The organism is Pseudarthrobacter sp. NamE5 (assembly GCF_005796225.1).
GTDB lineage: Bacteria > Actinomycetota > Actinomycetes > Actinomycetales > Micrococcaceae > Arthrobacter.
In genome coordinates this window covers 57,063-164,934 of sequence record NZ_VAHO01000009.1, presented here as the reverse complement: position 1 = coordinate 164,934, position 107,872 = coordinate 57,063, and the positions used below count along the sequence as shown (strand labels likewise).

Annotated in this window: 108 protein-coding genes and 3 pseudogenes; 54 read left to right on the top strand and 57 right to left on the bottom strand. The window is 65.8% G+C overall.

Going from position 1 to position 107,872, the window contains the following annotated elements; translation table 11 throughout:
• Positions 1-345 precede the first annotated feature (345 nt).
• Together FDW84_RS12650 and FDW84_RS12645 are read right to left on the bottom strand one after the other, a co-directional pair.
• On the bottom strand, positions 346-2,082 hold the full coding sequence (locus FDW84_RS12650; protein ID WP_138609888.1) for a serine/threonine-protein kinase: 1,737 nt from the start codon (positions 2,080-2,082) through the stop codon (positions 346-348).
• A gap of 223 nt (positions 2,083-2,305) precedes the next feature.
• Positions 2,306-2,881, bottom strand: coding sequence for a TetR-like C-terminal domain-containing protein (locus tag FDW84_RS12645; protein WP_205754745.1), 576 nt, complete (start codon positions 2,879-2,881; stop codon positions 2,306-2,308).
• An 80-nt stretch (positions 2,882-2,961) separates the two neighbouring features.
• On the opposite strand from FDW84_RS12645, the gene FDW84_RS12640 reads away from it, so the two are divergent.
• Positions 2,962-3,456, top strand: a complete 495-nt coding sequence (locus FDW84_RS12640; protein ID WP_138609886.1) for a DUF4188 domain-containing protein — start codon at positions 2,962-2,964, stop codon at positions 3,454-3,456.
• Here FDW84_RS12640 and FDW84_RS12635 read toward each other — a convergent pair whose 3' ends face one another.
• The 5 genes from FDW84_RS12635 to FDW84_RS12615 form a co-directional block, all read right to left on the bottom strand.
• Entirely contained in the window at positions 3,457-4,461 is a 1,005-nt protein-coding gene (locus FDW84_RS12635) for an NAD-dependent epimerase/dehydratase family protein (protein WP_138609885.1), read from the bottom strand.
• Positions 4,458-7,139 carry an alpha/beta fold hydrolase gene (locus tag FDW84_RS12630; protein ID WP_138609884.1) on the bottom strand — a complete coding sequence of 894 codons (2,682 nt, stop codon included), beginning with the start codon at positions 7,137-7,139 and terminating at the stop codon, positions 4,458-4,460. Before FDW84_RS12630 ends, FDW84_RS12635 begins: the two co-directional genes overlap by 4 nt.
• A complete protein-coding gene (locus FDW84_RS12625) occupies positions 7,133-8,155 on the bottom strand; it encodes a 3-oxoacyl-ACP synthase III (protein WP_138609883.1) in 1,023 nt (340 codons plus the stop codon). The genes FDW84_RS12630 and FDW84_RS12625 overlap by 7 nt, the downstream gene beginning before the upstream one ends.
• A gap of 214 nt (positions 8,156-8,369) precedes the next feature.
• Positions 8,370-9,140, bottom strand: a complete 771-nt coding sequence (locus tag FDW84_RS12620) for a DUF2382 domain-containing protein (protein WP_138609882.1) — start codon at positions 9,138-9,140, stop codon at positions 8,370-8,372.
• A 164-nt stretch (positions 9,141-9,304) separates the two neighbouring features.
• Positions 9,305-10,123 carry a hypothetical protein gene (locus FDW84_RS12615; protein ID WP_138609881.1) on the bottom strand — a complete coding sequence of 273 codons (819 nt, stop codon included), beginning with the start codon at positions 10,121-10,123 and terminating at the stop codon, positions 9,305-9,307.
• Between the two features lie 246 nt (positions 10,124-10,369).
• Here FDW84_RS12615 and FDW84_RS12610 point away from each other — a divergent pair, with 246 nt between their 5' ends.
• From FDW84_RS12610 to FDW84_RS12600, 3 genes are all read left to right on the top strand, one after another.
• Positions 10,370-10,747, top strand: a complete 378-nt coding sequence (locus FDW84_RS12610; protein ID WP_138609880.1) for a DUF7793 family protein — start codon at positions 10,370-10,372, stop codon at positions 10,745-10,747.
• A 70-nt stretch (positions 10,748-10,817) separates the two neighbouring features.
• Positions 10,818-11,018: a DUF2795 domain-containing protein gene (locus tag FDW84_RS12605; protein WP_138609879.1), complete on the top strand. Its 201-nt coding sequence runs from the start codon at positions 10,818-10,820 to the stop codon at positions 11,016-11,018.
• Positions 11,019-11,316: 298 nt separating this feature from the next.
• Positions 11,317-11,925 (top strand): flavodoxin family protein, encoded by a 609-nt coding sequence (locus FDW84_RS12600; RefSeq protein WP_138609878.1) that lies wholly within the window; start codon positions 11,317-11,319, stop codon positions 11,923-11,925.
• 77 nt (positions 11,926-12,002) lie between these two features.
• On the opposite strand, the gene FDW84_RS12595 is transcribed toward FDW84_RS12600, so the two are convergent.
• Positions 12,003-12,368, bottom strand: a complete 366-nt coding sequence (locus tag FDW84_RS12595; RefSeq protein WP_138609877.1) for a cupin domain-containing protein — start codon at positions 12,366-12,368, stop codon at positions 12,003-12,005.
• A gap of 221 nt (positions 12,369-12,589) precedes the next feature.
• Here FDW84_RS12595 and FDW84_RS19340 point away from each other — a divergent pair, with 221 nt between their 5' ends.
• Both FDW84_RS19340 and FDW84_RS12590 read left to right on the top strand, forming a co-directional pair.
• Positions 12,590-12,742: a hypothetical protein gene (locus tag FDW84_RS19340; RefSeq protein ID WP_171046776.1), complete on the top strand. Its 153-nt coding sequence runs from the start codon at positions 12,590-12,592 to the stop codon at positions 12,740-12,742.
• A gap of 50 nt (positions 12,743-12,792) precedes the next feature.
• Positions 12,793-13,473: a haloacid dehalogenase type II gene (locus FDW84_RS12590; RefSeq protein WP_240721496.1), complete on the top strand. Its 681-nt coding sequence runs from the start codon at positions 12,793-12,795 to the stop codon at positions 13,471-13,473.
• 14 nt (positions 13,474-13,487) lie between these two features.
• Here the strand turns inward: FDW84_RS12590 and FDW84_RS12585 are convergent, their stop codons facing one another.
• The 3 genes from FDW84_RS12585 to FDW84_RS12570 form a co-directional block, all read right to left on the bottom strand.
• Positions 13,488-15,107, bottom strand: a complete 1,620-nt coding sequence (locus tag FDW84_RS12585; RefSeq protein ID WP_138609876.1) for an ABC transporter permease — start codon at positions 15,105-15,107, stop codon at positions 13,488-13,490.
• A complete protein-coding gene (locus tag FDW84_RS12580) occupies positions 15,107-16,066 on the bottom strand; it encodes an ABC transporter ATP-binding protein (RefSeq protein ID WP_138609875.1) in 960 nt (319 codons plus the stop codon). The genes FDW84_RS12585 and FDW84_RS12580 overlap by 1 nt, the downstream gene beginning before the upstream one ends.
• A 477-nt stretch (positions 16,067-16,543) precedes the next feature.
• Positions 16,544-18,067 carry a SulP family inorganic anion transporter gene (locus FDW84_RS12570; RefSeq protein ID WP_138609874.1) on the bottom strand — a complete coding sequence of 508 codons (1,524 nt, stop codon included), beginning with the start codon at positions 18,065-18,067 and terminating at the stop codon, positions 16,544-16,546.
• 175 nt (positions 18,068-18,242) lie between these two features.
• Between FDW84_RS12570 and FDW84_RS12565 the strand changes: the two genes are divergently transcribed.
• A complete protein-coding gene (locus FDW84_RS12565; RefSeq protein WP_138609873.1) occupies positions 18,243-18,620 on the top strand; it encodes a MerR family transcriptional regulator in 378 nt (125 codons plus the stop codon).
• A 96-nt stretch (positions 18,621-18,716) separates the two neighbouring features.
• Here the strand turns inward: FDW84_RS12565 and ykgO are convergent, their stop codons facing one another.
• The 4 genes from ykgO to FDW84_RS12545 all read right to left on the bottom strand — a co-directional run bounded on the left by ykgO (position 18,717) and on the right by FDW84_RS12545 (position 22,380).
• A complete protein-coding gene (gene ykgO / locus FDW84_RS12560; RefSeq protein ID WP_138609872.1) occupies positions 18,717-18,839 on the bottom strand; it encodes a type B 50S ribosomal protein L36 in 123 nt (40 codons plus the stop codon).
• Complete coding sequence (locus tag FDW84_RS12555; protein ID WP_171046775.1) at positions 18,839-19,963, bottom strand: GTP-binding protein; 1,125 nt, start codon at positions 19,961-19,963, stop codon at positions 18,839-18,841. The genes ykgO and FDW84_RS12555 overlap by 1 nt, the downstream gene beginning before the upstream one ends.
• A gap of 162 nt (positions 19,964-20,125) precedes the next feature.
• Positions 20,126-20,533: a four-helix bundle copper-binding protein gene (locus FDW84_RS12550; protein WP_138609870.1), complete on the bottom strand. Its 408-nt coding sequence runs from the start codon at positions 20,531-20,533 to the stop codon at positions 20,126-20,128.
• Positions 20,534-21,006: 473 nt separating this feature from the next.
• Positions 21,007-22,380, bottom strand: coding sequence for a DUF2254 domain-containing protein (locus FDW84_RS12545; protein ID WP_138609869.1), 1,374 nt, complete (start codon positions 22,378-22,380; stop codon positions 21,007-21,009).
• A gap of 231 nt (positions 22,381-22,611) precedes the next feature.
• Here FDW84_RS12545 and FDW84_RS12540 point away from each other — a divergent pair, with 231 nt between their 5' ends.
• From FDW84_RS12540 to FDW84_RS12530, 3 genes are read left to right on the top strand one after another with little or no spacing between them, the layout of a single operon-like run.
• A complete protein-coding gene (locus FDW84_RS12540) occupies positions 22,612-23,139 on the top strand; it encodes a DUF421 domain-containing protein (RefSeq protein ID WP_138609868.1) in 528 nt (175 codons plus the stop codon).
• Positions 23,136-23,822, top strand: a complete 687-nt coding sequence (locus tag FDW84_RS12535; RefSeq protein ID WP_240721495.1) for a hypothetical protein — start codon at positions 23,136-23,138, stop codon at positions 23,820-23,822. Before FDW84_RS12540 ends, FDW84_RS12535 begins: the two co-directional genes overlap by 4 nt.
• 38 nt (positions 23,823-23,860) lie before the next feature.
• Positions 23,861-24,643, top strand: coding sequence for a formate/nitrite transporter family protein (locus FDW84_RS12530; RefSeq protein WP_138609867.1), 783 nt, complete (start codon positions 23,861-23,863; stop codon positions 24,641-24,643).
• On the opposite strand, the gene FDW84_RS12525 is transcribed toward FDW84_RS12530, so the two are convergent.
• Positions 24,640-25,467, bottom strand: a complete 828-nt coding sequence (locus tag FDW84_RS12525; protein WP_138609866.1) for an alpha/beta fold hydrolase — start codon at positions 25,465-25,467, stop codon at positions 24,640-24,642. The two genes, FDW84_RS12530 and FDW84_RS12525, sit on opposite strands and share 4 nt — an antisense overlap.
• A gap of 160 nt (positions 25,468-25,627) precedes the next feature.
• Here FDW84_RS12525 and FDW84_RS12520 point away from each other — a divergent pair, with 160 nt between their 5' ends.
• Positions 25,628-26,008, top strand: coding sequence for a VOC family protein (locus FDW84_RS12520; RefSeq protein ID WP_138609865.1), 381 nt, complete (start codon positions 25,628-25,630; stop codon positions 26,006-26,008).
• A gap of 66 nt (positions 26,009-26,074) precedes the next feature.
• Here the strand turns inward: FDW84_RS12520 and FDW84_RS19335 are convergent, their stop codons facing one another.
• Positions 26,075-26,239, bottom strand: coding sequence for a hypothetical protein (locus FDW84_RS19335; RefSeq protein ID WP_171046774.1), 165 nt, complete (start codon positions 26,237-26,239; stop codon positions 26,075-26,077).
• A gap of 120 nt (positions 26,240-26,359) precedes the next feature.
• On the opposite strand from FDW84_RS19335, the gene FDW84_RS20055 reads away from it, so the two are divergent.
• From FDW84_RS20055 to FDW84_RS12500, 4 genes are all read left to right on the top strand, one after another.
• Positions 26,360-26,635 (top strand): four-helix bundle copper-binding protein, encoded by a 276-nt coding sequence (locus FDW84_RS20055; protein ID WP_138609896.1) that lies wholly within the window; start codon positions 26,360-26,362, stop codon positions 26,633-26,635.
• Between the two features lie 15 nt (positions 26,636-26,650).
• Positions 26,651-26,902: a hypothetical protein gene (locus FDW84_RS12510; protein ID WP_138609864.1), complete on the top strand. Its 252-nt coding sequence runs from the start codon at positions 26,651-26,653 to the stop codon at positions 26,900-26,902.
• 205 nt (positions 26,903-27,107) lie between these two features.
• Positions 27,108-27,395, top strand: a complete 288-nt coding sequence (locus tag FDW84_RS12505; protein WP_138609863.1) for a DUF3040 domain-containing protein — start codon at positions 27,108-27,110, stop codon at positions 27,393-27,395.
• Positions 27,396-27,541: 146 nt separating this feature from the next.
• Positions 27,542-28,000, top strand: coding sequence for a hypothetical protein (locus FDW84_RS12500; RefSeq protein ID WP_138609862.1), 459 nt, complete (start codon positions 27,542-27,544; stop codon positions 27,998-28,000).
• A gap of 87 nt (positions 28,001-28,087) precedes the next feature.
• Here the strand turns inward: FDW84_RS12500 and FDW84_RS12495 are convergent, their stop codons facing one another.
• Positions 28,088-28,264 carry a CsbD family protein gene (locus FDW84_RS12495; RefSeq protein ID WP_138609861.1) on the bottom strand — a complete coding sequence of 59 codons (177 nt, stop codon included), beginning with the start codon at positions 28,262-28,264 and terminating at the stop codon, positions 28,088-28,090.
• Between the two features lie 91 nt (positions 28,265-28,355).
• Between FDW84_RS12495 and FDW84_RS12490 the strand changes: the two are divergent.
• A pseudogene (locus FDW84_RS12490) lies at positions 28,356-29,074 on the top strand (ABC transporter permease).
• A gap of 13 nt (positions 29,075-29,087) precedes the next feature.
• On the opposite strand, the gene FDW84_RS12485 reads toward FDW84_RS12490, so the two are convergent.
• From FDW84_RS12485 to FDW84_RS12445, 9 genes are all read right to left on the bottom strand, one after another.
• Positions 29,088-30,233 (bottom strand): carboxylate-amine ligase, encoded by a 1,146-nt coding sequence (locus tag FDW84_RS12485; RefSeq protein WP_138609860.1) that lies wholly within the window; start codon positions 30,231-30,233, stop codon positions 29,088-29,090.
• Positions 30,214-31,743: a M20/M25/M40 family metallo-hydrolase gene (locus tag FDW84_RS12480; RefSeq protein ID WP_138609859.1), complete on the bottom strand. Its 1,530-nt coding sequence runs from the start codon at positions 31,741-31,743 to the stop codon at positions 30,214-30,216. Before FDW84_RS12480 ends, FDW84_RS12485 begins: the two co-directional genes overlap by 20 nt.
• Before the next feature lie 34 nt (positions 31,744-31,777).
• Positions 31,778-32,116 carry a DUF8129 domain-containing protein gene (locus tag FDW84_RS12475; protein ID WP_138609858.1) on the bottom strand — a complete coding sequence of 113 codons (339 nt, stop codon included), beginning with the start codon at positions 32,114-32,116 and terminating at the stop codon, positions 31,778-31,780.
• Between the two features lie 114 nt (positions 32,117-32,230).
• On the bottom strand, positions 32,231-33,358 hold the full coding sequence (locus FDW84_RS12470) for a glycosyltransferase (RefSeq protein ID WP_138609857.1): 1,128 nt from the start codon (positions 33,356-33,358) through the stop codon (positions 32,231-32,233).
• Positions 33,348-34,679 carry a family 1 glycosylhydrolase gene (locus FDW84_RS12465; protein WP_138609856.1) on the bottom strand — a complete coding sequence of 444 codons (1,332 nt, stop codon included), beginning with the start codon at positions 34,677-34,679 and terminating at the stop codon, positions 33,348-33,350. The genes FDW84_RS12470 and FDW84_RS12465 overlap by 11 nt, the downstream gene beginning before the upstream one ends.
• Entirely contained in the window at positions 34,676-34,939 is a 264-nt protein-coding gene (locus FDW84_RS12460) for a DUF6752 domain-containing protein (protein ID WP_138609855.1), read from the bottom strand. The genes FDW84_RS12465 and FDW84_RS12460 overlap by 4 nt, the downstream gene beginning before the upstream one ends.
• Complete coding sequence (locus FDW84_RS12455; RefSeq protein WP_138609854.1) at positions 34,936-36,540, bottom strand: class I SAM-dependent methyltransferase; 1,605 nt, start codon at positions 36,538-36,540, stop codon at positions 34,936-34,938. The genes FDW84_RS12460 and FDW84_RS12455 overlap by 4 nt, the downstream gene beginning before the upstream one ends.
• Positions 36,537-38,000, bottom strand: a complete 1,464-nt coding sequence (locus tag FDW84_RS12450; protein WP_138609853.1) for a bifunctional cytidylyltransferase/SDR family oxidoreductase — start codon at positions 37,998-38,000, stop codon at positions 36,537-36,539. Before FDW84_RS12450 ends, FDW84_RS12455 begins: the two co-directional genes overlap by 4 nt.
• A gap of 31 nt (positions 38,001-38,031) precedes the next feature.
• Complete coding sequence (locus FDW84_RS12445; RefSeq protein WP_138609852.1) at positions 38,032-38,880, bottom strand: metallophosphoesterase; 849 nt, start codon at positions 38,878-38,880, stop codon at positions 38,032-38,034.
• A 306-nt stretch (positions 38,881-39,186) separates the two neighbouring features.
• Between FDW84_RS12445 and FDW84_RS12440 the strand changes: the two genes are divergently transcribed.
• The 3 genes from FDW84_RS12440 to FDW84_RS12430 all read left to right on the top strand — a co-directional run bounded on the left by FDW84_RS12440 (position 39,187) and on the right by FDW84_RS12430 (position 40,311).
• Positions 39,187-39,471, top strand: a complete 285-nt coding sequence (locus FDW84_RS12440) for a hypothetical protein (protein WP_240721494.1) — start codon at positions 39,187-39,189, stop codon at positions 39,469-39,471.
• A 315-nt stretch (positions 39,472-39,786) separates the two neighbouring features.
• Positions 39,787-39,975, top strand: coding sequence for an ANTAR domain-containing protein (locus tag FDW84_RS12435; protein WP_240721493.1), 189 nt, complete (start codon positions 39,787-39,789; stop codon positions 39,973-39,975).
• 6 nt (positions 39,976-39,981) lie between these two features.
• Positions 39,982-40,311 (top strand): hypothetical protein, encoded by a 330-nt coding sequence (locus tag FDW84_RS12430; RefSeq protein WP_138609849.1) that lies wholly within the window; start codon positions 39,982-39,984, stop codon positions 40,309-40,311.
• 73 nt (positions 40,312-40,384) lie between these two features.
• Here FDW84_RS12430 and FDW84_RS12425 read toward each other — a convergent pair whose 3' ends face one another.
• Both FDW84_RS12425 and FDW84_RS12420 read right to left on the bottom strand, forming a co-directional pair.
• Positions 40,385-41,122, bottom strand: a complete 738-nt coding sequence (locus FDW84_RS12425; RefSeq protein ID WP_138609848.1) for a GAF and ANTAR domain-containing protein — start codon at positions 41,120-41,122, stop codon at positions 40,385-40,387.
• A 220-nt stretch (positions 41,123-41,342) separates the two neighbouring features.
• Positions 41,343-42,161, bottom strand: coding sequence for a carbon-nitrogen hydrolase family protein (locus FDW84_RS12420; protein ID WP_138609847.1), 819 nt, complete (start codon positions 42,159-42,161; stop codon positions 41,343-41,345).
• Between the two features lie 185 nt (positions 42,162-42,346).
• Between FDW84_RS12420 and FDW84_RS12415 the strand changes: the two genes are divergently transcribed.
• The gene (locus tag FDW84_RS12415) at positions 42,347-43,234 is read left to right on the top strand and encodes an aa3-type cytochrome oxidase subunit II (RefSeq protein ID WP_138609846.1); all 888 of its coding nucleotides are present in this window, start codon (positions 42,347-42,349) and stop codon (positions 43,232-43,234) included.
• On the top strand, positions 43,234-44,985 hold the full coding sequence (gene ctaD, locus FDW84_RS12410) for an aa3-type cytochrome oxidase subunit I (RefSeq protein WP_171046773.1): 1,752 nt from the start codon (positions 43,234-43,236) through the stop codon (positions 44,983-44,985). The genes FDW84_RS12415 and ctaD overlap by 1 nt, the downstream gene beginning before the upstream one ends.
• A gap of 182 nt (positions 44,986-45,167) precedes the next feature.
• Here ctaD and FDW84_RS12405 read toward each other — a convergent pair whose 3' ends face one another.
• Together FDW84_RS12405 and FDW84_RS12400 are read right to left on the bottom strand one after the other, a co-directional pair.
• Complete coding sequence (locus FDW84_RS12405; protein WP_138609845.1) at positions 45,168-46,052, bottom strand: manganese catalase; 885 nt, start codon at positions 46,050-46,052, stop codon at positions 45,168-45,170.
• Between the two features lie 60 nt (positions 46,053-46,112).
• Entirely contained in the window at positions 46,113-46,661 is a 549-nt protein-coding gene (locus tag FDW84_RS12400; RefSeq protein ID WP_240721492.1) for a DUF2243 domain-containing protein, read from the bottom strand.
• A gap of 232 nt (positions 46,662-46,893) precedes the next feature.
• Here FDW84_RS12400 and FDW84_RS12395 point away from each other — a divergent pair, with 232 nt between their 5' ends.
• The 5 genes from FDW84_RS12395 (at position 46,894) to FDW84_RS12375 (ending at position 50,200) form a co-directional block, all read left to right on the top strand.
• Positions 46,894-48,042: a zinc-dependent alcohol dehydrogenase gene (locus FDW84_RS12395; RefSeq protein ID WP_138609843.1), complete on the top strand. Its 1,149-nt coding sequence runs from the start codon at positions 46,894-46,896 to the stop codon at positions 48,040-48,042.
• Between the two features lie 14 nt (positions 48,043-48,056).
• Entirely contained in the window at positions 48,057-48,647 is a 591-nt protein-coding gene (locus tag FDW84_RS12390; protein ID WP_138609842.1) for a hypothetical protein, read from the top strand.
• A complete protein-coding gene (locus FDW84_RS12385) occupies positions 48,644-49,429 on the top strand; it encodes an MBL fold metallo-hydrolase (protein WP_138609841.1) in 786 nt (261 codons plus the stop codon). The genes FDW84_RS12390 and FDW84_RS12385 overlap by 4 nt, the downstream gene beginning before the upstream one ends.
• A 161-nt stretch (positions 49,430-49,590) precedes the next feature.
• The gene (locus FDW84_RS12380; protein WP_138609840.1) at positions 49,591-49,815 is read left to right on the top strand and encodes a hypothetical protein; all 225 of its coding nucleotides are present in this window, start codon (positions 49,591-49,593) and stop codon (positions 49,813-49,815) included.
• A gap of 46 nt (positions 49,816-49,861) precedes the next feature.
• On the top strand, positions 49,862-50,200 hold the full coding sequence (locus FDW84_RS12375; protein WP_240721491.1) for a GlsB/YeaQ/YmgE family stress response membrane protein: 339 nt from the start codon (positions 49,862-49,864) through the stop codon (positions 50,198-50,200).
• 97 nt (positions 50,201-50,297) lie between these two features.
• Here FDW84_RS12375 and nhaA read toward each other — a convergent pair whose 3' ends face one another.
• Positions 50,298-51,650, bottom strand: a complete 1,353-nt coding sequence (gene nhaA / locus FDW84_RS12370) for a Na+/H+ antiporter NhaA (protein WP_138609838.1) — start codon at positions 51,648-51,650, stop codon at positions 50,298-50,300.
• Between the two features lie 231 nt (positions 51,651-51,881).
• Here nhaA and FDW84_RS12365 point away from each other — a divergent pair, with 231 nt between their 5' ends.
• From FDW84_RS12365 to FDW84_RS12355, 3 genes are all read left to right on the top strand, one after another.
• A complete protein-coding gene (locus FDW84_RS12365) occupies positions 51,882-52,661 on the top strand; it encodes a CHRD domain-containing protein (protein WP_138609837.1) in 780 nt (259 codons plus the stop codon).
• A 101-nt stretch (positions 52,662-52,762) separates the two neighbouring features.
• Complete coding sequence (locus FDW84_RS12360; RefSeq protein WP_240721490.1) at positions 52,763-53,377, top strand: class F sortase; 615 nt, start codon at positions 52,763-52,765, stop codon at positions 53,375-53,377.
• Positions 53,378-53,457: 80 nt separating this feature from the next.
• Positions 53,458-54,123, top strand: a complete 666-nt coding sequence (locus tag FDW84_RS12355; RefSeq protein ID WP_138609836.1) for a hypothetical protein — start codon at positions 53,458-53,460, stop codon at positions 54,121-54,123.
• Between the two features lie 12 nt (positions 54,124-54,135).
• Here FDW84_RS12355 and FDW84_RS12350 read toward each other — a convergent pair whose 3' ends face one another.
• The gene (locus FDW84_RS12350) at positions 54,136-54,801 is read right to left on the bottom strand and encodes a PAS and ANTAR domain-containing protein (protein WP_138609835.1); all 666 of its coding nucleotides are present in this window, start codon (positions 54,799-54,801) and stop codon (positions 54,136-54,138) included.
• A gap of 289 nt (positions 54,802-55,090) precedes the next feature.
• On the opposite strand from FDW84_RS12350, the gene FDW84_RS12340 reads away from it, so the two are divergent.
• The 9 genes from FDW84_RS12340 (at position 55,091) to FDW84_RS12300 (ending at position 64,827) form a co-directional block, all read left to right on the top strand.
• Positions 55,091-55,426, top strand: a complete 336-nt coding sequence (locus FDW84_RS12340; RefSeq protein ID WP_138609833.1) for a heavy-metal-associated domain-containing protein — start codon at positions 55,091-55,093, stop codon at positions 55,424-55,426.
• Between the two features lie 49 nt (positions 55,427-55,475).
• Positions 55,476-57,668 (top strand): heavy metal translocating P-type ATPase, encoded by a 2,193-nt coding sequence (locus FDW84_RS12335; RefSeq protein ID WP_138609832.1) that lies wholly within the window; start codon positions 55,476-55,478, stop codon positions 57,666-57,668.
• 58 nt (positions 57,669-57,726) lie between these two features.
• Entirely contained in the window at positions 57,727-58,194 is a 468-nt protein-coding gene (locus FDW84_RS12330) for a hypothetical protein (protein WP_138609831.1), read from the top strand.
• 76 nt (positions 58,195-58,270) lie between these two features.
• Entirely contained in the window at positions 58,271-58,894 is a 624-nt protein-coding gene (locus FDW84_RS12325) for a DUF305 domain-containing protein (RefSeq protein WP_138609830.1), read from the top strand.
• Positions 58,895-59,177: 283 nt separating this feature from the next.
• Positions 59,178-59,849 (top strand): arsenate reductase/protein-tyrosine-phosphatase family protein, encoded by a 672-nt coding sequence (locus FDW84_RS12320; protein ID WP_138609829.1) that lies wholly within the window; start codon positions 59,178-59,180, stop codon positions 59,847-59,849.
• Between the two features lie 290 nt (positions 59,850-60,139).
• Positions 60,140-61,228, top strand: a complete 1,089-nt coding sequence (locus tag FDW84_RS12315) for an LCP family protein (RefSeq protein ID WP_138609828.1) — start codon at positions 60,140-60,142, stop codon at positions 61,226-61,228.
• An 80-nt stretch (positions 61,229-61,308) separates the two neighbouring features.
• Positions 61,309-63,000 carry an alkaline phosphatase D family protein gene (locus FDW84_RS12310; protein WP_138609827.1) on the top strand — a complete coding sequence of 564 codons (1,692 nt, stop codon included), beginning with the start codon at positions 61,309-61,311 and terminating at the stop codon, positions 62,998-63,000.
• Between the two features lie 143 nt (positions 63,001-63,143).
• Positions 63,144-63,920 (top strand): histidine phosphatase family protein, encoded by a 777-nt coding sequence (locus tag FDW84_RS12305; RefSeq protein ID WP_138609826.1) that lies wholly within the window; start codon positions 63,144-63,146, stop codon positions 63,918-63,920.
• The gene (locus tag FDW84_RS12300; RefSeq protein WP_138609825.1) at positions 63,904-64,827 is read left to right on the top strand and encodes an NAD(P)H-hydrate dehydratase; all 924 of its coding nucleotides are present in this window, start codon (positions 63,904-63,906) and stop codon (positions 64,825-64,827) included. Before FDW84_RS12305 ends, FDW84_RS12300 begins: the two co-directional genes overlap by 17 nt.
• 175 nt (positions 64,828-65,002) lie before the next feature.
• On the opposite strand, the gene FDW84_RS12295 is transcribed toward FDW84_RS12300, so the two are convergent.
• Complete coding sequence (locus FDW84_RS12295) at positions 65,003-65,425, bottom strand: Hsp20/alpha crystallin family protein (protein WP_138609824.1); 423 nt, start codon at positions 65,423-65,425, stop codon at positions 65,003-65,005.
• 648 nt (positions 65,426-66,073) lie between these two features.
• Between FDW84_RS12295 and FDW84_RS12285 the strand changes: the two genes are divergently transcribed.
• From FDW84_RS12285 to FDW84_RS12265, 5 genes are all read left to right on the top strand, one after another.
• Positions 66,074-68,287: a S9 family peptidase gene (locus tag FDW84_RS12285; protein ID WP_138609823.1), complete on the top strand. Its 2,214-nt coding sequence runs from the start codon at positions 66,074-66,076 to the stop codon at positions 68,285-68,287.
• Positions 68,288-68,715: 428 nt separating this feature from the next.
• Positions 68,716-69,444, top strand: coding sequence for a peptidoglycan-binding protein (locus FDW84_RS12280; RefSeq protein WP_138609822.1), 729 nt, complete (start codon positions 68,716-68,718; stop codon positions 69,442-69,444).
• A gap of 6 nt (positions 69,445-69,450) precedes the next feature.
• Positions 69,451-71,883, top strand: a complete 2,433-nt coding sequence (locus tag FDW84_RS12275) for a hypothetical protein (RefSeq protein WP_138609821.1) — start codon at positions 69,451-69,453, stop codon at positions 71,881-71,883.
• 8 nt (positions 71,884-71,891) lie between these two features.
• Positions 71,892-72,098: a hypervirulence associated TUDOR domain-containing protein gene (locus FDW84_RS12270; RefSeq protein WP_138609820.1), complete on the top strand. Its 207-nt coding sequence runs from the start codon at positions 71,892-71,894 to the stop codon at positions 72,096-72,098.
• Positions 72,099-72,101: 3 nt separating this feature from the next.
• Entirely contained in the window at positions 72,102-73,298 is a 1,197-nt protein-coding gene (locus FDW84_RS12265; protein WP_138609819.1) for an NAD(P)/FAD-dependent oxidoreductase, read from the top strand.
• Between the two features lie 57 nt (positions 73,299-73,355).
• Here FDW84_RS12265 and FDW84_RS12260 read toward each other — a convergent pair whose 3' ends face one another.
• Positions 73,356-74,516 carry an acetate kinase gene (locus tag FDW84_RS12260; protein WP_138609818.1) on the bottom strand — a complete coding sequence of 387 codons (1,161 nt, stop codon included), beginning with the start codon at positions 74,514-74,516 and terminating at the stop codon, positions 73,356-73,358.
• A 135-nt stretch (positions 74,517-74,651) separates the two neighbouring features.
• On the opposite strand from FDW84_RS12260, the gene FDW84_RS12255 reads away from it, so the two are divergent.
• Positions 74,652-74,957, top strand: coding sequence for a hypothetical protein (locus FDW84_RS12255; RefSeq protein WP_138609817.1), 306 nt, complete (start codon positions 74,652-74,654; stop codon positions 74,955-74,957).
• A 70-nt stretch (positions 74,958-75,027) separates the two neighbouring features.
• On the opposite strand, the gene pta is transcribed toward FDW84_RS12255, so the two are convergent.
• Positions 75,028-77,148: a phosphate acetyltransferase gene (gene pta, locus FDW84_RS12250; protein WP_138609816.1), complete on the bottom strand. Its 2,121-nt coding sequence runs from the start codon at positions 77,146-77,148 to the stop codon at positions 75,028-75,030.
• Positions 77,149-77,486: 338 nt separating this feature from the next.
• Here pta and FDW84_RS12245 point away from each other — a divergent pair, with 338 nt between their 5' ends.
• From FDW84_RS12245 to FDW84_RS12225, 5 genes are all read left to right on the top strand, one after another.
• The gene (locus FDW84_RS12245; RefSeq protein ID WP_138609815.1) at positions 77,487-77,972 is read left to right on the top strand and encodes a hotdog fold thioesterase; all 486 of its coding nucleotides are present in this window, start codon (positions 77,487-77,489) and stop codon (positions 77,970-77,972) included.
• A gap of 6 nt (positions 77,973-77,978) precedes the next feature.
• Positions 77,979-79,331 carry a phenylacetate--CoA ligase PaaK gene (gene paaK, locus FDW84_RS12240; RefSeq protein ID WP_138609814.1) on the top strand — a complete coding sequence of 451 codons (1,353 nt, stop codon included), beginning with the start codon at positions 77,979-77,981 and terminating at the stop codon, positions 79,329-79,331.
• A gap of 43 nt (positions 79,332-79,374) precedes the next feature.
• Positions 79,375-80,001, top strand: a complete 627-nt coding sequence (locus FDW84_RS12235) for a TetR/AcrR family transcriptional regulator (protein WP_138609813.1) — start codon at positions 79,375-79,377, stop codon at positions 79,999-80,001.
• Positions 80,002-80,085: 84 nt separating this feature from the next.
• The gene (locus FDW84_RS12230) at positions 80,086-81,234 is read left to right on the top strand and encodes a S1C family serine protease (protein WP_240721489.1); all 1,149 of its coding nucleotides are present in this window, start codon (positions 80,086-80,088) and stop codon (positions 81,232-81,234) included.
• 13 nt (positions 81,235-81,247) lie between these two features.
• Positions 81,248-81,553: a hypothetical protein gene (locus FDW84_RS12225; protein ID WP_138609812.1), complete on the top strand. Its 306-nt coding sequence runs from the start codon at positions 81,248-81,250 to the stop codon at positions 81,551-81,553.
• 91 nt (positions 81,554-81,644) lie between these two features.
• Here the strand turns inward: FDW84_RS12225 and FDW84_RS12220 are convergent, their stop codons facing one another.
• Together FDW84_RS12220 and paaZ are read right to left on the bottom strand one after the other, a co-directional pair.
• Positions 81,645-82,040: a VOC family protein gene (locus FDW84_RS12220; protein ID WP_138609811.1), complete on the bottom strand. Its 396-nt coding sequence runs from the start codon at positions 82,038-82,040 to the stop codon at positions 81,645-81,647.
• A 102-nt stretch (positions 82,041-82,142) separates the two neighbouring features.
• Positions 82,143-84,254, bottom strand: coding sequence for a phenylacetic acid degradation bifunctional protein PaaZ (gene paaZ / locus FDW84_RS12215; protein ID WP_138609810.1), 2,112 nt, complete (start codon positions 84,252-84,254; stop codon positions 82,143-82,145).
• A 164-nt stretch (positions 84,255-84,418) separates the two neighbouring features.
• Here paaZ and FDW84_RS12210 point away from each other — a divergent pair, with 164 nt between their 5' ends.
• Positions 84,419-84,868: a PaaI family thioesterase gene (locus FDW84_RS12210; protein WP_138609809.1), complete on the top strand. Its 450-nt coding sequence runs from the start codon at positions 84,419-84,421 to the stop codon at positions 84,866-84,868.
• 3 nt (positions 84,869-84,871) lie between these two features.
• On the opposite strand, the gene FDW84_RS12205 is transcribed toward FDW84_RS12210, so the two are convergent.
• The 3 genes from FDW84_RS12205 to FDW84_RS12190 all read right to left on the bottom strand — a co-directional run bounded on the left by FDW84_RS12205 (position 84,872) and on the right by FDW84_RS12190 (position 88,854).
• On the bottom strand, positions 84,872-87,463 hold the full coding sequence (locus FDW84_RS12205) for a S1 family peptidase (RefSeq protein WP_171046771.1): 2,592 nt from the start codon (positions 87,461-87,463) through the stop codon (positions 84,872-84,874).
• The gene (locus tag FDW84_RS12195) at positions 87,460-88,167 is read right to left on the bottom strand and encodes a tyrosine-protein phosphatase (RefSeq protein WP_138609893.1); all 708 of its coding nucleotides are present in this window, start codon (positions 88,165-88,167) and stop codon (positions 87,460-87,462) included. Before FDW84_RS12195 ends, FDW84_RS12205 begins: the two co-directional genes overlap by 4 nt.
• A gap of 78 nt (positions 88,168-88,245) precedes the next feature.
• Positions 88,246-88,854 carry a GNAT family N-acetyltransferase gene (locus tag FDW84_RS12190; protein ID WP_138609806.1) on the bottom strand — a complete coding sequence of 203 codons (609 nt, stop codon included), beginning with the start codon at positions 88,852-88,854 and terminating at the stop codon, positions 88,246-88,248.
• 74 nt (positions 88,855-88,928) lie between these two features.
• On the opposite strand from FDW84_RS12190, the gene FDW84_RS12185 reads away from it, so the two are divergent.
• Positions 88,929-89,162: a DUF6480 family protein gene (locus FDW84_RS12185; protein ID WP_138609805.1), complete on the top strand. Its 234-nt coding sequence runs from the start codon at positions 88,929-88,931 to the stop codon at positions 89,160-89,162.
• A gap of 2 nt (positions 89,163-89,164) precedes the next feature.
• Here the strand turns inward: FDW84_RS12185 and FDW84_RS12180 are convergent, their stop codons facing one another.
• The 4 genes from FDW84_RS12180 to FDW84_RS12165 form a co-directional block, all read right to left on the bottom strand.
• A complete protein-coding gene (locus tag FDW84_RS12180) occupies positions 89,165-89,974 on the bottom strand; it encodes a 3-hydroxyacyl-CoA dehydrogenase family protein (protein WP_240721498.1) in 810 nt (269 codons plus the stop codon).
• A 59-nt stretch (positions 89,975-90,033) separates the two neighbouring features.
• A complete protein-coding gene (locus tag FDW84_RS12175) occupies positions 90,034-90,834 on the bottom strand; it encodes an enoyl-CoA hydratase/isomerase family protein (protein ID WP_138609803.1) in 801 nt (266 codons plus the stop codon).
• Entirely contained in the window at positions 90,834-92,060 is a 1,227-nt protein-coding gene (locus tag FDW84_RS12170; RefSeq protein WP_138609802.1) for a thiolase family protein, read from the bottom strand. The genes FDW84_RS12175 and FDW84_RS12170 overlap by 1 nt, the downstream gene beginning before the upstream one ends.
• A gap of 153 nt (positions 92,061-92,213) precedes the next feature.
• Entirely contained in the window at positions 92,214-92,672 is a 459-nt protein-coding gene (locus tag FDW84_RS12165) for an SRPBCC family protein (RefSeq protein WP_138609801.1), read from the bottom strand.
• A gap of 129 nt (positions 92,673-92,801) precedes the next feature.
• Between FDW84_RS12165 and FDW84_RS12160 the strand changes: the two genes are divergently transcribed.
• A complete protein-coding gene (locus FDW84_RS12160) occupies positions 92,802-92,978 on the top strand; it encodes a CsbD family protein (RefSeq protein ID WP_138609800.1) in 177 nt (58 codons plus the stop codon).
• A gap of 100 nt (positions 92,979-93,078) precedes the next feature.
• Here FDW84_RS12160 and FDW84_RS12155 read toward each other — a convergent pair whose 3' ends face one another.
• A complete protein-coding gene (locus tag FDW84_RS12155; protein ID WP_138609892.1) occupies positions 93,079-94,134 on the bottom strand; it encodes a DNA polymerase IV in 1,056 nt (351 codons plus the stop codon).
• A gap of 205 nt (positions 94,135-94,339) precedes the next feature.
• Between FDW84_RS12155 and FDW84_RS12150 the strand changes: the two genes are divergently transcribed.
• Positions 94,340-95,275, top strand: a complete 936-nt coding sequence (locus tag FDW84_RS12150) for a type IV toxin-antitoxin system AbiEi family antitoxin domain-containing protein (RefSeq protein WP_138609799.1) — start codon at positions 94,340-94,342, stop codon at positions 95,273-95,275.
• Between the two features lie 255 nt (positions 95,276-95,530).
• Here the strand turns inward: FDW84_RS12150 and FDW84_RS12145 are convergent, their stop codons facing one another.
• The 7 genes and pseudogenes from FDW84_RS12145 to FDW84_RS12120 form a co-directional block, all read right to left on the bottom strand.
• Positions 95,531-96,991, bottom strand: coding sequence for an amino acid permease (locus FDW84_RS12145; RefSeq protein ID WP_138609798.1), 1,461 nt, complete (start codon positions 96,989-96,991; stop codon positions 95,531-95,533).
• Positions 96,992-97,165: 174 nt separating this feature from the next.
• A pseudogene (locus tag FDW84_RS20050) lies at positions 97,166-97,444 on the bottom strand (Rieske (2Fe-2S) protein); the annotation flags it as partial.
• A 48-nt stretch (positions 97,445-97,492) separates the two neighbouring features.
• Positions 97,493-98,803 (bottom strand): annotated as a pseudogene (locus FDW84_RS12140) (NAD(P)/FAD-dependent oxidoreductase); the annotation flags it as partial.
• Complete coding sequence (locus FDW84_RS12135) at positions 98,803-99,150, bottom strand: molybdopterin oxidoreductase (RefSeq protein ID WP_138609797.1); 348 nt, start codon at positions 99,148-99,150, stop codon at positions 98,803-98,805. The gene FDW84_RS12135 and the pseudogene FDW84_RS12140, both read right to left, overlap by 1 nt.
• A gap of 115 nt (positions 99,151-99,265) precedes the next feature.
• Positions 99,266-100,132 (bottom strand): metal ABC transporter permease, encoded by an 867-nt coding sequence (locus tag FDW84_RS12130; RefSeq protein ID WP_138609796.1) that lies wholly within the window; start codon positions 100,130-100,132, stop codon positions 99,266-99,268.
• The gene (locus FDW84_RS12125) at positions 100,132-100,896 is read right to left on the bottom strand and encodes a metal ABC transporter ATP-binding protein (RefSeq protein ID WP_138609795.1); all 765 of its coding nucleotides are present in this window, start codon (positions 100,894-100,896) and stop codon (positions 100,132-100,134) included. Before FDW84_RS12125 ends, FDW84_RS12130 begins: the two co-directional genes overlap by 1 nt.
• Complete coding sequence (locus FDW84_RS12120; protein WP_138609794.1) at positions 100,893-101,861, bottom strand: metal ABC transporter substrate-binding protein; 969 nt, start codon at positions 101,859-101,861, stop codon at positions 100,893-100,895. Before FDW84_RS12120 ends, FDW84_RS12125 begins: the two co-directional genes overlap by 4 nt.
• 128 nt (positions 101,862-101,989) lie before the next feature.
• Between FDW84_RS12120 and FDW84_RS12115 the strand changes: the two genes are divergently transcribed.
• On the top strand, positions 101,990-102,751 hold the full coding sequence (locus FDW84_RS12115; RefSeq protein WP_138609793.1) for a CPBP family intramembrane glutamic endopeptidase: 762 nt from the start codon (positions 101,990-101,992) through the stop codon (positions 102,749-102,751).
• 5 nt (positions 102,752-102,756) lie between these two features.
• On the opposite strand, the gene FDW84_RS12110 is transcribed toward FDW84_RS12115, so the two are convergent.
• The 4 genes from FDW84_RS12110 to FDW84_RS12095 are packed head-to-tail and all read right to left on the bottom strand — an operon-like array spanning position 102,757 to position 107,699.
• Positions 102,757-104,508 carry a hypothetical protein gene (locus FDW84_RS12110; protein ID WP_138609791.1) on the bottom strand — a complete coding sequence of 584 codons (1,752 nt, stop codon included), beginning with the start codon at positions 104,506-104,508 and terminating at the stop codon, positions 102,757-102,759.
• A 36-nt stretch (positions 104,509-104,544) separates the two neighbouring features.
• Positions 104,545-105,477: a carbohydrate ABC transporter permease gene (locus FDW84_RS12105; protein WP_171046769.1), complete on the bottom strand. Its 933-nt coding sequence runs from the start codon at positions 105,475-105,477 to the stop codon at positions 104,545-104,547.
• A 3-nt stretch (positions 105,478-105,480) separates the two neighbouring features.
• Positions 105,481-106,407 (bottom strand): carbohydrate ABC transporter permease, encoded by a 927-nt coding sequence (locus tag FDW84_RS12100; RefSeq protein WP_138609789.1) that lies wholly within the window; start codon positions 106,405-106,407, stop codon positions 105,481-105,483.
• Positions 106,408-106,427: 20 nt separating this feature from the next.
• Positions 106,428-107,699 carry an ABC transporter substrate-binding protein gene (locus FDW84_RS12095; RefSeq protein ID WP_138609787.1) on the bottom strand — a complete coding sequence of 424 codons (1,272 nt, stop codon included), beginning with the start codon at positions 107,697-107,699 and terminating at the stop codon, positions 106,428-106,430.
• Between the last annotated feature and the right edge of the window lie 173 nt (positions 107,700-107,872).

Here is a 107,872-nt window from a genome sequence, read left to right as displayed (position 1 = left end):
CTCGATGCGGCTTTCCCCGCGACGCTCTCTCACTCGATGCGGCTTTCCCCGCGACGCTCCCTCACTCGATGCGCCCTTTGCCCCAACGCTTTCGCACTCACCCCGCTGAGGTGCGGGGCCGCCGTCGTACTTACTGCTCGGCAAGGCCGCCTCCCGATGGAGCCCGCTTCGATACAGCCTCCTTTTCCCGGCTCACATGTGGGCGGGCAGTGAAGTTCCCAGAACCGTGGCCAACTAGGACCGGAGATGCACCTGCCCCGGAGGCTCGCCGCCGTCGTACCTTGGCTGGTGACCGTGGGTAGAGTCACCGTGCACAAAGGGGCAGACGGCGGCAGGAGGGCCGGTTCAGTCCCTGCCCTTCCCGTTTCCACGGTCGCCGGGCTTGCCGGCTTTCGTCTTGGCCGCCTCTGCAGGGCTTTGCTTGGCTGCTTCGTCCTCTGCGGGCCGTTGCTCTTGCTGCTGCGCGGTGTCAGCCTCAGCGGGTTCGGCGGCCGGGGCCGGTGCAACGACGATTACCGGCGAAGGGTCCGCGACGGGCAGCGAGTCCGGCGTGACTACAGGCGGGGTATCGGTGCCGGCGGGGATGGCTTCAACCGCCGGTCCTTCAGAGGGGGCAGCTGGTCCCTCAGAAGCGGCAGCGAGGGTTACGAGGTCGTTCCGGACAAGGCGGATGGCGCTGACAATGCTCCTGTATTGCTCGAACGTCAGGGCGTCGGCTGATGCTTCGTCCGCCACATCCTTTTCCAGCCGGTCCAGGTGGCTGAGCGCCGCCTGCAGGTCATTGGCGAGCACGGCCCCACGCAGCTGGTCGAGAATGGTCCTGGAGACAGCAGAGGGCTCGAGTGCGGCTTTAAGCTGGTCCAGGTGAAAGTCCACGGGATTGTTTGCCGCCGCCTTTACCGGAATGGCCGATTCTGCCTGTTCAACGGGCTGGCCCGAGCCGGCGCCGCCGAATGTGGCGGAAGTGGCCACGCCCAGGATGACAGCCGCGGCGCAAGCCCCTACTGCCGCCCGGGCGCGCTTGCCGAGTTTCCGGCGCCGCGGAGGGAGTGCCTGTGGCGGATGCGGCGGCAGTGGTGGTTGCAGGCCAGGAGCGGGCCGATGTATCCGCGCAGTAACGGCAGGGTCGACAGCCGCCTTGGACGGCCCGGGCTTCAGGGACAACTGCTGCAGGGCAGCTGCAGCTTCTGCCGCGGTGGGCCGGTCCGTGGAATGCCTGGCGGTCATGGCAGCCAGCAGCGCTTCCCACTCCGCGCCGATACCCGCAGGGACAACCGGGTCCCTGTTGATGCGTGCCACGCCCGACTCAATCTGGTTACCCGGGAACTCAACATGCCGGGTGAAGCATTCCAGAAGCACCAGGCCCAGGGAGTAGACGTCGCTGGCTCCGTCCAGGCTCTCCCCGAGCGCCTGCTCCGGGCTCAGGTAGGCGGCTGTGCCCACGGTGCGGCCCGTCCCGGTCAGATGCTCTTCATCCATCACGCGGGCGATGCCGAAGTCAGCGAGTTTGGCCCTCCACTGGGCATTGGGGTCCCAGGTCCGTTGCTGGTAGAGCAGCACGTTTCCCGGTTTGATGTCCCGGTGGAGCACGCCGCGGCTGTGCACGTAGTCCAGTGCAGAGGCCAGGTCAGCTCCGATGCCTGCAACACCGGCGGGCTCCATTGGCCCCTGCCCCAGGAGCTGGCGGAGGTCCGGGCCGGGCACGTACTCCATCACCACAAAGCTGCGCTCCACGGCGGGATCAGTGCCGGCGTCAAACAGGGTCACCAGGCCGGGGTGGATCAAGGACGCGAGGATCCGGATCTCTGCCTCCTGCCGGGCAAGCAACTCCGGCTCGCAGCCTTCCCTGGCGAAAACCTTGAGCGCCACTTCCCGGTTCAGGGCCTCATCCACAGCCCGGTATACGGCCGCCGCTGCGCCCCGGCCCACTAGCTCCTGAAGCCGGTAACGCTGGCCCAACAGCTGGCCCGTCACTCCTCCCCCGCAGGTGTTGCCGGGGGCCGCTTGGCCGCCGACGCCGGTTAAGCCCCGCATGGCGGGTTTGGGCATACCGGCAGGGGCGGCAGCGGAGACGTCGGGCATTACTCAGATCTCCCTTAGATTACATAGAGCTGGACGATCACATGCACCCCGCATGGGGACATTGGCGCTCAGGCGTGACATCGAGCATCTCTGCACAATTGAATAGTAAGGCTGCTTAGTAGTACATCACATCGGCGCCCGTGACACTACTCCCTGATGCGCCTGCGATTCGGCGGCCGGCACCGCAAAGCGACACCGCCACGGCCTGCTGGCCAGCCGGCTGTCAGGGTGCAGCCCAACCCCTGGCCACAGCACCCAGGGCGGCCTCGTAAGCAGCAGCCCAGTCAGCATCAGGAGGCCCTACTTGGGCCAACTCCAAACTCACCAGTCCATGGACCTGCCCCCAGATCGCCACTGCCACCACCTCCACCGGACCCGGCAGCAGCGTCCCCGCGGACTGTGCGGCGGCCACTGCTTCCTTCAGGGGCCCCATGGCGTCCGCAGCGACGTCGGGGCTGGGGCTGCAATCGGCGTAGGCGGCCAGCGCGCCCCCGAACATGAGCCGGTAGAGCGCCCGGTGGCCCAGCGCCCAATCGCGGTACGCAACCCCCAGGCCGCGCAGCCCTCCCGCCGCCGCCGCCTGGGAGTCCCGGAAGGACCGGAAGCCGTCATCAACCACAGCTGTGAGGAGCTGGGACTTTCCTCCGAAGAGCGAGTAGACGGCAGTGGTGGAAGTGCCGGCAGCTGCGGCCACATCCCGGAGGGTAACCCGCGCCGGACCTTCCCGGTCCACAAGGTCCGCCGTCACTGCCAAAAGTTCCGCTCGCAGGGAAGCAGTGTGCACCACAGGTCTTGCCATGGTCGCCATTGTTTCATTACCTTGTTTTGTAACGGCGTTACCAAACCCTCCCACCGCTATTCCTTGGAAAGAGGCCTCCCATGAATCAAGAGATTTTCCCTGGCCGCTACACTGCAGATCCCGGCCGGGAGTCCGTCACAGTGTTCCTCATCGGGATGCGGGCAAACCGCTGGTGGAAGGTGGGCAAGGTGCTTCAGGTTGCGTCAGCCATGCCGCGGATGCTGCGTCACCTCGCGGTGCATCCGGACTCCGGGATGCTTGGCTGTGAGCAGTGGTTTGGGCGTACCACCATGATAGTGAGCTACTGGGAAAGCCCGGAGCACCTGCGCAGGTTCGCGGCGGACCGGGATGCTCCCCACCTGGAACCATGGCGCCGCTTTATGAAGGGCATTTCCGGGACCGGTGACGTGGGCATCTGGCACGAGACCTACCAGGTGCCGGCCGCGGGCATCGAGACGGTGTACAGCGGGATGCCCCTGTTCGGACTGGCCAAAGCCACCGCGCAGGTGCCGATCGGAGCGGGCACGAACACGGCAAAGCAGCGCATGGGAAAGTCCACACGCAAGGCTCCGTGATCAGTCGCTCCCGGACTCCCGCACCGCCGGGCGCCCGTTGGATCCGTAGTACTCCGCCAGCCTCGCAAGTCCCTCATCAAGGGAAACGGCAGGCGTCCAGTCGAGGAGTTCACGGGTCTCGCGCTGGTCGAACCAGTGTGCATTGGACAGCTGTTCGGCCAGGAACCGGGTCATCGGGGGCTCGTCAGTGCGTCCGGCCCAGGTCCAGAGCCGCTCCACCAGGGCACCGGCCGCCCGTGCAACGCCGCCGGGCACAGCCCACCGCGGCGCGGGAACACCGCCCGCGGCGCAAATGCCGGCAAGCAGTTCACCCACCGGGCGGGGCTCGCCGTTGGTCACCACCAAGGCGCGGCCATGGATGTGCTCCATACGGAACAGCGCCGTGGCCATGGCAGAGGCGGCGTTGTCCACGTACGTGGTGTCGATCAGGGCAGCGCCGGCGTCGAGCAGGGGCAGGCGGCGGCGGGCGGCGCGCGCCAGGACCCGTTCCACCAGCTGGGTATCACCCGGACCCCAGACAATGTGCGGCCGCACCGCCGCAACCCGGAACTCCGGACTGTCTGCTGCGAGCGCCAGGAGTTCGGCCTCGGCCTTGGTGCGGGAGTAGTCCCCGTGCGCGTGCTCCGGATCGGCCGGCTCCGCACCCAGCCCAGCGATGGCGGCGCCCGAGTTGGCCACCGACGGCGAGGAAACGAACACCAGATCGCGCACCCCCGCCTCCTGGGCAACGCGCAGCAGGCGCCGGGTCCCTTCAACGTTCACCTCGTCGAACTCGGCGGCACGGCCGGTGAACGAGACCTTCGCGGCCAGGTGGATGATTCCTTCTGCGCCCTGGACTGCGTCCTTCAGCACCTCCTCGTCGGCGAGGGACCCGCGGAAATCTGCGGCGCCGTCGACCCCTGACGGACGGCGCTGGAAGGTCGACACGTCGTGGCCCTGCCGCACCAGCACTCCGGCAACTTCCCGCCCGAGCAGACCGCTCGCGCCGGTGACGAGGACCCTCATGGCTTTCCTGGACGGCCGCCAGCCAGCACCCGTGAAGCCCAGCGGGACAGGCGGGCCCTGTCGATCTTTGCGTTGTGCCGGATGTCGGTGGGCTGCGCGGGGACCGCAAGCACAGCCGAAACGTCCACGCCGGCGTCCCGGGCAGCGGTACGGACACGGCCGGCGAGTTCGGGTGCGGCCGGGCCTGCCTTGCGGACGGGAGGTACTGTTTCGACGACGGCGACCACGGCCTGGGTGCCTGCCGGCCCCACCCCGGCTATAGCGGCGAGCCGGACGCTGTCCAGCCGTTCGATTGCCTGCTCGGCGGCGACGGGCGTCACCGCGGCAGCGGGCGCCGTCACCACGTGGGCGAGGCGGCCCTCCACCCACAGCCGGCCGGCGGCGTCGAAATGGCCTACGTCGCCGGTGCGGTGCCAGCCCGGGATGGACGCGCTCTGAGTTTGGGTCAGCCAGAGCCTGTCGTAGGCCTCCTTGACGTGCGGGGCGCTGACCAGGATCTCCCCGGTCACCCCGGCGTCCGTTACCGGCTGCGTTCCCGGTGCGGTGCCGTCCACCGCCAGCGGGACCACGGCCACCCGCGCCCCGTGCACCGGCGTTCCGACGCACACGCCGTTGCCTGCTCCCGGCACCGTGCCGGCGGCAGCGTCGGCGTCGGCGGCCTGGATCTGTTCAAGGCTGATGTCCGTCACGGGCAGGGCCTCGGTCATGCCGTAGGGCGTGTGCAGGGACGCCCGTGGCAGGAGCCGCTGCACCTCGGCCAGGAGCGGTTCCGGGACGGGCGCTCCGGCGGAGAGCAGCAGTTCAACCTTCCCCAGTGCCTGGCGCCCTGCCTCGCTCAGGCCATCCTGCGTGGCCAGGACGTTGCGCAGGGCTGCAGGAGAAGCGAAGACCACGGTTGCGTCGATGGCAGCCGCGGCGTCCGCCAGCGCCCGTGCCGTCAAGGTTCTGGGGGCCGTGACGTCCATGTCAGGCGTCACGGACACCGCTCCGAGTGCCGGCCCCAGCAGGGCGAACGGGGCGAAGCCCGCCACCAGGCGGGAGCCGGAACGGATCCCAAACGTCTCGGCCACGGTATCCCGCATCGCGGCCAGCTGCCGATGGGTATAAAGCACGCCTTTGGCCGGCCCGGTGGAACCCGACGTGAAGAGGACGGCGGCGGGGGCGTCCGGGTCCGGAGCGCCCGACGGCGGCACCTGGCTTCCGTCCGATCCGCGCCGCGCCAGAGCGGCGAGGGACGTTTCCACGCCCAGGATCCGACGGCGGGCGGCCGGCAGGTCCTGCACGCTGATCCGCCGCCCCGGCCAGCCGAGCACGGAGGCAGCGGCGAGGGCCTTGTCGATGCCGATGATGACATCAGGGGTGGCGCCCTTCACTGCCCGGCTGAGGCCTTTGGTTCCCAGTCCGGCGTCGGCCACCACCACCACCGCGCCCACCCGCAGGCAGGCATAGAGGGCCACGGTGAGGTCCACGCCGGGCGGAACCATCAGGCTTACCCGGCTGCCGCTCCCGACGCCGGCCTCCTGCAGCCCCTCGGCGAGGTCCAGGATGCTCCGGTCCAGCTGCTGCCAGCTGAGCGAACGGGCCACCGTTCCGTCCGCAGCCATTTCCGCGACGGCAGTGTCGCCCCCGGCGATCCCTGCGGTCTGTTCTTCGAGCATCTCCCAGAGGGGCCGGAACCCGGTGGCACCGGCCGGGTCCTTCCGCGCCTCTCCGGGGGATGCGGCTTCCGGAGCGCCGCTTCCGCCGGCACCGGCATGCCCGGCGAGCCATTGGAAAACCGGCCCGGCAATGTCCCGGTCTTCCGCCACGATGTGCCCGGCGCCTTCGAAGCGGTGCACCTGCGCGTGCGGAAGCCGGCCAACGAGGTCCTTGAGGTACCGGTCAGAAAAGATTGGGTCCCGGGGGCCCCAGAGCATCAGGGCCGGCACCTTCAGGCCGCGGAGCCCTTCTGAAACACCGGTGAGCGCCTGAAAACTGGGGTGGGAAGCATCCACGGGGATATCCGCAACGAAGTTCCCCACCCCGGTACGGCGAGAGGCGCCGTGGTAGGGGGCCATGTACGCCTTCCGGATATCTGCCGGCAGCGGCGGGTCCGCCAGCGAGTGGGTCACCCGCAGAAAGGCGTCAGACGTGGTGGTTCCCCACTTGTGCACGGCAGGGTGCAGGGCCAGCTGCAACGCCGGCGGGATTGCTGAACCGGCGGGCTGGTGGACGGCGGTGTTGGTCAGGACGACGGCGGCAAGCTGCTGCGGGTGCGCCAGGGCCCAGCCGAGGCTGATGACGCCGCCCCAGTCGTGGCCCACCGTGACCACCGGTCCGTCCAGGTCGAGCGCCGCGGTGAGGTCGCCGAGGTCGTTGATCCGGTCCGCCAAGCGGCGGAACCTGCCGGTGCGCGCTGAGTAGCCCATGTCCAGCTGGTCCACGGCAACCACGCGCCACGGGTGTGCCGGGTCTGACCCCGCGGTGAGCAGCGTCCGCCACAGATACGACCAGGTGGGGTTGCCGTGGACGCACAAAAGGGTGCCCTGCGGGACCAGGCCGCGGCGGGACAGCTGCGCGCCGTTGTCCAGCAGGTGCCAGCGATGCACCGTTCCCGGCTCGTCCGCGCCCGAGGTGGACAGCACCTCCACTTCGCGGGACCACTCCGGGTCCACGCCTGGCCAGGCGGCGGCTACCAAACGATTTCCATCATGGCGGTGTTGAGCCCGGAACCGACGCCCATGCACAGCACGCGGTCTCCGGCTTCAAGGGACTGGGCCTCGGCAGCAAGGGTCATGGGAAGGGAGGCCGGGCCCACGTTGCCCCAGTGCGGGAAGGTGATGGGCACCTTGTCGGGGTCCAGGTTGATCGCGTCGATGATCGCCTGGGTGTAGGCGTTGCTCACCTGGTGCGTGACGTAGCGGTCCATGGCTGCCCAGTCCCATTCCGGCTGGGCTTCGTGCCAGGCCTCGACGACGAGCTGCAGGCCGCCGTCGAGCAGTCCCTTGGTGTCCGTGTTCATGCCGTCGATGCCGCCCACACACAGTTCATGGTGTTGTGTTCCTGCACGCATCACGCCGCCGACGATCCTGTGGGCGCCGGGGTGCTGGTCAGCGGGGCCCAGGACGGCGGCAGCGGCACCGGAGCCCAGGGTGAGGGTGGCGAACTCGCGGTTGAAGTCCTCGCGGGTGGTTTCGGGCCGCTGCAGCCGGGCGAGGGTGGCCTCCTGCGTTGCCTCGGCATCCTCGGCGTTGACGATCATCGCGTATTTGATCTGGCCCGAGTCGATCATGCTGGCCGCCAGGGTCAGGCCGTTGACGAAGCCGAGGCAGGCGTTGGCCAGGTCGAAATTCATGGCCGACGACGGCAGGCCGAGTCCGTGATGGATCCTCACCGCTACGGAGGGTTCCAGGTTGCGCCGGGTGACCGAGGTGTTGATCAGCAGGCCGATTTCCGATGCTTCGACGCCTGCCTCGGCCAGGGCCTTGGCACCTGCTTCAATGGCGGCGTCGTCGAATGCTGTTCCCGGGGCCCACCAACGGCGGTGCGTGATGCCCGCGACCCGCTCCAGCAGCCGCGGCGGGAACTTCAGCCGCTGCAGGGTGGACGCCAACCGATGGTCGAAATCCGTAGAACTCACGATCCGCGGGGCCTCGACACTGCTCACCGAAAGCAGCCCGGTGTTGCTGTGCCGAAACGTTGCATTCCCTGCCAAAATCAAGCCCCTGTTCGTTTCCGTCCTACATCAGTGCGGTGACTGTACCCAATAAAGGCGACCCCAAAAGCTTAACTATGCCGGAAAAGGAAAAAGGACCCACGCAGCAGGAGCCGCAAGGGTTGCTGCCATGGCGTTGGGCCAAAGCGCGGCCCGCCCTCGCATGGAGGGCGGGCCGTGCGTGCGGGATCACACGGGGATCCCGGGTGCCTGGTTAGCGGCCGGGGCGGCCGTCGCCGTCGAGTTCAATCTCTTCCTTGCGCACCTCTTCGGTGACGGTGTGCTCGTCGGTGACGGTTTCCTTGTCCAGGCGCACGCGCTCGACGGGGACCGTTTCCTTTTGAACGACGGGGCGTTCCTCATGGAGGATGACCTCGTGCTCTTCCTCGCTGATGGCCGGGCCGTCCATGGCGGCACCCACGTTGGCCTCCGTGATGGGCTCGCGTTCCAGGCGGACCTCTTCACGCTGCACGGGAACAGTTTTCGTGACGTTCTCGGTGACAACGTGCTTGCGCAGCCGTGCCCGGCCGGTCTCTTCCTGGCGGGTGCCAACGTGCAGCTGCTCCTCGGAGCGGGTCATGGCGTCGTCGGTGGGGGGGCCTGAAGTGTCGTGGCCAACCGTTCCGCGGGTGTCGGTGTCACCGGCGGTGCCGGCGAAGCCCGTGCCGCCCTGGATGCCGTAGTAGGTGTAGAGCTGGTCTTCCTCGGCGGGCTCCAGGTGGCCGTCCGGGGCGACGCGGGGCGCGTCCTTGACCTTGTCCTTGCTGTGGGCAATCACAATGTCATTGTCGTCCTGGGTTGCGGAATCCAGCGGCGCGAAGGATTCGTGGCTTCCGAAGAGCCCGGTCTTCACGGTGACCCAGGTGGGCTCGGAGGTCCGGTCATCGACATAGATCTGTCCGATGGAGCCGATTTTGCTGCCGTCGGATCCTACAACGTGTCCACCGGCGGAAGTCAGGGCAGAAAGGTTCTCAGTGCTGATCACGCGTTTCTCCTTTTGTTGCTGCTTGCTGGTCTGCTGGTTGGTCAGTCAGTTTTAGAAGCGGTTCCGGGGCGGCCGGGACTGCTCGGCGGCGCGGAGTTGCTTGGCTTTCCTGGCCTTTTGCACGCGGCTGATAACGGCGGGGAGCAAGGCTAGAATCAGTTTTTTCATGATGAGGGTCCTTTGATTGATTGGTCTGCGATCTCGCTGTAGGGATCGTCCAGGTTCTTCAACGGGACGCCGCCTGCCTCCGTACCCGCATAGGCGGGCCGTGCCGGTTCCCCGTAGATGGTTTCGCCGTAGGCTGCGGGGGCGGATACGGGCTCCCGCTGGGCCTGATCTCCAAGCGCGGAAGGACGGGCCTGGGCGCTGGCTGGCGCCTGCAGCGGCCGTGGTGGAACCGCAGCCGGTGCAGTGGGTGCCGGGGCTTCCGGTTGAAGACCCCGCACCAGGCGCCCGGCAATGAGGCCCGCGCCGGCTGCAATAAGCAGGAAGGTGCCCGGGTTCCGGCGGGCGAAGGACTGCACGCCGTCCAGCAGTGTTGCCGGATCCTTGCCTTCGATCCAGGAAGCGGCAGCTGAAGCGCGCTCGGCAGCCTGCCGGACGAGGTCGCTTGCCACGCCCTGCTGTTCAGGGGCATCAGCCATGGTGTGCAGTTGGCTGGAGATGGTCCGGACACCTTCCGCGGCCCTCCGCTGCTGGCTGGCCGCCTGGTTGCCCAGGCCGGACTTCGCCTGGTTCAGAAGGTCGCTGGCACCGGATTTGGCCTCGGCGGCCACGTTTCCGGCTTCATGCTTGGCGGCCTGGACCACATTTTGGGCTCCACCGGCCGCCTGCACGGCGATCCATGACGCCTCCTGCTTGGCTGCATCCTTCTTGGTGTTTGGACTTTCCGGCTGCGCCGTAAGGTCCTGCGGTGCTGCGTTGCCGTACTGGTCGAGAGGGCTTCGGGCAGAAGCCTCAGGCCACTGGTTCTCCGTCATCATCGCTCGCTTTCAATAGGGGCAACTGGTCTCTGGTACCCAGCATGTGAAGCATTAGTAAGTAGGGTTACTAATTAGATACTAAGCACACTTGCTATCTCCGGCGCAAGACGGACCGGCCGGATCACCACACCGGGCGCGCTTTTCACCCGGAGGTGCGGATGCGGTCCTTGCCCCTTGGAAATAGCAGCCTGACCTGCGCAAACTTTGATTTTGGCTCCGTGCCAGAGGTACTGCAGAGTAGAGCCCATGGATTCGTTCACCGCCTCGTGCCATGACGGGTTGCTGCGGCTGCAGTGGGGACCGGGAGTGTTCATCACCTATGAGATGGCGGTCCGGGCCGCCCGGGCACTTGAGGGACTAAGCGGCGGCCGGACCCTGCCCATTCTCGTGGACATCACCGGCGTCACGGGACTAAGCCCGGAAGCGAGAGCGGGGATGAACGCCTACCGCGGATTTTCCCATACGGCTCTGGTCGGCGACCATCCCATGGGGACCGTGCTTGCGGCTTTCGCCCAGCAGTCACCAACCCCCTCCGCCTACTTCACCACGGAACCGGATGCCCTCCGATGGCTCTCCGAGCAGAGCGGGCGCCCTTTCCTATCGGACCGTCCAGCCCTAGGATGAACATCTCCGCGGCCTTTAAGAAATTCGGCCGCGGGCACGAGAGGTGACATCAGAAAGGAAACTTTGCACGATGGCTGAAACTCCGAACCCTATCCAGATCCAAAAGTTCCTCGGCGGCGTGGACTATCCCGCAAGCCGCAACGCTTTGTTGTCCAGCGCCAAGGACTCCGGCGCTGACGAGAACGTGATCCAGGCCCTTGAAGCCATCCCGGACCGCGAGTACGACAGTCCCACGTCCGTAAGCTCCGCCGTGTCTGACAGCAATTCCTGATTTTGTAGCGGACGCCGAGCGGCCCCTGCCTTGCCCACGGCCCGCCCTCCTGCCTGGAGGGCGGGCCGTGGCCGCTTTATTGCTGAGGTGCCTGCCGCCGTCGTACCTTCCTGCCCGGTTGCTTTTTGACCACCCTGCCCCCGGGCAGCGGCGCGCGGCGGACGACGGCGTGTCCCGGCACGGGTGCGCGGTGATCCCGGGAGCAACTGGGCAGGAACGCCCGCCTCCGGCCAATCTCTGCTGCGTCCAGCCTCGAATTCCCTAGTGGCACCTCGAACTCCAAGCAGAAGGATGACCAATGGCTGAACTCACCGCACTCGCCCTGATTTGCTCCCTGACCCCGTCGCCCGAGCCGTCCAGCAGCGAACTCATGGCCCGGCACGTGCTGGACGAGCTCGCAGCCCACGGGGTCAGCGGTACTTCGTTGCGCGTGGTGGATCACAACGTGATGCCCGGCGTCCAGGTGGATATGGGCGACGGCGACGCGTGGCCAGGAATCCGGGAACGGATCCTCGCGGCGGACATCTTTGTCCTCGCCACGCCCATCTGGATGGGACATCCGAGCAGCATCACGCAGCGGGTCATTGAGCGGCTCGATGCCGACCTTGCCGAAACTGACGAGGCAGGCCGGCCGATCATGTACGACAAGGTGGCGATCGTTGCGGTAGTAGGCAATGAGGACGGCGCGCACAAGGTCAATGCGGACGTGCAGCAGGCGCTAAACGACGTCGGCTTCACCATTCCAGCGCAGGGCGGCACGTACTGGGTGGGCGAGGCGATGCAGACTGTGGACTACAAGGACTTGGACGAGCTGCCGGAAAAGGTTGCTGCCACTACTGCCGGGGCCGCGCGCAATGCCGCCCACCTTGCCCGCTTCCTCAAAAGGGACGGCTACCCGGCCGGTTAAGGGTTGAGTCAGCCCCGGTGCTGCGGCACCGGGGCTGTTGCTTCTCCAGCCGTCTGGACCAGGTTCAACTGCCTGGATCAGGCGGGCTTGGCGAAAACGGCGGCACTCATCACTTCATAACCGACAAAGGGTTCGTTGCCTTCAACCCAGGCGTCGTGGCCGGCCGGAATAGTGTAGGCGTGGCCCGGGGTTACCGTGGCCTGCGACCCGTCCTCCATTTGTACGGTCAGGGTTCCGGCGGTGCAGATGCCCACGTGGTTGACCTGGCAGCTGTCCGTGTGGACCACGGTTTTGACGGTCTCAGACCACCGCCAGCCCGGTTCGAACGTGAATCTGCCCAGTGTGGCATCGCCAAGCGTTACTACATCCACCTGTGTCTTCGGCGGGCGGCGCTTTTCGTCGGGCTCGTCGAAGGATTTTGCATCGAGTTTTACTGCGGCCATGTCGGTCTCCTGGCAAGGAGTGTGTGGAACTGTTCATCCGGAGCCGCCAGACAGCTCCGGGGTTGGTTGGCCGGCCCGCACTGAGACGTCAATGCCAGCCAACACTGGCACCCAGCGGTATCAGAGTGCGCCCACGCCTCGGGCCTGTCAATAATTGCAGTCCCCCATTTAACTCCCGGGGAGCCCCCACATTCCAAGGGTGCGGGGACTAGGATTCGGGGATGGGACTCATCATCACACTGCTGATCATCTGGCTTGTTCTCTCCGTCCTGGGCTTCATTATCGAGGGCCTGCTGTGGCTGGCCTTCATAGCCCTGGTGCTGTTCGCCGCCACGGCAGTTTGGGGCTGGCTGAAGCGGAACGCCAGGACGTAATGTCGGGCGGCATGGCGGCGGACGACTCACCGCGAAAAAAGGAAGCCTGAGTGAAACCGTCAGTCATTGTTTTCGACGTCAACGAGACGCTGTCCGACATGGCCCCCATGGCACAGCGGTTCGTGGAGGTTGGCGCTCCCGCGCACCTGGCCAAGCTGTGGTTCGCCACGCTGCTGCGGGACGGCTTCGCACTGACTGCCGCCGGCGACAAGGGAACGTTCGCGACAATTGGCGCGGAAGCCCTGCGCTGCCTCTTCACCGCAGAGGACCTGGACCGGGACACCGAGTCAGCGGTGCAGCACGTGATGGCCGGCTTCTCCGGCCTGGGACTGCACCCTGACGTCGCTGAGGGTGTTGAAGCGCTGCGGTCCGCTGGCTACCGCTTGGCCACCCTCACGAACGGTTCCACCCAGGTGGCCGAGAAGCTGTTCACGAATGCCGGTATCCGAGGGAGCTTCGAGGTGCTGCTGTCCGTGGAGGACGCGCCGGGATGGAAGCCTGGCAAGGCTTCCTACCACTACGCCGCCGAGGCCTGCGGTGCCGCACCCGAGCAGATGCTCCTGGTGGCCGTCCACCCCTGGGACATCCACGGCGCGTCCCGGGCAGGGCTGGCCACGGCGTGGCTCAACCGCTCAGGCGCTCGCTATCCCGACTACTTCCAGGCGCCGGACCATACCCTGTCCTACCTGGCTGAGCTGGCCCCAGTGCTGGTGCAAAGCCGGGACAGCTAATCAACTGACGCCGGTCAGGCTGCCAGGTCACGTTTCCGGATCAGGCGGCCCGCAGCTGCCCCTGCGGCAAGGGCGACGGCGGCCATCAGCAGGGCTCCGCCCGGATCGAAAGCCTCAACCGGCATGGCCGACGAATGCCGGAACGGGCTCAGGTCCTGAAGCCAGACCGGCAGCCCCAGCAACTCCCCGAACTGCCCCAACACCAGGGCCACTGCCAGCGCAGCCCAGCCGAAGGGGCTGCTCCAGCGCGGCGCGAGCGCGAACACCAGCACCGTCACGGCGGGAAACACGAGCGCCGCGGGGACGTGGGCCAGGGCGGCGGCAAAGACCACGCCGGGACTGCTGCCGCCTGCCTCCATCACGGCGAGTACGGCGGCAGCCGAGGCGCCCGCGGCAGCCGCAACCGCCGTCGTCGTTATGGCCGCAACGGCAAGTGCCGCACCCAGCCAGCGGAAGCGCGACGCCGGCACGGCCAGGAGCATTTCGGCCCGCCCTTCAGCTTCTTCCGCCCTGAGGCGCAGCACTGCCTGAATTCCCGCGGCAGCAGCGAGGACCCCGGCGATGCCGAGCATGGCGGTAGTGAACAGGTCAACCATGGTGGCGTCTCCAGGAACCAGCCGGCTCATCAGTTCCATCAGGGACGGGTTTTTGGCCAGCGCGTCCCGAACCACCGGGCCCAGCCCGCCAGCCACTCCCCCCAGCACTGCTGCGCTGAAGCACCAGCCTGCCAGCGTGCCCCGCTGCAGCCGCCAAGCCAGCCCTCCCACTGATGCCGGGCCGCCGCCGGCCCTTTCCGCGCCCGATTCATCCGCCGTAATGTAGCTGGCACCCAGGTCCCTTCCGCTGCGGAGTGCTACGGCCGCCCCGCCCAGGACCACTGCCGCGCCGCCGAGCATCAGCAGCGGCAAGGGGTCAGCGTCCGTGAAGGGCCGCACCCGCTGCCCCCAGCCGATCGGCGAAAACAGCGAGGGCAAGGCGGGGGTGACCTGCAGCAGCGACATGTTGGCGGTGCCCAGGGCATCCCCGGCACCCCTGATGAGGTAAGCGGCGCCCACCAGGGCTGCGGCGGTGCCGTTGGTGCTCCGGGCGGACGGCATGATTTGCGCCACGACCGCGGCAAGGCCCACGAAGAACAGGCCCACCAGGCCTACGGCTGCCCCCGCCAGGAAGGACCCCGTTGCCGGCAGCCCGGCGCCGGCGAAACCGGCGGCAACAGCAAGGGCCAGGACCAGGTTGGCCCCGCTGCCGAGCAGCAGGGTTGCGTAGAGGGATGCGGTGCGGCTTACCGGGGTTGAGCCAAGGAGTTCGAAGCGGCCCAGGTCCTCATCGGCGCGGGTGTGCCGCACCACCAGGAACGTTCCCATCAGCCCGGCCAGCACCGCCGTGAAGGAATAGCCCTGGAAGAACGTAACCGCACCGGTACTGATGCCGTCAGGGAGTCCCCGGAGGAAGAGGAAGGCCGGGCTGGCGGCAGCCACCGCAACCAGTGCAGCGCGCTCACCGTCCGCCCCAAACTGCGTGGTGACTGCAGTGGCTGCGGCATATCCCAGGCCGGCAATCCCCAGGATCCAGGCGGCGAGGATGCCGCGGTCCCTGCGTGCCTGGAGCAGGGCCAGGCGGACAACGGCGTTCATCACCGCGCGTGGCTCTGCCGGGCCGCATCCTGTTGGGCCGCGTTTTGCTGCACATCCGGCTGCGGACTGGACTGGTCGCTGTAGTGGCGCAGGAACAGTTCTTCCAGCGACGGCGGCGTGGCGGTGATGCCCGTAACCCCGGCCGACGCAAGGGCTTCCAAAATGGCACCAAGGTGGGCTGCGTCGGCGTCAAACTCGATGGCTTTCCCCTCAGCGCGGAGATCGTGGATGCCCGGAACTGCCGCCAGCTCTTCCGGTTGCACATCGGCGGTGACGCGGAAGCGGGTCCGGGTGAGGTGCCGGAGCTCGGCCAGGGTGCCGGATTCGACGGCGGTCCCCGCCCGGATGATGGTCACCCTGCTGCACAACTGTTCCACCTCTGCCAGGATGTGGCTGGACAGCAGCACTGTGGCCCCTTCGGCAGCGACCCGGCGGACATGGCGGCGAAAGACAGCGTCCATCACAGGGTCCAGTCCCGAGCTAGGTTCATCCAGCAGGTAAAGCTTCGCGGGCCGGGAAAAGGCAGCTATCAGGGCCGCCTTCTGCCGGTTGCCCTTAGAGTAGGTCCGTGCTTTCTTCCGCGGATCGAAGTCGAACTCGTCAATAAGCTGCCGGCGCAGGCTTTCATCCGCCCCGCCCCGAAGCCCGGCGAGCAGGTCGACCACCTCGCCGCCGGTCAGGTTGGGCCACAGCGTGACGTCACCGGGAACATAAGCGATATCCCGGTGTGCCCGTACCGGTTCGGCCCAAGGATCGATGCCGAACACCTGCGCTGTTCCCGACGTGGGCCGGACCAGTCCCAGGAGGATCCGGAGGGTAGTGGACTTCCCGGCTCCGTTGGGGCCCAGGAAGCCGTGCACCTCGCCCGGCATGACGGTAAGGTCCAGGCCCGCGAGCGCGGCCGTCCGGCCGAAGTTCTTGGCAAGGCCTTGGGTGTGGACGACTGGTTCTGCGTGCATGGCCGATCCATTCCTTGAGTGCAGCAATCACGTCCAAGGCGGATGCCATGGGGCGCGCCGCATGCCTTTCCGCACGCGGGCCGACCAGGCTTCCCGGCTCTCCGGTCCACATAATACAAGTGCCGCATTGACGGCGGAAGGGACCAGCGAAACGCCACCCTGCCACCTGTTGCGCCGCCGTCGTACGTTCCTGCCCGGTTACCCACCGCAGCTGACGGGCACCGCGCCGCGTACGACGGCGTGTTCCGGCTACTGCAACGCCGCGTGGGCCGAGGGAATCGGCTCCATCCTCTCCGTTCCGCTCCCGCTGGAGGGCGAAGCAAGCGCCGGGCTGAACTGCTATTCCACCCGCACGCACGCCTTCAGCGACAAGCGGGGGTTTCGTCCCTCTCGAAGGACCCGGACGTGCTGACGCACTTCGACGACTGACTACGGTTTTAGAGGGCCGCGCCAGCATCAGTGCCCCGGCGGGGTGCGTTAGTGCCCCGCGCCCAGCCTTCCGCCGAGGCGTTCGCGCATGGTGGTGCTGGCGTCGTTCAAGCCGATGATCTTCACGTCCTTGCCATGGGCGCGGTACTTCTCAGTGATCGCGTCCAGTGCGGCGATGGTGGAGGCGTCCCAGAGGTGTGAGGCGTGCATGTCGATCACCACGTACTCCGGGTCTTTCGCATACTCGAACTGGGTGTAGAGGTCGTTGGAGGACGCAAAGAACAGCTCCCCGTTCACCACGTAGGTGGCAGTTTCCTGTCCCGCCGCGCTGGAGACGGTCCGCTCGACCGTGACGAAGTGGGCCACCCGCCGCGCGAACAGCACCATGGCCACGAGTACCCCGACACCGACGCCGATGGCCAGGTTGTGCGTGGCAACGGTGACGATGACGGTGGCCACCATGACCATGGTTTCGCTCTTGGGCATCATCTTCAGGGTGCGGGGGTGGATGCTGTGCCAGTCGAACGTGGCCCACGCAACGAAGATCATCACCGCCACCAGAGCAGCCATGGGAATCACGGAAACCACCCCGCCGAGTGCCACCACGAGGATCAGCAGGAAGACGCCGGCCAGGAAGGTGGAGATCCGGGTGCGGGCGCCGGAGGCCTTGACGTTGATCATGGTCTGGCCGATCATCGCGCAGCCGCCCATGCCGCCGGTGAACCCGGTGACCAGGTTGGCCACGCCCTGGCCCCACGCCTCTCGGGTCTTGTTCGAGCGGGTGTCGGTGATGTCGTCCACGAGCTTGGCGGTCATGAGGGACTCGAGGAGTCCCACAAAGGCCATGGCCAGCGCAAACGGAAAAATCACCTGCAGGGTCTCGAGCGTGAACGGAACGTCGGGGATGAACAGCGACGGCAGCGAATCGGGCAGCCCGCCCTTGTCCCCCACCGTGGGGACGGCAACGGAGGCCATGACCGTAATGAGGGTGAGGACCACGATGGCCACCAGCGGGGCGGGGACTGCATTGGTCAGCTTCGGCAGGCCGAACACGATCAGCAGGGCCAGCGCCAGCAGGGGGTAGACCAGCCATGGGACGCCCAGCAGCTCGGGGACCTGGGCCATGAAGATCAGAATGGCGAGGGCGTTGACGAAGCCCACCATCACCGAACGCGGAATAAAGCGCATCAACCTGGCCACGCCGGACAGTCCCAGGATGATCTGGAAGACGCCGGCCAGGACGACGGCGGCAATCAGGTAGTCCACGCCATGGGACTTCACGAGCGGGGCAATCACCAGGGCCACTGCGCCGGTTGCCGCGGAGATCATGGCAGGCCTGCCGCCCACGAACGCGATGGTGACGGCCATGGTGAACGATGCGAAGAGTCCCAGGCGGGGATCCACCCCGGCGATGATAGAGAAGGCGATCGCTTCCGGGATCAGCGCCAGCGCGACGACGAGCCCGCCGAGGACCTCAGTCTTCAGCCTGCGCGAAGACTTCAAGGTTTCCCTCACAGACTGCAGCTGTTCCGGGGTGTAGGCGGGGGTGTCCGCGGCGGTTTTGACGGCCATTACTGGCTCCGTTCATGGTCAGGAAGACGCGCGTCAGCGCCCTCGCTCTGTCGAAGAATGAAGGGGCGCAGCGCCGCGCCGATGGGGGCGGGAGTACGCGCAGAGGACTGACCGCCACCGCCAACTCCACCCTAACGTAATGGTAGAGTTCCGGGTACTTACAGAGGAGCACTCAATGGCAGCACGAACTTCCACTATGCACATCGGGGAGCTCGCCGAGCGTACAGGTTTGTCCCTGCGCACCATCAGGCATTACGACGACGTGGGGCTGCTTCCAGCCACGGCCCGCACCGATGGCGGCTTCCGCGTTTATTCGGAGGACGACTTTGAGCGCCTGATGGTGGTCAAGCAGATGAAGCCACTGGGGTTTTCGCTGGAGGAAATGGCAGAGATTCTGGAGATCTTCGCCTTGCCGCAGGACGGCGGCCCAGGCGAGGAAGCGCAGGCCAAACTCGCCGGCTTCCTGGAGAAGGCCGTTCACGAGCGGGCAAAGATGGCCCGGAACCTGGCGCAGGCGGATGAACTAATCAAGAGGTTGAAGGGCTTCGCCTAGGGCGCGCTCCCGGCCATCGATCCTGGTTTGGGAGCACGGCAAGGGGGCGGTGGATTACTCCACCGCCCCCCTCGCCTTTACTGGTGCTTCTACCTGCTAGCCCTGGCGCGCCTTCACGCGCGGGTTCTTCTTGTTGATCACGAAGGTGCGGCCCCGGCGGCGAACGATCTGCGCGCCCGGGATCTTCTTCAGTGCCCGCAGTGAGTTACGTACTTTCATCAGTTTCTCCTTTGGTGTGTTTCGAATGGTTCATTCAGTCCGAACGGATCCTGGAACGAGTCGGCGGCCGAGGCCATCTCGTTGTCGGTCAGCTCACATGCGTTCAACAGTGCGGCAATCTCAGCGGGGTCCAGATCGTCGCCGGTGACGGCCAGGACCGTTCCACGGTTGCCGTATTCCTGGTGCCAGCACAGTCCATTCCCCGCACCTGCCGGCGGGGTCTGCAGGAGCGGTTCGCGGTCGGCTTCCCAGGGCCCGGTGTTTTCGAGCCAGACCCGGGGGCCGATCCCTTGGATGGCGATTTGGCAGCCCGGCGCCGATGCCACCCAGAGCCTTCCGCGCAACCAGCAGGAGCCTTCGGCGAGCGCCTTCAGCGCATGGCGGAAACGTTCCGGATGCAGCGGCCGACGGACCCGGTGCACCACCGTCGAGAAGGGTGCCGAGGGCCGCTCCGGTGCACGCACCGAACCGGGGACCGTTCTGGCCATGGCCCCTGCCAGCCGGTGCCCGCCCAAACGCACGGCTCCGTCCGCATCTGCAATCACCGCATGCGGGGCCAGCTCCTTCAGCAACTGGACGCCGCGGAAGCGCAGGGCCGGATCCACCGGAACCAGGGCAGGATCGGACAGCATTACGGTGTCGCTGAAGGACAGCTCCCGCACCAGGAATTCCCCCGGCGTCCGGTCATCTTCGGGAACGGGGGTAAACCCGGATTCGAAGAGGCTGTGGTGGTCCCAGATCTGGTCTTCCACTGCCTCGGGAGTGCAGGCCACAACCGCGGAGTCCACGGTGACCGTACTGCCCAGCCCCTTCAGCAGGGCGCCCACTGCCATGGATGACTCCACCGCCGCCGGCAACCCCAGGATGACGTGAGATCCCGGCTCAGCCAGTCGCTGCAGAGCCGGCACCACATCCAGCCGCACTGTGCAGTTCAGGCATCCGTGTTCGAGCGTGGACTCGTGCCGCTCCATGCAACGGCCGTCCTCGAAAACACGCCGGACCACCACTCCGCCTTCAAGCAGGTCATGAAGCACCACCAGGGCGCCGGGCCTTTCCGCGGCCAGCGTGGCACAGGCTTTCTGCCGGGCAAAGAGGTCGAGGGAGCTCACTACGGTAACGAACATGCCCGCCACTCTATTGCGAATGGTTCTCAAATGCAAAAGAGTCGCGGCAGCATCCGTTTCAGTTGCGGAACATGTGCCAAGGTATGCCGGTGACAGCGGCACCGGCAGGATGTCTCTTGCTCCTGCCTGCGCCGCTGCCTTCCCGGTTTCTGGTATCCCTGCTCAGCCGAGCGAGGCGAGGAGATCGGCGCATGCCTGCTCGCAGCGGCGGCAGGCCTCGGCACACACCCGGCAGTGTTCATGCATGGAGGCGTGCTCCCCACATTCGTCGCCACAGGCTTTGCAGGCGGCACGGCATGCTTCCAGTACTGCCCTGGTGACGTTGGCGTCGTAGCCGGTGTGGCGCGAGAGGACGTTCCCTGTGGTGACACAAACATCCGCGCAGTCAAGGTTGGCGCGGATGCACTTGGTGAGCTCAGCCACCATGTCTTCGCTGAGGCAGGCGTCTGCGCAGGCGGTGCAGGTCTGCGCGCACTCGAAGCACGCCTGGATGCACTCGGCCAGCTTGGCTTTGTCGATGCTTCCGAGGTCTTTGGGGTAGGTGTCCAGCATGGACTGTACGTGTGTCATTGGTTTCTCTTTCCAGGTTGTCATTGCAGACGTTTCAGGACTGTGAAAGCGCCTGCAGGATCTCAGGCCCTCAGAGGTCCCCGTTTACGTCCGACTGAAAAAGCTGGACTACCGTTAGCGCGCGCAGTACGGGTTCAGGAGGGACAGCGGCAGGAATGCCGTCTGCCGCGGGCATGCCATGGGTAAGGAAGAGTGGCTCCGGCACTCCTGTTTTCAGCGGGGCCGGCTCGCCGCGCGGAGCCGAGGGCCTGATGCAACACTCCTGCACTGGCACTGCAGGACCAACGGAAAAGCCGGTGGCCCGGCCCGAAAGGCCAGTGGGTTGCCCTGCCGGGGAAACCCCAGCATGTGCGGCCGGCTTCACAGGCAGTGGTGTCCGGCGTTGTGCGCAGGCGCTACTTCCAGGGTGCCGTGGGCGGGGACTAGCCCATACCGGCTGCCGTGGGTGTAGGAGGCCCAGTCATCATCTCTTTTCACGGCTCCTTCCCGTGAGAATGTCCACCTTTTGTCTGCATCAGCGCTATGGCATCCGCTTGGTCCAGAAGGTTCCCTCGTTCACGGGGCGAATAGTCGGCTGCAGTGATGGCATCACGCATCCGGTCCAGGTGTTCCAGGATGTCCGCCCGATACTGGCCCTTGCGGTCGCACCAGGTGAGCTCCTGCAGGAGCCCCAGAAGGCGGCCAGCCACAACAGGATCATCAGTTCCGTAATGCCGGGGCTGGTTCACTGCCAGGTCCAGGAGATCCCTTAGGCGTGGAAGCGACAGCACCACTCTCACATGCCCATCGTTGTCGGTAAGGTGCTCGGGCCCTGGGTTCCTTCCCACCAGCCGGCACAGGAGATCGGAGAGGTGGCCGATCACATGCACCGCTGTGGTGGGGTCGTTGATGCCCGGCGAAAGTGCCCTTGCCGCCACATCGACCAGTTGCCGGAACCCGAACCCGACATCTTGGACATTGGTCCGCTCGAAGCCAGTGGCTACGGCGTTGTTCACGTCTCTGGCCAAATTATCGCTGACTTCAGCCGTAAAGGCCGTTCCCGCCGTGGCAGGCCGTTCCGTGAGGGCGGGCCATGCAGTCGCGAAGGGAACTCCCTCGATGACGGATGTTCCGGGTTCCCGATCGATCCGCACTACTGCCCCCGCTTTCTTGGCGGCCTCCATCAATGCCTCCCCATCCAGCGAGGTCAGGAACCCGGAGCTGGTGGATCTGATGATGAAAGCTTCGGAGGCGGGGACCGGCTCCGGCCCCCGCGGAGGCCGGTTCTCGGGGAAAACACGGTCTATTGTTCCCTGGGTTTCAACGTTGACCCGCCGCATCATCGTTTCCACCCGGATTTCCCGGGCGAGGTGCGCCAGGAAAAGCACCAAGCCCATGACACTGGCAATGGCAAGCACAAAGGCGACCGTGACGGATATTTCCGGGACGAACAAGGTGCTGCCGCTGCCTTCCCCGCGCACACTTCGAAGGACAGTCAAAGCGAAAGCAAAAGCGGCCAGGAAAAGTGCCAGCGTGCCGTGGACAAAACGGTCCGAGGTGAAGGTCCTCAATAGCCTCGGAGAGAACTGGCTGCTGGCCAGCTGAAGGGTGACAACGGTCAGCGAGAACGTCAGGGATGTGACAGTGATAAGGGATCCCGCAATTGCCTGCAGGACGGCACGGGCGGCATCCGGTCCGCCGCTGAAAAGAAGAACAGTGACGCACGTGGGCAACCGGCCATCAACGGCAGAATCCAACGCCGGCAACACCATTCCCAGGGTTACAGCAATCACAACTGCCAAGGCCGGAAGAGGCCACAACTGCGTCCGGAGCGAGTCCAGCCACTGGGCCCGCCCCTTGCCGGTCAAACCCGTTCCGTTCGCATCAGGGGTGCTGCAGTCATAGGCTCCTACTTGCTGGGAGAACCAGATGCTTACCGGGCAGTTCGCCGCCGTCTGCTGCCCTTCCCACTGGCCCGTTCTCGCTGAACCGGAAATACTAAGCGTACTGTCAGGTATGTTCCCTTGTCCGTGGTTCCAAAACAACCATCCCTAGGAGCATGATGTTGATCCCAGCTCAACTGAAGCGGCCGGATACCTATGTGGTTTGACTCCTGGTCGGAAGTGCTGCGTGTCCTGATCATCGGTTCGGTCTCATATGTGGCTCTTGTGGCAGTCCTGCGGTTATCGGGCAAGAGGACTTTGGGCCAGCTGAACGCGTTCGACTTCATTGTGACCGTGGCCTTCGGATCCACCCTCGCAACAATCCTGCTCAGTTCCGACGTCGCCTTCCTTGAAGGGCTCGCAGCGCTGGCGCTGCTCGCGGCACTTCAGTTCGTCGTCGCCTGGGTGTCCGCGCACCTGCCCGGTGCCAGGTCTGCTGTTACCGCCCGGCCTGTGGCACTGGTGGTTTCCGGTGAAATCCAGCATGCCCAGCTGCGGCGGAACCGGCTCAGCGAGTCTGAGGTGCTGCAGGCAGTTCGCGCCACAGGTTCCGGCGACATGTCCGAGGTAGCAGCAGTGATTCTTGAAACCAACGGGACCATCAGCGTCATCCCGGTGAGCAAAGCGGGGAACGGTTCAGCCCTCAAAGGCGTTCGGAATGCAGGCGGGTTGGAGCGCCCGTGACAGGACGGGAACCCAGCGGAAAAACCGCCCGCAGCCCCACTGAAAAATTACGGCTACAGAGCGCAGAGGTCCTGGCACGTCGGCTGGATAAGCCCATGGGCATCCTGGGCGTCATCTTCCTCTTTGTGGTACTCGGTCAGCTGATAGCAACAGAGCCTGCCATGATCCGCGTGTTCACCGTCGCTGGCTGGGTCTTTTGGGCGATATTTGTCGCCGAGTTCATCTTGCGCGCCTACATTGCGCGCTTCAGCAAAGACTTTTGGAAAAAGAGCTGGTGGCAGGTGGTTTTCCTCCTGGTACCGTTCCTGCGGTTCTTCCGCGCCCTTCAGGCGCTCAGGCTGGTCCGGCTCGCCAGGCTCGCCCGCTATGGTTCAATCCTCTCGGCAGGCGTCCGAGGTTCCCGCTCGGCCGGGAAGCTCCTGACCAGCAGGATCGGCTGGCTTACGGCTGTCACCGCCGTCGTCATTCTGGCATCCAGCCAATTTCTCTATGCAACCGGCGAGCCAAATTCCTATTCCCAGGCGCTCTTCGAAACAACCATGGCCGCCACTACCGGCAGCGGAATTACTGGCACCAGCCTCTTCTCCCGGATTGTCCAGGTTCTCCTGGCCATCTACTCTGTTGCCGTCTTCGCCACGTTGGCCGGCACCCTCGGGGCCTACTTCCTCCGCCAGAAAGCGTAGCTCGGCTTGGGCGCCCACCCCGTGGGTAATGGTTAGACATGACAGAACCGGCCCCCACCGAAATCTATACGCGCGCCACAAGCGAGGGTGAGCGCCGGTTGTCCATGCCCCCGCTCGAACAGGTATCAACAGGCTTCATTGCAGGTGTCACGATCGTATTCGGCATCATCGCCCTCGCCGTTTCCCAACATCTCGTTGAGCCCGCGCTGGGAACGGGGCTAGGCAAGCTGGCAGGGGCGCTGGCCTTCGGCATCGGGCTGGTATTCCTCATCACCGGCCGCTCAGAACTGTTCACGGAAAACTTTTTCGGCCCGGTGGCTGCGGCGATTGAACGGCGGCAAGGATTTGCATGGGTCCGCCTGGTCCGGCTGTGGGCGATCATCCTGGTCCTGAACCTGCTGGGCGGGGCCGTGATGACAGCTGTCTTTGTGGTTGAGGGTGCGCTGCCGTCCGGCGCCCACGAAGTCCTCACCAAGGTGGCCGAAGAAATCAACGGCAAGAGTGGACTCGCCACCTTCATGCGCGCCATAGCAGCCGGAACACTCCTGACCTTGCTCTCGTACCTGCTCCACGCCGTCAACTCTGCCGCAAGCCGCATCATTCTCGCTTACTTTGCCGGCGTCTTCCTCGCGCTGGGCCCCTTCGACCACGTGGTGGTCACCGCACTGCACCTGCTGGCGGGCATGTGGCTCGGCGCTGAAGTTACCTACCAGGAGCTCGGCATGCACATCCTCCTGGTTGCCGCCGGAAACCTCGTGGGGGGTCTGCTGCTCATGACGCTCACCCATACAGCCCAGGTCAAGGGAGCAGGCAAGGACTAGCGGGCAGACAGGTGCTCCAGCATGGCGCCGGCAATCTCGCGCGGAGAATCCTCCATCGGGATGTGTTTGCCAGCCACCTCAACCAGGTCGCTGGAGGGCACTTCGGCGGCGTAGCGGCGGGCAAAGCTGACCTTCTGGAAATCATCGTCCCTGCCCCAGATCAGCCTCGTGGGCACGGCTGCGGTCTTCAGCGCAGGGAGCAGATCCAGGGTGTAGCGGGGGTCCGCCGCGCCGGCCATGGCCATCCATGAACGGGCACGGGCCGGGCTCCGCCAGGGAGAGACGTAATCATCCACCTCCTCCAAGCTGAGGCGCCGTTCAACGGTCAACTGCATGGTTTTGGTCCTCGCCGCCAGCAACTCCTCTGGGCTGGTGGCTGCACGGAGATCCGGGTCACGGAACCGCTCCACAGCCGGCACCGGCCAGGAATCGAACATCACGGCGTTGACCAGCACCAGCCTTGTCACCCGGCCTGAATAAGCGGCCAGGTGCTGGGCCACTCCCCCGCCGATGTCATGGGCGGCTACGGCGAAAGTGTCCAGGCCGAGCGCATCCGCCGCGTCCTCGGCCACCTTGGCCAGTGCCGGGACGGTGGCCTCCTCGACGTCCAGCTCCCCTTGGCTGCGCCCGAAGCCGGGAAAGTCCAGCGCCAGGCAACGCAGCTCAGCCGCCAGCAAGGGCAGGACGGGCTGCCAGACACGGCTCCAGAAAGTTCCGTGCAGAAGCAGCAACGGGGGTGCGTCCGGGCTCCCCGCTTCAAGGTAGGACAAGTTGGTTCCGTTCACTTCCACCGTTTTCCGGTCTACCTGGGACTTCACGGTCATGGACAGCTCCTTTTGTCGGCGGTTTCAGACGAGGCGTGCACATCAGGCGTCGGCGGGCAGTGCAATCCACCCGTCTTGGCTACCTACCCTTCCATAGGCTTTGGAACCGTTTTCCGGCAGATCATTGCCCGCACAACTCTTGCTTTATAGGCTCGCTGGCATGCTCCCACTCGGATTCCTGGACATCGCCTCACTCGATCCTGCCCGTTCCGCGGCCTTTTATGAAGGCGTCCTCGGGTTCACCACCACCCCCGGGGCCCACACCCGCTTTCACGGCGGAAACATCGAGGGCGGTTTTCCCGACCTCCGCGGCGGCTTTGCACCGGTTGTGGAGGTGCTCGAGCCAGGGGACATCCTGCCGTATTTCGAACCCCAGGACCTGGAGGCGGCACTTGCCAAGGCAGTGCGGCACGGCGGCAGAATTCTCCTTCAACCTGTGGAAAGCGCCCCCGGGCACTGGATCGCGATCGTCGCCGACCCCTCCGGCGCGAAGATCGCACTCACCCGCATCAACCGCCAGGAACACCAGGGTTTCGAATGAGCGCCAAAAGTGATACAGGTGTGACCACCTGACAGGGTGCCCGAAGCTAGGCTGGGTGAAGGGCGCTTACCGGGAGCCGGGAATGGCCGCGCTGAGCTGGTCCCCGCCAGGAGTGCTTCGCCGCCCGCTCTCGCCGCTGCGGGGCATTTTCTGTGGCTCCTTCTGGCCCTTCTGCTGGCAGGTGCCGCCTCCTACACGCAGGGCAGCCGGTACGCCATCGTTCCTGATCATGGCCCGGTACCAGCAACCGGCGTTGTTTCACCAGGCCGGGCCGGCAGTTGCGGCTGAAGAGCTGGACAAGGACTGCTGCGAACGGCGCCAGGCTCCCCGCAGTGACCCAGCCCCGGTGAGATCCGGCACGGTAGACCCTCCCGCACTGACGGGCTGGCAGCCGGGAGACGGGATGGTCTCCGTGTCTTCACAGCCACCAGGAAAATCCTGTCCCGTCATGTTGCCTATGCCGCGGGGATCGCCCGTGCAGCGGTCCAGGCATGCCGCACCGCCTTCAGGGCCTGTGCCGGCGAATGCGGAGAGCATGCTTCGCTGCAGCGGCACTGTGAGGTGTGCGCGAAGGCCTGCCGTCGGTGCGAACGCGCCTGCACCGAACTCCTCACCTCCCTGGGCTAGCAGCAGGCGGACCAGATGGAACATCCACAGATCTCCCGGGTGGCCCGGCGTGCCCGTCAACAGGAAAAGCTCAGGGCGGCCACCGGCCGACCGCCCCAGGATTCCCAACTGCGGCGGATGCTGACCTCGCACGTGCAGTGCGGCGAGGAGATGCAGCTGGTCACAGACCTGGCTATGCCAGGGGAACCAGTCACGGAAAGGAACGACGGCGGCATGGCCACCTACCGGTGTGCGTGCGGGTTCAGCTTCGATCAGCGGCAGGACTGACTGGGGCACTTCCTGAAGCGCCCGAAGCCAGTAACAGGTGAGTAACCAGTCCGGGAATAGCCATTGCATATCAGTTACAGGCGTTGAGTTGGAGTTCAGTGGCTGCCTAACGTGGAAAGCGGGGGCTTGCCGATTCACCGGGAAACCAATTTTCCCGGCTGGGATTCCAATGCCCACCTGATTCAAGAAGTGACGAGGGGCTTCGATGGCACTGTCTGAAGAAGAGCGCAGGCGCCTTGACATGCTTGAGCAGCAACTGGCCTCAAGTGACCCGGATTTGTACCAGAAACTGCAGGCCGGTACGCCCGGCAAACAGCGGAGGGAGGCCGCCGGCATGGTCCGCGGTGTCCTGACTCTGATCGCCGCTTTGACGCTCGTCATCGTGGGGAGCGCGACAGAACTCATCATCGTCGGCGCGGCCGGCTTCCTGCTGATGATTGCCGGAGCGCATTGGTTCCTTGATGGCTACCAGCACCAGGGCGGCAGCCGGTGATGGGCGTCAGTGTAGGCCAACGCCTCAGGAGAGCGCTTTTGCACGGGCACCACACGAGGTGATGATTTCGGTCTCTCGGCGAGGACCGTACGCCCGGCGGGCAACAATGACACCTCAAAAAGGAATCAGGAAAGAGAGGAAGCGAGATGTACGCACCACCGGGCGTAGGTCGCGGAAGATCGACAAAAGCTCTTGCCGCCGCAGTTTCCGTGCTTTTCCTTGCCGCCTGTTCCGGAGCACCTGAGGAAGACACCTATGCGATCGCCAATGGGGTTAATGCGGATATCGGTGATGTGGAGGTCCGCAGCCTTCTGATCGTCTCGGCAGCCGAATCAGAACCCGGACGGTTGCTGGGCACACTGTTCAACAAATCCCCAGAGGCGGTGGAGGTTTCCATCGCCGATGCCGACGACAAGTTGGCCGTTACGGTTGAGGGCGGAGCCAGCCACGGTTTCGATACAAACCCCGCCGTACTCAACTCAGTGGAGGACATCCCCGGGTCCCGGGTAACAGTGGATATCTCGGTTGGCCCGGAGAAGGAAGAACTACAGGTGCCTGTCCTCGATGGAACCCTGGACGCCTATAGGCCCTACCTGCCTCAGTAGCGCCTTTACCCTGGGCAACCGGAAAAACTGAAGGGTGCGGCTCCGGTGGAGCCACACCCTTCCGTATTGAAGCCTGCCGGACCGGACCTAATCCTTCTTGAAAGCGTCCTTGACCTTCTCGCCGGCCTGCTTAAGGTCGCCCTTGGCCTGGTCTCCGCGGCCTTCCGTGGCCAGGCTCTCATCGCCGGTGGCTTCGCCGGTGGCTTCCTTGCCCTTGCCGCCCAGCTTCTCGGCGGCGTTTCCGATTTTGTCGTCCAAACCCATGGTGTTTCTCCCTACGGTCGGCTTCCGCCGGCATGCCACCGGCGGCTAACACTTCCATCGTAACCATACTCGGCGTCGATAGGCTGGACCGGTGCCCAACCTTCCTGCCTTGGTTCCCACGCTGGTGGCCCTTGCCATCCTGATGGCGGTGGCCACGGCAGTCCTCTGGGGCGCCCGCTCGCCGTCGTTCCTTGCACCGTCACTGGCCGTCGTCCGCGGGGCCGCGCAGCTGGCCCTCATCAGCCTGGTGCTGGGCGGCATCATCACCGACCCCTTCTGGGTGGCAGTGGCCCTGCTGGTCATGTTCAGCGTGGCGGCGGTGACCGCCACGCGGCGGCTGGCCTGGTCCTGGCACCGGTTCGCTGCAGTGGCAGCAACCATGGCGGTGGGCATTGCAGTGACTCTGGTGGTCGTGTTCGGCACCGGCGCCGTCGCGCTGGAGCCGCGGTATGCCCTGGCCGTGGGCGGCATCGTGATTGGCAACTGCATGACCATCGCCGTCCTCGCCGGGCGCCGGTTCTTTGAGGCGGTCCGCGGCGAGTGGGACCAGGTGGAGGGCTGGCTGGCCCTCGGTGCCGCGCCTCGGCGGGCCACGCTCACCCAGGCCCGCCTGTCCATCCATTCCGCGTTGATCCCCTCGATCGACCAGACCAAGACCACTGGGCTGGTCACCCTCCCTGGCGCTTTTGTCGGCGCAATTTTCGGCGGCGCGTAGTGGTCCTGGCCGCAATCCTCGCGGCAGGTGCCATCACCGCCGTCGCGCTGCTCCGCACCCTAGGCGGGATCAAGGTGCGTCCGGAGCGGATTTAAGCCACCACCTGTACTACGTCGCGGCCACCGTGCAGTTGGCAGCGTCCGCCACCACGTCCTCGAGGTTCCCGGTCCGGTGCAGCACCTCCAATTGACGCACCGCCCCCGTGCCGGTGCCCAGCAGTTCGTCCACCAGGGACTCCACCTGGTCAAGGTCCCCGATGTCCTGCAGCGCTTCCCGGATGTGGTTCAGGAGGGAGTTGACGACGCCGAGCGCCGGGGATGGGCGGCTGGTCACCGGATCCACAAGTTCAGCACGCAGTCCCCAGCGGCTCGCCTTCCAGCCGGCCAGCCTCAGCAGTGCGACGGGCACGGGCGGCGGCTCGGTCCCCGCCCGCCATTCGCGGGCCGCGGTCTCGACGAGGCCGCGGACAATGCCGGCCAGCAGCACGGTGTTTTCCGGCCGGAGGCATACATCAGCAATCCGGACCTCCACCGTGGGATAGTGCCGGGAGAGCCGTGCGTCGAAATAGATCATGCCCTCGTCCAGCGCGACGCCGGTATTCACCATGTCGTGGACCAGCTGGTGGTAGGCGTCCGGCGTACGGAGGACCTCCAGGGGCCCGGCGGACGGCCACCGGTTCCACACCTGCGAGCGGTAGCTGGCGTAGCCTGAGTCCCTCCCGTGCCAGAACGGTGAATTGGCACTCAGCGCGATCAGCACCGGCAGCCAGATCCGCGTCCGGTCCAGCACGCCGACGGCTTCCTCCGGGGATTCCACGGAGACGTGGATGTGGCAGCCGCAGGTGAGCTGTTCCCGGGCCGTCAGCCCGTATTCTTCCGTCATAGCTTTGAAGCGCCGGAGCTGCACTGGATGGGGATCGGCCGGAAGCGGCGAGGTCCCCAGCGCGGCCACCCTGACGCCGATGTCCTCCGCGGCCTGGCGGGCGATGGCCCTTCCTGCGATGATGTCCGCTTCGAGCCCGGCCATGGTGGAGTGCGGCGGCGTGACCACTTCGATCATTTCCTGCTGGAACTCGGCAGTGAGGACGGGTCCGGCATTGGCAGCAAGGGGACGGACGTAGAGGTCGAGTAGCGCCCCCGCCATGGGCACGGCTTCCCCCGTGGCCGGGTCCACAAGGAGCAGCTCTTCCTCGATTCCGAAGGTCCGTGGCCCTGCCCCTGCCCCGCCTGCCCTCTCATTGCCGTAGATGTCCATCGCCGTCGTCCTTTGCTCGTTGCATCACAGCAAGCTCGTCCCAAAGGCACGCCAGCGTGGCCGCGCCCTTCATCAGGACGTCCAAGCTGGCGCTTTCATCGCTGTCGTGCCAGTGGTCCTCCACCAGTCCGGTGCCGAAGAACAGCACGGGCGCGTTCAGTGTGCTGGCCAGGAGCTCTGCCGGTCCGCCGCCGGCGTTGCCCATCCTGCCCACTTTTTCGGTTTGGAACCCGGCCGCCATGGCCCGCTCCAGCGCGGCGACGGCGGGGTGGTCCGGGGTGCGGTACGGCGCCTGGGCCGTCAGCAGGTCCGGCACCAGAGAATGTCCGAAGGCGTCCCCGATGGTGGTTTCCACCCAGTGCTGCAGCTGATCCGCCAGCTTCTCCGCCTGCTGCCCAGGGACCGTGCGGAAGCTGAGGTCCGCCGCCGCCACTGCCGGCACTGCCGCACGGGACACACCAAGCGGGTCGCCGGCAATGATGGAGGTGACCTCGACGGCGGGACGCAGCCACAGCCGCTCCAGTACCGTATACCCCTCCTCGCCGGTGATGGCGCCGGTCTCGGACCGCTTCAGCCAGTCCTCCTCGCTGAACGGAAGGTCCGCGAACGCGCGCCGCAGGTGCTCCGGAAGCGGCTCGACGTCGTCGTAGAACCCCCGGACGGCGATCCGCCCGTCGGCGTCGTGCAGGAGTGACAGCAGCCGGCCCAGCTCGAAGGCGGGATTGGGCGCGTTGCCGGAGACTGCGCCGCTGTGGACGTCTCGCTCCGGCCCGTACACCTCAAGTTTGGCGGTCAGCATCCCGCGCAGGCTCACGCACAGTGCCGGGTGGTCCTGGTGCCAAAGGAGGGTGTCGAAGAAAACCACGACGTCGGCCCGGAACCTGTCCGCCTGCTCCTCCAGGAGCTTGGCCAGGTTTGGGGAGCCGCCCTCCTCCTCGCCCTCGATGAGGAACTTCAGGTTGACGGCAGGGGCCGTGGAGTGAGAGAGCGTTGGCGATTTTCCCGCATCAAGTGAGAGAGCGTCCGGGGTTTGCGGGCCAGAGGCGATGGAGCGTTTGTGGAGGTGGGCGCGGAGTCCCTCAAGGTGGGCCAGAATTTGGCCCTTGGCATCCGAGCTGCCCCGGCCGTACAGCCTGCCCTCCCGGACCACCGGATCGAACGGTTCTGTCTGGTCCCAGTTCTCCGGCTTGGCCGCCCGGACATCGTGATGGCTGTAGACCAGGACGGTGGGGGCGCCAGGCGCGGTGCACCACTCCGCGTACCCGGCATGGGACTTCCCGGTGGGCAGCACCTCCACCACCGGGAAACCGAGTTCCCGGAAGGCGCCGGCGAGCCAGTTGGCCGAGCGCAGCAGGTCCTGCTGGTGCTCCGGCATACCGAAGACGCCGTGCACGCGCACCCACTCGGCCAACTGCCGCTCCAACTCGGCCCGGCGGGAGCTGACATGGGCATGCAGGTCAGCGCCGCCGTGTTCCCCGGAATGGTGGCCTGCTTCACCCTGCGTGTCCATGTCAGCTCCTGCTGCGTGCTCCTGCCCGCCGGCCTTAGCGCGGCTGGGCAGGATTGGTGGGATCGCCTTGGGACGGCGGGTTGATGGGCGGGCCGGGTACGCTGGCGGCCTTCGCTGTCTGAGGCTGCCCGGTGTTCACCTCGGGCGTGTCAGGGGCCTGCGGGCCGCGTGGAACGGTGCCGCCCTGCAGGTCATGGAGCCTCTTCTCCAGGACCTGCAGGATGGGCAGCCGGTTCCCGTGCGCCTTCTCGTAGGTGATCAGCTGCGCCACGTCCGCCTCCTCCAGGCCGGAAATGCGCGTGGGCAGGGTCCCCACCGGAAGGTGGTCATAGTCAGGCAACGGCAGGTCCTTGTGCAGGGGTACTTCATTCATGACGATTGGTCCTCCTCAGGATAGTAAGTAGCCTTACTTGTTTTACCGTACCGCGATGCGCCGCCGGGGTACAGGGGCCACAGAAATACCGCGGTGCCGGCGGCGTACGGCCCGTCAGGCGGTGGCCTCGGATGGGTCGGGCCGCTGCAGGCCCCCGCTGAACGCTGATTCGGCCATCCGGGCGGCGATCGAATCCCAGTGGTACTTCTTCAGCAGCTCACGGGTCTTTACCTTCGGCCCGCGCGAAGGATCCCGCTGGCCCAGCGTCCGGCACAGCGCAGCAAAGCCGGCGGCGTCGTCGCGCAGGTGGACCACGCCCGGGAAGTCCGCGACGACGTCCGGCACCCGGGTGGACACCACCGGCAGTCCGGCGGCCAGGTATTCGAGGGTCTTGGTGGGGCTGATGGAGCGCGTTGCCTCGTTCAGGGCAAACGGCATCAGCGCCACGTCCAGGCCCGCCATGGCCTCCGGCAGCTCCTTATACGAGGTGTAGCCCTCGTAGCTGATGTTGGGCGCCTGGGGCAGGCTGGCCGGATCAATCTTGGCCACCGGCCCGTACATTTTGATGTCCCATTCCGGCAGTGCGGCTGCCAGGCCGGCGAGCAGCTGAAGGTCCAGCCGCTCGTCCAAAACGCCAACGTATCCCGCCACCGGACGCCGGCCTTCCTGGCGCGGCTCCGCCGTCGGCAGCCTGTAGTGCTCCGGCTCCACTCCGCTCGGAAAGAGCAGCGCGTCCGCGCGCCCCTGCCGGACCATGGACTTGTGCAGCGAACGGCCGCCGGCAAACACGACGTCGGCCCGGCGCAGCGCCTGCCGCTGCCTCACCACCAGTTCCGGCGGGGCGTCCTTGAACGCTGCCAGATCATCCATGACGTCGTAAACGAGGGTTGTCGGCTTGAGTGCTAGGGCCAGTTCCAGGGCCAGCGGGGTGTACAGCCACACCACCCGTTCGCCGGCCGGTTCGCCTACCAGTTGGGGGAGCTGTTCGATATAGTCCGGCAGGACGTCGTCGAAGAACCCCACGTGATGGCCCTGCTCCGGAATCTCCAGCCACACCCGGTTCAGCCCGTCCACCTTGGCAGAGTTGATCCGGTTCTGCCCTTGGAACCCGGGCGAGGGCGTCAGCGGTTCCTCCACGTACCAGGTGGAACAGCCGGAGCCCAGCCGTGAGACAAGGTGCTGGGGGCGCTGCCATACCCAGTCCCAGCGAAGATGCGACAAGACGATCAGTTCACTCTGCATTGACAATCCTCAATTCCATTCGGGTCTGCGTGTTGGGCAGACTGTTTCCCAGATCCGCGTCAGGGGCCTCCGTCCAGTTCCAGTGGGACATTTGCGGCTCGTAACCGCGCAGCCAGGTGGCCACGGGTTCGCCCAGCGTGAAGGCCGGCAGGTCTTTCGACGGCGTGCCGGCGGCGGCTTTTGCGTAGGACTCGGACATGACGGAGGGCTGCCGGGCCAGTTCCTGGTCCAGCCAGTACACGCCGACGGGGTCGATGTGGCCGTCATTGCGGAACAGGAGCGAGTTCCAGTCCGTGGAGTCGATCACCGGGAACCAGCACAGCCCTTCCAGCGGTACGCCCATCTGCCGGGCCCGCTCGCACTGTTCCAGGACGTACTTGAACCAGGTGGCCCGGTCCGATGTCCGGCCCCGGATGTTGGTTTCGGTCACGATGCAGGGCAGCCGGTACCGGTCCCAGTACAGGTAGATCTGATGGGCCAGCGGGAGCGGGAACGGCGTGTTGGGCGCTCCGCCCTTGTCGTCGAAGTGCCATTGGCAGTGGGCGTAGTAGTCCAGGCCCAGCACGTCGATCCGTCCCGGCTCCAGGTCCTGCAGGGCTTCTCCCCCGGCTTCACCAAGCAGTTCCGCCATGGGGCCGTGGGGGTCGTAGCCCTTCCCGCCATGTTTGCCCAGGAAGCTGTCCAGCACCAGGAACCGGCGTTCGTTCGCCATCGTGGCGTAGGCGCTTCCGCCTGCCCCTGCCCCGGTGTGGTGCTCGCAGGTGTCCACCCACACGTGCTTTGCCCCCGGCAGCAGGTCTGCGTAGGCCCTGCTGGCCTCCGCCACGGCCGGCAGCACGTTCAGGACCTGGGCCACGAAGTTGTCCAGGCCCTTCTGGTAGGGCGGCCAGATGCCCTCGTGCCCGGTGAGGAACAGGGTGGAGAAGGGCTCGTTGAACAGCGTGTACTCCTCCACCCAGGGGTACCGTTTGGCGAACTCCTCCGTGTACCGCAGGTAGGCGCTGCTGAACCTGGGATCGGCGAACCCGCCTTCGAGCCATTTGGGGTAACTGGTGTGGTGGACCAGGTCCACGATGGACCGGAATCCGTGGTCCCGGAGGTAGTGCAGCACTTTGTCCGTATCCGCCCAGTTGAACACCCCTTCTTCGGCCTCCACCCGGTGCCAGCGGACGGGGTACCGCAGCCTTTTTACGCCGCAGCCGGCCAGCAGGTCCAGGTCCTTTTTCCAGTGCACGTCATGGGCGGTGGATTCGAAAATGTCCGAATCGTGCCGGGGAAGGTAGGTGCTTTCGAAGGCGCCGATGATCTCGAGTCCGCTCATATGCCGGCCCCCTCGCCCTGCAGTGCAGGGCTGACGGCTGGACGGCGGCCGTCCGCCAGGTGCTCGTACACCAGGTCCAGCAGTTCCGCAGCCCTCCGGTTCAGCCGCCGGGATTCGTCGAGGTCCCGATCCAGCCGGGCAACCTCAGCCCGCAGCTCGGCAATGTCCGACGCCGCGACGGCCAGCCGCATATTGACCTCCTGCAGCGGGTCATCGAAGGGCTCGTGCTCGTTGATGGCGTCAATCAGTGGATCGTTCATGGCAGGGCCCTCACTTTCACTCGGTAGGTGGTTATGGCGCCATCGTCCTGGCGCGCAAGTTGTGGAACATCTTCTGCTTGCAGCCCCAGTCCCGTGATGCTGCTCTTCAGCTCTGCAGCATCCACCGGGCCGTAAAAGCGGCACTCCGGAAAGGCGGGGCCGCAGTCCCCCACCTGCACTTCCAGGAAGGCTTCAGCAGCCGGGCCCTGGTTCTTCAGCAGCTGCCGGATCAGCTCCAGCGTGTTTTCCCGGCCTTGCCAATCCAGTGAATTCAGCAGCAGCCGCGTGTACACGTGGAGCGGTCCTGCGCCCTCATGCACGAGTTTGGCCAGCGGGGCCGTTTCGCGCAGCGAGTTGAGGTTGACGCGGCGGAACTCCAGGGTTCCGGGCCGGGCCTGCAGGGCGCGCAGCTTCCCGATTGCCGGACGGCTGTAGTCAACAGCCACCACATGATGACCCTGTCCAGCGAAGTGCCGGGCGTCCGCACCGAGGCCGCAGCCGAGTTCCAGGATCCGTGACGCCGGGGGAAGCTCCCGCGCCAATTCCTGTGCCCAGGGCGACGGAGTATGGCCGGCATGGTCCCCTCCTTCACCCCGCAGCAGCGCCCGGTGGTGGTCCTCCCAGTTCTCCCGGTCCCAGTCCAGGCCGCCAAGCCAGGTGTCATAGCGGCGGCGGGCCGGCGGCGGCGTGACGAAACGGAACGCGGGATCCGGAGTGCGCCAGCCCGGACCGTAAATGGCGGCCAGCATTTGCTCCGGTTCTGCCGGGACCGGCAGGTCCCTGCCGTTGATGCTGATGCTCCGCAGCGGGAAGATGGTGACCTTGTCAACCGGCTCACGGGCATGGAACGTACCGTGGAACCAGCCGCCGGTGTTGAAGTAGGTGAAGATATCCAGGTAGAACCGGTCCGTCCCGTCCGCGCCTGGAAAGAGCAACTGCAGGTGCCCGGCGGAGTGCCGTACGGTTTCGTAGCCCCGGGCGTGCAGGGCCCGTTCCAGTTCGAACCCTTCCAGCGCAATGTCCGACGGGTTTTCGTGCCGGCTCAGGTACGCCAGGTCCACATCGTCGTCACCGGGCATGACGCGGCCGTCCCTGACCGGTCCCAGCAGCGTTCCGCCGGTGACAAACAACTCCAGTCCGCGGCTCCGCGCCCACTCCACGAGCAGGCACGCCTCGTCCAGCGCCTCATCAATCAGGTAGGCCCGCTGCCCCTCAAAATTCCGGGCGATGCGGCCCCACTTGTTCACGATCTGGGGCATCCCGGTGCCCGGCTCCTCGAGCGCGAACTGGTGCGGAGCCTCATCAAAGGCGATCCTCGCCGTCGGGCTTAACGGCATACCCCCTTGGTGGACCGCCAGCTGGGCCCAGCCGGAAAGCCGCCCGGACAGCGCCGGAGGCCAGTCGATCACACAGCCACCGGGTCCGGGCCGGGCGGCGTCTCCGGCGCGGACGTTCCAGATGGGCCTGCCGTCCAGCAGGATGGACAGCGTGGCGTCCGCCGGAATGGGCGGCCCCGCCAGGGTCAGGGACCGCTTGTCCGCCCGGATGGTGTGGCTATGGATGCTGGCGGCCTGCAGTTCGGTCTCCACATCCTGGCTCATGGCTGCGCCACCAGCGCCGGATCATTGCTGGCGTCCGTGTACGGAAGGCGGACATCCACTACCTGTCCGGTCATGGCCGACGCCAGGACCTGCAGGCTCGCCCCGGCCACCGCCGCCGCCGGCAGCAGGGAACCTTCCTCCTCCACTCCGAACGCCCTGGTCCGCATGGGCGTGGCGGTCCGGCTGGGGCTGATGCAGTTGACCCGGATGCCGTCCGCGCTCCATTCGTCCGCGAGCGCCTGGGTGAGGTTGACGATTGCTGCCTTGGTGGCCGAATAGACCGTGTAGTTGGCCCGGCCGCGCGTGTACGAGCTGGAAGCGAAAAGCGTCAATGACCCCTTGCTCCGGGCCAGGTACTTGTGGGATTCCTGGGCCACGATGAAGGCCGCCGTGAGGTTCACGTCCACGTCGTGGTGCAGCTGCTCGTCCGTCAGCTGGGCCAGCGGACCAACACTGAGGACGCCGGCGGAAAGAATGACGTGGTCCACCCGGCCGTGAGTGGCGGCGGCATCTGCGAGCGCCTGTGCTACGCAGCGCCGGTCCTCCACATAGGTGCCGTTGCCGGTGCGGCTCTGCCCCACCACCCGCGCACCCTCCGCTTCAAGCTGCTGGACCAGCTCCAGCCCGATTCCGGAGCTGGCGCCGAACACCAGGACCGTGGAACCACGCAGCCCCTCGGCGTGGCCGCCGGGAAGGGCTGTCTTGTGCCTGAGCTGGAACAGCTTGTCGGCAATGTGGATGTCGATGGGCTGGGTGATCTTGATGTTCGCCTCATCCCCGTCCACCACGAAGATGGGGACGTCCGGGCAATACTTGAGCACCACCGAGCAGTCGTCCGTGGCCGCGAAGTCCGGGTCCTGGAGAGCACGCTCGTACGCTTGGGCTATTACCGGCAGGCGGAAGGCCTGGGGTGTCTGGCCCCGCCGCAGCTTGGCCCGCGGGGGCACCGCGCGGATGAAGTTGTGCTCGTCCACTTCGATGATGGTGTCCGCTGAAGGGATGGCCACGTCGACGGCGGCATAGACGTCGAGTGCGCGGATGCAGGCACCGATGATGTCGCCGTCCAGCAGCGGGCGTACGGCGTCATGGAAAATGACGTTCGCGTCCTTGTCCGCAATGGCCGCCAGGGCCAGGCGGGACGTCTCGCTACGGTCCGCGCCGCCCGGAAGGATGGCGGTGATTTTGCCATTGGGCTGTTTCTCCAGCAGTTCCTTGGCTTTCGGTATGTAGCCGGGGGTCATCATGATGATGATTTCGTCCACGAGCTCGCAGGACTGGAACAGCTCCACCGTGTGTTCCAGGCTGGTCCGGCCCGCGATCGGAACAAACTGCTTGGGGATGTCCAGGCCCATCCGGGCCCCGACGCCGCCGGCCAGGATGACGGCTGCGTTCCAGGGCCGGGCGCCGGCGCTGCCTCGTGTGGTGCTCCGGGTACCGGGCGGGAAAGAAGGTGGCTGCATGATTTGTCCTTTCGTTGCTGGTGATTTGCCGCTACCTGCGGCCGCTGAGGGCGCCTCCTGTCTGGTTGCTTCCTCTTTCTGGTATCTCGACGGCGGACCTGAGCCGGCGCCGGGCCTCTTCCGCGGTGATGCGCTTCCCGAAGGCGGCGTACGCCCCTACCGGGACCACTGCAGTGACGAAGGTGCGGTTATGGATCCGGACCAGGTTGAAGGAGCGGGCGCCGTCCCTGCCCTGCATCGCGGCCGGGGGCAGCGCCAGGTCCTGGGTGTAGCTGGTGGCCGACGCCACGGACACCGGGATCCTGGCGAAGGTGGAGAAGACGGTGCAGTGCGTGTGGCCGGACAGGATGCCGATCACGTCGCTGCCCTCCAGCACCTGCGCCAGGGCCTCCTGGTCCCGCAGCTCGGACAGCACTGCGAGGTCCTGTACCGGAGGCACGGGCGGGTCCTCAGTGAGGCCGCCGTGGTGGTGGCCGGGGACAGACGAGTCCAGCACCAGTACCCTGAGACCGCCCAGGTCATAGCGCCGGTCCACCGGCTCCGGCCGCGGCTCCTCCTCGAGCAGCACGCTCTGGAAGTTGCCACGTTCGTCGTGGTTGCCCATGGCCCAAATGATCTGCGTGCCCATCCGCTTCGCATAAGCATCGCCCAGGGTGCGCAGCTTCCGGTACGCCTCGGCACTGCCCTTGTCCGTCAGGTCACCGGAGAGAATGATTGCCTCGGGCCCAATGCCGCTCGCCTCGATGGAGTCCAGTACTTCCACCAGGCCCACCTGGGGATCCGTCTCCCCGTACAGCAGCCCCTCGGCAACAAAGTGGGGATCACTGATGTGAACCAGGACGTGGTCCGGGGTGGGATACTCCGCCTTGACAAGCTGCATGGCAACCTTTCAGCAGTTCCCACCCGGGCGAAGCCCTTCATGGGAAAGCGAACTGACGGGCTCTGCATACCGTCTAAAGGGGAACATCATAAGCACGCTTACCATATCTCGGGAAGAGTTCTCCTCCTGATGACGCGCTGCGAAAGCGTGCTGCTGGGCTAGGTCAGCGGTCCCGGCCCGGACCAGCCGCGCTGTACATCCCTCTACCCGGCAGGTAACCTCGGAGATGTAACGGGATTCACATTTCAACCTCCCCGGCCCCCTGCACAGGCCCCTGGAGCAGCTGCTGTAGTAAAACGGCGGCAGATGATGCAGAAGCGGAACGGGCCAATCATGGCAACCTCGCACTTCCAGCAGTTTTTGAAGCAAGCAACAGTTTTTGATCCCACCAGCGACGCAGCTTTGGGGCCAGACTGCCTCTACGGCCTGTACGTCAGCTGGGCCGAACTTCACGGGCTAAACCCGAAGTCAGACCAGGCGTTCCGTGCAGGCATGCACCGCTGCGGCATCGACCTGGCGGACAGCAAGCTGAGGATGACCGGCCCCGCGGCTGCCAACTACATCCTCTGCAGCTACCCTGCCGTCGCGTGATGGCGCTCCACTACGGCCGGCCGGCAAGCGCCAGCCCGGCGGCCAGGAAGCCGAACGGACGGTGCACCGGTTCCGACGATCTGGCTTTGGATGGGAACTACATGCACTGCGGGCAGCCGATGACCCCCGCCGGAGCTGACTTACTCAGCATTTCCGCCGTGTATACCGGAAAGAACCTGCCGGAGGAACTCAAGGTTTACCTGACAACCCGCGTACTGCGGTGCGCGTGCGGATTCCAGATGGAAGTTCCGGACCAGAGCCGGGATGGCGGCCACGCTCCTGGCCCATATCCAAGGTAAGGAAACCCCACAGCGGATGACGGAAGAGCCCAACGCCACGCTGGCCAGCAGGGACACCGTCAACCGGGCCTGCGGGATTTTGCTGGAGCGCCACGGGATGAGCCAGGACCAGGCACTGCAGCGACTGGTCAGAGACGCCCGGGACGCCGCCTTGGTCCGGATCAGTCAACAGCTGATCGCCAAGGTGCCGCCTGTTGAAAGGTAGGAGGACGTGGGCTTCGATCCGCAAGAACCGGAGCAGCGAAGCAGACTGGTTCAGGCACTGGCCGTGGCGGACATCACCGCGGCCGAGCTCTGGCTGCGCTACTTCAGCCTCGGCGGTTGCGCGGGCGAGTATGAGGTCCAGGCTTACCTTGAAGGCCTCCTGTCCTTGCCCGCGGGCCAGCGGGACTTGCTGGCCATGGCCGCCAACGAGCTGATTGAGGAGAGTCCTGAGGCATTCAATGATGACAAACCGCCGCTGTTGGCGCCGTATGGGGACCAGCTTAACGGGGCAACTGGTGACAGTCGGGAGAAGGGTAACTCCGGACCGCCGGCGTAGGTAGCCCGGCCCAAGCCAAAGCACGTGGCTCAGCAGCGGAAAGAACGACGGCGGGTGGGGCCGCCGTCGTTCATCACGCGTCGAAGTGCGTGCTGACTGAGGCGTCTTGGCTGACTGAAGCCACCACAGTCGCGGCCACCTCGCGGAGTTTGAGGTTGCGGCTGCTCGAGGCCCTCTTCAGGATGGTCATAGCCGTTTCCTGGCTGCAGTGGTTTTGCCCCATGATGGCACCGGCAGCGAGGTCGATGATGGTGCGGGATTCCATTGCCGCACTGAGGTCGTTCCGGCTGTCCGTCAGCTGGGCTATCCGCAGCGCCAACCGCAGGGACCGGCTGGCCTGCCACGCGAACTGTTCTGCCTTTTCGATGAATTCAGGCGGGAAACCGTCCGGTTGGTCGGAGTACAGGTTAAGTGCAGCCTTGGCCCCGCCCTCGGCTTGGAACGGAACGGCCAGGACGGACCGGAGTTCGCGCTTGTCCACGGCGTGGAGGTAATCCCGCCACCGCTGCTCACTCTCCAGGTCCGGTACGTACACCGTTGCTTCTTCCCCCAGGGCAGTCAGGCAAGGCCCTTCATTGAAGTGATACTGAACCTCGTCCATGGCCCTGGCACGGGCATCACTGCTGGCCACCGTGGCCGGCCTCTTGTGCCTGACCAGCGTCACCGAGCACGAAACGTCGTGTCCCGGCAGGAACAGTTGATCCGCAGCGAGGACTGCAAGTTCCTGGAGGAATTCCTCCACGTGGGAGCTGGTGAGGACAAGCTCGTTGAGGCCCTCCGTGCCTGTTTCCCTGGAATGTTCTTTGGCCATCAAGGCCCCGTTCCTTCTTTGGTGCCCCGTACTTTGCTCTGAAGGGCGACGCGACCGGAACCGTCTAACCCTCATCGCTCTTTTAACCCTACTCCCGAATACGGGTGCCGTACCCTGCGGCCCGCCCCCTGACTACGGGGCTTCCTGGAGGGTACGGGGAAGGGGAGATACCTAATCCGCCAGGAAAGCGGGTCAACTGGAGGAGACGTACCCGGGCTTTTCACCCCGACTCCGCTGAGCGGACCGGGGCTTGGGGGACGACGGCGAAGCGGCGGTTGTCCAGTACCGGCACCTGCCTGCGCACGCGGTTGAGCCGGTCCCGGTCCAGGTCCGCCACGATGAGTCCCGCCTCCTCTCCGGCATTGGCCACGACAACTCCGGCAGGGTCAACGGCCATGGAGTACCCGGTGGCCAGCGGCCCGGTCTGGTTGGCAGCCAGAACGTAGGCGGTGTTCTCGATGGCCCTCGCCTTGAGCAGCGTGCTCCAGTGGTCCTCCTTGCCCGGGCCGCGGATCCACATGGCCGGAACCAGCAGGACGTCGGTTCCGGCGTCGATGGCTGCACGGGCACTTTCAGGGAACCGCAGGTCATAGCAGGTGAACGCGCCGAAGCCGAAGCCGCCCAGGCTGAACACCAACGGCTCCCCCGGGTTGCCGGGAGCTATTCCTTCGCTTTCCCGGTAGCCGAAGGCATCGTAGAGGTGGACCTTGCGGTAAGTGCCCAAGATGTCCCCGCTGCTGTCCAGCGCCACAAGGGTGTTGTGCGGCAGACCGTCCGGGTTCCTCTCATACGTCCCCACCACCACAGCGATTCCATGCCTGTCGGCGAAGCCGGCGACGGCGTTCACGAACGGGCCGTCCAGGTCCTCCGCCACGGCGGCAACCGCCCCGGCCCCCTCGCTGGTTCCGTACAGGCTGGACTCGGGAAGGACCACCAGTTCCGCCCCCGCAGCCGCCGCTGCCTCCACCATCCGGCCCAGCGCCGTCGTATTTTCATGGGTATTTGTGCCTGCACTGAACTGGCCTACCGCCACGCGCATCGTGCTGTCCTTTCCAAGGATGACTTGTTGCTCCAAGTCATGTGAGCTGCAGCTTCTGCTGTTGCAGCATGTCCCCTTCCGTCAGAATCCTGCCCGCGCTAGGGTGGCAGGACAAGCCTCCCGCTCAACGGCGGAGGTGCGGGCTCATGCAGAGGGCCTCTGGAACGTACCGGAGGGGTTTTTAGGTGGCCACAGTTCGACGCGATCCAAGATGGCGGCGGCGGGCAACCGCGTTCGCCGCCCTCGGCCTCTTACTGGCCACAACATCCTGCAGCGCAGAGGTGCAGCGCGGCTGGCTCCCCGGCGAGCGGGACACCACCGACCACACCCCCCTGATCACGGACCTGTGGGTCAACTCCTGGATCGCAGCGGTCATCATCGGCATCATCACGTGGGGGCTCATGATCTGGGTGATCGTGGCCTACCGCCGCCGGAAGGACACTGTCGGTTTCCCGGCGCAGATGAGCTACAACCTGCCGCTGGAGGTCTTCTACCTTTCCGTACCGCTGATGATCGTGGGAGTCCTCTTCATCTTCACTGACCGGGACCAAAGGGCCATTGACGCCCGGGATCCCGACCCGGACGTCGTCATTGACGTACGGGGCAAGCAGTGGTCCTGGGACTTCAACTATGTCAAGGAAGACGTCCATGAGGACCCCGGCGTGCAGGCACACCTGGACGGCAATTTTGGCGCGCCGGACCGGCTGCCCACCCTGTACCTGCCCGTGGGAAGGACGGTGGAACTGCAGCTGAACTCCCGCGACGTCCAGCACTCTTTCTGGGTGGTGGAGTTCATGCAGAAACGCGACATGTACCCCGGGGAAAACCAATACAACCGCTACATCAACATCACCCCGAACCGCACCGGCACCTTCACTGGCAAGTGTGCGGAGCTGTGCGGCGAATACCATTCGGAGATGCTCTTCAACGTCCGCGTGGTAACCCAGCAGGAATACGACAACCACATTGCAGACCTTCGGGCCCGCGGCAACACAGGCATCCTGGGCGACCAGTATGACAAGAACCCTGCACGCCCGTTCCTGGAGCCGGCACAGGAAAGGACGGCACCGTAATGACCACCACGCAGAACACCGGCATTACGTCCGATACGGCCGCGCCTTCGACCGTAAAACGTCCCAAGGGCAGCATAGTGGTCAGCTGGATCACCTCCACCGACCACAAGACCATCGGGTACATGTACCTGATCTCGTCCTTCGTCTTCTTCTCCCTGGCCGGCGTCATGGCGCTGCTGATCCGCGCAGAGCTGTTCCAGCCCGGCATGCAGCTCCTGCAGACCAAGGAGCAGTACAACCAGCTGTTCACCATGCACGGCACCGTGATGCTGCTGATGTTCGCCACCCCGCTGTTCGCCGGGTTCGCAAACGTGATCATGCCCCTGCAGATCGGTGCACCTGACGTTGCCTTCCCGCGGCTGAACGCCCTGGCCTTCTGGTTCTTCCTCTTCGGCTCCACCATCGCCACGGCGGGTTTCATCACCCCCCAGGGTGCTGCATCCTTTGGCTGGTTCGCCTACACACCGTTGTCGAACACCACCTTCAGCCCAGGCATCGGCGGCGACCTGTGGGTGTTCGGGCTGGCGCTGTCCGGCTTCGGAACGATTTTGGGATCGGTCAACTTCATCACCACCATCATCTGCATGCGGGCGCCCGGGCTCACCATGTGGCGGATGCCCATCTTCACGTGGAACACGCTGATCACCGGCATCCTGGTCCTGATGGCCTTCCCGCCGCTGGCGGCGGCACTGTTCGCGCTGGGTGCCGACCGGCGCTTCGGGGCGCACATCTTCGATCCTGCCCACGGCGGTGCTATCCTCTGGCAGCACCTGTTCTGGTTCTTCGGCCACCCCGAGGTGTACATCATCGCGCTGCCGTTCTTCGGCATCGTGTCCGAGATCTTCCCGGTGTTCAGCCGTAAACCGCTGTTCGGCTACAAGGGCATCGTGTACGCAACGATCGCCATCGGCGCCCTCTCCGTGACGGTCTGGGCCCACCACATGTACGTCACCGGGGCGGTGTTCCTGCCCTTCTTCGCTTTCATGACCATGCTCATTGCGGTGCCTACAGGCGTGAAGTTCTTCAACTGGATCGGGACCATGTGGCGCGGCTCGCTCACTTTTGAGACGCCGATGCTGTGGAGCATTGGCTTCCTGGCGACGTTCCTTTTCGGCGGGCTTACGGGCATCATCCTGGCCTCGCCGCCGCTTGACTTCCATGTCTCTGACTCCTACTTCGTGGTGGCGCACTTCCACTATGTGGTGTTCGGCACCGTGGTGTTCGCGATGTTCGCCGGCTTCTACTTCTGGTGGCCCAAGTTCACGGGAACCATGCTCAATGAGCGCCTGGGCAAAATTCAGTTCTGGATGCTCTTTGTGGGATTCCACGCCACATTCCTGATCCAGCACTGGCTGGGTGTTTTGGGCATGCCCCGCCGGTACGCCGACTACATGCCGGAGGACAACTTCACGGCGATGAACCAGTTCTCCACCATCGGCTCATTCCTCCTGGGCGCCTCGCTGATCCCGTTCTGGTGGAACGTGTACATCACGTGGCGGAAGGGCAAGAAGGTGACCGTGGACGATCCGTGGGGCTTCGGCGCCTCGCTTGAGTGGGCCACGTCCTGCCCGCCGCCGCGGCACAACTTCACCTCCCTGCCCCGCATCCGCTCCGAGCGTCCCGCCCTGGACCTGCACCACCCGGAGCTAAGCGTGCGCATGCACCCGGCGGCACACGGCCCTGCCGCCGACGTCCTGGGTGCCGCGGACATTGGCGACAAGGACGTGCGGTCCCCGAACCCAAACGAGTAGCGCTCCAAGGAGGAGATTACGACGACGGGCCCCACTTAGGCGGGGGCCGTCGTCGTCATCTCCCCCGGCGCACTGTCCTGCGACGCAGGACATGCATCCCGACGCACAAAAGCGCTGGCGCTGCCGGAATTCCGGCAGCGCCAGCGCTTTAGCGGGTCGTAGACGCGTTGCGCGTCCTGAAGCTATTCCTTGTGCAGCTTGTCCTGGATGGTGCCGGCTGCTTTCTCCATGGTGTTCGGCAGTTCGGTGGTGCCGTAGAAGCGTGAGTCGGGGTGCGTGGGCGGCGGCATGGGCACGGTGGAGTCCGGCTCTGCAACGTAGCTGAATTCGCCCAGCCCGTCCGGGGTGGGGCCCTTCGCCCAGGAGCCTTCCGCGGCAGCCTGGCCGTCGGAGAAGTTCCGGTACTGGTAGGCGACGTCCCGCATCTCCTTATTGAGCGGGAAGTTGCTGGGAACCGGGAAGTTCTCCTTGCCCTCCTCCTGAAGTTCCTTGGCCGCGGCGATCCACTGGTTCTGGTGCATGGTGTCCCTGGCAAGCAGGAAGGAAAGCATGTCCCGGATGCCGTGGTCATCGGTCATGTGATAGAGCCGGGCCACCTGCAGCCGGCCCTGCATCTCCGCGTTGGCATTGGCCCAGAAATCGGCCAGCATGTTGCCGCTGGCCGTAACGTAACTGCCCTGCCAGGGGTTGCCGTTGCTGTCCACCGGGCGGACACCGGCGCCTGCCACGATGGCCGACTGGACATCGGTCCCGCCCACGATGGCCGCCACGGTGGGATCGGACTGGACGGCGTCCTCAGTGATGCCGAGCGGAGCCTTCTCCAGCAGCTGGGCGATCATGGTGGCCAGCATCTCCACATGGCCGAATTCCTCCGCGCCGATGCCGAAGAGCATGTCCCGGTACTTGCCGGGCATGTGGGCGTTCCAGGCCTGGAAGGAGTACTGCATGGCCACGGTGATCTCGCCGTACTGGCCGCCGAGCACCTCCTGCAGCTTGCGGGCGTAAACGGCGTCCGGCTTGTCCGGGGTGGCTTTGTACTGCAGTTCCTGCTTGTGAAAGAAAACCATGAGTATGTCCTCTCGAGCTCACATAGGGATTGGGTGGAATGATCTGTTCCGGTTGCCGATTTAATCAGCATGCTTACTATCCTGACCCATGGCAGCCGGTTTTTCCAGTCGTTTGCCATGCCGGTATAAGAACCATCCAGCTACCACCAGCACCGCACTAAGAGCCAGGAAGCCGAGATCCCAGGCCAGGGGCCCGCCGAGGTCATCCCGCACGTGGTGGATCTCCAGCAACTGGTGGTTGACCAGACCCTCAACAATGTTGAAGACACCCCAGCCCGCGAGCACCAGCCCGCAGTGGAAGCTCCAGCCCGGGGACAGCCTGCCCTGTTGCCGGGCGCGGATGGCGAGGACGGCCGCCGCCACCACCAGCACCCACATGGCGCTGTGGAACAGTCCGTCCGCCAGGGTGTTCAGTTCCAGCCCGGCCACGGTCTTGGTATTCCCGCTGTCGGTGTGGCTGAGCATGTGGTGCCACTGCAGCAGTTGGTGCAGGACGATGCCGTCCACGAAGCCGCCCACCCCCATCCCGAAGAGGAAGGCGGGCGCCGCGGCCGGTGCGCCGCCCTCGTCCAGAGCTCCGGCACCCGAGGAGCCGCGTGCCGTATGCATTTCCCGGGACATGCTTCCGCTCCCCCTTGGTTTGGTGACCTTGTCACCTTTGTCCCTACCCGCCGTCGGACGCCCTAACCATCGCGGCCTCCCCTCCTGGCTACGCAGGGGCTGAACCCTTGACCCCGGCAGTGGGAAATGGAAGCGTAGGGCTGGCGGTGGGCCTCAAGCAAAGGGGTGGTTCCGGCACCAACGGGACCTGCACTGACAGCAAAACCACAAGGCGGCATTCATGCGAGCGATGGTTTACCGCGGCCCGTACAAGATCAGGGTCGAAGAAAAAGACATGCCCCGGATCGAACACCCCAACGACGCGATTGTCCGGGTCACCACCGGGGCGATCTGCGGTTCGGACCTGCACCTCTACCACGGCATGATGCCGGACACCCGGGTGGGGATGACGTTCGGACACGAGTTCGTGGGCGTGGTGCATGAGGTTGGCCCGTCGGTGCAGAACCTGGCCGTGGGCGACCGGGTGATGGTCCCGTTCAACGTGTACTGCGGTTCGTGCTGGTTCTGCTCGCGCGGCCTGTTCTCCAACTGCCACAACGTGAATCCGAACGCGACGGCGGTCGGCGGCATCTACGGTTACTCCCACACCTGCGGGGGTTACGACGGCGGCCAGGCGGAATTCGTCCGGGTTCCCTTCGCGGACGTGGGGCCCACCAAGATCCCGGACTGGATGGACGAAGAGGATGCGGTGCTGCTCACCGATGCGCTGCCCACCGGTTATTTCGGCGCACAACTGGGCGACATCGTCGAGGGTGACACCGTGGTGGTGTTCGGCGCCGGGCCGGTGGGCCTGTTCGCGGCCAAATCCGCGTGGCTCATGGGCGCCGGGCGGGTGATCGTGATCGACCACCTCGAGTACCGGCTCGACAAGGCCGGGAGCTTTGCCCATGCGGAAACGTACAACTTCGCCGAGTACGACGACATTGTGGTGCACCTGAAGAAGGCAACCGACTACCTGGGCGCCGACGTCGTGATTGATGCTGTGGGCGCCGAAGCTGACGGCAACTTCCTCCAGCAGGTGACCGGAACCAAGCTGAAACTGCAGGGCGGATCGGCGGTGGCCCTGAACTGGGCCATCGATTCCGTGCGGAAGGGCGGCACCGTGTCCGTGGTGGGCGCGTACGGCCCCATCTTCAGCGCTGTGAAATTCGGTGACGCCGTGAATAAGGGGCTGACGCTCCGGATGAACCAGTGCCCGGTGAAGCGCCAGTGGCCGCGCCTGTTCGAGCACATCCGCAACGGGTACCTCAAGCCCAGCGACATTGTGACGCACCGCATTCCGCTGGAGCACATCGAAGAGGGCTACCACATGTTCTCTGCAAAGCTTGATGGCTGCATCAAGCCCCTCATCGTCTCCAGCGCATCGTGAAAGGGAAGGCCGTCATGACCGAAACACCTACCCCGTACGTCGCCGAAAAGCGCACCCCGATGGAATTGGCGGAGACGCTGCGCGCCAGGATCCCCGGGTGGGGCGTGGACCTCGACCCTGCGGACCGGCCCTCGTTTCCGCGCGAGCAGCCGGGCATCCAGACCGGCGCGCACTGGGATTTTCCGGAGCGCCAGCCGGAGTCCCGGCCCCGCGAGAAGTCGATCGAGCATGCTTTCGTGACCCCCGTTTTCGGCACCTCCACTCCACCTGCAGGGGTTTCCGGGGCCATCCGGAAGTACGCCTACAAGTACAGCGAGGGAAGGGCAGCCCACTGGCTGCTGCTGATCGCCGCGGACCGCGTGAACGCCTGGGAACACCACCTGCGCTCCCTCGCCACCCTCCGTCCCGACAACCCTGTCACCGAGACCGGCGTCCTCAGCGAACCTGCCCGGCATGGGCTGCGCTCAAGGTTCGGCAGCAAGCGGGCTGACGTCAACCACCAGTGGATCGACCCCATTCTTGTGGGCGGACCGTGGGTGCTGGCAGGACTCGGGGCAGTGACAGCGGTGCGGGCACTGGCACGGCGCGCTTCGGGGCGGAAATGACGCAGGCAGAGCAGCGCCGGGCTGCTTTCACCACAGTGGCCGACGGCGTTCACCGCATTTCCGAGGCGTACGTGAACTTTTACCTGGTGGAGAGCCGTGACGGGCTGACCCTGGTGGACTCCGGGCTGCCGGCGTCATGGAAGACCCTGGACGCCGCGCTCCGCGGACTGGGGCACTCGCTGGACGACATCAAGGCCCTGGTCCTGACGCATGCACACTTCGATCACCTTGGCTTAGCGCATCGGCTGCACACCCAGTTCGGGGTGCCGGTATGGGTCCACTCGGGGGACTCATTCATCGCCCGCCACCCCTACCGGTATCGGCACGAGAAATCACGCTTCGTCTTTTCGCTGGCGCATCCCGGCGGGCTGCCCGTTCTTGCGCGGATGGCCGCCGCCGGGGCGCTTCGGGTGCGGGGCGTGGACGGCGTGACCCTGTTTCCTGCGGAGGCCGACGAGGCCGGTCCCCGTTCGCTCCCGGTGCCGGGTTATCCGGAAGTGGTGTTCTCCCCCGGCCACACCGCCGGCCACTGCGGCCTGTACCTGCGGGACCGCGGCGTGCTGTTCAGCGGCGACGCCCTGGTAACGCTTGACCCGTATACCGGCCGGACCGGTCCGCGGATTGTTGCCGGAGCAGCCACCATGGACAGCAGGCAGAACCTGGAGACGCTGGCCCAGCTTGCGCAGACGGGCGCCTCCCTGGTCCTGCCGGGCCACGGCGAACCCTGGACCGGCGGCATCAAGGAGGCCGTGGCAGCTGCCCGCCGCGCGGCCGCTGCCTGATCCCAGGGCTGCCGCCCGCCGTCGTGATTCCCGCGGCTCCGTTTGTGCGCAGAGCTGGCCGCAACCAACAAAGGTCACAGAAAAAACACTCCACTGAAACAATTCAGCAACCTGGCCCCGGCATGCTGTGCATACGGGGATACAACAGCAGGAGGCACATCATGGAGGCACAAGGAATTCGCACGGACCAGCTCCGGATCGGCGACCAGATCGAGGCGTGGCACAACGGCAAGCTCTTCCACCGCGGCCGGGTGACGGACGTGGTTCCGCACCTTGAACTGTTCTGGATCCTGGACGCCAGGACCGGCGCCCGGAAGCTGCTGGATCCAGAAGCCCTGGAAATCCGGCACGCGGAACAGCCGGCCAGGCCACTCGCTACCACCTGAGCGCTCCAGCACAAGCACCGGCACGGGAACCGGCACAACAGTAAGCATGCTTACAATAGATCCATTGCGGCACCCCGCGGCAGTCCGGGCTGAGCCCGGTTACACCTTGAAGGAGCACACCGTGATTGGTTTCATCGTTGCCGGCCTGATCATCGGCGCACTGGCCCGCCTCATCAAGCCGGGCAAGCAGAACCTTGGCTTGCTCGCCACTCTCCTGCTGGGCCTTGTTGGCTCAGTTATTGGCGGAGTGGTGGCGTCCCTGTTGGGCACAGGGAACATTTTCGAACTGAACTTCCTGGGCTTCATAGTGGCTGTCATCGCCGCGGTGCTCCTGATAGGCACCGCCGAGGCAGTCGTTGGCCGCCGGAGGTCAGTGCGCCGCTAGCCGGCCGGCACTTCCCCGCGGGGTTCTTGTCCAGATACGCCGCCTTCAGCTCGCCTGAGCTCGGCATATCTGGACAAAAACTCCCGGGGAAGTTCGTTCAGGAACGTTCCTGGTAGACGTCCGGGACGCCGTCCTGGTCCGCATCCACCTTCTCCAGCTCTTCCGTGGCCCGGTACTGGCGGTTACGCATGGTTAGCACGGCAGCGGCCAGCAGCGCCGCGAACAGGGACGCCGCCAGGATGCCCACCTTGGCATGGTCATCGTGCAGGCTCCCCTGCCCGAAGCTCAGCTCGGCCACCAGCAGGGACACCGTGAAGCCGATGCCGGCCAGGAGCGCAACGCCAAACACGTCAACCCACTTGAACGACTTGTCCAGCTCAGCTCGGGTGGCCTTGGTCAGGAGCCATGTGACGCCCAAGATGCCAATAGGCTTGCCCAGGACCAGGCCCGCGATGATGCCAAGCGCTACCGGGTCCGTAAGAGCTGATCCCAGCCCTTCCCACCCGCCCACGGCCACGCCCGCCGAGAAGAACGCGAAGATGGGGACCGCAATGCCGGCGGAGATGGGCCGGAACCTGTGTTCGAAGATCTCAGCCAGCCCCGGCCCCGCTTCAGGTCCCCCGGCGGCCTGCGAGCGGATCACGGGAACGGCGAAGCCCAGCAGCACACCGGCGACGGTTGCGTGAATGCCGGAAGCGTGGACCAATGCCCAGGTGACCACACCGAGCGGCAGCAGGATGACCCAGGCGGCTGGCGCTTTCATGCCGAAGAAGTGGCGGTACCTGTGCGCCAGGAAGGCGTAGATGGCCAGCGGAATGAGGGCCAGGAGCAGCGGCGTGATGTGGAGGTCGCTGGTGTAGAAGAACGCGATGATGGTGATGGCGATGAGGTCGTCCACCACGGCCAGGGTCAGCAGGAAAATCCGCAGCGCGCTGGGCAGGTGGGAGCCGATGATGGCAAGGACCGCCACCGCAAAAGCGATGTCCGTGGCGGTGGGAATGGCCCAGCCGCGCAGGGTTTCCGGGCTGGCCAGGTTGATCACCGCGTAGATCAATGCCGGAACCACTACGCCGCCTACAGCCGCGGCGACGGGAACTATCGATTTGCTGATCTGCCGCAGGTCCCCAGCCACGAATTCGCGCTTAAGCTCAAGGCCCACCAGGAAGAAGAAGATGGCCAACAACCCGTCGGCTGCCCAGGCGCCGAGGCTCAGTTCGAGGTGCCAGGGCTCGTAGCCCACCTTGAAATCGCGGAGGGCAAAGTAGCTGTCCGACGCCGGCGAGTTGGCCCAGACGAGGGCAATCACCGCTGCAGCCACCAGCAGGGCGCCACCGACCGTTTCCTTACGGAGGATCTCCCCGATCCGGAGGGCTTCGGCGTAACTGCCGCGGGAAAACACCGCGGACTTTCGGGAATTCGACGGCGGGACGGAGGACGAAGGATGTTTCATAAAGGCTCCTGCACTGTGGGGTCGACAAAACTATGCCGACCAGACTTCCCGGCGCACCTTTGATCCATCCTACAGGCGGTGCTTTCCGCCGCGGGAGCCAGTAATCCCTGCCAGAGAGCACCCCGCATGTGCCCTGTTTCACATTTCTCCCATCCTTAACAGCGTTGTCTCCGAAGCACCCATGTCCCTCATCTGGGACGAACGTCACGTGTATGAGGAGACTGCTTTCCGATGAACAAGACACTTCGCTTCCTTGCCGTACCAACCCTCGCCCTGGGCGCCCTTGCGCTTTCCGGTGCTCCCGCCATGGCCCACGACGGTGCCGACCACTACCAGTCGACGCTGGGCCAGATCAACGGCAGCTCGGCCACCGGCACCATCACTGTGGATGTCACGGGCAACCAGGCCCACGCCGTCCTGAAGGTTTCCGGCCTGGCCGCAACCTTCATGGATGCCCCCTACCCGCACGTCCAGCACATCCACGGCGGCGCGCAGGGCGTCTGCCCGGCACCCTCGGCCGACAAGGACGGCGACCAGGTCATCTCCACCACCGAGGGCGCGCCGGGCTACGGCGGTATTGTGACCACCCTCTCCACCAGCGGTGACACCAGCCCCGCAGCCGGGCTCGACCTCAAGGTCGCCGGACAGGGCGCCGCGTACACCATCGACCGCACCTTCGAACTGAACGCCGAAACCAAGGCCGCCCTCCAGGCAGGCACCGCAGTGGTGGTTGTCCACGGCCTTGACCCGGCCACGCTGAGCCCGGCAGGCCAGGCCGCGAAGTCCGACCTGGTTCCGGAGCTTCCGCTGGCCGCCACCTCGCCCGCCCTGTGCGGCACCTTGACGGCCGGCCAGATGAAGATGCCTGCGGGCGGGGCGGATACCGGAGTTGCCCAGGAGACCGGCGGCACTGACGCCGGGGCCCTCGCCCTGGGCGGTGGCCTGGTACTGGCAGCAGCAGCCGGGGGTACCTACCTGGTCCGCCGCCGCACCGCCGGTTCAGCAGCCTGAGATTGAGCTGACTGACCAGTGGCAAACATGAAATCCGGCCGCCGCGGGGGCCTGCTGGCCTCCACGGCGGCCGGGCTTCTGCTCCTGATGCCCCTGGGCGGTTGCGGCAGTTCCGGACCATCCGACGCCGGCACCGCACCTTCCGCTTCCGCCGCAGCTTCCGCACCCCATGCCTCCACCGCAGCCACTCCTGCGGCTCCGGCACCGGCAGCATCCAACCCCAACCTGCAGCATGGGCCGCCTCACAGCCCGGGGTCCTTCCACGCTCCGAGCCGGTAACCCTGGAAATCCCGTCCATCGGCGTCCGGACCGACCTGCTCAGGCGCGGCCTGCGGGACAACGGAACGCTCGAAGTGCCCCAGGACAACGGCAGCGGCACCCCGGCCAGCTGGTACAACGGATCACTCACCCCCGGCGAACAGGGACCCTTCGTCATGCTGGGCCACGTCAATTCCCCCAGCGGGCGCGGGGGTGTCTTCGCCGACCTCCGGAAGCTCACCCCCGGTGCAGACATCAACGTCTCGCGGGCGGACGGCAGCACCGCCGTCTTCACGGTGGACCGCGGCGCACTGTACAGCAAGGACAGCTTTCCCACGCTGGAGGTCTACGGCAACACCTCCGGCTCTGAGCTCCGTCTGATCACCTGCGACGGCTACGATCCCGGCACCGGGCTCTTTGACGACAACTACGTGGTCTTCGCCAAACTCAAGGCCTGACCTGCTCCCGGCAAAGTCCAAACCTGCCTATCTAAGCGGCCGCGCACCCCCTGAACAGGAGCGGCCAGGACGGAAGAGCCATGACACACCGCAGCCCGCTGCTGGCCTCGCTGGCACTCTCCTCCCTGCTGCTCTCCGGTTGCGCTGCGGCGGCGGGGTCCGTGGGGACGGCCTCCGCGCCGCCGTCGGGAACTCCTTCCGGGGCGTCCGCACCTGCAGGCGCCCCGCCGTCGTCCGCGCTGTCTTCCTCCGATGGCATCCACGGCAGGCACCACGGCGGTGCCTCGGCTGATCCACGGCCGAGCTCCGATGGCCCCAGCGAGGCCGCAAAGATGGTGTGCGGGGACCAGCCGATGGACCGGCTGACGGACATCTTGGACCTCGGGGAGGACCCGCATACCGTCAACAGCTGGGCGGACAGCACTTTCACCTGCATCTACCATCTGGACCAGGGCGCCCTGGAAGTCTCCGTCAGGGAAGCACCGGACCAGGCGACGGCACTGATGTACTTTGATGCCATGCAGGCACTGGCGGTCGATGCCACGGCGATCAAGGGGCTAGCAAACCTGGGATTCCCCGCCTACGAGACGGCGGGCGGCACAGCGGTCTTCCAGAAGGACAGCTTTGTGCTGCAGGCGGACGCTTCAGGGCTGCCTGAGGCCCTGGGCCCGGACGGCATCAGCCGCAATGCGCTGGCGTACCAGCTGTCCACCACCATCCTGGCGTGCTGGGTGGAGCATCACTAGCCCCGGCAGCTCCTAGACGGCCCGCCGGCGTTGGGAGGGCCTTCCCTCCATCTGAATGGCCTTGACGGCCGTATCCAGGTAGTTTCGGGATTCCGCTGAGTTGGCCAACTGCACGAGCTCGGCGGCCACCACCACCAGCTTGACGTTCCGGTGGCTGCTGGTGCTCACCAGCATCTGGAAGGCATCCTCAGAGCCCATCTTCAACTGGCCCATCAGGATGCCGCGCGCCTGGTCGATGACGCCCCGGGTGGAGGTGGCCCCCTCGACGGCCGCCCGTGCCGTCTGCTCTGTCTCGCGCTGGAGGGTGGAGGTGAGGTCGATCATCACCCCGTCCAATGCGATGACCTTGTCCCCGTCCATGATCCCGTCCCCCGAGGTCAAAACCCGCCGGGTCCTGCCCCGGGCGTCAATGATCCGGTGGTACATGCAGAAGTAGCCGCCGGTACGGGCGACCTGCGCAACGATTTCCTCGCATCGCGGCCGGTCCTCCGGATGCTTATGGGCGAACAGCAGCTCAAGGGTGGGAACCACCTCGCCCCGCTCGTACCCGTGCAGCTGGAACATGCCGTCAGACCAATGGATTTTCCATGTGCTCAGATCCGCATGAAAAGTGCCAGCGGTGCACTGGCTGTCCCCCAGCGCACTGGAATAGGTGTACGGGCCGGTCAGCTCTGTCACTGGGCCACCTCCATGTAGCGTCGACACGTCCGCGGGCCGGTAGGCACCAGGCGCACTTTCTTAATTATGGTGGGCGCAGGTGTTGCCGGGATAGTGGCGGGCCTCCCCCTTTCCCCAGCCAGGGGACAGGGGAGAGTGGCAGGCGGGCTTGACGCGCATACCCCCTAGGGGTATATTCGAGGTGTTGTCAGTGAAGTGGTATGTCCCGGCCGGTGCCCACCGCCTACACAGCCGTTCAACCCCAGCACGCTTTTCCAGGAATCGTCCTTCCCCAGGAATGGAAACTGACATGTTCGACACTGAAAACCGGACCATCCTCCCCCTCGCTTCCAGCGCCGGCTGCAGCTGCTGCGCTCCCTCCGGTGACGCACCGCAGGCGCAGGCCGCCGTCGCATATTCCGACGGCGGTGCCGCCGCCCAGCGCACCTTTGCCGTGGAGGGGCTGACCTGCGGGCACTGCGTCCAGACCGTCGAGGAGGCCGTCTCCGCCCTTGCGGGCGTCGAGTCGGCCACCGTTGACCTGGTACCGGGTGGCCGTTCCGGCCTCACCGTTGCCGGTTCCGCCACAGACGCCGCCATCCGGCAGGCCGTCACCTCGGCCGGGTATTCCCCGGCATCCAACTGACTTCCGCGCCCGGGCCTACCCGCCCGGACCGTCTTCCAAGGAGGATCCCATGCAGGACCACCAGCACACTCACCATCACGACGACGACCGCCAGTCAGGCGGGACAGTCACCGCAGCGAAAGCTGCGCCAGCCGGCGCCGGACACGCCGGGCACGGCGTGCACCAGCATCCCGGGCACCATGGCCCCGGGCATCACGGCGACGAGTCCACCGCCCGCCACGATGACGACCATACCGTCCACACCCACGGCCAGCACGCCGGGCACAGCACTGCGATGTTCAAAAACAGGTTCTGGCTGACGCTGGCGCTGTCCGTTCCCGTTGTCTACTTCAGCCCCATGGTGGGCCACATCTTGGGCTACATGGCACCAATGTTCCCCGGCTCAGCCTGGATCCCGCCGGTCCTGGGCACCGTCATCTTCGTGTACGGCGGCCAGCCCTTCCTCAAGGGCGGCCTGCAGGAACTGAAGGACCGCAGGCCCGGCATGATGCTGCTGATCGCCATGGCCATCACGGTGGCCTTCGCTGCGTCCTGGGTTACCAGCCTTGGCATCGGCGGCTTCGACCTGGACTTCTGGTGGGAGCTGGCGCTGCTGGTGGCCATCATGCTGCTGGGCCACTGGATCGAAATGCGCGCCCTGGGTTCGGCCCAAGGTGCCCTGGACGCCCTTGCCGCCCTGCTCCCCGACGAAGCCGAGCGCGTCACGGACACCGGCACTGAAACCGTTCCCGTCTCCGCACTCCGCCCCGACGACTTGGTCCTGGTCCGTTCCGGCGCCCGGATGCCGGCCGACGGAACAGTGGTGGAAGGGCAGGCCGAGTTTGACGAGTCGATGATCACCGGCGAATCCAAGACCGTTGCACGCGGCCCAGGGGACACTGTGGTGGCCGGAACTGTTGCCACGGATACCAGTGTCCGGGTAAGGGTCACGGCGGTGGGCGAGGACACGGCCCTTGCCGGCATCCAGCGGCTGGTGGCGGAGGCGCAGGCATCTTCCTCGCGCGCCCAGGCACTGGCTGACCGTGCTGCAGCTTTCCTGTTCTACTTCGCCGCAGGGGCCGGGGTGCTCACCTTCATCGCATGGACCCTGCTGGGCAGCGTCCCGGAGGCCGTCACCCGCACCGTCACGGTCCTGGTCATTGCCTGCCCGCATGCCCTGGGCCTGGCCATCCCGGTGGTTATCGCCATTTCCACCGAGCAGGCTGCCCGCGGCGCCGGGGTGCTGATCAAGAACCGGATGGCGCTGGAGCGGATGCGGACCATCGACGTCGTCCTGTTCGACAAGACCGGCACGCTTACCAAGGGCGAGCCCGAGCTGAAGGACGTGGCCGCCGCAGCCGAAGGCGTGGACAGTGACAGGCTGCTGGCCCTGGCCGCCGCCGTCGAGTCGGACAGCGAGCACCCCGTGGCGCGGGCCATCGTCCGGGCAGCCCGGGAACGGAACCTTGCCCTGCCGGGAGCCTCGGAGTTCGCCTCGCTCACGGGCCGCGGAGTCCGGGCCACCGTGGACGGGCGCACGGTCCACGTCGGCGGGCCTGCGCTCCTGCGCGAGCTGGACGCCGTCGAGCCTTCCGCCCTGGCAGAGTCCACGGGCGCGTGGATGAAGCGCGGCGCCGCCGTACTGCATGTGATTGACGACGGCGGCCGCGTGCTGGGGGCGGTCAGCCTGGAGGACGCGGTGCGGGCGGAGTCGCGCCAGGCCGTGGCGGCCCTGCAGAACCGGGGCGTCAGGGTAGGCATGATCACCGGCGACGCGCGGCAGGTGGCCGAGGCTGTGGCGGCGGACCTGAACATCGATGAGGTGTTCGCGGAAGTCCTGCCGGCGGACAAGGACAAGAAGGTGGCCGAACTCCAGGCCCGCGGCCTGAAGGTGGCCATGGTGGGCGACGGCGTCAACGATTCACCGGCCCTGGCCCGGGCCGAGGTGGGCATCGCGATCGGTGCCGGCACCGACGTCGCCATGGAGTCCGCCGGTGTGGTGCTCGCCGGGAACGACCCCCGTGCCGTCCTGTCGATGGTGGACTTGTCCCATGCCAGCTACCGGAAGATGTGGCAGAACCTGGTGTGGGCTACGGGCTACAACGTCCTGTCCGTGCCGCTGGCCGCCGGCATTCTCGCGTTCGCCGGGGTGGTGCTCTCACCGGCAGCCGGCGCTGTGTTGATGTCCGCGTCCACTATTGTGGTGGCCCTGAACGCACAGCTGCTCCGGCGGGTGAGACTGAACCCGTCCGAGGTACGTTGAGAATACGGAAACCCGCTCAAGCTCCAGCATCAAGCCCCCGTACGAAGGAGGGAACAGCATGACCGCACGTGTCCGCGTCCTGTCGGCAGCCGTCCTTCGGGCGGGGCTGCTGGCTGCGGTCCTCTCCATCGTGGCGGGGATCTTCGGGATGCACGTCATCACGGCGGGCCATTCGTCCCATGCAGGGCATGCCGGAACAGCGGCGCCGGCTGCGGCACCCGCCAGTGCAGCGCACCCGGCCGGGCACACCGCCGTCGGACACTCCCACGCAGGGCATATTGCTGCGCCCGGCAATGCAGCGGAGCCGTTCCCGGCGTTGGAGTCCTGTGGCGCCGGCTGCCCTGATGTGCGGGAGGCCGGCGCATACTGCATCCCCCTGGGCAAGACCGGTCCGCTGGCAACCGTTCCGCCCCCGATTAACCTGGCGGTGCATCTTGAGTCTGCGGGCGGCACGCAGGAGACCTCCGGTTACTCCTACATTCCTGCAAGCCCAACTCCGGGTGAACTGTCCATCAGCCGAACGTAAACCGGACTGCGCCGCGCGGCTGCTCCGCGCTCTGCAACAGGCCCAGTTCACCTACTTTCCTGAAGGACCACCAAGAATGAACACGAAGATTAGGACCCTGTCCCTCGCTGCTGCGCTGGCAGCCTCAATCGGCCTCGCTGGCTGCGCTGCCGGCTCCGGAAGTTCGGGCGGGAACACCATGCACGGCTCGAATCACGGCAGTCCCAGTGCGATGTCCAGCATGATGCCCGATGCCAGCGCAGACCATAACCAGGCGGACATCATGTTTTCGCAGATGATGATCCCGCACCACGCGCAGGCCGTGGAGATGAGCGACCTCGTCCTGGCCAAGCAGGACATGCCGGCGGAAGTCACTGCCCTGGCCACCAAGATCAAGGACGCGCAGGCGCCGGAGATCGAGCTGATGAGCGGCTGGCTTGAAGAGTGGAACGTGCCCACCATGAAGTCGGACCATTCCGGGCACGGGATGGCCGGCATGGTTGACCCGCAGGGCATGGAGAAACTGAAGGAGGCGCAGGGAACGGAAGCAGTCCGGCTGTTCCTGGAGCACATGATCGGGCACCATGAGGGGGCCGTGGACATGGCACAGCAGGAGATCGGCGCCGGCAAGCACCCGGAGAGCATCCAGCTCGCCCGGGACGTCGTCGCCGCACAGGAAGCCGAGATCGCCCAGATGAAGGAAATGCTGGCGGCGCGCTGACCCTCCCGCCGGACGCTCTCTCACTTATCGTGCCAAATCGGCCAACGCTCTCTCACTTGACGTGCCAAATCGGCCAACGCTCTCTCACTTGACGTGCCAAATCGGCCACCGCTCTCTCACCTGCCAACCGTGAGCTGAGAGAAGGTTGGCGAAAAAGCCGCGTCGAGTGAGAGAGCGTCACGCAAAAAGCCGCATCAAGTGAGAGAGCGTCGGAGTATGCATGTTAAGTTGAAGTTCGCGGGCCGGACGGGCCGCGGGCATCGGCTGGAAAGAGACTCTCCCATTGGATACAACCGAACCGGTAAGAATCCTGACCGTGTGCACCGGTAACATCTGCCGGTCGCCGGTGGCCGAGAGACTGCTGCAGGCGGGACTCGACCAGGTGGTGCCGGGCGGTTTCATGGTCACCAGCGCAGGAACCCGGGCCCTGGTGGGCGAGCCCATGCAGCCTATCTCAGCGGACATTGTGCGGACCTTCGGCGGGGACCCGGAAAACTTTGCCGCGCGCCAGCTGAATTCGAAGATCCTGCGAGGCGTAGACCTCGTACTCACCATGACCGCGGGGCACCGCGGTGAAGTACTTCAGCTGGACGCGGCCCTCCTCAAGCGGACCTTCACCATTCGCGAGTTCGCCCGGATGCTGGACGTCTTGGACCAGCGGGCAGCAGCCTCGGCAGGCAACGGGCCGGCCGCCGCCCTTTCGGAAGAGAATTACGACGGCGGTGGGCGGCTCCCTGCCAACACCGCCTTCTGGAAGGGCCTGCCTCCGCGAGCGGCAGGGGTGCGGCACCTCGCCCTGGCCGCCGACCCGGGCGACAACGACATCGTGGACCCCTACCGCCGCGCTCCAGAGGTGTACCGGCAGATGGAAGACCAGCTGGCGCCGGCGATCGTCTCCATCCTTCGCCATGCGCGCCTGAACGCACCCGCCTCATCCAGCCACGCGCCGTCGTAAATTGTGGAGTACTCTGCGGTTTTTCTGCGGATTCCCCCGATGTGAAGCATCTTTGCCGGTGCTAATTTTCCGGAATGAGCACGCAGCTGAAGCATCCATGCCGAACCAATGAAGCCCTCACCTCCGGATTCTGATGGATGGCCAGCCAATCCTGCTGCCGGATTACAGCTCCATTCCAGAGATTCCGGCAGATGACGGTTTGGACAAGTTCGTAGCCAGCAGGAGCCCCGCGGGCAGAGACTGATCCCATCAACGCAAACTTCCGCCCAGCACGATGAGGTGAAGGCACAATGAGCGCTCCTGGCGGTTCTGATCCATCCAGCCCCGGTTCTGACTCCAGTCCGCAGAACATGGTGGCGCACGGGCGCCGCCGCTGGATCGCCGCACTTCTGGCACTGGTGCTGGCGGCCGCAGCCGTCGTCGCGGTAATCAGCCTGAACCGCGCCGGCATGGAGACGCAGCCTGCTGCCACCCAAAGCCAGTCGCCTTCGGAAACCCCCTCCGAGACGCCTCCCCCGGCCCCCGCTCCCCCGCCCCCTCCAGAACCCATCCCGGAGCACCCCGCAGTGCCCATGAATGTGCTGGTGATCGGCAGCGACATGCGCGGCGTCGCGAAGGATGCAGCAGCCCACACCGCCGCCACCGGCCAACCGTCAGACCACCGGGCCGACACGCTGATGGTGGTCCACGTGCCCGCCGACCGGCGGACCCTGTACATCATCTCGATCAACCGCGACACGTGGGTGGACATCCCGGGGTTCGGCGGCGCAAAGATCAACTCTGCCCTGCAGTACGGGGGGATCGACCTGCAGGTGGCCGCCGTCCAATCACTGCTGGGGATCACTATCGACCACTCCCTGATGCTGGACTTCGGCGGGCTCAGGATCCTCACCGACGCGCTTGGCGGTATTGACGTCAACGTGCCCGTCCCGTTCCAGTCCACTCACGACACAGGGCACGTCTTCACACCCGGCATCAACCACCTGGACGGGCAGGCGGCGCTGGAATTCTCCCGCGAGCGCTATGCCTTCTCCGACGGCGATTTCCAGCGGGTGCGCAACCAGCAGATCCTGCTCAAGGCAATCCTGGCCAAGCTAACGGCCGGCGGAGCGCTGAACGACGTCAACGCCGTCCGCGGGCTGGTAAATCTTGCCTCGTGCTGCCTGACAGTGAACAAGGGCTTCGATCTGGTGCAGGCCGCCATCCTTGCCTACAGCCTGCGCAACCTGGACGCGAACGCAATCGGCACCATGACACTGCCGACGGCAGGCTCGGGATTCGTGGCGGGGCAGTCCGTCCTCTTCCCTGATTACGGCGGGATTGGCGCTGTAGGTGCAGCCCTGCGGGAGGGGCGGATCGGCGAGTTCGCCAGGCCATAGTCCCGGGTGTTCAATCCGGGCTCACCGCCCGTTCATTCGTGGGCAACTATCCGTGCGCCGGGCTGCGGAAGCCTGACGCCATGACTGACTTCTCCCGCGCTGGCATGTCCCGCCGCACCATCGTCAAAGGTTCCGTCCTCGCCGCCGCCCTGGCCTCCGTCCCTGCCGCCGCGAACGCCACTCCCGCGAACTCCCCCGCCGGCGTCGCGCTGGTCCGGAACCGGCTCACGTTGCCCAGCGGCATCGCCACCGGGGACGTAACCTCCGACTCAGCCGTGCTGTGGTCCCGTTCCTCAGGATCCGGCCGGATGACTGCGGTGCTGCGGGCAGTGGACGACGGCGGGGACATCCTGCGCGGGCGCGGCGCCTTTGAGCGGGTCGTCCGCGGGCCAAGGGCCACGCAAGCGTCCGACTTCACGGCGAAGATCCACGCCGGAAACCTGCCATCCAACACACGGTTCGCGCTGGAGATCAGCTTCGAGGACGACGGCGGCGCGGCCGGTGAGACGGCCCGCGGCACCTTCCGCACCGCTCCCGACGCCGGGACGTACAACGGCAAGGGCCGCACCGGTGACACAAGCAACGGAGGCCAGGTACCGGCGTCGTCCGCCCAAAGCTTTGTGTGGACCGGTGACACAGCGGGCCAGGGCTGGGGCATCAACGAGGAGATCGGCGGGATGCGCGGCTACCGGGCCATGCACCAGACCCGGCCGGACTTCTTCATCCACTCCGGCGATACCGTCTACGCGGACGGGCCGCTGGCCGAAACGGTGATGGAAAAGGACGGGCAGGTGTGGCGGAACCTGGTCACCGAGGAGGTCTCCAAAGTAGCGGAGACGCTCGACGAGTACCGCGGCCGGCACCGCTACAACCTGATGGACGTCAACATGCGGGCCATGTTCGCGGACGTCCCCGTGGTCGCGAACTGGGACGACCACGAGACCACCAACAACTGGTACCCCGGCGAGATCCTGGACGACCCCCGCTACACCGTCCGCGACGTCAACACCCTGGCGGCCCGCGGCCGGCAGGCGTGGCAGGAGTACATGCCCATCGCGGAGGGTTCCGCGCTGTGGCGTCCCGGCACTTTCGACGACGCCGGCCAGTACCAGCCGGCGCGCATCTACCGGAAGATTCCCCGCGGCCCGCAGCTGGACGTCTTCTGCCTGGACATGCGCACCTTCAAGTCGCCCAACACCGACGGCAAGGAAGGCTACGCCACCAGCATCCTGGGCCAGGAACAGGTGGACTGGCTGATCCGCGAGGTGTCGGCGTCGAAAGCCACGTGGAAGGTGATCGCCGCGGACCTGCCGCTGGGCATCATTGTGCCCGACGGCCCCGTGAACCAGGAGAGCCTGGCCAACCGCGATGCCGGCGCACCCCTGGGCCGGGAGCTGGAGATCGCCGGAGTCCTGAGCGCATTCAAGCGGAACCGGGTGAGAAACATTGTTTGGCTGACCGCCGACGTGCACTACTGCGCCGCCCACCACTACTCTCCCGAGCGGGCAGCGTTCACCGACTTCGACCCGTTTTGGGAATTCGTGGCCGGACCCATCGCGGCCGGATCCTTCGGGCCGAACGCGATGGACGGCACCTTCGGCCCGGAGGTGGTGTTCTCGAAAGCCGGGCGGTTCCCCGGCGAATCACCGCGGGACGGCGAGAACCAGTTCTTCGGGCACGTCCAGCTTGGCGAAGACAACAGTTTCACTGCCAGCCTGCGAAACGCTAACGGCGCCACGGTGTTCTCCAAAGTGCTGACGCCGGAGCGGTAGCTCCACCGCCGGTGCGGCCGCGCCCCCTCGGCGGGCGATCGCCGTCGTCCATCACTTACCCGGCGTTTACTGGCAGCGCTCCGTGGGTACGCCGCTGGTAGTGTTCCTGCATTCGGCACGACACGCGGACGGGGTGATTTCTTGTGAAAGAGGAGCAGCTGACAGAGGCTGTACAGGAAGCCGGGGCGGTGGAGCTGCTGCTGATCCGCCATGGTGAGAGCGAAGGCAACGTCGCGGCCACGGAAGCGCGGCAGGCCGGGGCGGAGGTCATCGCAGTGCCTGCCCGCGACGCTGACGTAAACCTTTCCGGCACGGGACAGGAGCAGGCAAAAGCCCTGGGCATGGCGCTGGCCCGGATTGCCGAAGAGTTCCGGCCGGACGCTGTGGTTTCCTCGCCCTACGCCCGCGCCCTGCAGACGGCGGAAATTGCCGTGGAGGCGGCGGGCTGGCCGGTGAAGGTACGCACCGATGAAAGGCTGCGGGACCGCGAGCTCGGCATTCTGGACCGGCTTACCCGCCGGGGCGTGGAGAAGCGTTTCCCCGAGGAAGTGGAACGCCGTGAGTGGCTCGGGAAGCTGTACTACCGGCCTCCGGGCGGGGAATCCTGGGCAGACGTTGCGCTGCGGCTGCGCTCTGTCCTGGCCGAGCTGAACAGCCTCGGCGTTGGACACCGCGTGATGCTGGTCTGCCACGACGCCGTGATCATGCTGTTCCGCTATGTGCTCGAAGGGCTCAGCGAAAAGGAAGTCCTGGACCTGGCCGCCAGCACCTCGGTGCTGAACGCGTCCTTGACCCGGTATGTGCGGCCTGCCGGCCAGGGTCCTTGGACGCTGGAGAGCTTTAATGTGGCCGACCATCTGACGGAACACGGCGTCACCGTGACAGAGCACGCCGGAGATACCAGTGTCCACCCGCGGTAAGGCCGATGAAGCAACACTGGTAACGCCATCGCTGCTGCGCGACTGGCCGCTGCCGGCTGCCGGCGAGGACAAGTACTCGCGCGGCTCGGTCCTGGTGATCGGTGGAGCCCGTGGCACACCCGGCGCTGCCCTGCTCGCCGGCACCGCAGCACTGCGCGCAGGTGCCGGGAAGCTGACGTTGGCCGTCGCCGAGTCCGTCGCGGTACAGGTGGGGGTGGCGCTGCCCGAGTGCGGAGCCATGGCACTGCCCGAGACGGCCGACGGGTCCGTGAGCGGCGAAGGACTGGACCGGATTTCCAAGTACCTGGACCGGGCCGACGCGGTTTTGGTGGGACCGGGGCTGGATGATCCCGGCCTGGCCGAGGAGCTGCTGCGGGCCCTGCTGGAGCGGGAGCAACCTTCCGGCGGGCCGAACGGGGAAGGCCGTGCCGCCGTCGTCCTTGACGCCTACGCACTGGGCGGACTGGTAAAGCTGGAGGACCAACTGGACCCCTGGCGGGGCCGGCTGATCCTGACGCCTAATCCCAAGGAGACAGCGGTACTGCTGGGCCGGGACGTCGAGGACCTGGAGGCGGATGTTGCCGCAGTTGCCGAGCGTTTCGACGCCGTGGTGAGCTGCCAGGGGCTCGTCGCACGCCCTCCCGGGAACGATACCGAAGAGCCCGAACTGTGGAAGATCACCACTGGGTACGGCGGCTTGGGAACGTCCGGCAGCGGTGATGTCCTCGCCGGCGCAATCGCAGGGCTCCGAGCCAGGGGAACCAGTGACGTGCAGGCCGCGTGCTGGGGAAGCCACCTGCATGCCGCAGCTGCCGACAGGCTTGCCAGCCGGTTGGGACCCCTGGGCTTCCTGGCCCGCGAACTCGCGGATGAGCTGCCGGCCCTGATGCTGGAGCTCAACACCTAGCAGACTTGGGCCGAACTTCCCGGACATGAGACGACCCCCGGCTGAAGCCGGGGGCCGCCATATCGGGAAGTGCGGGTGTAGGCTGCGGGTGCGCTGAAAGCGCTGTGGCGTGCATACTTAGCGATCCGCCCAAAAGGCAGTCAGCAAATCCCGACTTTCCGATCCTGTGTTGAAACTAGGCGGCAATCTCCTGCTTTGCCCCCTTCGTCTCAATTTCGATCTTGCGCGGCTTGGCCTTTTCGGCGACAGGAATCCGCAGGGTCAGGACACCGGACTCGTACGTAGCCTTTACGTTCTCAGTATCCAGGGTGTCCCCGAGGATCAGCTGGCGGCTGAATACGCCGCGCGGCCGCTCGGAGGCGATCAATTCGGTGTCCTTGCCTGCAGGTTCGGGGCGCTCGGCCCGTACCGTCAGGACGTTCCGTTCCACATCCAGATTCACAGAATCCAGAGCGACACCGGGCAGATCAAAGGCGACTACAAATTCCTGGTCCTCCCGCCACGCGTCCATTGGCATCGCTGCCGGGCGCGCCGCCGTGCCGAGGACCTGCTGGGCCAGCCTGTCCAGCTCGCGGAACGGATCGGTTCGCATCAACATGGCTTTCCCTCCTCGTAAGAGACGGTCCAACACTTGTTTTTGGTACCAGCCGATCTGTATTGGCTGATATAGATTTTTTAGCACTCAAGAAGGAGATCTGCAAGAGGTTGCGGCAGAGATTTTCCCGACTTTTTTGCGCTTCCCCAGGCACGCCTGAGGGGCCCTTCGCAGCATGCAAAAGGCCCCTCAGCGCGGGTGTATCAGCTCCTGGTGGGGTCCGGGCGAAGCGGTGCCGGGCCGGGATCCGGTACCGGCAGCGGGCCTGGCGGCTCAGGCGTAGGGAAAGGATTCGGAGCAGGCGGACCGGGGTGGCCCGGATGTGTGGGATCCGGCTGGTCCGGGCCCGGTTCGGGCGGAAACGGCTCGGGCTCGTGCACTGGCGGGATGGTCATTGACGTTCCCCTCTCAGGTTTGATGGACGTGCCTTGGCGTGAACAGGATACGCCCGCCACCTCAAGCCCACTAGGGCGGGCCGGGCTTGTTAGCCCGGGGTGGCGGCGACCAGCCGGGCCCCCGGCATCAGGGTCTTTGGCCTCTTTCATCCCCGTCCCGGCCGGCGGGCAGCCGAAGGAGCCCATTCGACGGAAGGGTAATTCCCCGGTAGCGAACGACGGGCCATTTGTCGGCGTGGATCTATATATTGAGGGAATGACCCAGACTCTGCGGGATTCCGCCGCCACTGCCACTCCCATGCCGCCGGTAGCCAGGAAGGTCCCCTCCGAGCGCCGTCACCACGGGGACACATTCGTGGACAACTACGAGTGGCTCCGGGACAAGGAATCCGCCGAGGTCGTGGAGCACCTGAAGGCTGAAAACGCCTACCAGGAAGCCATCACGGCACACCAGGAGCCCCTTCGGGAGGCCATCTTCCAGGAGATCAAGGGCCGCACCCAGGAGACCGACCTCTCCGTCCCGCACCGCAAGGACGGCTGGTGGTACTTCAGCCGCTCGGTCGAAGGCAAGGAATACGGCATCCAGTGCCGGGTCAGGGCCGCCGATACCGAGGACAAGATTGCCGACTGGACTCCCCCGGCGGTGCAGCCCGGCGTCGAGATCCCCCGGGAGGAGGTCCTGCTGGACGGCAACGTGGAAGCCGAGGGCAAGCCCTTCTTCGCGGTGGACGGTTCGGCCGTGACCGTGGACGGGAACCTGTATGCCTATGCCGTGGACAACTCCGGGGACGAACGCTTCACCCTCCGGATCAAGGACCTCCGCACCGGCGAACTGCTGCCCGACGTCATCGAGAACATCTTTTACGGCATCGCCTTCTCCCCCGACGGCACCAGGATTTTTTACACGGTGGTGGACGAATCCTGGCGCCCCTACCAGGTGAAGGCCCACACGCTGGGCACGCCGGTGGCCGAGGACGTGGTCATCTACCAGGAGGACGACGCCGCCATGTGGCTGGGCTTCGAGCTGTCCTCCGACAGGCGCTACCTGGTGCTGGGCATCGGATGCTCCGAATACAGCGAAACCCGCCTGCTCCGCTTCGATGATCCTGCGCAGGAACTCATCACGGTCATCTCCCGGGACGAGCGCGTGCTCTACGAGGCCGAGCCGTTCCTGCTGGCTGGTGAGGAACGAATCCTGCTCACGCACAACCGCGGCGCCATCAACTCCATGGTCTCCCTGGCAGACCCGGCCGAGCTCGCCAAGCCGCTCGCCGAACAGCAGTGGGTCACCGTCGTTGGGCATTCCGACGACGTCCGCGTCAACGGTGCCGGCGTCACCTCCACGCACCTCATCGTTTCCGTGCGCAAGGACACCATCGAGCGGGTCCAGTTCATCGGGCTGGCCGGGCTGGGTACGCCGGAACAGGAGGCCCCGGTGGAGCCGGCCTTCGACGAAGAGCTGTACACCGCCGGCGTCGGCGGCTCGGACTACGAGGCACCGGTCATCCGGCTGGGCTACACCTCCTACTTCACGCCGTCCCGGGTGTACGACTTCGTGCTGCCCACCGCGGAACGGCCCGCCGGAGAGCTGCTGCTGCGCAAGGAAAGCCCGGTCCTGGGCGGCTACGACGGCAGCGACTATGTGGCCACCCGGGAATGGGCGCTGGCCGCGGACGGCACCAGGATTCCGCTCTCAGTGCTGCGGCACAAGGCCGTCCGGCAGGACTCGACGGCGGCCGGCCTGGTGTACGGGTACGGCTCCTATGAGATGAGCATGGACCCCGGCTTCGGAATTGCCCGGCTTTCGCTGCTGGACCGCGGCGTGGTGTTCGTCATCGCACACATCCGCGGCGGTGGTGAGCTGGGCCGGCACTGGTACGAGAGCGGAAAGAAGCTGGACAAGAAGAACACGTTCACCGACTTCGTGGACGCCACCGACTGGCTGGCGAACTCCGGCTGGGTGGACCCGTCCCGCATCGCTGCCCTGGGCGGCTCGGCCGGCGGCCTGCTGATGGGTGCCGTGGCAAACATGGCCCCGGAGAAGTACGCGGCGATCGTGGCGCAGGTCCCGTTCGTGGACGCCCTTACCACCATCCTTGACCCGGAGCTTCCGCTTTCGGCGCTCGAGTGGGAGGAGTGGGGCAATCCCATCACCGACCCCGAGGCCTACGCCTACATGAAGTCCTACTCCCCCTATGAAAATGTGCGTGAGGCGGCCTATCCCAAGATCGCCGCCGTCACGTCCTTCAACGACACGCGTGTCCTCTATGTGGAGCCCGCCAAGTGGGTGCAGGAACTGCGCAACAAGACCACCGGTACCGAGCCGATCGTCATGAAGATCGAGATGGAGGGCGGCCACGGCGGCGCCTCCGGCCGGTACGTGCAGTGGCGCGAGCGGGCCTGGGACTACGCTTTCATCGCGGATGCCCTGGGGGCGACGGAACTGCTGCCGGGAGCCGGGCTGAAGTAGGCACGGCGCACCGAAGCGTACGACGGCGGGCGGTTCCCGCCTCGCACGTCCGCCCTCTATGCCGCTGCACCCCGGCGGGGGGTCAGGACTGCGGGTGTCCGGACAGCCATTCCGCCAAGGTTTCAAGGTTGGCGCGGACTGTACGCCCCTGTGCCCGTTCGACCAGAGGATCCGCCAGCCTGCCGAAAACCCGTCTCCTGCGAATCGCACCTGGCGCCGGCCCGGCTCGGCCAGCGGGAAGGCAGGCACAGCGCCAGCTTGAACCTCGCATAGGGCACTGTCAACGCTCTATGAAAAGAGCTGCCAGCCCTGCACACCGCGCGATTCCCAAAAAAGCTAATCATGCTTACTATTGGCTGGTGCCGGGCTGCCCGCTGGGGGCAGACCAACCCGCGCGATTCGGAGGTTGCATAACCATGGAACATGAGATGCGTCCCCTGACTGACGATGAACTGATGTCGGAGCAGGCCACAGCTTTGCCGGACAAGGAAGTCGCGTCCGTCCTGGACCTGAACGCGGACCTCGACCTGGGCATTGATGCCGCAGCACCCATCGACCTGGCCGTAGCCGCGAATGCCAACGTGGCGGCGCCAATTGACGCGGCAGCCTCCGCCAACATCCTTTCCTTCGGCTCGGAGGCCCAGGCGCTCGCGGACCAGGGCGTCTCAATCGAGCAGGGAATCGTGGCCGACGCGAACGCCGAGTCCACCCAGGACAGCACCATCAACCAGGGCAATGACACAATCGACGACGGCGGCACCACGGATGACACCGGCACCGCAACAGGAACGCCCGACGGCGGGAGCCTCCTTACCGATGGAACAGTCACCGACGGCACCCTTCCGGACGGGACGCTTGCGGACGGCACTCTCCCGGGCGTCGGTGCGCTGCCGGTGGATCCGGCCGCAGCTCTGGACGGAGACCTGCTCAACGTCAACGTGGACCTGGCCGCCGATGCCGACATCGCCGCGCCAATCAACGGCGCCGTGGCAGCAAACGCCAACGTGGCTGCCCCGATCGACGCGGCAGTGGCGGCCAACATCGGCTCCATCGACAGCCAGGCCTACGCGGTGGCCGATCAGGATGCCATCATCTCGCAGCACATCGAGGGCGAGGCCAACGCCTCTGCCAACCAGCAGTCAAACCTCGAACAGTAAGCACCGATGACCCACGCCACCGGCGGGCCGCGCGCTCAGGACGGCCCGCCGTCGACCCCTGCCTCCCTTCTTGCCGGGCACCCGCTGCAGGTTCCCGCCCGGGCCGACGGCGTGCAGCTGTCGGGCCAGTCCGAAGGGTCCGGCTACCGGGAACCACCCTCGCTGGTCCGCCGGGCGGACGGCCAGACCCTGCAATTGACCCGGCTGCTCTACCTCGTGCTGGAGGGTGCTGACGGAAACCGCAGCGTGGAGGAGATCGCGCAGCACGTTTCGCAGGGTTCGGGGCGGTTGGTCAGCGCGGACAACGTGCGGACACTGATGCATTCCCAGTTGCTGCCGATGGGTTTGCTCCGCCTGGCGGACGGTGCCCAGCCAGAGGTAAAAAAGGCTGATCCGCTGCTCGGGATGCGCTTCCGCTATACAGTGACGGATCCGGAACGCACCCTATCAATCACAGCCCCGTTCGCCGCCCTATTCAGTCCATTGCTCGTGGCGGTGGCCACGGCGGCGTTCCTGGCTACGTGTTGGTGGGTGCTCATGGTGAAGGGCCTGGGTTCAGCAACCCACGAGGCCTTCGCGAACCCCTCGCTGCTGTTGCTGGTTTTTGCCATCACCATCCTTTCCGCCGGCTTCCACGAGTTTGGCCATGCCGCCGCCGCACGCAGGGGCGGGGCAACTCCAGGTGCCATGGGTGCGGGGCTCTATCTGGTATGGCCCGCCTTTTTTACTGACGTCACCGACTCCTACAGGCTGGGCAGGGGCGGGCGTCTCCGCACCGATCTGGGCGGCCTCTACTTCAACGCAATCGTCGCAGTCGTCATCATGGGGTTGTGGTGGGTCACCGGTTTCGACGCGCTGCTGCTGGTGGTGGTCACCCAGATCCTGCAGATGGTCCGGCAACTGCTCCCCCTGGTGAGATTCGACGGATACCACATCCTCGCTGACGCTTCGGGCGTGCCCGACTTGTTCCAGCGCATTAAGCCCACGTTCCTGGGACTGTTGCCCTGGAACTGGGGAAAGCCGGAAAACCGGATCCTGAAGCCTTGGGCCAGGGTTGTGGTGACGGCGTGGGTCCTGGTCACCGTGCCGCTGCTGCTGCTCAGTTTGGCCTTGATGGTAATTGCGCTGCCGCGGCTGCTGGCCACCGCCTGGGAGAGCGCCTCCAGGCAGCAGGAACTGTTTGCCGGGAGCCTTTCCGCCGGGGACTTAGCAGGGGCTGGCGTCCGTGTGCTGGCCATCATCGCTGTCGCGCTTCCCATGCTGGGGATGCTGTACATCCTGCTCCGGCTGCTGCGCCAGCTGGTCACCGTGCTGTGGCGGAAGACCCGCGGTAAAGCCCTCCAAAGGACCGCCGCCATGGGTGCGGTCGCCGCCCTGCTGGCCGGGCTCACTTGGGCGTGGTGGCCCGACGACGGGACGTACCGTGCTGTGCAGCCTTACGAGCGCGGCACGCTGGCTGATGCCACAACCTCGCTCTTCCCGCAAGGCAGCACGGTGAGGCTGCGCGAAGGCGGCAGCGGCAGGACAGTGGCACTGTGGCCCGCAGGTGTAGCGAAGCCAACCAGGGAGAACCCGCAGCTGAGTATGGTGCTGGTCCCCGTAGAGGGCGCGGCAGCTGCGGGCGGATCCCATGCATCCGCCGCCACCACCGCCGCCGATGCTGAACCATCCTGGGTGTTCCCGTTCGACCTCCCTGCAGCGCCCGAGGAGAACGGCAACCAGGCACTCGCCGTGAACAGCACTGACGGGACAGTTACCTACAGTGTGGCTTTTGCGCTCGTTTGGGCAGAGGACGGCGAAACAGTGGACGCGAGGAACGAGGCCTATGCCTTCGCCAGCTGTACCGGCTGCGCCGCCGTGGCGGTGGGCTTCCAAGTGGTCCTCGTCGTAGGCCAAACGAATGTCATTGTCCCGGAGAACCTCTCCGCGGCAGCCAATTACAACTGCCGGGACTGCCTCACGTACGCGCTCGCGAGCCAGCTGGTCCTCACACTGGATGGTCCGCTTGGCGAAGGCAGCCTGGCCCAGCTGAAGGCATTGTGGGCAGAGATTGCAGAATATGGCCGGAACATCCGGAACGTGCCTCTCTCGGAGATCCAGGCCCGGCTTGCCGAGTACAAGGAGCAGATCACAGCCATCATCAAGACTGATCCCAGCGCCACGAAGGCCGCCGCTTCGGCCACGCCTTCGGGTGCACCGGTGACGACCACGCCGACCACGACGGGCGCCATCGCCGGGACTCCCGGTGCACCTGCCACCCACCCACCGGGAGGAGGGGCACCGCCTCCGGCAGGGACCGCGGTTCCCACCACCCCGGCAACACAGCCCGCAGGCGGCGCGCCGCCGTCGTACATCCCCATTGAGACACCGCTCCCAACGGCGGATACTGGGGGCACGGCCCCGGCCGCGGAACCCCTACCCACCACAAACCCCAGCTAGGAGAACAGATGTCGTTAAGCAAGGGAACGCATGTGGAGTGGAATACTTCGCAGGGCAAGACGCACGGCAAGGTCGTGGAAAAGAAAACCAGCGACTTTGAGCTGGACGGGCACAAGCACCGGGCCAGCGAAGATGAACCGCAGTACGTGGTGGAGTCGGACAAGACCGGCGCCAGGGCAGCGCACAAGGCCTCTGCCCTGACCGAAAAGAAGTAGCACATGGCCCCACAGCATGAAGTGGTCATTATTGGCGGCGGCAACGCGGGCGTTTCCCTGGCGGCCCGGCTGGAGCGCTACGGCGTCAAGGACGTGGCCCTGATCGAGCCCAAGGACCACCACCTCTTCCAGCCGCTGTTTTCACACATTGCGGGCGGCCGGGCCCAGGCCCAGGAGGCCGTCCGCTCCCAGGAATCGGTGACGCCCACGGGTGTCACCTGGATCCGGGACAGCGCCGTGGACGTCGACACGGATGCCAACACTGTCACCCTGGCATCCGGATCCACCGTGTCCTACGGACAACTGGTGGTGTGCCCTGGGCTGCAGTACGACTGGGACAGCGTGCCTGGGCTGGCCGAGGCGGTGCATTCGCCAAACGGGACCTCCCACTACGAGTTCGAGCTGGCACCCAAGGCTTGGACCCTGCTCCGCGGGCTCGCTTCGGGAACGGCCGTTTTCACGATGCCGGCCGGTCCCATCAAATGCGGCGGCGCCAGCCAGAAACCCATGTACCTGGCTTGCGACTACTGGCGGGAACAGGGCGTACTGGACAAGATCAGGGTGGTCATGGTCCAGCCCTACCCCACGGTGTTCGGGGTGCCGGAGGTGGACCGGGAGCTTGACCGCAAGATCGCGGAGTACGGCATTGAGCTGTGGACCAACAGCGAGCTGGTCTCCGTGGATGCGGCAGGGCAAAAAGCCACTATCCGGAACATCGGAACCGGTTCGGAAGAAAACCTGCATTACGACGTGCTCAACGCTGTTCCACCGCAGTCGGCGCCGGACTGGCTCAAGTCCACCAACCTTCCGGCGGCAGGCGATGCCGGGGGGTTTGTGGAGGTGGACCGCCAGACACTGAGGCACATCAGGTTCCCGAACGTGTGGTCCCTCGGGGACGCGGCCGGGACCACCAACTCCAAGTCGGGCGGGGCTCTGCGCAAGCAGACCAAAGTCCTGGCCAAGAACCTCGTCGCCGCACGGAAGGGCAAGCCGCTGCCCGCCAAGTACAACGGCTACTCGGTGTGCCCCTTCACCGTCTCCCGTGACACCGTGGTGTTCGCCGAGTTCGACGACCGGTTCCGGCCAATGCCCACCATCCCCCGCGTGCCCACGTGGAACGAGAGCAAGCTTTCCTGGGTGGTGGACCGGGACGTGTTCCCGCAGATCTACTGGAACCTGATCCTCAAGGGCAGGGCCTGACCTGAGAGAGCGTGCCGGAAAACCCCGCATCAAGTGAGAGAGCGTCCCTCGGGCCGGCTACCCTGCGGAACTGACGACGGCGGCCGTCGCCTCCGCGATCGCCTGTTCCTCGTCGGTGGGAACCACCAGGACGGGGATGGCCGACTGTGCCGTGGAAATGACGCGCGGCTCCTTGGACCGCTCACCGTTCAGGACGGCGTCGAGCTCAATGCCCAGGGCAGCCAGCCTGTCCGCCACCAGGCCGCGGAACTGGTGGGAGTTCTCACCAATGCCGGCGGTGAACACCAAGGCCTTCGCCCCGCCCACGGCCACGTGGTACCCACCGATGTACTTGGCAAGCCGATAGGACGTGACGGCGAGCGCCATGGCAGCGCGGGCGTCACCGGCCTCGGAGGCTTCCACCACTGAGCGCATGTCGTTGTTGCCGGCAAGACCTTTGAGTCCGGATTCCCGGTTGAGCATGGTGTCGATGTCCTCCGGCGTCCAGCCTGCCCGGCCCAGGAACACCAGGATGGACGGGTCCAGGTCGCCTGAGCGGGTGCCCATCACCAGGCCTTCGAGCGGGGTGAAGCCCATGGAGGTGTCCACGGAGCAGCCGCCCTGGATCGCGGTGACCGAGGCCCCGTTGCCCAGGTGGGCGATGACGCCGTCGAACTCCTCCACCGGGAGGTCCAGCAGTGCTGCGGCGCGGCGGGTGACGTACTCGTGGGACGTGCCGTGGAAGCCGTAGCGGCGGATGCCGTGGTTGGTGTAGAGCTCGTCCGGCACCGCGTAGCGCCAGGCGTGCTCGGGGAGGGTGCGGTGGAAGGCGGTGTCAAAGACGGCCACCTGCGGCATGTCCGGCCACTTCCTGGTGATGGCACGGATGCCCAGCACGTTGGCCGGGTTGTGCAGCGGCGCCAGCGGATTGAGCCGCTCGATGGCCCTGGTGATCTCGTTGTCGATCAGCACGGGCTCGGCAAACCGCTCGCCGCCGTGCACCACCCGGTGCCCCACCGCGCCCAGTTCCAGTTCACCCAGTTCTCGATGGATGGCGGCGTCCACCTGCTCCAGTGCCTCTGAATGATCCCTGGGGCCCTCGATCTCGCCGTCCCCGCCGCCGCCGTTGCCCATGCCGATCTTCTCGATCAGCCCCTCAGTCAGGACGCTGCCGGCGGCGACGTCACGCACCTGGTACTTGAGCGAGGACGAGCCGGAATTGATGACGAGCACGAGCATGCGGGGCCTCCTGAGCCTTGCTTCTGCAGTTCAGTCCCCACTATAGGTTGCCCCGCCGGCGGTTTCCTTGCGGATGGGGACCGGCTGTGCCTAGAGTCGGCAGACAGGCTGGACCACGCCCGAGAGGACACTTCCATGACGAACGAGCCCACTTCGATCGACGAGAACGACCCCACCAACACAGGATCCAGCAGCACCGCTCCCCTGAATGCCAGGGCGGATTCGGACCCCGGCAGCGGGTCGGGGAAGCAGGACCCCACCGGGGTGGAGGGTGCCAACCCTGCACTGGACGACACCGGAAACGATAAGGCCGCTGAGACCGGCGAGGCCCCGCAGGCACTGGAGAACGCAGAAGACCTGGACCTCACGCCGCAGGGTCTCTCCGATGAGCCGGCCAAGCAGGAGGACGAGGAAAGCCTGGCCAAGCCGGACAACAGCTGAGACCTGCAAAAGGACGATAGCGGCGCTCAGGCGGGTGCCGCCGTCGTCCTTTGTTTTGCAATTGGCCTCTCTAGGAAGGCGGTGCCTGCGCTGCGCTCTGGATCGGCTCCTGCGCGGGATTTTGGGCCTGCGCCTGGATGGCAGTGATTGCCACGGTGTTCACGATGTCCTCCACCGTGCAGCCGCGCGAGAGGTCGTTGACCGGCTTCCGCAGCCCCTGGAGGACGGGCCCCACGGCCACGGCCCCCGAGCTCTGCTGCACAGCTTTGTACGTGTTATTGCCCGTGTTCAGGTCCGGGAAGATGAACACGGTGGCTTGGCCTGCCACCGAGGAGCCCGGCATCTTGGACTCGGCAATGGAAGCGTCCACGGCGGCGTCGTACTGGATGGGGCCTTCAACGGCGAGGTCCGGGCGGCGCTGGCGCACCAGTTCGGTGGCCTGCCGCACCGCGTCCACCGCCTCCCCGGCGCCCGAACCGCCGGTTGAGTAGGACAGCATCGCCACGCGGGGCTCCACCCCGAACTGCGCTGCGGTCTCCGCCGAGGCGAGCGCGATGTCCGCCAGCTGCTCCACGTTTGGATCCGGGTTCACGGCACAGTCACCGTAGACCAGCACCCGGTCCGGCATCAGCATCAGAAACACCGAGGAGACGATCTTCACCCCGGGGCGCGTCTTCACGAACTCGAGCGCGGGCCGGATGGTGTGGGCAGTGGTGTGGGCAGCGCCGGAGACCATGCCGTCCACCACTCCGAGCTGGACCATCATGGTGCCGAAGTAGCTCACGTCCTGCATAATCTCCAGGGCCTTCGCCAGGTCCACGCCCTTGTGGGCCCGCAGCTCGGCGTACTTCTCGGCGAATTTCTGCCGAAGGTCCGAAATTACTGGGTCCACAATGTTGATGCCGGAGAGGTCAATGCCCTGGGCAGAAGCCAGTTCACGGACGTCCGATTCAGGCCCCAGCACGGTGAGGTCGCAGACGTCGCGGCGGTGCAGGATTTCCGCCGCCCGCAGGATCCGCACGTCCGTGCCCTCCGGCAGCACCACGTGCCGGCGCTGCGAGCGGGCACGCTCAATCAGGTCATGCAGGAAGCGCAGCGGGGTCATCCGCTCGGGCCGGGGCAGGTGCAGGCGCTCCACCAGCTCGGTTTCGTCCACCCGGCGGGACCAAAGCCCGAGTGCAGACGCCACCTTGCGCCGGTGCCCGGACCAGATCTCGCTGCGGACCTCGGCGACCCGGCGTGCGGTCTGGTACGTATCCTCACTGGCGGCGAACACGGGAAACGGGGCCTGGGCCAGCAGCGGGTAGATGTTGGCGTCCGGCGCGAGCCCGCCCGTCAGGATCAGCCCCGAAGGCACCGGGAACTCCGGGGAGAAGGACGAGGCCAGGCACGCCACCATCACATCGGCGCGGTCACCGGGAACGATCACCAGGGCACCCTCATCCAGCACGTTCAGGAAGTTGCCCACGTTCATGGCCGCCACCTTGATGTCCTTCACATCGCGCTCCATGTCCGCCCGCCCTGCGATCTGGCGCACCTGCAGGGCACTGGCCACCTCGCCGGTGGTGGGCCGGGCGATCTCGTCCAGTTCCGGGAGGATGTACACGGGCCGGTTGGAAGCGCCGGGCTTCACAGCAGCCCGGATCCCTTCCAGGTCCTCCGGGTCCGCACGGTTAACCAGGATGGCCAGCAGGGCACACCTTTCGGCGGCGAGTTCCTTCCGGGCGACCTCGACGGCCGCCGCGGTCTCAGCCACAGTGCGGCCTTTTGCGCCCACCACGGCCACCACAGGCGTGGCGAGGTTGTTGGCCAGGCGTGCGTTGAGGTCGAACTCGACGGCGGAGTCCTGGCCCACCAGGTCCGTCCCCTCCACGATCACCACGTCGCAGTAACGCGAGATTTCGGCGAAGATCTCGACGCAGCGGGCATCGATCTCCGCCCGGTTTCCTTCAGCCAGCAGGGCCCGGACCTCTTCATGCGTCAGGCCGCCCCGGCACGTGTCATCCTCGAGCGCGAAGCGGGATTTCATCAGCGTCACCATGGGATCCGCCGCGGGATCCGGGCCGTGGACCACAGGCTTGAAAAACCCGATCCTGTCCGCATGCCGGTGCAGGGTGTCCGCCAGGCCCAAAGCCACGAGTGACTTGCCTGAGCCGGGGGTGGTTGCGCTGACGTAAATGCCTGTGGCCATGGTCCGCCCTTTTGCTGGTGTGCTGGTGCCGGTCCTTCCATCCTTGCACTTTGGCCGCGGCTTTCGGCAAGGTTTGGCGTTGCGGAACGTGTGGGCATGGGCACGCAGGGCGGGCTGCGGCGGCAGGTGCGTGCCGCCGTGGTACGTTCCCGCCCGGTTGCTTTTCCCGCACCCGCCCGGCGCACCACGCACGACGGCGTGTCCCGGCTAGGGCCCGCTGGCCCGCCGGAGCAACCGGGCAGGGAGGCACGGCCACAACCCCAGTGACCCTTGACACGGTACCCCCTCATGGGATTACCTAATGAACATTCGGTAAATAAAGCTGGAGGCAATGACGCATGGCTGAAACCGCCCTTTCCGGGCCTACGCACCAGATACTGGAGAACGACTACGCCTCCGAGTGGATGGGCATCCAGGTCCTCGCCCTCAGCGACGGGCATGCCACCATCCGGATGACCCTCCGGCAGGAAATGCTCAACGGTTTCGGCATGGCCCACGGCGGAATGATCTTCGCCTTTGGGGATACGGCCTTCGCACTCGCCTGCAACCCCGCCGTGCCGGCCCCCGGCGAGGAAAACAGCATCACCGTGGCCTCCGGCGTGGACATCAACTTCCTGAAACCCGCCTTCCGGGGCCAAATGCTGACCGCAGTGGCAGACCGCCGCTCCAGCGCGGGCCGGAGCGGGCTGTACGACATCCAGATCTTTGCCGCCGACGCGCTGGAGCCGGGCCCCGAAACCCATGGTTCAAGCCCCGACCCGAGCCAGCCAGGCGAGCTCATAGCCGAGTTCCGCGGACGCAGCCGCACCATCCCCAGGAAGTAGGAAACCATGACCCTGCATGCCCCCGAAACCCCCGCCGCCGCACCAGCCGATGCCGGCCTTGACCGCGAGGAGACCATCTCCCGCGACGAGCTCGAGGCCCTCCAGCTCAGCCGCCTGCAGCACACCGTTGCGTACGCCTACGAGCGCGTGCCGCTGTACAAGCGCAAATTCGACGAAGCCGGCGTCCGCCCCGGCGACCTGCGCGAACTGGACGACCTGGGCAACTTCCCCTTCACTACCAAGGAAGACCTGCGCCAGGAGTACCCGTTCGGCATGTTCGCCGTGCCGCAGAACGAGGTGGCCCGCGTCCACGCCAGCTCCGGCACCACCGGCCGGCCCACCGTGGTCGGCTACACGAAGCAGGACCTGGCCGACTGGGCCAAGCTCGTGGCCCGCTGTTTCCGGGCCTCCGGCATCCGCCCCGGCATGAAGGTCCACAACGCCTACGGCTACGGCCTGTTCACCGGCGGACTGGGCGCGCACGCCGGCGCCGAAGCCCTGGGCTGCACCGTGATCCCAATGTCCGGCGGGCAGACCGAACGCCAGATCCAGCTGATCCAGGACTTCAGGCCCGACGCCATCCTGTGCACCCCCACCTACCTGCTCACCATTGCCGACGCCATGGCGCACATGGGCATGGATCCCACCTCGACGTCGCTGAAGTACGCGGTGCTGGGCGCCGAGCCGTGGACCCAGGAGATGCGCCACGAACTCGAAGTCACCATGAACCTCAAGGCCTGCGATATCTACGGGCTCTCCGAGGTGATGGGCCCGGGGGTGGCCGGCGAGGCAGTGGAGACGCAGGACGGCAGCCACATCTGGGAGGACCACTTCCGGCCCGAAATCATCGACCCCTTCAACCCGGTGGTGGGCAAGGAGAACGTCCTGCGCGACGGCGAACACGGCGAGCTCGTCTTCACCTCGCTGACCAAGGAGGCGCTGCCGATCATCCGGTACCGCACCAAGGACCTCACCCGCCTGCTCCCCGGCAGCGCCCGTCCAGCCCACCGCAGGATGGGGCGCATCACGGGCCGCAGCGATGACATGATCATCCTGCGGGGCGTGAACCTGTTCCCGTCGCAGATTGAGGAAATTGCCCTGCGCATTCCCGAGCTCAGCCCGCACTTCCAGCTCGAACTGACCCGGCCCGAGGGACAGCGGATGGACCAGATGACGGTGAAGATCGAGCGCCGGGACAGCGTCACCGCTGAGCAGAGCACGACGGCGGCACGCACCTTAAAGGAGCAGATCAAGATCCACGTGGGGTCTTCCTGCGAGGTGGATGTGGTGGAGCCGGGTTCGCTGGAGCGGTCCAACGGCAAACTCCGCCGGATCTACGACCTGAGGCCCAAGGGGTAGTACGAGCACCGGCTGACCGACCGTTCATGAGAAACTAACGTCCATGCCCAGCACCACTGAAACAGCAAGCACCGGCAACGGCGCGAAACGCGGCCGCCCCGGATACGACCAACAGTCGGTGCTGCGCATCGCCGTCGACGTCTTCAACCGGCACGGCTACGACGCGACGTCCATGGGCATCCTCGCGGACAACCTGGGCATTTCAAAGTCCGCCATCTACCACCACGTGCCCTCGAAAGGGGACCTCCTCAAGCTCGCCCTCGACCACGCCCTGGGCGGGCTCGAGGCCATCCTTGAACAGCCCGAGGCGACGTCCGGCGCCGCCGATGCGCGCCTGGAGTTTGTCCTCCGGCAGACCGTGGCCGTACTGGTGGACAGGCTGCCGTTCGTCACGCTGCTCCTGCGCCTGCGGGGCAACACGGAGATCGAGCGGGACGCGCTGGAACGCCGGCGGACCTTCGACCACAAGGTGGCCGCGCTGATCTCCGCGGCCCGGGACGACGGCTCGCTGCGCCAGGACATCGACCCGCGGACCGTGACAAGGCTGCTGTTCGGCATGATCAACTCGATTGTGGAGTGGTACAAGCCGGGCGGATCCCTTTCACCGGAGCGGCTTGCCGACGACGTGATCACCATGGCCTTTGAAGGGCTGCACTCCACTAAGCCGTAGGCCAAAATACTAAGGGTGCTTGGTATTTCTGCGGATCCCCGGCTACGGTGGTAGGACCAGCCAGGACCCGAAGGAGGCCCGCCCATGAGCACCAACGCCAGCAGCGGACTGCGCCGTGCAGCCCCCGCCCGCAGTGCCGCAGCCCGCAGGGCCGCTGTCCGCACTGCGGCCGGAAGCCTGGTCCTGGCAGCCTCCCTGGCGCTCACTGCCTGCACTGGCAGTACCCCTCCCCCGGAAGCCACCGAGACTTCCGCCGCCGGAGCCACCTCCACTGCCACATCCGGCAGCACGGCCGGCAGCACCGCTGCACCCCAGGCGCCGGCCGCCTCGGGCGACATTCCCCGGCTGGTGGAGAACCTTGCACCATCAGTGGTGACCATCTTCACCGAAGGCGGATTGGGCAGCGGCGTGGTCTACTCCGAGGACGGCCTCATTCTTACCAACGAGCACGTGATCCGGGGCAACGACAGGGTGGAGATCGCCTTCGCCGACGGCCAGCGGGTGGAGGGCACCGTCAGGGCCGCTGATCCCGTCACCGACCTTGCCCTGGTCCAGGCCAACCGTACCGGGCTGCCCAAGCCCGTCTACCAAACCACCCTTCCGCAGGTGGGCGAGGGTGCGCTGGTGCTCGGTTCGCCGCTCGGCTTCGAAAACACCGCCACTTCCGGGATCATCTCCGGACTGCACCGCTCCATTCCCGGCTCCGCCTCCAACAGCCTTTCCCTCGTGGACCTGATCCAGACCGACGCCCCCATCAGCCCCGGCAACTCCGGCGGCGCGGTCATCAATATGCGCGGCGAGATCATCGGCATCAGCGAGGCGTACATCCCGCCGTCAGCCGGCGCCGTGGCACTCGGCTTTGCCATCCCCGCTGCCACCGCAGTGGAGGTGGCCGAGGAATTGCTGGCGGACGGCACCGCCGAGCACGCCTACCTGGGCCTGACACCGGGCGAACTGACGGCGCAGATTGCCGAACAGCTGGGCATCGACGCCAGCACCGGCGTCGTGGTTCTGGCCGTGGACGAGGACGGACCGGCGGGACGCGCCGGAATACGGCCCGGTGACGTGCTGGAGTCCATGGAAGGCGCTGAACTGGCCTCGCCGGAGAAGCTGCTGGCCGAACTCCGCAACCGCAACCCCGGTGACACCGTGGCGTTCAAGGTCAAGCGGGAGGACCAAAGCCTTGACCTCAAGGCGGACCTCATCGACCGGCCAACAGGAAACAACCGATAGGAAGGTAAGAAAAATGAGCCACCCCAAAGAAGAACCGGATGCCGGCTTCATCGTCCCGGACCCCTCCCAGGTCCGCGAGGACATTCCCGGCGACGCCGGCGACGAGGCCAACGTGATCCGCTTCAGCGAAGAGCAGGCCCTGATCGAGGAACAGGCCCACGGCATCCGCCCGGACACCTACAGCATCCCCTCGGGCGGTCCCACTATGGCGGAAGCCCGCGGCAACATGGACCTCTCCGACCAGAGCGACAGCGGACGCGGGACTGGCCCGGAGGATGACAGCAGCGACGACGGCCTGCACGGCGGCGCTGAGTCCTGACGTTTCGGACCGGCCACCACCGGCCATACTGGCAAGCAGGGGCGCCCCGGATTATCCCGGGGCGCCCCTGCTGCCGTTTAACGGCGCTGCACTAGAGCTCGTATTCGGCCTGAACGCCGAGCTTCTCGTGGACGCAGAGGATGTTGTGCTCGGTATCCATGAACCACGCGCACTTCTCCGAATTGGTGGTGCAGATGTGGTTCTCCGTCTTTAGGTGGGGCAGGTCGTAGTCGTGGAACTTTACGCCCCTTGCCTCCATGTCCCGGACGGTCTTCTCAATGTCCGTGACCTCGAAGCTCAGGGCTGTGTGTTCGGAGTGCTTGCCGTCGGAGACCGGCATCAACTGCAGCATGGGACCGCCGTCACTGCCGAGTAGTTCGCTTCCGTCGTCTGCCCTGCCGCGGTGCGGGAGTCCGAGTTTTTCGGTGTAAAACCTCCGGGCCCGCGCTGCGTCATCGACTGGCAGGACGGTTGTGGCTGTGTTCATTCTTAGGCTCATGTGGCCACCTCCTACGGGCAGAATTTTACGCTTCCGCCCGCCAAAAAGACCGTGCCTTTTCCCGCTGTTATGGGGCATCCCGGGGTGGGGCTACTTTTCCACGAGAGTGAGGACGTCGTAGGTGGCCACGATCTCATCGTTCTGGTTGGTGAGGACCGCGTCCCAGGCCACTTCGCCGTACTCGTCCGTTTCGCGCGGGGTGATCTTCTTGGCAGTCAGGGTCACCCGGATCGAATCGCCCGCGGCCACCGGGGTAATGAAGCGCAGGTTCTCCAGCCCGTAGTTGGCCAGGACCGGGCCCGGCGCAGGCTCCACGAAGAGTCCCGCGCCCCATGCCAGCAAGAGGTACCCATGCGCCACGATGCCCGGGAAGAACGGGTTGGCTTCCGCCGCTTCCTGGTTGGTGTGGGCGTAGAAGGTATCGCCGGTGGAGTTCGCGAATGCGGTGATGTCCTCGAGGGTGACCTGCCGCAGGTCCGACCGGACGGCGTCGCCAATCCGCAACGCCTCCAGGGACTTGCGGAACGGGTGCGTCCCCTCGGTCTCGAGCGTGAAGTTGCGGTCCGCGCCGGCATGCCAGATTCCCGTGATGGCGGTCAGCATGTTCGGCGAACCCTGGATGGCGGTGCGCTGCATGTGGTGCATCACGGAGCGGATCCCGCCCAGCTCTTCGCCGCCGCCGGCACGGCCGGGACCGCCATGGACCAGGTGCGGCACGGGCGATCCGTGGCCGGTGGAGCTGCGGGCGTCCTCGCGGTTGAGCATCAGGACGCGGCCGTGGTGCGCGGCGATGCCCGTGACCAGTTCCCGCGCCACCGAGGGATCGTTGGTGCAGACCGTTGCCACCAGGGAGCCGCTGCCCTTGGCGGCGAGCCGGACGGCGTCGGGAAGGTCCTTGTACCCGATCACGGATGAAACGGGGCCGAACGCCTCCAGCGAGTGGACTTCCTCCGCCTCGGGGTCCTGCCATGTGAGCAGGACCGGGGCCATGAATGCGCCGCCGTCCACCACACCGGTGGAACCATCCGCAGAGGTGACCGACGGCGAATCCAGCGTTCCGTACCCAAGCTCACCTCCGGCGTCGAGCATGGACTGCACGGCTGCCCGCACGTCCTCAAGCTGTTCCACGGAGGCGAGCGCGCCCATGGTCACGCCGTCGGCGCGCGGATCCCCCAGCACTGTCCGCTCCTGGATGCGCTTGCCAACGGCGGCGGACACCGCCGGGACGAGCTCCTGCGGCACAATGGCGCGGCGGATGGCGGTGCACTTCTGCCCGGCCTTGGCCGTCATTTCGGTGACCACGGACTTCACGAAGGCGTCGAATTCCGGGGTGCCCTCTACGGCGTCCGGGCCCAGGATGGCGGCGTTGAGGGAGTCGGTCTCGGAAGTGAACCGCACCCCGCCCTGCACCACATTCGGGTGGGATTTCAGGGACAGCGCGGTGGAGGCCGAGCCGGTAAAGGCCACCAGGTCACGGTAGTCCAGGACATCCAGCAGGCCTCGGACTGAACCGGAGATCAGCTGCAGCGAACCCTTGGGGAGGATGTTGGACTCAACAATGGCCTTGACCACGGCCGCAGCCACGTATCCGGTGGGAGTGGCAGGCTTCACGATGGTGGGAACCCCTGCGATGAAGGCGGGGGCGAACTTTTCCAGCATGCCCCAGACCGGGAAGTTAAAGGCGTTGATCTGTACGGCAACACCGGGGATGCGGGTGTAGATGTGCTCGCCGGCGAAGGACCCGTCCTTGGAGAGCACCTCCATGGGCCCGTCCACCACCACCTGGGAGTTGGGCAGTTCGCGCCGGCCCTTGGAACCGAAAGTGAAGAGGACGCCGATGCCGCCGTCGATGTCGATCATGGAGTCCACTTTGGTGGCGCCCGTCTGCGCCGAGAAGGTGTAAAAGTGCTCGCGCCGGGCGTGAAGGTACTGCGCCAGCTCTTTGAGCTTGAGTGCGCGCTGGTGGAAGGTCAGCCGGCCGAGTTCCGCTTGCCCGGTGGTCCGGCCGTACTCCACAACGGCGCCAAGGTCCAGCCCCTCCGTGCTTACCTTCGCCAGGATCTGCCCCGTGCTCGCATCCCGGACGGGCATTGCTGACGCTGACGCCCCGGCGTCGGGAGTCCACCAGGAATCCATGATGAAGCTGGGCACTGTCTCCACGGTGTCAACCGTGGCCTGGGGAGCTGTGGCAGTGGTGGTCATCGTTGACGGGTCCTTCCAACAAAGGGGCATACAGGAGCGGCCATGATTACTGACCGTCCGTTCGGTAATATATTTACCATACAGGAATGTGCCCCGCTGCACACTAGGAGTCTGGTGCACACTGGAAAGCGCCCCTGCCAAATCCGCCACAATGAGGAGAGCACATGACCACCCCGTCACCCGAGGAGACAGCCGCGGAAACCCACCCCGTCACCGATCACGAACTATGGAAGATCACGCTCGGCGAACTGGACGAGAAGATGGGCGTGCAAATCCTCGAGGAGTCCGTGGAGCGGGTGGTGGCAACTATGCCTGTGGAGGGGAACAGGCAGTCTTTCGGTCTGCTGCACGGGGGCGCATCTTTGGCGGTCGGCGAAGCCGTGGGTTCCTGGGCCGCGGTCATCCATGCGAGCAGGCTGGGAAAGACGGCGGTGGGCGTGGATGTTTCCGCCACCCACCACCGCTCGGCACGGGAGGGGCAGGTCACCATAACCGCCACGCCGATCCACCTGGGCGGCACCATCACCACCCACGAGGTGCTCATCACCAACGAGGCCGGCCAGCGGCTCTGCACCCTGCGCATCACCAACCTGCTGATGAGGCGCCACAAGTAGCTGCTACCGTGGCGAACGCTTCTTGCGGTGGCGGACCAGCACCATCAGCAGGATCCCGACGGCGAGCGCGGCCGCAGCTGTGACCACTGCGGAGACCAGCCCCGCGGCGCCAGTGGCGGCGAGGCCGCCGTCACGGGTGTGCCCTGCCGGCAGGACGGACGGCGGGGCGTCGACAATGAAGGTTAGGTGCGCCGGGGCAGACGCGACGCCGCCCACCGCCTGCGTCACCGACAGATCGTGGGTGCCTACTGCCAGCCCGGCGGGGAACGGAACCTGCCAAATGCCACCGTTGACCAGCACCAAAGGCGCCAGGACGAGAGCCACGGAACGGGATCCCTGTGCGGCGCCAACCGTTGCGGCGGAGAGCGGCTTCCCGTCAATCGACACCGTCACCTCCGCGCCGTTCAGTCCGCTTCCCGCTATGGCTGCCGGCGGGCCGTCCTGCTTGAGGTGCTGTCCGTGGGAAAGGCTGGTAACGGCCGGCGGTGGTGGCATGACGGCGAAGGTTGCCGTGGTGGCCGGGCTGTCCGGAAGGCCGGGATAGGACTGTACCGCCGTGACGTTCACCTTGCCGTACGGGACCTGAGCCGGCAGCGAAACTGACCAGCGCCCGTCATCCCCCACCAGCGCCGAGCCCGCGGCGTCACCGGAGAGTGTCACGGTGGCGCGGGGCGTTCCCGTTCCTTCGACGGTCTTCAAGTCCGGCATCGGTTGGTTGGCCGGTGTGGTGAAGGCCGGCGCGGGAAGGAACGACGGTGCGATGACGATGCCCAGCGACACGGCACCAGAGCGGCTGAAACCATTTACGGTTTCAGCCGTAAAAGTGAACGTGCCAGGCGCTTCCGGCGCGGTGAACGACCAACTGCCAGACCCGTCCACGGCAATGTCGAATGGCGGCCGGCCGGCGTGGGCGATCCGCACCCGGGACCCCGGGGCCACGGCGGAGGCAGGGGCGGCCGCAACCCGGCCCGTGATGCTGGTACCGGCCCTGGCTGTCTTATCCGCAGGGGGCACGAGTTCGGGCTTGTTGAGGAAGAGCTCCAGCTGGTAGCCGGGCAGCACCTCCAGGGATGATTCCAGGGTGGCCGCCACGGCGAAGTTCAGGGGCTCTGGTTCGTTGGGCCCGGGGGCGTCACCAGCACTGTGCGTCCCCACCGCATAATTTCCGCTGATCCACGGACCGCCGGAGTCACCACCGCTCGATTGCACGTCGTAGGACAGGAAACCGTTGAAGGCTCGCACATCGGCAGGGTTAGCGGGATAGGTGGGTCCTCCCAACAGGAAAATCCCCACGGCGCTCACGGTTCCGCAGGACCAGCCCGTTCTCCACCCGGAACGGCAGACCTCCATGCCCACTACGGGGGTGGCAGTGCCGATGATTTTGACATCCGGCCCGGGCTGCCGCGCGTCGCCATAGGTGGTGGCAGCTGGCAGGGGATCCACGTCAGGGCGGAGTGCACCGATCACCGCGATGTCGGTTCCCACATTGCCGGGGTCCGTAACTGCCACACCGTTCTGGTCCGTGGAGATGTTGGGGTTCAGCACTCTCGAGTTGCCGGGCCCGCCCAGCTGGCTGAACTGGAAGGCACCCAAAGGCCCGGCGGGCGTGCCCTGAAGCAACAGCTCGGCGTTGGTGGCTGTGCCGTCATCGGTACAGTGCCCTGCAGTGAAGACTGCAGGCAGGCCCGAGGGATCAAACGCGGAAAACCCTGTGGAGCAGATGGCGCGGTTGTCCGTCTGGTAGCCCACCCCGCCGGGGACGTCCGCCTCAGGCCTCAGGGGCGAGCCGCCGTCGAGCACTACGTTCGCGTACCTGGAGACGAATTCCGATGGCGAGATCTTCCCGGGGGCGGCAGTGGTGGCCAGCTCGCCAGGCGGGTTGGCGGGCGTTTCGCGCGCCAACGTTGACTCCGCTGCAATACTCCCCGTCCGGATGACGAATTTGCCGCCCGAGGCGACCACTGCCTGCAGCCCAGCGGTTCCGACCTCGCTCAGGTAGGCCTGGAACAGCTGTTCCACGCTCACGGCAAGTTGGGATCTTGGGGCGGCCGACGGCGGGGCGCCGGCGAACGCGGCAGCGCTTGGTTCCGCTGCAGGGACGGTTGGCGCTGGAGCCGCACTGGGTGCGGGCTCCGGCCCTGCGGTGGCGGGCGCTTCGATGGAGACGTCGGCTATGGTGCGGGACAGCCGGTCGACGGCCAGGTAGAGCTCGGCTCCCGTGCCACTGACGATGATTCTGTTGTCCTGGAGCCGGATGCCTATATAGCCGGGGACGCCGCGCAAATGGCTTGCGGCAGCTGCAGCCCGGCTGCCCAGTTCCCCTGCCGCAATGAACTGCTCAGGGGTCAGGCGCAAGTCCCGCAGGAGGGCGTCGGAAAGGCCCGCGTCCTTCAGCCCTGCGTTCTCCGCCCCAGGGGCGGGTGCGGCGGCAGCGGCAGGGCCGGGCGTTGCCGCCGGAACCGCCGGCGCGGGGTCCTGCGCCTCCATCACGGCCCAGCCGGGGGCATAACCCAGGACGGAAGCGGCGAGGATGCCGGCCGCGGCGTTCAGTGCTACACCGCGCTTTCCCCGGCGGAACAAAGTGCCCGTTCTCATTGTGGTTCCTTGTGGCAGGCTGCTTCGCAGAGGGACAGCACAGAGTCCAGCTCCTCGGGCCGCAGCCCATTCGCCAACAGGAACCTTCGAGTGTCCAGGTTCCGCACGAATTCGGCCACGGCATACCCGCGGGCTTCGAGCAGCGGAGCCAACTCCTCCTCTTCGAGGTAGCGTTCGCGCGAGTGCGGCGGGCCGTGGGTGCGGTACCGCTCATTGATGCCGCGGGCCGAGCGCCGATAGCCTTCGGCAATGTCGTGGTCGGAATCCCCCGCGAGGTCCTGGACCATGGCAGCCACCATGCCACTGCGGTCCCGTCCGGCCGCGCAATGCAGCACCACGGCGCCGCGGCCGGCAGCTGCGGCCAGTTCCCGGAAAACGCCCACCAGCTTCTCCGGGAAGATGCGGGCGTTCTCCGCATAGTGGGCCGGATCGTTCAGGTAAGGGCCGGTGACGGCGGTGAGGCGGGGATCGCCCGGCTCCTCGGTGGGCGAGGAAACTACGGTGATCCTTGACCAGGCTGAACCGGGCACTACCGGATCCGTTTCCCTGCGCCGTGCCTCCGCAGAGTTGCGGAGGTCGATCACTGTGCGGACGCCGTCGTCGTATGCCTGCCGCCAGCCCGCTTCGGTAAGCCATTCACGCCGGCCCATCCGATATACGCCGCCGGCAACCTGCCAGGCGTTGACAGCACCATCCCAGTCCATGGATCTGCCCGGTCTATTCATCCGCACAGCTAACCACAAGGCACCCAAACGCGCACGTCACAAGCAGCCCATAAGACGCTAGCCGCGCCGGTCCAGCCGGTACTCCAGCCCGGCCCGGACCGAGGGCCACTCGTGCTCCAGGATGGAGAACACCACGGTGTCCCGCAGGATCCCGTCGCGGGTCCTCGAGTGGCTGCGGAGCACGCCGTCCTGTTTAGCGCCCAGCCGGGCGATGGCTTCCCGCGACTGGTGGTTCAGCCAGTGGGTCCGGAACTCCACGGCCGGGCAGCCAAGAACGTCGAAGGCATGGCCCAGGAGCAGCAGCTTGGAGTCCGGGTTGGTGCCGGTCCCGTGGACCGACGCAGCATTCCAGGTGGAGCCGATCTCCAGCCGGGGAGTGCCGGCGTCGATGTTCATGTACGTGGTCATGCCGATGATCCTGCCCGGACCGCCGGTATCCCTGTCGATCAGGCGGGTGGTGAACGGCAACATGGAGCCCTCCGTTTGAAGGGCCAGGCGGCGCCGGATTTCACCTGCCATTTCTTCGGGAGTTGGAACCGAGGTGTACCAGAGCTTCCAGAGCCCGCCGTCCTCGGCCGCCTCCACCAGTCCGTCGTGGTGTTCCTCAGTCAGAGGCTCAAGGATTACACGCCTGCCGGTGAGGGTAAGGGGTTCAAGGAAAGTCATTGCACCAGCCTAGGTCCAACCATCCGGGCCGGTTACGCTGGGAAAAGCACAGGACGACGACGAGGGAGAAAAACGTGTCAGGACAAAATCCGGACCCGGAAGAAGACAAACTGACCGGCCTGGAGCCTGGTGGCGGGGTACCGCCGGGCGAAACGCCGCCGGGTGAGGCATCCACGAGCACCACGCAGGGCCATGACGAGCACGGCACGAAAAAGAGCACCCAGTTCTTCTGGATCGCGGTTATCGGCGTCGTGGTTCTGTTGTCGCTGCTCTATTTCATCGGCTACATCGTCGGTTTCTTCGACTAGGCTCAGCCGGGCCAGTCAAAAAACCCTTTGCCCGTCTTGCGCCCCAGTTCCCCGCGGGCCACCTTGTCCTTGAGGATCTGGGGCGGGGCGAACCGCTCACCGAGGGTCGAGTGCAGGTACTCGGCGATGCCCAGCCGGACGTCCAGCCCCACGATGTCCGTAGTCCTGAGTGGCCCGGTGGGGTGCTTATAGCCCAGGACCATTGCGGCGTCGATGTCCTCCGCGGAGGCAACGCCTTCCTCCACCATGCGCATCGCCTCCAGCGCAATTGCCACCCCCAGCCGTGAGGATGCAAAGCCAGGGGCATCATTGACGACGACGGCTGTCTTGCCGAGTGCCTCAACCCACCCTTTTGCCTCGGCCGCGAGTCCGGGCGAGGTTTGCTCCCCCAGCACCACCTCGATCAGGGTTGACGCCGGCACGGGATTGAAGAAGTGCAGGCCCAGGAAGTTCTCCGGCCGCTTCAGCTCACGGGCGAGACCGCTGACGGAGAGCGAGGATGTGTTGGACGCCAGGTACGCATTCTGGGCCAGCCGCTCCTCGATGCCGCGCAGTGAGGCGACTTTCAGGTCCCAGTCCTCCGGGACGGCTTCCACCACCAGCCCGCGGTCGGCGAAGGCATCGTAGTCCACACCCACGGTAAGCCGGGAAGCCATCTCGTGCAGGTCGGCGTCCGCCACTCCGCGCTCGATGCTCTTTGCCGCGGCCGACTCAACCCGCTCGCGGGCAGCCACCGCGGACTGGTCGTCGCGCTCGACCACCAGCACGTCAGCACCCTTGACCAGGAAAGCGTGGGCGATTCCGGCGCCCATGCGTCCGCCGCCAAGGACACCCACACGGGCGGGCAGGCCAGGGGCGGGATGGGGGACGTTCACGCGTTCTCCTTCTTTCCGGTTTCTGCGTTCTTACCGGCCTTCCTGTCCAGGAACGTCTGCATCCGGCTGAACTTGGCTTCGGATTCGAAGAGGATGCCCTGCGCCAGCTGGTCAATCAGGGGGTGGGCCTCAGCCGGGGCGTGGAACACGGACTTGGTGATCCGCACCGCCAGCGGATCCTGCCGGCCGATCCTGTCCGCCAGATCGTGAGCCGCGTCCATGAGTCCGCTGGCTTCGTGGATCCCGGTGATGAGGTTGACCGCGAGGGCTTCCTCCGCGGTGAGGACGCGGCCCGCGAGGAGGATCTGCTTGGCCACCGGCTCCCCCACGAGTTCCTTCAGCCGCCAGCTGGCACCGGCGGCAGCGAGGATGCCCAGCCCGGTTTCCGGGTTGCCGATGCGCACGGCGGGAGTTCCAATCCTGAAGTCCGCGGCGTAGGCGAGCTCCGCGCCGCCGCCCAGGCAGTAACCGTCGACGGCGGCGATCACCGGCATGGGCAGCTTGGCGATCCGCACAAAGATGGTGGAGTTGATGCCCTGCAGGGCATCGTCGCGGCGCCGCTCGCGCAGCTGGGCGATATCCGCCCCGGAGGCGAACACGCCGTCCACGCCCGCGATGATGAGCACCTTGGGGTCCTGCTCCAGCGCCGTACAGACGATGTGCAGCTCGTCCACCATCTGCTGGTCGATGGCGTTGCGCACCTCGGGCCGGTTCAGCATCACCACCACACGGTCAGTGCGCTCCTCCACCAGAAGTGCGTGGAATTTCTCCGCCGCCAAATCCACGGCGCCTGCCATCAGACCTTCTCCAGCAGCATGGCGGTACCCTGCCCGACGCCGATGCACATGGTGGCCAGGCCAATCATGGCGTCCTCGCGCTCCATCCGGCCCAACAGCGTGATGGCAATCCGTGCCCCGCTGGAACCCAGCGGATGCCCCAAAGCGATCGCGCCGCCGTCGTTGTTGACGATGTCCGGCTCCAGGCCAAGGCGCCGGATGCAGGCAAGTGACTGCGTGGCAAAGGCTTCGTTGAGTTCGACGGCGTCAAGGTCGCCTACGCTGAGGCCCGTCCGCTTGAGGACCTTTTGGGTGGCAGGTACAGGGCCGATGCCCATGGTTTCGGGTTCACACCCGGCTGAGGCGCCGTCGATGATCCTTGCCCGCCGGGTCAGTCCCAGCCTCTCGATGGCTGCCTCGGACGCCACGATGATGGCTGAAGCGCCGTCGTTGAGGGAGGACGAGTTGCCCGCTGTTACCACCGAGCCGCCATGGGCCACAGGCTTGAGGCCGGCGAGCACCTCCATAGTGGTGTCCTTGCGGGGGCCTTCATCGGTGTCCACCACGGTCTCCGACTTCCGGCTCTTCACCGTGACAGGAACAATCTCGTCCTTGAACCGACCGGCGGCGATGGCATCCAGGGCCCGCTGGTGGGAGCGGACGGCAAACTGGTCCGCGTCCTCGCGGGAGATGTTGTCCACGCGGGCCACTTCCTCGGCCGTTTCCGGCATGGAGTAGGTCATCTTGCCATCACGTGAGAGGCTGCCGTGCTGGAAATGGGGGTTGGTGAAGCGCCAGCCGATGGAGGTATCGAAAATCTGGCCCGGCTTTGCGAAGGCAGCGGAGGGCTTCTCCTGCACCCAGGGGGCCCGGGTCATGGATTCCACGCCGCCGGCGATCACGACGTCCGCGGCTCCGGCTTTGATCATGTGGCTTGCCTGGATGATGGCGCTCAGCCCGGAGGAGCACAGCCGGTTGACGGTGATCCCCGGAATGTGGAGGGGAAGTCCCGCGAGGAGCGTGGCCATCCGGGCCACGTTGCGGTTTTCTTCCCCCGCTCCGTTGGCGTTTCCCATGATGACTTCGTCGATGCTGTCCGGATCGAGGCCGGCCCGGCCCACCGCCTCCCGGAGCACCAGGGCCGCGAGGTCATCTGGGCGGACCGACGAGAGCGACCCGCCGTATTTGCCCACCGGCGTTCGTACCCCGCCCACCAGGAAAGCCTGCGGACCTGCGGTTGCAGCCATTGGAAACACCCTTCACGCGATAAACAGCACTGTCATCGGCAGGTTGGCAGCGCCCACACTCCTTACCGACCGTTCGTTCTGTAAATAGTACACGGCAGGGCTTCCGTTGCGTAGCTCGAAAATGGACAGGCTGGGGCTAGGGCCAGGACGTGGTTACAGGGATTCAGCCTTGGCGGCAATTTCTGTCAGGTCTTTGGTGAGGGCCTTGCGGGTGGCGGCCATGCCCATCCTTCCGAAGAGCAGCATGAGGAGGCGGCTGCCGACGGTCGGCTTGAGGACTTTGGCCCCCAAGGTCAGGGAGAGGTCCGTTCCGCCATCTTTCGGGACCAGGCTGAAATGCGTGGTGTAGTCAGCGCCACCTTGGTTTGCCTTGACCGTGATGCTGCTGTTGGGCTCGGCTTCTGCCACCCACATCTCCACCGTTTCGGATCTGCCCATCATTTTCCGGGTCTCCTTCCATCGCGTTCCTTCGCGGTAGGGGCCATCGGTAAGCAGCTGCACGGAAGCCACCCCGGAAAGCGTTGCGGGCGAACCTGGAATGTCCGTAATGACGGACCAGACTTTCTCGGGCGGGGCCTGGATGTGCCGGGTAAGGCTGGTGCTGTGGTCCATGGCTTCGAGCCTAGCCGGGGGCGCAGACAAGCGACAGGACCGAGGCTGCGTGATGGACTTGAATTAGTAAGCATGCTTCGTGTTAGTGTGAAGTTGTCAGTTTGATCGATGAAACGGAAGGAGTCCATCATGGGCCTCGGAGACAAGATCAGTAACGCGGCAGAGGACCTTGGCGGCAAAGCCAAGGAAGTTGCCGGCAACGCAACTGACAACGACCGCCTGAGGGCTGAAGGCCAGACGGACCAGGTCAAGGCGGACGCCAAGAAGGTTGGCGAAAGCGTCAAGGACGAATTTAAGCGCGGCTAGTCCTTGCTGATGCAGCCGCAGCGAACGGCGTGCTGCAGCAGCCCAAATGGCGGTGGATCCTAAGGGATCTGCCGCCATTGTGCTGTCCGGAACTCTTCCCTCACCATCCGCTGCGCGTGGGGGTATGCCCCTGCCGGGAGTTTTCAGGCATCGTCATTTCGGCCCGCAGCCCGAGGAGTCTGATAGGGCGGCCCGGCTCGATCTTCGCCACCAGGTCCAGAACACGGGCGAGGACTTCCGCGGGGTCCGCCGTCTCGGGGATCTTCCGCGCGTACGTCTTGGTGGTGAACGGGGCGTAGCGGACCTTCAGTGTCAGCCCCACCACCGGCCGCCCCTCGCCCGCCACATCCTCCAGCACGTGGCCCGCCAGCTCCCTCACCGCACCGTCGACCTGCCCGGGCTCGGTAAGGTCCCGCTGGAAGGTGGTTTCCCGGCTGTGCCCACGCGCCACCCAGGGCGTGTCGTCAACTGTCCGCGCTCCGTCACCCCGCCCGAGCTGCGCATACCAGGGACCCATCTTCGGGCCGAACTCCGGAACCAGGTCGTCAGGGTTCGATGCCGCGAGCTGCGCCACAGTCCTGATGCCGAGCTTGGCGAGGCGGCCTGACACTTTGGTTCCCACCCCCCACAGCTCGATGGTGGGCCTGTTTCCCATCACGTCGAGCCAGTTCCCTGCCGTGAGCCGGAAAACGCCGGCGGGCTTGCCAAGCGTGGTCGCCACCTTGGCGCGGACCAGGGTGTCACCGATGCCAACGCTGCAGTGCAGCCGCGTCTCCTCGAGTACGGCCTGCTGCAGCTGCCGGGCGTAGGCCTCCGGATCCTCAACCTGCACACCGACGAACGCTTCATCCCAGCCGAGCACCTGGACAGTGGCGCCCGGCTGGGAACGCAGGACGGACATCACCTTTTCGGAGGCTGCGAGGTAGGCGTCCTGGTCGACAGGCAGGATGACGGCGTCCGGCACTTTCCGCGCGGCGATGCGCAGCGGCATCCCAGAACCAACCCCGTACGCCCGGGCTTCGTATGACGCGGTGGACACTACTGCCCGCTCGGTGGGATCGCCCCGGCCGCCAACAATCACCGCCTTGCCCGCGAGTTCGGGCCGACGGAGCACTTCGACAGCTGCGATGAACTGGTCAAGGTCCACATGCAGCACCCAGGATTCGCCCACAAGCCCCAGTCTGCACGCCCCGGGCAGTACGCACCAGCACCTGCCCGGCCTCCCGCCGTCGTAAGCGCTGGAATCGTTCCGGGACGCTGAACCGCTAGGGAGACTTCGCACCCTTCCAGCGTCCGTGGAGCTTTCCACATAACGACGGCGGGACCTGGCACAGGAGCTGCCCTTACCGAAGGGTGGGTGGATGACACCGCTCCCAGCACCTTTGCCACCACTGCCGGTCACTGGAAATCTCTGGCGGACCGACCAACTGAATGCCGTAGGGCTCAACTCACGGGCCATTCGGCAGTTGGTGAACCGCGGCGGCCTGGTCCGGCTCAGGTACGGCTGCTACATCCGGGCTGCCCTGTGGGAGAAGCAGTCTCCCACAGTCCGCAGCCTGCAACTGATCCATGCGCACGCCCACGGGACGCTGACCACTTCAAGGGGCGACTTTGTCTACAGCCACACCTCCGCGGCCCGCCTCCACGGACTGTTCCTGTGGAACACGGATGACCTGATCCATATCCTGCTCCGGGTACGGCCCTCCGGCGAGCGCCTCGGGAAGGACGTCCGCGGCCACACCCGGCCGTATACCGACGCGGAAGTGACAACCCTCGGACGGCTTAGGGTGACCTCTTTGGAGCGGACAGTGGTGGACTGCGCCATGGTGCTCAAATACCGCCAAGCGCTGATACTCACAGACCACGCGCTCAGGCTTGGCGCGAGCCTGGACCTGATGAACTCCATGGCGGGCAACCTCCCGGGCCGCAGCGGAGTAAGGAACCTTCGCAGGGCACTCGCCAGCGCTGATATCCGCGCAGAATCGGCCGGTGAAACACTGACCCGTGAGCTCCTGGTACGGCTGAAGCTGCCCATGCCTGACGCCCAGGTTGAGGTCCAGAGCCGTGTGGGCCGGCATCGTCTTGACTTCGCCTGGAAGGAGAAGAAAGTAGCCCTCGAATTCGACGGAAAGGTCAAGTACTTCGACTACCAACCAACGGCCGAAGTCCTGTTCCAGGAGCGGCGCCGGGAGAAGGCGCTCGCTGAAGACGGATGGGTCTTCGTCCGAATCGAATGGATGGACTTGTTCCGGGAGCACGAGTTCAAGAACCGCATCCTCGGTGCCCTCCGGCCCTGAGGGTGCCCACAGCGCCTAAATCGCCGGAACAGTGTCCGCACGCTGAAGCGGTCCGGCTACCGGGCGCGGCTCCGGCGATTGAGGCGACCCCGAGCAGTAAAGGCGGGGAAACGCCGACGGCGGGCCCGCCCTCCCCAGGGGCGTCCCGCCGTCGTGTGCTCAAGCGCAAGGTCGCTGGAATACCGCCGGGACGCCGGAACGCTACGGCGTTCCTGCATTGTTCCGGCGAATCCGGCCACTTATGAGGCGAAAGAACTAGCTGAACAGCTCACTCTTCGGCTCGTTGTTCTTGACCTTCTGCCAGCCCAGCCACAGGAGCACCGCGAAGAACGGGATGGTGGCCAGGGTCCAGAGGCCCAGGTAGAAGACCTCGCCGGTCTTGCTGGTCATGGTGTCGAACCCGATCAGCACCGTGATGGCCAGCAGCCCGAACAGGCCGGCCCAGCTGGTCCACGGCGAACCGGGCATCGGCAGGGTGGACGTGACACCCTTGCGGCGGCGCAGCACAATCTGGCTGGCAAAGATGGAGCCCCAGCAGAAAATAACGCCGATGGAGGCGGTGTTCAGGGCGAGGTCGAATGCGTGCGAGCCGCCCAGCCAGATGTTCAGCATGATGCCCACCAGGTAGAACGCCGCGATGCCCAGGATGGCCGCGTACGGGACGTGGCGCTTGGACATCCTGGTCAGCCACTGCGGGGCGTGGCCGTTGTTGGCCATGGTGCGGAACACGCGGCCGATGGAGTACAGGCCGGAGTTGCAGGAGGAAAGCGCGGCAGTGATCACGATCATGTTCATCACGTCGCCCACCCAGCCCAGGCCCATCTGGCCGAAGACGGTAACGAACGGGGACGTGCCTGCCTTGTACTGGTCCGAGGGCAGCAGCATGGCGAGCAGGGTCACGGAACCGACGTAGAACACCACGATGCGGAGGACGACGGCGCGGATCGCCTTGGGCACTTCGCGTTCCGGGTTCTGCATCTCGCCGGCGGTGATGCCAACCAGTTCGATGCCGTTGTAGGCGAAGATGACGGCGTTGAGGACCAGGACCATTACCAGGGCGCCCTTGGGGAACATGCCCCCGTCGGCAGCAAACAGGTTAGCCACCGACGCGTTGCCGTCGCCTACCTGGGCGTTGGTGACCACCATGAACGTGCCCACCACCAGGAAGATCAGGATCGCGCCCACCTTCAGGCATGAGGCCCAGAATTCGAACTCGCCGAAGGCCTTGACGCTGAGCAGATTGACGGCGACGAGCAGGGCCAGCGCCGCGATGGCGGAAGCCTCAACCGGAACATTGGGGAAGAAAAACTGGAAATAGAGGCCGATGGCGATCAGTTCGGCGATGCCGGTCATGCCCCAGTTGATGAAGTACATCCAGCCGGACAGGAAGGCGCCCTTCTTGCCGAACATTTCGCCGGCGTAGCTGACGAACGAACCGGAGGTCTGGCGGTACATGATGAGCTCGCCGAGGGCCCGCATGAGCAGGTAGGCGATGACGCCGGCGATGGCGTAGGAGAAAATTAGGGCCGGGCCGGTGGAGGCGAGGCGTCCGCCGGCGCCCATGAACAGGCCGACGCCGATGGCGCCGCCCATGGCGATCATGGTGACATGGCGCCGGCCCAGGGTCTTGCTGTAACCCTCGGCGCTGAGGGTCGGGTCGACGGCGGTGGATGGTGCCGTGCGGTTCTGCAGGTCTGTAGGGGTACTTTGAGGCACAACGGTTCCTTGTGGGTCGGGGGTTGGCCGCATCCGGGAAACGAGTAATGCAGCTCACAAAATTCGGTCAAATCTTCTGAAAGCTGACGTTTATGAGTGCATCCGCTCGCACAGCCGAAGCTTCACGCGGCTCGTCCATCCTACAAGACGCGCGGGGGTGCTACGTGACGCGCACTACACGGGGACCGTTTCCAGCACCAGGTTCTGCTCCCGGTCCAGCCTGACGCGGTAGCTTTGCAGCGCGCCTGCACCTGTTGTGGAGCAGCCGGTGGCAAGGTCGAAGGCGTGCTGGTGCAGGGGACACATCACCACCTGCCCGTCGATGGTGCCGTCCGCCAGCGGGCCGCCGCGGTGGGGGCAGACGGCAGACACCGCCCGCAGTGTATGGTTCCGCAGCCGGAACACGGCCACCTGCTTCCCGTCCACGGCGAAGGCGCGCCCCTCCCCTACCGGGATCTGCTCCAGGAAGCCCAGGATGTGGGTCTTCGTACCCGTCTCCGTGCTGCAGACCTGGGCGTCGTCGTCGAGCTCCGCGACTCCCACTTCCTGACCGGGCGTGCCGAGGTCGAACATCAGGCCAAGACGTTCCTCGGGCAGTGGCAGGCCGCGGTCGAAGGCCTGCGTCAGGAAGGCGACCTTCCGGCTGTCCCCCAACAGCGTGGCGCCAACCATCTTGTTGTCCCGGACCACGATGGACTTGAACACCCCGCGGCTGGGCTCTGAAAAGACAATTTGCTCGTCGGTCTCAAGTTCCGGCCCCTGCAGGCCCATCGAAGCAACCTCGATGCCGGCGACCTTAAGCTTGGTGGCCGTGCGGGAGCCATGATAGGCGGCGCTCGTGTCCGCACCCGTGACGTGGTTGGCCAGCACGGCCGCCTGCTCCCACAGCGGCGCCACCAGCCCGTACACCTGGCCCCGGTGCTGGACGCACTCCCCCACGGCATAGATGTCGTCCTCGTCCTGGACCCGCAGGCTGTCATCCACCACAATGGCGCGTTCCACCGGCAGCCCGCTGAGGACCGCCAGGTCCACATTGGGCCGGATGTCGGCCGCCATCACCACCATGTCGCACTCGATGTCGGACCTGTCCCGCAGGCGGACAGCCGCCACCTTGTCCGTTCCCAGCACGGCAGTGGTCCGGCTGCCGGTATAAACCCCGATACCCAGTGCCTGCACGCTCCTCCGGAGCACCGCACCGCCGTCGGGCCCCATTTGCGCACTCATCAGGTGGCCGCCGGAGTGCACCACGTCCACCTCGAGGCCATAACGGCGGAGGCCGGAGGCAGCCTCCAGGCCAAGGAGGCCTCCCCCGATCACCACCGCATGCCGGTGCTGCTCATGCTGCGCGTACGCCAGCATCTTGCGGGTGTCATCGATGGTCCGGAAACCGAAAATGCCCTGCTTCACCGACCCGCCCGGAGTGTAGAGCCCCTTCATGGGCGGCATGTGGGAACGGCTTCCGGTCGCGATAATGAGGGTGTTATAGGGCGTCACCCTGCCATCGCTGGAAAAAACATTCTTGGTAAAGCGGTCAATCCGCTTCGCCCGGACGCCCGCATGCAGCGTGATCCCGTTGTCCCGGTACCACGAGAGCGGGTTGAGGAAAATGGCGTCGTCATCCTCATCCCCGGAAAGGACGTGGCTGAGCATGATCCGGTTGTAGTTTCCGTAGGGCTCGTCCCCGAACATGGTGATCCGGAACTGCTTCGCTCCACCGCGCGCCAGGATTTCCTCCACGGCACGGGCTCCTGCCATGCCGTTGCCGATGACCACCAGCCTGCGCCGGTTGTCCCGCATGCCGGACCGTGACATCAGTGCTCCACCATCCCCAGGTCGATGACCACGGATCCGGTGAGTCCCTCGGGAGCTGCCAGATAGAGCTCGATTACCGAGCCGCCGTCGATATCCTCTACCACCCGCAGCGGCACATGGACGTCGCTCTTGGCGCCGATGGGAAAGTAGCGCATGGGCACGCCGTTGCGCATCAGCACCACGGCGATCAGCTCACTGCTGGAATTGCCGCCGCGGAAGTAAAGTGCCTGGTTGACCACGCCGTCCGGGACGTAGTGCGAAAGCTCGCTGTGAAGGGGCATGGGCTTTTCCAGCCCCAGGCCCTGGAAATGGTAGATGCCCTGCAGGAAAAGGTTCTTGGTAATCACGGACAAGTCCTTTCGGCGGGAAGACGGGCGTGGCTCCATCTTGCGCCGGGGATGTTTCAGGCTGCCGTTCGTGCGGTAAAGACTGTTTAAAGCAAATCTCACCGCCAGGCGTCCGCTATGCCGCGACCGCTGCTGCCTTCCTGCGCCGGGCCTTGGCCAGCCGGGTCCCGATCAGCCCCTGCCGCGGGCTGAAGAGGTAGACGGCAGCGAACACGACGCCCTGCGTCAGCACCACCATGGCGCCGGAGGCCGTGTCCAGGTAGTAGCTGACGTAGATCCCGGTGATTGAGCAAAGTGCCGAGACCACCGGTGCGATGACCAGCATCCGTGAGAACCGGTCCGTGAGCAGGTAGGCCGTGGCGCCGGGAATGATGAGCATGGCCACCACCAGCACCACACCCACGGTCTGCAGCGCCACCACGGAGGTCAGGGCCAGCAGGCCCAGCAGCAGCGCGCCGAGCCGCCGGGGTGACAGGCCGATGGCGTGGGCATGGGTGGGGTCGAAGGCGTACAGGGTCAGGTCCCGGCGCTTCAGGATCAGGATGGCGAAGGCCACCACGCCCAGCACCAGGACCTGGATGAGGTCCGGGACACTGACGCCCAGCAGGTTGCCGAAAATGATGTGGTTCAGGTCCGTTTGGCTGGGCGTGACGGAGATCAGCACCAGGCCCAGGGCAAAGAGGGAGGAGAACACGATGCCGATGGCGGCGTCCTCCTTGACCCTGCTGGTGTTGCGCACCACGCCGATCAGGGTCACGGCCACCAGCGCGAACACCAGCGCCCCAAGCGCGAACGGGGCACCCACAATGTAGGCCAGCACGACGCCGGGCAGCACCGCATGCGAGACGGCGTCCCCCATGAGGGACCAGCCGATGAGGACGAGCCAGCAGCTGAGGACGGCGCAGACGACGGCAGCTAGTGCGGTAGTCACGATGGCGCGGACCATGAAGTCGTAACTGAGCGGTTCGAGCAGCAGTTCCATCAGGCGCTCCTCCTCTCATGACTGTCCCGCTGGTCCCGGTTCAGCACGTCCAGCCCGAAGGCCATGGCCAGGTTCTCCGGCTGGAGCACCAGTTCCGGCGGGCCGTGCATCAGGACCCGGTGCATGAGCAGCACTGCCTCGTCGCACAGTTCGGGGAGGGCATGCAGATCGTGGGTGGACACCAGGATGGTGCAGCCGTCCGAGGCAAGCTCGCGCAGCAGCCGGGTAATGGTGGCCTCGGAGCGCTTGTCCACGCCGGCGAAGGGTTCGTCGAGGAGCATGGTGGTGGCACCCTGGGCGATGCCGCGGGCCACGAATGCACGCTTCTTCTGCCCGCCGGACAGCTGGCCGATCTGCCGGCCGGCGTAGTCTCCCAGTTCCACCCGGTCCAGGGCCTCGTCCACGGCAGCCCGGTCCGCTTTGGACGCCTGGCGGGTAAAGCCCTGGTGGCCGTAGCGGCCCATCATCACCACATCGCGGACGGACAGCGGGAACTGCCAGTCCACCTCCTCGCTCTGCGGTACGTAGCCGATGCCCCCTTCCCGCCGGGTCCGTGAAGGCGGCTCTCCGTGGATCCGGACGGTGCCGGCGTCGGGCTTGATCATGCCCATAATTACCTTGAACAGCGTGGACTTCCCGGAGCCGTTCATGCCCACCAAGCCGCAGATCCGCGCGGGGTCCAGGGTCAGGGACGCGGCGTCCAGGGCCAGGACCTCGCCGTAGTGGACGGTTACGTTGTCGACGAGGATGGCCGGGGTGCTCATGACCCTGCTTCCGTAAGGGCTTTGGTGATGACGTCCGCGTCGTGCCGGATCAGGTCCAGGTAAGTGGGCACTGGACCGTCAGCTTCTGAGAGGGAGTCCACGTACAGGGTCCCGCCGAACGTTGTGCCCGTGGCTTCCACCACCTGCTGCATGGGAGCGTCGGACACTGTGGATTCACAGAAGACGGCCGGTACTTTGTTGGCCTTAACGTACTCAATGGCACGGGTAATCTGCTGGGGCGTGGCCTGCTGTTCGGCGTTGACGGCCCAGATATAGAGCTCCTTAAGGCCGGCGTCCCGGGCCAGGTAGGAGAAAGCCCCCTCACACGTGACCAGGGCGCGCTGGGGTTCGGGCACAGCGGCGAGGCTGGCGGTCATCTGGTCCTGCACGGCCTGAAGTTCGGCCTTGTAGGCCTCGCCGTTTGCCTTGAAAGCTTCGGTGTTCTCCGGGTCGAGTTCGCTGAAAGCCTTGACCATGTTGTCCACGTAGACCTGGACGTTCAGCGGCGACATCCAGGCGTGCGGGTTCGGCTTGCCCTGGTAGGCATCCTCGTTGATGGACATGGCCTCCACACCTTCGCTGACCACTGCGTGCTTCACGTCCAGCCCTTCGACGAACTGCCCGAACCAGGCCTCCAGGTTCAGTCCGTTGTCCAGGATCAGGTCGGCCCTGGATGCCTTACGGATGTCCCCAGGGGTCGGCTCGTAGCCGTGGATCTCGGCCCCCGCCTTGGTGATGGACTCCACGGTGAGCTTGTCCCCCGCGACGTTCCGGGCGACGTCCGCCAGAACAGTGAACGTGGTGAGGACCACCGGCTTGCCGTCCCCGTTTCCCGCGGCCCCGCCACCGCAGGCGGTCAGCAAAAGGGAAAGGACGACGGCGGCCGCCGCCAGGACGGGGAAGCGCACCTTGGGCGCAGTGGTCCGGTCGACTACTTTGGCGCACCGAAAAGAGAATTTAGGCATACCGAATACTTTAGCTGCCGCCGGATTCCCACGACAACGCAGCCCTCCCCAACTAGGTAGCAGCAGATGTCCTTTTGACGCCTGAAACCGACATCTGCTGCTACCTAGTTGGGGGCTAGGCTGAAGATATGGCTACCGCCCAACGACTGCCCCCTGCCCCGCAACCGCACCTGTACCGCTTCACTCCCCTGGATGTCGCCACCCTGCTGACGTATGTGGCCGTCGCAGGGTTCTTCGCCGTGGCGGGGGAAGTCCTGGCACCGTTCCTCCGCCAGGTGGCTCCTACCCCGGCCGCTGCCTCCTACGCCGTGAACCTTCTCTTCTATGCCTCAGTGGGCATACTGGCACTGGTGGCCGCACGGAAGGTGGTGGGCCGCGACCTGAAAGTGCTGGCCACCCGGCCCTGGTTCACCCTGCTGATGGTCCCTGCAGCCGTCATTGCCATGATGATCCTGACGGCTGTGGTGGTAGCGGCCAGCGGTGAAGCCCAGACCTCCGCGAACCAGGCGGGGCTGCAGGAGCTCATGCAGCAGGTGCCCGCCTGGCTCATGGTTCCGCTGCTGGTGGTGGTGGGACCGTTCGTGGAGGAGTACATCTTCCGCCACCTGCTGATCGGCAAAATGAGCCGGCGCGTGAACATCTGGATCTGCTGCATCCTGTCAGTGGTCCTGTTCGCGGCCCTGCATATTGTGGGCCAGGAAGCGATCACGTTCACCGCACTGCTCCCCTACCTGGCCATGGGCGCCACGCTGGTCTTCGTGTACGTCTGGACCGGGAAGAACTTGATGTTCGCCTATTTCGTGCACGCTGCAAAGAACCTGCTTGCCGTGGTGTTCATCTACGCCATTCCCCCGGAGGTCTTCGAACAGCTCCAGCAGGTCCAGCCCTAAAACAGCTACTGCCGCCCAGCCACGCCCCGGAAGGTGAAGCGCCGGCTCCCTGTGGTCCGGCCGGTGATGTACACCTTCACGCCCTCCGACGCGTTGGTGCCGGCCAGGTAGCGGTAGCTTTCGCCGGGGTTGTAGGCGGGCGGGGTGTCCGGGTCTGCAGGTGAACCGGGACCGAACTCAATGATGTCGGTACCCGACCGGTAGCTTCCCACCCCGTCCACCAGCTGGAAGGTTTCCGGGGCGCCAGCGGGGATGACCCCGTCGAGCACGCCGCCGGGCTGGAACGTAAGCTCCAGCGCGAACGCTGTATCCGCGCCGTCAAAGGCGATGTCCACCGTGACCTGTCCGTGGTCCACCTGGACTGTGAGGTCTGTGGCAAGCCGGTGCACCACGGCGGGTCGGGCTGTGAACCCCATGCCGGCACTGAAGCGGCCTTCATGCTCCAGCGCGTAGATGCCGTCCGCCCGCCGCCTCGGAACGGGCAGCGGCAGGTAGAAATTGGCGGACAGCTCCTCGGCCAGGGAGACCGTAGTGCCGGCCAGCGTCGTGTGCTGGCTGCGGAAGGGGCCCAGGTCAAAAAAACTGCGGGAGAGCCTAACCCCCGCCAGAACCGCAGAACCGTGCGCAAAGCGGAGGAACGTGGGGTTCGTGGCAAGCCCGGACACCACGCCTGGAACCAGGTCGTCGCAGCCGCCAAACACGGTGGCTACTGTTTTTCCTTCCCGGAACCGGAACGCCCCGCAGCTTTCCAGTGCTGCCCGTGCCGGGGCAGGAAGTTCCGGCCTGGCTGCTTCAGCGTCCGGCGGCGGCAGCGCCCCTTCCGGGGACTGGGCGGCGGGCAGTGCCGCGCGCAGCCAGGGGTCGAGCCGGGCCAGGGCCAGCAGCTTGGCCGGCTCATGCAGGGGCAGCTCCGCAAGCCAGCCGGCAACGGCGGCGAAGTCCTGGCGTCCGTCCTGGCTGGCAAGGCGCCGGTACAGGCGGAGGAAGGGGGCGGCGTCGAAATCCATCCACTGGTCCTGGCGGCGGGAAAACAGCGTTTCCACAGTGCCGTCGGGGTTGAACCAGGGCAGGAATGCCGTGAGGTTGCGCCGGACATGGTCCAGCAGCTCCGGACGGCCGGCACTGTCCGCAATGGTGATCAGGGACGGGTTGGTGACGGCGGTCGCGTAGAGCGGGCTGCGCTCGGAGTACATGCCGTCGGGGAGCTGGTCGATCCCCTCGGCCAGCCACTCTCCGATCCGGTCCGCGATGTCCTGCCGCGGCTGGAGCTGGTTGATTTGGGCCAGCGCTGCGCACAGTTCCCAACGGTGGTTGGGGGTGTGCACGCCCCCGGTGACCAGGGCGTCGGTGGCGCGCGCGACGATGCCGCTGAGCCGGTGGTCCACCTCCGCCAGCAGGGGCTCGGGTGGCGTGTCCAGAGCCCGGAGCAGGCCGAGCGCGAGGCACACGTCGTTGAGGGTGAAGGCGGAGTCCGGGGGCGAGCAGAGATTGGTACCGTCGAACAGGCCGGTGGGGCCCTGCAGCAGCTCAAGCCGGTCCAGGCACCGGCCCATCGGTTCATGGAGCACAGCCGACCCGTGGAAGGCTGAGCCTGGTTCCGTGAACACTGCGACCATGGCCAGCAGCCTGCCCATGGCGGGCCGGTGCGCCAGGGCCTGCGCATCGTCGTCGTGCGTTTCCAGGAATGCCCTTACATCCCGGTCCGCCGCATAGGCCACCCGGTTCAGGAAGGTGGCGTCGGCTGAAGCTGTCTGCACAATAAATACCTTTCCCCGGCACCCCACAGGGCCGGACTAATCCTTCAGACCGGCGCTGACGTCCGCGTTCAGCACGTACTTCTGGAAGACAAAGAACACCAGCACCAGCGGCAGGATGGAGATCACCGAGGCGCCGAGCAGCACTGGCCAGTCAATGTTTTCCGCGCCAACGATGCTTCGCAGCGCAACCTGCAGCGTGTACCACTTGGGATCGTTCAGGACGATCAGCGGCCAGATGTAGTCGTTCCAGCGCCACTGGAAGGAAAAGATGGCCAGCGTGAACAGGATTGGCCTGGACAGCGGAAGCATGATCCGGAAGAAGATGGCCAACTCACTGGCGCCGTCAATCCGGGCAGAATGCAGGAGATCGTCCGGAACCGTGAGGAAGAACTGCCGGAACATGAACACGCCGGTGGCTGTCAGGATGGACGGCACGATGATGCCTGCCAGCGAGTTGTACAGGCCAAGGTCGCGGATCACCGAGAACGTGGGGTTCAGGATCACCTCGGTGGGCAGCATGGTGGTGGCCAGAATGCAGACGAAGAACAGCCTGGTGCCCTTGTTGTTGTACTTGGCCAGCGCATAGCCGGTGCAGGCGCTGAAGAAGACCGTGAGGACAGTGGTGACGATGGCCACCGTAGCGGTGTTCAGGAAGTACTGGGCAAAGTCCACGCGCTCCCAGGCATCCACGAAGCCCTGGAACGTCCAGTCCCGCGGAATCATGGACAACGGATAGCTGAACAGCTCACTGCCCGGCTTGAACGAGCTGAGGATGAACCAGAGCAGCGGCAGTGCGTAGATGGACGCGATCAGCCACATCAGGATGGTCAGGGGAACGGACGCCTTGGCGCGGGCCTCGCGGTTGCCCCGGCCTGGCCCGCTGCGCGGACCTTTGGCCGATTCCGCCTTTTCGACGCCGAGTGCCGCTTCTTCCGCGACGGCGGGAGGCAGGTTTGCAGCTGTTGCCATGGTTCAGGCCTTCTTCCGGTTGAAGCGCAGCTGGATGAGGGCAATCGCCAGCAACACCACCATGAGCACCATTGAGGCGGCACTCGCATAGCCCACCTTGGACTGCTCGAAGCCGGTCTTGTAGATGTACTGCACGATCAGGGTGTTCTCGGTGCCCGGGCCGCCGTTGGTCAGCGCCTGGATCATGGCGAACTCCTTCATGGCATGGATGGTGGAGAGCAGGATGACCATGAACGACGTCGGCGCGATGCCTGGCAGCGTGACGTTCAGGAAGCGCTGCCACGCGTTGGCGCCGTCCAGCTCGGCCGCCTCCAGCAGGGCTTCCGGGATGTTTTTGAGGGCGGCGACGAACAGCAGCATGTTGAAAGCAGTCCCGCCCCAGGCCGAGGCGAAAATGACCACTGCGAGCGCCAGGTTGCCGTTGCTGGACCAGGGCACCGGGGCGCCGCCCAGCGTGGAGATGATGAAGTTGACGAACCCGAAGTCCTGGCCGAACAGCCACTTCCAGATGACACCCACCACAATGGGCGAAATAAGCCAGGGAAGGAAGATCACAATCTTGGCGGCCGTGCGGCCCCGGACTGCCTTGCTGACCAGGAGCGCCGCCACACCGAGGGAACACACGTAGACCAGCGGTACGGAGAGCACCGTGTATACGAAGGTCCGGCCCAGCGCGGCGTAGAAGGTGCTGTCCGCAAAAAGCTTCTGGAAATTGGCCAGGCCGACGAAGTTCAGCTTGCCCACGCCCCGGTAATCCGTAAAGGAGTACAGCAGGCCCAGCGCCCCGGGCCAGACGAAGAAGACCAGGAAGAGCACCACGTTGACAACGAGAAGAATCAGCGGGGCAATGACGTAGCGGTTCCGGCGCTGCTGCTGTGATTTGCTCCGGACCGCCCCGGGCTGGGGCCTGGCCGGCGCCGTGGTGCTCATGGTTGGATTGGCCACCGAAATCAGGCGCCGTTGTAGAGCTTCACGATGTTGTCCACCGTGGTCTTGGCATCCTGGCTGCCGGAGAGCATCTTGACGGTCTCTTCACGCAGCGGATCTCCCGAGAACGGGGTGTCAGCGTAGGCCTCGGCAACAACGCGCTTAATGGCGTTGTCCCCCCTGGCCTCATTGCCGGCAATCTGCTTCTGGTACAGCTCGAAGGAAGCCTGCTGGAAGGGGTACTCCACCTTGAGGTCCTTGACAGGGAGGTAGCCGCCCTGTTTCGCGAACTCCGTGTAGTTGGCGTCCTCGTAGAACCAGTCAATGAACTTCTTGGCTTCCTCGTCCGCGCCGGTGTCCTTGAAGGCGATCATGAAGCCGCCGCCAAGGTTTGTGGCGTTAACTTCCTTCTTGGGCAGCGGCACGGAGAGCCACTCGAAGTCCTTGATGTTCTTGTTGAAATCCGCCACCTGCCAGGAGCCGGAGAAGTAGGCGGCAACCTGGCCGCTCTTGAACATCGCGTTGCCGTCCTCGCCGCTGAGCCAGACCGACTTGGGCATGGTCTGGTCATCGTTGATCTTCTGGAAGTACTCCAGGGTCTCCACGGCTTGCTCGTCGCCGGCGTACTTGTCGCCTTCCTTGGCGAATGCAGTGCTGCCGAACTCATACATCATGGCGCGCAGCCGGTGCCCGGAGCGGTCCATCACGAAGCCGTACTTGGCGCCGGCCTTCTCCCGGACCTGGTTGACGGCCGTGACGAACTCATCCCAGGTCCAGGTGTTGTCAATGTCGGTGGGGAAACTGACGCCCGCTTTATCGAACAGGCTCTTGTTGATGAAAAGGCCGACTGCGGTGAGGTCAGAGGGGATGGCCGGAATGATGCCGTCCGGCGATTCCTGGAGGAAGTTCTCGTCGATGCCCCGCGACTTGGCAATGTCGGAGAGGTCCTGGAGCTGATTGACCCAGAGCGGGTCAAGCCCGGTAACGCGTGCCAGGGCCGGGAGGTCGTTGGCGGTGGCAGCATTCTTCAATTTGGTGGTGATGTCCGCTGTCGGAACGTCCACCACCTCAATGGTAATGCCGGTGGCTTCCTGGTACTTCTTTGCGGCGGCAGCAAAGGCCCCGCCCTGATTGGTATCACCGGAGAGGACCAGCTGCAGCGTCTTGGCGCCACCCTCGGAGGAGCCGCCACCGCCGCCGCAAGCAGTGAGCCCGGCGGCCAGGGCCGAGAGTCCGAATGCCGTCAGTCCGAACTGCCGGCGGCTGATGCTGGAGATTGCTGTCTTCTCTGACAATGCTCTGTCCTGTCTCTCTGTGCTCCTGGCCCAGTGTTGGCCTTTGCTGAAAGTGTGCCCTCCTGCGGCTGCACTGCCTCGGAGGGAAAAGCCTTTCCGCATCACTGTGACTTATGTCATGACAATGTGTCAAGAGCACTTTCTCGCGTTGTAGACGGTGACGTCCGCAATTG

Excerpts from the sequence above, each read along its gene's own strand:
- FDW84_RS12210 (WP_138609809.1), top strand. The coding sequence starts at position 84,419 with ATGACCACCCCGTCACCCGAGGAGACAGCCGCGGAAACCCACCCCGTC.
- FDW84_RS12120 (WP_138609794.1), bottom strand. The coding sequence starts at position 101,861 with ATGCCTAAATTCTCTTTTCGGTGCGCCAAAGTAGTCGACCGGACCACT.
- FDW84_RS12220 (WP_138609811.1), bottom strand. The coding sequence starts at position 82,040 with ATGAACACAGCCACAACCGTCCTGCCAGTCGATGACGCAGCGCGGGCC.
- FDW84_RS12375 (WP_240721491.1), top strand. The coding sequence starts at position 49,862 with ATGCTTACAATAGATCCATTGCGGCACCCCGCGGCAGTCCGGGCTGAG.
- FDW84_RS12650 (WP_138609888.1), bottom strand. The coding sequence starts at position 2,082 with ATGCCCGACGTCTCCGCTGCCGCCCCTGCCGGTATGCCCAAACCCGCC.
- FDW84_RS12605 (WP_138609879.1), top strand. The coding sequence starts at position 10,818 with ATGGCTGAAACTCCGAACCCTATCCAGATCCAAAAGTTCCTCGGCGGC.
- pta (WP_138609816.1), bottom strand. The coding sequence starts at position 77,148 with ATGGCCACAGGCATTTACGTCAGCGCAACCACCCCCGGCTCAGGCAAG.
- FDW84_RS12400 (WP_240721492.1), bottom strand. The coding sequence starts at position 46,661 with ATGCATACGGCACGCGGCTCCTCGGGTGCCGGAGCTCTGGACGAGGGC.
- FDW84_RS12235 (WP_138609813.1), top strand. The coding sequence starts at position 79,375 with ATGCCCAGCACCACTGAAACAGCAAGCACCGGCAACGGCGCGAAACGC.
- FDW84_RS12405 (WP_138609845.1), bottom strand. The coding sequence starts at position 46,052 with ATGGTTTTCTTTCACAAGCAGGAACTGCAGTACAAAGCCACCCCGGAC.
- FDW84_RS12310 (WP_138609827.1), top strand. The coding sequence starts at position 61,309 with ATGACTGACTTCTCCCGCGCTGGCATGTCCCGCCGCACCATCGTCAAA.
- FDW84_RS12435 (WP_240721493.1), top strand. The coding sequence starts at position 39,787 with ATGACGGAAGAGCCCAACGCCACGCTGGCCAGCAGGGACACCGTCAAC.
- paaK (WP_138609814.1), top strand. The coding sequence starts at position 77,979 with ATGACCCTGCATGCCCCCGAAACCCCCGCCGCCGCACCAGCCGATGCC.
- FDW84_RS19340 (WP_171046776.1), top strand. The coding sequence starts at position 12,590 with ATGGGACTCATCATCACACTGCTGATCATCTGGCTTGTTCTCTCCGTC.
- FDW84_RS12195 (WP_138609893.1), bottom strand. The coding sequence starts at position 88,167 with ATGGACTGGGATGGTGCTGTCAACGCCTGGCAGGTTGCCGGCGGCGTA.
- FDW84_RS12190 (WP_138609806.1), bottom strand. The coding sequence starts at position 88,854 with ATGACTTTCCTTGAACCCCTTACCCTCACCGGCAGGCGTGTAATCCTT.
- FDW84_RS12270 (WP_138609820.1), top strand. The coding sequence starts at position 71,892 with ATGTCGTTAAGCAAGGGAACGCATGTGGAGTGGAATACTTCGCAGGGC.
- FDW84_RS12150 (WP_138609799.1), top strand. The coding sequence starts at position 94,340 with ATGACACCGCTCCCAGCACCTTTGCCACCACTGCCGGTCACTGGAAAT.
- FDW84_RS12390 (WP_138609842.1), top strand. The coding sequence starts at position 48,057 with ATGACCGAAACACCTACCCCGTACGTCGCCGAAAAGCGCACCCCGATG.
- FDW84_RS12170 (WP_138609802.1), bottom strand. The coding sequence starts at position 92,060 with ATGGCTGCAACCGCAGGTCCGCAGGCTTTCCTGGTGGGCGGGGTACGA.
- FDW84_RS12330 (WP_138609831.1), top strand. The coding sequence starts at position 57,727 with ATGACCGCACGTGTCCGCGTCCTGTCGGCAGCCGTCCTTCGGGCGGGG.
- FDW84_RS12180 (WP_240721498.1), bottom strand. The coding sequence starts at position 89,974 with ATGGGCGCCGGAATCGCCCACGCTTTCCTGGTCAAGGGTGCTGACGTG.
- FDW84_RS12280 (WP_138609822.1), top strand. The coding sequence starts at position 68,716 with ATGCGTCCCCTGACTGACGATGAACTGATGTCGGAGCAGGCCACAGCT.
- FDW84_RS12525 (WP_138609866.1), bottom strand. The coding sequence starts at position 25,467 with ATGACCGTGAAGTCCCAGGTAGACCGGAAAACGGTGGAAGTGAACGGA.
- FDW84_RS12130 (WP_138609796.1), bottom strand. The coding sequence starts at position 100,132 with ATGGAACTGCTGCTCGAACCGCTCAGTTACGACTTCATGGTCCGCGCC.
- FDW84_RS12245 (WP_138609815.1), top strand. The coding sequence starts at position 77,487 with ATGGCTGAAACCGCCCTTTCCGGGCCTACGCACCAGATACTGGAGAAC.
- FDW84_RS12565 (WP_138609873.1), top strand. The coding sequence starts at position 18,243 with ATGGCAGCACGAACTTCCACTATGCACATCGGGGAGCTCGCCGAGCGT.
- FDW84_RS12445 (WP_138609852.1), bottom strand. The coding sequence starts at position 38,880 with ATGCAGCTTGTCAAGGCGGAGTATCCCACCCCGGACCACGTCCTGGTT.
- FDW84_RS12580 (WP_138609875.1), bottom strand. The coding sequence starts at position 16,066 with ATGCACGCAGAACCAGTCGTCCACACCCAAGGCCTTGCCAAGAACTTC.
- FDW84_RS12265 (WP_138609819.1), top strand. The coding sequence starts at position 72,102 with ATGGCCCCACAGCATGAAGTGGTCATTATTGGCGGCGGCAACGCGGGC.
- FDW84_RS12475 (WP_138609858.1), bottom strand. The coding sequence starts at position 32,116 with ATGAATGAAGTACCCCTGCACAAGGACCTGCCGTTGCCTGACTATGAC.
- FDW84_RS12285 (WP_138609823.1), top strand. The coding sequence starts at position 66,074 with ATGACCCAGACTCTGCGGGATTCCGCCGCCACTGCCACTCCCATGCCG.
- FDW84_RS12635 (WP_138609885.1), bottom strand. The coding sequence starts at position 4,461 with ATGAGGGTCCTCGTCACCGGCGCGAGCGGTCTGCTCGGGCGGGAAGTT.
- FDW84_RS12505 (WP_138609863.1), top strand. The coding sequence starts at position 27,108 with ATGGCACTGTCTGAAGAAGAGCGCAGGCGCCTTGACATGCTTGAGCAG.
- FDW84_RS12205 (WP_171046771.1), bottom strand. The coding sequence starts at position 87,463 with ATGAGAACGGGCACTTTGTTCCGCCGGGGAAAGCGCGGTGTAGCACTG.
- FDW84_RS12125 (WP_138609795.1), bottom strand. The coding sequence starts at position 100,896 with ATGAGCACCCCGGCCATCCTCGTCGACAACGTAACCGTCCACTACGGC.
- FDW84_RS12260 (WP_138609818.1), bottom strand. The coding sequence starts at position 74,516 with ATGCTCGTGCTCGTCATCAATTCCGGCTCGTCCTCGCTCAAGTACCAG.
- FDW84_RS12380 (WP_138609840.1), top strand. The coding sequence starts at position 49,591 with ATGGAGGCACAAGGAATTCGCACGGACCAGCTCCGGATCGGCGACCAG.
- FDW84_RS12450 (WP_138609853.1), bottom strand. The coding sequence starts at position 38,000 with ATGCAGCCACCTTCTTTCCCGCCCGGTACCCGGAGCACCACACGAGGC.
- FDW84_RS12485 (WP_138609860.1), bottom strand. The coding sequence starts at position 30,233 with ATGGACATCTACGGCAATGAGAGGGCAGGCGGGGCAGGGGCAGGGCCA.
- FDW84_RS19335 (WP_171046774.1), bottom strand. The coding sequence starts at position 26,239 with ATGATCAGGAACGATGGCGTACCGGCTGCCCTGCGTGTAGGAGGCGGC.
- FDW84_RS12440 (WP_240721494.1), top strand. The coding sequence starts at position 39,187 with ATGATGCAGAAGCGGAACGGGCCAATCATGGCAACCTCGCACTTCCAG.
- FDW84_RS12610 (WP_138609880.1), top strand. The coding sequence starts at position 10,370 with ATGGATTCGTTCACCGCCTCGTGCCATGACGGGTTGCTGCGGCTGCAG.
- FDW84_RS12335 (WP_138609832.1), top strand. The coding sequence starts at position 55,476 with ATGCAGGACCACCAGCACACTCACCATCACGACGACGACCGCCAGTCA.
- FDW84_RS12385 (WP_138609841.1), top strand. The coding sequence starts at position 48,644 with ATGACGCAGGCAGAGCAGCGCCGGGCTGCTTTCACCACAGTGGCCGAC.
- FDW84_RS12100 (WP_138609789.1), bottom strand. The coding sequence starts at position 106,407 with ATGAGCACCACGGCGCCGGCCAGGCCCCAGCCCGGGGCGGTCCGGAGC.
- FDW84_RS12470 (WP_138609857.1), bottom strand. The coding sequence starts at position 33,358 with ATGCAGAGTGAACTGATCGTCTTGTCGCATCTTCGCTGGGACTGGGTA.
- FDW84_RS12495 (WP_138609861.1), bottom strand. The coding sequence starts at position 28,264 with ATGGGTTTGGACGACAAAATCGGAAACGCCGCCGAGAAGCTGGGCGGC.
- FDW84_RS12225 (WP_138609812.1), top strand. The coding sequence starts at position 81,248 with ATGAGCCACCCCAAAGAAGAACCGGATGCCGGCTTCATCGTCCCGGAC.
- FDW84_RS12570 (WP_138609874.1), bottom strand. The coding sequence starts at position 18,067 with ATGGCCGTCAAAACCGCCGCGGACACCCCCGCCTACACCCCGGAACAG.
- FDW84_RS12295 (WP_138609824.1), bottom strand. The coding sequence starts at position 65,425 with ATGTTGATGCGAACCGATCCGTTCCGCGAGCTGGACAGGCTGGCCCAG.
- FDW84_RS12555 (WP_171046775.1), bottom strand. The coding sequence starts at position 19,963 with ATGTTCGTTACCGTAGTGAGCTCCCTCGACCTCTTTGCCCGGCAGAAA.
- FDW84_RS12540 (WP_138609868.1), top strand. The coding sequence starts at position 22,612 with ATGTGGTTTGACTCCTGGTCGGAAGTGCTGCGTGTCCTGATCATCGGT.
- FDW84_RS12105 (WP_171046769.1), bottom strand. The coding sequence starts at position 105,477 with ATGGCAACAGCTGCAAACCTGCCTCCCGCCGTCGCGGAAGAAGCGGCA.
- FDW84_RS12455 (WP_138609854.1), bottom strand. The coding sequence starts at position 36,540 with ATGAGCCAGGATGTGGAGACCGAACTGCAGGCCGCCAGCATCCATAGC.
- FDW84_RS12460 (WP_138609855.1), bottom strand. The coding sequence starts at position 34,939 with ATGAACGATCCACTGATTGACGCCATCAACGAGCACGAGCCCTTCGAT.
- FDW84_RS12425 (WP_138609848.1), bottom strand. The coding sequence starts at position 41,122 with ATGGCCAAAGAACATTCCAGGGAAACAGGCACGGAGGGCCTCAACGAG.
- FDW84_RS12325 (WP_138609830.1), top strand. The coding sequence starts at position 58,271 with ATGAACACGAAGATTAGGACCCTGTCCCTCGCTGCTGCGCTGGCAGCC.
- ykgO (WP_138609872.1), bottom strand. The coding sequence starts at position 18,839 with ATGAAAGTACGTAACTCACTGCGGGCACTGAAGAAGATCCCGGGCGCG.
- FDW84_RS12520 (WP_138609865.1), top strand. The coding sequence starts at position 25,628 with ATGCTCCCACTCGGATTCCTGGACATCGCCTCACTCGATCCTGCCCGT.
- FDW84_RS12640 (WP_138609886.1), top strand. The coding sequence starts at position 2,962 with ATGAATCAAGAGATTTTCCCTGGCCGCTACACTGCAGATCCCGGCCGG.
- FDW84_RS12230 (WP_240721489.1), top strand. The coding sequence starts at position 80,086 with ATGAGCACCAACGCCAGCAGCGGACTGCGCCGTGCAGCCCCCGCCCGC.
- FDW84_RS12160 (WP_138609800.1), top strand. The coding sequence starts at position 92,802 with ATGGGCCTCGGAGACAAGATCAGTAACGCGGCAGAGGACCTTGGCGGC.
- FDW84_RS12365 (WP_138609837.1), top strand. The coding sequence starts at position 51,882 with ATGAACAAGACACTTCGCTTCCTTGCCGTACCAACCCTCGCCCTGGGC.
- FDW84_RS12355 (WP_138609836.1), top strand. The coding sequence starts at position 53,458 with ATGACACACCGCAGCCCGCTGCTGGCCTCGCTGGCACTCTCCTCCCTG.
- paaZ (WP_138609810.1), bottom strand. The coding sequence starts at position 84,254 with ATGACCACCACTGCCACAGCTCCCCAGGCCACGGTTGACACCGTGGAG.
- FDW84_RS12115 (WP_138609793.1), top strand. The coding sequence starts at position 101,990 with ATGGCTACCGCCCAACGACTGCCCCCTGCCCCGCAACCGCACCTGTAC.
- FDW84_RS12255 (WP_138609817.1), top strand. The coding sequence starts at position 74,652 with ATGACGAACGAGCCCACTTCGATCGACGAGAACGACCCCACCAACACA.
- FDW84_RS12500 (WP_138609862.1), top strand. The coding sequence starts at position 27,542 with ATGTACGCACCACCGGGCGTAGGTCGCGGAAGATCGACAAAAGCTCTT.
- FDW84_RS12275 (WP_138609821.1), top strand. The coding sequence starts at position 69,451 with ATGACCCACGCCACCGGCGGGCCGCGCGCTCAGGACGGCCCGCCGTCG.
- FDW84_RS12585 (WP_138609876.1), bottom strand. The coding sequence starts at position 15,107 with ATGAACGCCGTTGTCCGCCTGGCCCTGCTCCAGGCACGCAGGGACCGC.
- FDW84_RS12510 (WP_138609864.1), top strand. The coding sequence starts at position 26,651 with ATGGAACATCCACAGATCTCCCGGGTGGCCCGGCGTGCCCGTCAACAG.
- FDW84_RS12480 (WP_138609859.1), bottom strand. The coding sequence starts at position 31,743 with ATGGACACGCAGGGTGAAGCAGGCCACCATTCCGGGGAACACGGCGGC.
- FDW84_RS12530 (WP_138609867.1), top strand. The coding sequence starts at position 23,861 with ATGACAGAACCGGCCCCCACCGAAATCTATACGCGCGCCACAAGCGAG.
- FDW84_RS12595 (WP_138609877.1), bottom strand. The coding sequence starts at position 12,368 with ATGGCCGCAGTAAAACTCGATGCAAAATCCTTCGACGAGCCCGACGAA.
- FDW84_RS12645 (WP_205754745.1), bottom strand. The coding sequence starts at position 2,881 with ATGGCAAGACCTGTGGTGCACACTGCTTCCCTGCGAGCGGAACTTTTG.
- FDW84_RS12175 (WP_138609803.1), bottom strand. The coding sequence starts at position 90,834 with ATGGCAGGCGCCGTGGATTTGGCGGCGGAGAAATTCCACGCACTTCTG.
- FDW84_RS12165 (WP_138609801.1), bottom strand. The coding sequence starts at position 92,672 with ATGGACCACAGCACCAGCCTTACCCGGCACATCCAGGCCCCGCCCGAG.
- ctaD (WP_171046773.1), top strand. The coding sequence starts at position 43,234 with ATGACCACCACGCAGAACACCGGCATTACGTCCGATACGGCCGCGCCT.
- FDW84_RS12315 (WP_138609828.1), top strand. The coding sequence starts at position 60,140 with ATGAGCGCTCCTGGCGGTTCTGATCCATCCAGCCCCGGTTCTGACTCC.
- FDW84_RS12465 (WP_138609856.1), bottom strand. The coding sequence starts at position 34,679 with ATGAGCGGACTCGAGATCATCGGCGCCTTCGAAAGCACCTACCTTCCC.
- FDW84_RS12550 (WP_138609870.1), bottom strand. The coding sequence starts at position 20,533 with ATGACACACGTACAGTCCATGCTGGACACCTACCCCAAAGACCTCGGA.
- FDW84_RS12420 (WP_138609847.1), bottom strand. The coding sequence starts at position 42,161 with ATGCGCGTGGCGGTAGGCCAGTTCAGTGCAGGCACAAATACCCATGAA.
- nhaA (WP_138609838.1), bottom strand. The coding sequence starts at position 51,650 with ATGAAACATCCTTCGTCCTCCGTCCCGCCGTCGAATTCCCGAAAGTCC.
- FDW84_RS12615 (WP_138609881.1), bottom strand. The coding sequence starts at position 10,123 with ATGATGACGGAGAACCAGTGGCCTGAGGCTTCTGCCCGAAGCCCTCTC.
- FDW84_RS12340 (WP_138609833.1), top strand. The coding sequence starts at position 55,091 with ATGTTCGACACTGAAAACCGGACCATCCTCCCCCTCGCTTCCAGCGCC.
- FDW84_RS12395 (WP_138609843.1), top strand. The coding sequence starts at position 46,894 with ATGCGAGCGATGGTTTACCGCGGCCCGTACAAGATCAGGGTCGAAGAA.
- FDW84_RS12600 (WP_138609878.1), top strand. The coding sequence starts at position 11,317 with ATGGCTGAACTCACCGCACTCGCCCTGATTTGCTCCCTGACCCCGTCG.